At 27.5% G+C, this 115,343-nt stretch carries 110 protein-coding genes and 1 tRNA gene (1 of these 111 running past the window's edge); 74 read left to right on the top strand and 37 right to left on the bottom strand.

Features of this window, described 5'->3' with window-relative positions; all coding sequences use genetic code 11:
* The 3 genes from D9T19_RS10600 to D9T19_RS10590 form a co-directional block, all read right to left on the bottom strand.
* A protein-coding gene (locus tag D9T19_RS10600) for a patatin-like phospholipase family protein (RefSeq protein WP_121628208.1) crosses the window boundary here: on the bottom strand, positions 1 to 262 show its 5' end (the start). Its footprint begins 491 nt before the window's first position; 262 of the gene's 753 nt are visible here — the first part of the coding sequence; it begins with the start codon at positions 260 to 262; its stop codon lies beyond the left edge, outside the window.
* Positions 259 to 996 (bottom strand): UDP-2,3-diacylglucosamine diphosphatase, encoded by a 738-nt coding sequence (locus tag D9T19_RS10595; protein WP_121628207.1) that lies wholly within the window; start codon positions 994 to 996, stop codon positions 259 to 261. Before D9T19_RS10595 ends, D9T19_RS10600 begins: the two co-directional genes overlap by 4 nt.
* A gap of 86 nt (positions 997 to 1,082) precedes the next feature.
* Positions 1,083 to 1,625 (bottom strand): DJ-1 family glyoxalase III, encoded by a 543-nt coding sequence (locus tag D9T19_RS10590; RefSeq protein ID WP_121628206.1) that lies wholly within the window; start codon positions 1,623 to 1,625, stop codon positions 1,083 to 1,085.
* 148 nt (positions 1,626 to 1,773) lie between these two features.
* Between D9T19_RS10590 and D9T19_RS10585 the strand changes: the two genes are divergently transcribed.
* On the top strand, positions 1,774 to 2,439 hold the full coding sequence (locus D9T19_RS10585; protein WP_121628205.1) for a FlgO family outer membrane protein: 666 nt from the start codon (positions 1,774 to 1,776) through the stop codon (positions 2,437 to 2,439).
* A 4-nt stretch (positions 2,440 to 2,443) separates the two neighbouring features.
* A complete protein-coding gene (locus D9T19_RS10580) occupies positions 2,444 to 3,028 on the top strand; it encodes a FlgO family outer membrane protein (RefSeq protein ID WP_121628204.1) in 585 nt (194 codons plus the stop codon).
* Here D9T19_RS10580 and recJ read toward each other — a convergent pair.
* The 6 genes from recJ to mnmG all read right to left on the bottom strand — a co-directional run bounded on the left by recJ (position 3,023) and on the right by mnmG (position 15,844).
* Positions 3,023 to 4,591: a single-stranded-DNA-specific exonuclease RecJ gene (gene recJ, locus D9T19_RS10575; protein WP_121628203.1), complete on the bottom strand. Its 1,569-nt coding sequence runs from the start codon at positions 4,589 to 4,591 to the stop codon at positions 3,023 to 3,025. The genes D9T19_RS10580 and recJ overlap by 6 nt on opposite strands.
* Positions 4,591 to 6,207, bottom strand: a complete 1,617-nt coding sequence (pyrG, locus tag D9T19_RS10570; protein ID WP_121628202.1) for a CTP synthase — start codon at positions 6,205 to 6,207, stop codon at positions 4,591 to 4,593. Before pyrG ends, recJ begins: the two co-directional genes overlap by 1 nt.
* Before the next feature lie 127 nt (positions 6,208 to 6,334).
* Positions 6,335 to 7,717 (bottom strand): cytochrome c oxidase accessory protein CcoG, encoded by a 1,383-nt coding sequence (gene ccoG / locus D9T19_RS10565; protein WP_121628201.1) that lies wholly within the window; start codon positions 7,715 to 7,717, stop codon positions 6,335 to 6,337.
* Positions 7,718 to 7,963: 246 nt separating this feature from the next.
* Positions 7,964 to 9,619 carry a GGDEF domain-containing response regulator gene (locus D9T19_RS10560; RefSeq protein ID WP_121628200.1) on the bottom strand — a complete coding sequence of 552 codons (1,656 nt, stop codon included), beginning with the start codon at positions 9,617 to 9,619 and terminating at the stop codon, positions 7,964 to 7,966.
* Positions 9,616 to 13,896 (bottom strand): CHASE domain-containing hybrid sensor histidine kinase/response regulator, encoded by a 4,281-nt coding sequence (locus tag D9T19_RS10555; RefSeq protein ID WP_121628199.1) that lies wholly within the window; start codon positions 13,894 to 13,896, stop codon positions 9,616 to 9,618. Before D9T19_RS10555 ends, D9T19_RS10560 begins: the two co-directional genes overlap by 4 nt.
* Before the next feature lie 70 nt (positions 13,897 to 13,966).
* The gene (gene mnmG / locus D9T19_RS10550) at positions 13,967 to 15,844 is read right to left on the bottom strand and encodes a tRNA uridine-5-carboxymethylaminomethyl(34) synthesis enzyme MnmG (RefSeq protein WP_121628198.1); all 1,878 of its coding nucleotides are present in this window, start codon (positions 15,842 to 15,844) and stop codon (positions 13,967 to 13,969) included.
* A gap of 198 nt (positions 15,845 to 16,042) precedes the next feature.
* Here mnmG and ribE point away from each other — a divergent pair, with 198 nt between their 5' ends.
* Positions 16,043 to 16,657 (top strand): riboflavin synthase, encoded by a 615-nt coding sequence (gene ribE / locus D9T19_RS10545; protein ID WP_121628197.1) that lies wholly within the window; start codon positions 16,043 to 16,045, stop codon positions 16,655 to 16,657.
* Here ribE and mreC read toward each other — a convergent pair.
* Genes mreC through D9T19_RS10510 form a run of 7 tightly spaced genes read right to left on the bottom strand, consistent with a single transcriptional unit; the run spans position 16,647 to position 23,137 of the window.
* On the bottom strand, positions 16,647 to 17,468 hold the full coding sequence (mreC, locus tag D9T19_RS10540) for a rod shape-determining protein MreC (protein ID WP_121628196.1): 822 nt from the start codon (positions 17,466 to 17,468) through the stop codon (positions 16,647 to 16,649). The two genes, ribE and mreC, sit on opposite strands and share 11 nt — an antisense overlap.
* Positions 17,461 to 18,492: a rod shape-determining protein gene (locus D9T19_RS10535; RefSeq protein ID WP_121628195.1), complete on the bottom strand. Its 1,032-nt coding sequence runs from the start codon at positions 18,490 to 18,492 to the stop codon at positions 17,461 to 17,463. The genes mreC and D9T19_RS10535 overlap by 8 nt, the downstream gene beginning before the upstream one ends.
* 12 nt (positions 18,493 to 18,504) lie before the next feature.
* Positions 18,505 to 19,725, bottom strand: coding sequence for an ATP-dependent Clp protease ATP-binding subunit ClpX (gene clpX, locus D9T19_RS10530; RefSeq protein ID WP_121628194.1), 1,221 nt, complete (start codon positions 19,723 to 19,725; stop codon positions 18,505 to 18,507).
* Between the two features lie 14 nt (positions 19,726 to 19,739).
* Entirely contained in the window at positions 19,740 to 20,522 is a 783-nt protein-coding gene (gene lpxA, locus D9T19_RS10525) for an acyl-ACP--UDP-N-acetylglucosamine O-acyltransferase (protein ID WP_121628193.1), read from the bottom strand.
* 8 nt (positions 20,523 to 20,530) lie between these two features.
* Positions 20,531 to 20,974 (bottom strand): 3-hydroxyacyl-ACP dehydratase FabZ, encoded by a 444-nt coding sequence (gene fabZ / locus D9T19_RS10520; protein ID WP_121628192.1) that lies wholly within the window; start codon positions 20,972 to 20,974, stop codon positions 20,531 to 20,533.
* A gap of 49 nt (positions 20,975 to 21,023) precedes the next feature.
* On the bottom strand, positions 21,024 to 22,067 hold the full coding sequence (lpxB, locus tag D9T19_RS10515) for a lipid-A-disaccharide synthase (RefSeq protein WP_121628191.1): 1,044 nt from the start codon (positions 22,065 to 22,067) through the stop codon (positions 21,024 to 21,026).
* Entirely contained in the window at positions 22,064 to 23,137 is a 1,074-nt protein-coding gene (locus D9T19_RS10510) for an epoxyqueuosine reductase QueH (RefSeq protein ID WP_121628190.1), read from the bottom strand. The genes lpxB and D9T19_RS10510 overlap by 4 nt, the downstream gene beginning before the upstream one ends.
* 84 nt (positions 23,138 to 23,221) lie before the next feature.
* On the opposite strand from D9T19_RS10510, the gene D9T19_RS10505 reads away from it, so the two are divergent.
* The gene (locus D9T19_RS10505) at positions 23,222 to 23,587 is read left to right on the top strand and encodes a hypothetical protein (RefSeq protein ID WP_228198001.1); all 366 of its coding nucleotides are present in this window, start codon (positions 23,222 to 23,224) and stop codon (positions 23,585 to 23,587) included.
* 78 nt (positions 23,588 to 23,665) lie between these two features.
* Here D9T19_RS10505 and D9T19_RS10500 read toward each other — a convergent pair whose 3' ends face one another.
* Positions 23,666 to 24,688, bottom strand: a complete 1,023-nt coding sequence (locus D9T19_RS10500) for a thioredoxin family protein (RefSeq protein ID WP_121628189.1) — start codon at positions 24,686 to 24,688, stop codon at positions 23,666 to 23,668.
* A 96-nt stretch (positions 24,689 to 24,784) separates the two neighbouring features.
* Positions 24,785 to 25,984, bottom strand: coding sequence for an NAD(P)/FAD-dependent oxidoreductase (locus D9T19_RS10495; protein ID WP_121628188.1), 1,200 nt, complete (start codon positions 25,982 to 25,984; stop codon positions 24,785 to 24,787).
* 231 nt (positions 25,985 to 26,215) lie between these two features.
* Here D9T19_RS10495 and nfo point away from each other — a divergent pair, with 231 nt between their 5' ends.
* Positions 26,216 to 27,061: a deoxyribonuclease IV gene (nfo, locus tag D9T19_RS10490; RefSeq protein WP_121628187.1), complete on the top strand. Its 846-nt coding sequence runs from the start codon at positions 26,216 to 26,218 to the stop codon at positions 27,059 to 27,061.
* 26 nt (positions 27,062 to 27,087) lie between these two features.
* Here the strand turns inward: nfo and D9T19_RS10485 are convergent, their stop codons facing one another.
* Both D9T19_RS10485 and D9T19_RS10480 read right to left on the bottom strand, forming a co-directional pair.
* Positions 27,088 to 27,726 (bottom strand): tetratricopeptide repeat protein, encoded by a 639-nt coding sequence (locus D9T19_RS10485; protein ID WP_121628186.1) that lies wholly within the window; start codon positions 27,724 to 27,726, stop codon positions 27,088 to 27,090.
* The gene (locus D9T19_RS10480) at positions 27,716 to 28,333 is read right to left on the bottom strand and encodes a tetratricopeptide repeat protein (protein WP_121628185.1); all 618 of its coding nucleotides are present in this window, start codon (positions 28,331 to 28,333) and stop codon (positions 27,716 to 27,718) included. The genes D9T19_RS10485 and D9T19_RS10480 overlap by 11 nt, the downstream gene beginning before the upstream one ends.
* 151 nt (positions 28,334 to 28,484) lie before the next feature.
* Here D9T19_RS10480 and D9T19_RS10475 point away from each other — a divergent pair, with 151 nt between their 5' ends.
* From D9T19_RS10475 to D9T19_RS10395, 17 genes are all read left to right on the top strand, one after another.
* On the top strand, positions 28,485 to 28,838 hold the full coding sequence (locus D9T19_RS10475) for a hypothetical protein (RefSeq protein WP_121628184.1): 354 nt from the start codon (positions 28,485 to 28,487) through the stop codon (positions 28,836 to 28,838).
* Between the two features lie 14 nt (positions 28,839 to 28,852).
* Positions 28,853 to 30,586: an ATP-binding protein gene (locus D9T19_RS10470; protein WP_121628183.1), complete on the top strand. Its 1,734-nt coding sequence runs from the start codon at positions 28,853 to 28,855 to the stop codon at positions 30,584 to 30,586.
* A 184-nt stretch (positions 30,587 to 30,770) separates the two neighbouring features.
* Positions 30,771 to 31,160: an NAD(P)H-quinone oxidoreductase subunit 3 gene (locus D9T19_RS10465; protein ID WP_121628182.1), complete on the top strand. Its 390-nt coding sequence runs from the start codon at positions 30,771 to 30,773 to the stop codon at positions 31,158 to 31,160.
* Positions 31,142 to 31,651: a NuoB/complex I 20 kDa subunit family protein gene (locus D9T19_RS10460; RefSeq protein WP_076088921.1), complete on the top strand. Its 510-nt coding sequence runs from the start codon at positions 31,142 to 31,144 to the stop codon at positions 31,649 to 31,651. Before D9T19_RS10465 ends, D9T19_RS10460 begins: the two co-directional genes overlap by 19 nt.
* Positions 31,651 to 32,454: an NADH-quinone oxidoreductase subunit C gene (locus D9T19_RS10455; protein ID WP_121628181.1), complete on the top strand. Its 804-nt coding sequence runs from the start codon at positions 31,651 to 31,653 to the stop codon at positions 32,452 to 32,454. The genes D9T19_RS10460 and D9T19_RS10455 overlap by 1 nt, the downstream gene beginning before the upstream one ends.
* Before the next feature lie 4 nt (positions 32,455 to 32,458).
* A complete protein-coding gene (gene nuoD, locus D9T19_RS10450; protein WP_121628180.1) occupies positions 32,459 to 33,685 on the top strand; it encodes an NADH dehydrogenase (quinone) subunit D in 1,227 nt (408 codons plus the stop codon).
* Between the two features lie 90 nt (positions 33,686 to 33,775).
* The gene (locus D9T19_RS10445) at positions 33,776 to 34,039 is read left to right on the top strand and encodes an NADH-ubiquinone oxidoreductase subunit E family protein (RefSeq protein WP_121628179.1); all 264 of its coding nucleotides are present in this window, start codon (positions 33,776 to 33,778) and stop codon (positions 34,037 to 34,039) included.
* Positions 34,039 to 34,848, top strand: coding sequence for a hypothetical protein (locus D9T19_RS10440; protein ID WP_121628178.1), 810 nt, complete (start codon positions 34,039 to 34,041; stop codon positions 34,846 to 34,848). The genes D9T19_RS10445 and D9T19_RS10440 overlap by 1 nt, the downstream gene beginning before the upstream one ends.
* Positions 34,848 to 37,322, top strand: coding sequence for an NADH-quinone oxidoreductase subunit G (locus D9T19_RS10435; RefSeq protein WP_121628177.1), 2,475 nt, complete (start codon positions 34,848 to 34,850; stop codon positions 37,320 to 37,322). The genes D9T19_RS10440 and D9T19_RS10435 overlap by 1 nt, the downstream gene beginning before the upstream one ends.
* 1 nt (position 37,323) lies before the next feature.
* Positions 37,324 to 38,316: an NADH-quinone oxidoreductase subunit NuoH gene (gene nuoH, locus D9T19_RS10430; RefSeq protein ID WP_121628176.1), complete on the top strand. Its 993-nt coding sequence runs from the start codon at positions 37,324 to 37,326 to the stop codon at positions 38,314 to 38,316.
* Positions 38,317 to 38,325: 9 nt separating this feature from the next.
* Positions 38,326 to 38,946 carry an NADH-quinone oxidoreductase subunit NuoI gene (gene nuoI / locus D9T19_RS10425; RefSeq protein WP_121628175.1) on the top strand — a complete coding sequence of 207 codons (621 nt, stop codon included), beginning with the start codon at positions 38,326 to 38,328 and terminating at the stop codon, positions 38,944 to 38,946.
* Between the two features lie 9 nt (positions 38,947 to 38,955).
* Positions 38,956 to 39,537 (top strand): NADH-quinone oxidoreductase subunit J, encoded by a 582-nt coding sequence (locus D9T19_RS10420; protein ID WP_121628174.1) that lies wholly within the window; start codon positions 38,956 to 38,958, stop codon positions 39,535 to 39,537.
* On the top strand, positions 39,534 to 39,833 hold the full coding sequence (gene nuoK, locus D9T19_RS10415; protein ID WP_121628173.1) for an NADH-quinone oxidoreductase subunit NuoK: 300 nt from the start codon (positions 39,534 to 39,536) through the stop codon (positions 39,831 to 39,833). The genes D9T19_RS10420 and nuoK overlap by 4 nt, the downstream gene beginning before the upstream one ends.
* A 2-nt stretch (positions 39,834 to 39,835) precedes the next feature.
* Positions 39,836 to 41,707, top strand: coding sequence for an NADH-quinone oxidoreductase subunit L (gene nuoL / locus D9T19_RS10410; protein ID WP_121628172.1), 1,872 nt, complete (start codon positions 39,836 to 39,838; stop codon positions 41,705 to 41,707).
* Positions 41,708 to 43,234: an NADH-quinone oxidoreductase subunit M gene (locus D9T19_RS10405; protein WP_121628171.1), complete on the top strand. Its 1,527-nt coding sequence runs from the start codon at positions 41,708 to 41,710 to the stop codon at positions 43,232 to 43,234.
* A complete protein-coding gene (gene nuoN / locus D9T19_RS10400) occupies positions 43,234 to 44,733 on the top strand; it encodes an NADH-quinone oxidoreductase subunit NuoN (RefSeq protein WP_322900278.1) in 1,500 nt (499 codons plus the stop codon). Before D9T19_RS10405 ends, nuoN begins: the two co-directional genes overlap by 1 nt.
* A gap of 175 nt (positions 44,734 to 44,908) precedes the next feature.
* Positions 44,909 to 45,277: a transglycosylase SLT domain-containing protein gene (locus D9T19_RS10395; RefSeq protein WP_265936264.1), complete on the top strand. Its 369-nt coding sequence runs from the start codon at positions 44,909 to 44,911 to the stop codon at positions 45,275 to 45,277.
* Between the two features lie 58 nt (positions 45,278 to 45,335).
* Here the strand turns inward: D9T19_RS10395 and D9T19_RS10390 are convergent, their stop codons facing one another.
* Positions 45,336 to 46,550, bottom strand: a complete 1,215-nt coding sequence (locus tag D9T19_RS10390) for a dicarboxylate/amino acid:cation symporter (RefSeq protein WP_121628168.1) — start codon at positions 46,548 to 46,550, stop codon at positions 45,336 to 45,338.
* A 45-nt stretch (positions 46,551 to 46,595) separates the two neighbouring features.
* Positions 46,596 to 47,597: a D-cysteine desulfhydrase family protein gene (locus D9T19_RS10385; protein WP_121628167.1), complete on the bottom strand. Its 1,002-nt coding sequence runs from the start codon at positions 47,595 to 47,597 to the stop codon at positions 46,596 to 46,598.
* A 207-nt stretch (positions 47,598 to 47,804) separates the two neighbouring features.
* Between D9T19_RS10385 and D9T19_RS10380 the strand changes: the two genes are divergently transcribed.
* The 7 genes from D9T19_RS10380 (at position 47,805) to D9T19_RS10350 (ending at position 55,491) form a co-directional block, all read left to right on the top strand.
* Positions 47,805 to 48,698, top strand: a complete 894-nt coding sequence (locus D9T19_RS10380; protein WP_121628166.1) for a LysR substrate-binding domain-containing protein — start codon at positions 47,805 to 47,807, stop codon at positions 48,696 to 48,698.
* Between the two features lie 99 nt (positions 48,699 to 48,797).
* Positions 48,798 to 49,661 carry a menaquinone biosynthesis family protein gene (locus D9T19_RS10375; protein WP_121628165.1) on the top strand — a complete coding sequence of 288 codons (864 nt, stop codon included), beginning with the start codon at positions 48,798 to 48,800 and terminating at the stop codon, positions 49,659 to 49,661.
* A gap of 7 nt (positions 49,662 to 49,668) precedes the next feature.
* Positions 49,669 to 50,448 carry a UDP-N-acetylmuramate dehydrogenase gene (locus tag D9T19_RS10370; protein WP_121628164.1) on the top strand — a complete coding sequence of 260 codons (780 nt, stop codon included), beginning with the start codon at positions 49,669 to 49,671 and terminating at the stop codon, positions 50,446 to 50,448.
* A 59-nt stretch (positions 50,449 to 50,507) separates the two neighbouring features.
* Positions 50,508 to 52,931 carry a type I DNA topoisomerase gene (topA, locus tag D9T19_RS10365; RefSeq protein WP_121628163.1) on the top strand — a complete coding sequence of 808 codons (2,424 nt, stop codon included), beginning with the start codon at positions 50,508 to 50,510 and terminating at the stop codon, positions 52,929 to 52,931.
* Positions 52,932 to 52,937: 6 nt separating this feature from the next.
* Complete coding sequence (locus D9T19_RS10360; protein ID WP_121628162.1) at positions 52,938 to 53,456, top strand: metallophosphoesterase family protein; 519 nt, start codon at positions 52,938 to 52,940, stop codon at positions 53,454 to 53,456.
* On the top strand, positions 53,440 to 54,321 hold the full coding sequence (locus tag D9T19_RS10355) for a biotin synthase (RefSeq protein WP_121628161.1): 882 nt from the start codon (positions 53,440 to 53,442) through the stop codon (positions 54,319 to 54,321). The genes D9T19_RS10360 and D9T19_RS10355 overlap by 17 nt, the downstream gene beginning before the upstream one ends.
* A gap of 9 nt (positions 54,322 to 54,330) precedes the next feature.
* On the top strand, positions 54,331 to 55,491 hold the full coding sequence (locus D9T19_RS10350) for a cation:proton antiporter (RefSeq protein ID WP_121628160.1): 1,161 nt from the start codon (positions 54,331 to 54,333) through the stop codon (positions 55,489 to 55,491).
* Here the strand turns inward: D9T19_RS10350 and D9T19_RS10345 are convergent.
* The 5 genes from D9T19_RS10345 to D9T19_RS10325 form a co-directional block, all read right to left on the bottom strand.
* A complete protein-coding gene (locus tag D9T19_RS10345) occupies positions 55,456 to 56,205 on the bottom strand; it encodes an AMIN domain-containing protein (protein WP_121628159.1) in 750 nt (249 codons plus the stop codon). The two genes, D9T19_RS10350 and D9T19_RS10345, sit on opposite strands and share 36 nt — an antisense overlap.
* Positions 56,202 to 56,444: a septum formation initiator gene (locus D9T19_RS10340; protein ID WP_121628158.1), complete on the bottom strand. Its 243-nt coding sequence runs from the start codon at positions 56,442 to 56,444 to the stop codon at positions 56,202 to 56,204. The genes D9T19_RS10345 and D9T19_RS10340 overlap by 4 nt, the downstream gene beginning before the upstream one ends.
* Before the next feature lie 11 nt (positions 56,445 to 56,455).
* Positions 56,456 to 57,730, bottom strand: a complete 1,275-nt coding sequence (gene eno, locus D9T19_RS10335; RefSeq protein WP_121628157.1) for a phosphopyruvate hydratase — start codon at positions 57,728 to 57,730, stop codon at positions 56,456 to 56,458.
* Positions 57,731 to 57,877: 147 nt separating this feature from the next.
* Positions 57,878 to 58,915, bottom strand: a complete 1,038-nt coding sequence (gene recA / locus D9T19_RS10330) for a recombinase RecA (protein ID WP_121628156.1) — start codon at positions 58,913 to 58,915, stop codon at positions 57,878 to 57,880.
* A 111-nt stretch (positions 58,916 to 59,026) separates the two neighbouring features.
* Positions 59,027 to 59,227, bottom strand: a complete 201-nt coding sequence (locus D9T19_RS10325; RefSeq protein WP_121628155.1) for a hypothetical protein — start codon at positions 59,225 to 59,227, stop codon at positions 59,027 to 59,029.
* Between the two features lie 127 nt (positions 59,228 to 59,354).
* Here D9T19_RS10325 and pseB point away from each other — a divergent pair, with 127 nt between their 5' ends.
* The 13 genes from pseB to D9T19_RS10260 all read left to right on the top strand — a co-directional run bounded on the left by pseB (position 59,355) and on the right by D9T19_RS10260 (position 71,765).
* Entirely contained in the window at positions 59,355 to 60,341 is a 987-nt protein-coding gene (gene pseB / locus D9T19_RS10320) for a UDP-N-acetylglucosamine 4,6-dehydratase (inverting) (protein WP_121628154.1), read from the top strand.
* 1 nt (position 60,342) lies between these two features.
* Positions 60,343 to 61,467 (top strand): UDP-4-amino-4,6-dideoxy-N-acetyl-beta-L-altrosamine transaminase, encoded by a 1,125-nt coding sequence (pseC, locus tag D9T19_RS10315; RefSeq protein ID WP_121628153.1) that lies wholly within the window; start codon positions 60,343 to 60,345, stop codon positions 61,465 to 61,467.
* A gap of 2 nt (positions 61,468 to 61,469) precedes the next feature.
* Entirely contained in the window at positions 61,470 to 62,183 is a 714-nt protein-coding gene (gene pseF / locus D9T19_RS10310; protein WP_121628152.1) for a pseudaminic acid cytidylyltransferase, read from the top strand.
* On the top strand, positions 62,183 to 63,130 hold the full coding sequence (pseG, locus tag D9T19_RS10305) for a UDP-2,4-diacetamido-2,4,6-trideoxy-beta-L-altropyranose hydrolase (protein WP_121628151.1): 948 nt from the start codon (positions 62,183 to 62,185) through the stop codon (positions 63,128 to 63,130). The genes pseF and pseG overlap by 1 nt, the downstream gene beginning before the upstream one ends.
* The gene (locus D9T19_RS10300; protein WP_121628150.1) at positions 63,118 to 63,813 is read left to right on the top strand and encodes a formyl transferase; all 696 of its coding nucleotides are present in this window, start codon (positions 63,118 to 63,120) and stop codon (positions 63,811 to 63,813) included. The genes pseG and D9T19_RS10300 overlap by 13 nt, the downstream gene beginning before the upstream one ends.
* Positions 63,806 to 64,486, top strand: coding sequence for a PIG-L deacetylase family protein (locus D9T19_RS10295; protein ID WP_121628217.1), 681 nt, complete (start codon positions 63,806 to 63,808; stop codon positions 64,484 to 64,486). Before D9T19_RS10300 ends, D9T19_RS10295 begins: the two co-directional genes overlap by 8 nt.
* A complete protein-coding gene (gene pseH / locus D9T19_RS10290) occupies positions 64,483 to 65,040 on the top strand; it encodes a UDP-4-amino-4,6-dideoxy-N-acetyl-beta-L-altrosamine N-acetyltransferase (protein ID WP_121628149.1) in 558 nt (185 codons plus the stop codon). The genes D9T19_RS10295 and pseH overlap by 4 nt, the downstream gene beginning before the upstream one ends.
* A 9-nt stretch (positions 65,041 to 65,049) precedes the next feature.
* On the top strand, positions 65,050 to 65,301 hold the full coding sequence (locus tag D9T19_RS10285; protein ID WP_121628148.1) for a phosphopantetheine-binding protein: 252 nt from the start codon (positions 65,050 to 65,052) through the stop codon (positions 65,299 to 65,301).
* A 4-nt stretch (positions 65,302 to 65,305) separates the two neighbouring features.
* Positions 65,306 to 66,634: an AMP-binding protein gene (locus D9T19_RS10280; RefSeq protein ID WP_121628147.1), complete on the top strand. Its 1,329-nt coding sequence runs from the start codon at positions 65,306 to 65,308 to the stop codon at positions 66,632 to 66,634.
* Positions 66,635 to 66,636: 2 nt separating this feature from the next.
* A complete protein-coding gene (locus tag D9T19_RS10275; protein ID WP_121628146.1) occupies positions 66,637 to 67,359 on the top strand; it encodes an SDR family NAD(P)-dependent oxidoreductase in 723 nt (240 codons plus the stop codon).
* Positions 67,360 to 67,380: 21 nt separating this feature from the next.
* The gene (gene pseI, locus D9T19_RS10270) at positions 67,381 to 68,400 is read left to right on the top strand and encodes a pseudaminic acid synthase (protein ID WP_121628145.1); all 1,020 of its coding nucleotides are present in this window, start codon (positions 67,381 to 67,383) and stop codon (positions 68,398 to 68,400) included.
* Positions 68,401 to 68,533: 133 nt separating this feature from the next.
* Positions 68,534 to 69,592, top strand: coding sequence for a putative sugar O-methyltransferase (locus D9T19_RS10265; protein WP_121628144.1), 1,059 nt, complete (start codon positions 68,534 to 68,536; stop codon positions 69,590 to 69,592).
* Positions 69,593 to 69,728: 136 nt separating this feature from the next.
* Positions 69,729 to 71,765 carry a motility associated factor glycosyltransferase family protein gene (locus tag D9T19_RS10260; protein ID WP_121628143.1) on the top strand — a complete coding sequence of 679 codons (2,037 nt, stop codon included), beginning with the start codon at positions 69,729 to 69,731 and terminating at the stop codon, positions 71,763 to 71,765.
* 63 nt (positions 71,766 to 71,828) lie between these two features.
* Here the strand turns inward: D9T19_RS10260 and D9T19_RS10255 are convergent, their stop codons facing one another.
* Positions 71,829 to 72,746 (bottom strand): flagellin N-terminal helical domain-containing protein, encoded by a 918-nt coding sequence (locus D9T19_RS10255; protein ID WP_121628142.1) that lies wholly within the window; start codon positions 72,744 to 72,746, stop codon positions 71,829 to 71,831.
* Positions 72,747 to 72,925: 179 nt separating this feature from the next.
* On the bottom strand, positions 72,926 to 74,059 hold the full coding sequence (gene trmA, locus D9T19_RS10250) for a tRNA (uridine(54)-C5)-methyltransferase TrmA (protein WP_121628141.1): 1,134 nt from the start codon (positions 74,057 to 74,059) through the stop codon (positions 72,926 to 72,928).
* 55 nt (positions 74,060 to 74,114) lie between these two features.
* Between trmA and D9T19_RS10245 the strand changes: the two genes are divergently transcribed.
* From D9T19_RS10245 to D9T19_RS10200, 10 genes are all read left to right on the top strand, one after another.
* Positions 74,115 to 75,773: a helicase-related protein gene (locus tag D9T19_RS10245; protein ID WP_121628140.1), complete on the top strand. Its 1,659-nt coding sequence runs from the start codon at positions 74,115 to 74,117 to the stop codon at positions 75,771 to 75,773.
* Positions 75,774 to 75,852: 79 nt separating this feature from the next.
* A complete protein-coding gene (locus D9T19_RS10240) occupies positions 75,853 to 77,799 on the top strand; it encodes an ankyrin repeat domain-containing protein (protein ID WP_121628139.1) in 1,947 nt (648 codons plus the stop codon).
* Positions 77,800 to 77,801: 2 nt separating this feature from the next.
* The gene (gene glmU / locus D9T19_RS10235; RefSeq protein WP_121628138.1) at positions 77,802 to 79,091 is read left to right on the top strand and encodes a bifunctional UDP-N-acetylglucosamine diphosphorylase/glucosamine-1-phosphate N-acetyltransferase GlmU; all 1,290 of its coding nucleotides are present in this window, start codon (positions 77,802 to 77,804) and stop codon (positions 79,089 to 79,091) included.
* 33 nt (positions 79,092 to 79,124) lie between these two features.
* On the top strand, positions 79,125 to 80,354 hold the full coding sequence (gene coaBC, locus D9T19_RS10230; protein ID WP_121628137.1) for a bifunctional phosphopantothenoylcysteine decarboxylase/phosphopantothenate--cysteine ligase CoaBC: 1,230 nt from the start codon (positions 79,125 to 79,127) through the stop codon (positions 80,352 to 80,354).
* Complete coding sequence (locus tag D9T19_RS10225) at positions 80,347 to 81,030, top strand: di-trans,poly-cis-decaprenylcistransferase (protein ID WP_121628136.1); 684 nt, start codon at positions 80,347 to 80,349, stop codon at positions 81,028 to 81,030. The genes coaBC and D9T19_RS10225 overlap by 8 nt, the downstream gene beginning before the upstream one ends.
* Positions 80,978 to 81,787: a prepilin peptidase gene (locus D9T19_RS10220; RefSeq protein ID WP_228198000.1), complete on the top strand. Its 810-nt coding sequence runs from the start codon at positions 80,978 to 80,980 to the stop codon at positions 81,785 to 81,787. The genes D9T19_RS10225 and D9T19_RS10220 overlap by 53 nt, the downstream gene beginning before the upstream one ends.
* Positions 81,784 to 82,800: an LptF/LptG family permease gene (locus D9T19_RS10215; RefSeq protein ID WP_121628135.1), complete on the top strand. Its 1,017-nt coding sequence runs from the start codon at positions 81,784 to 81,786 to the stop codon at positions 82,798 to 82,800. Before D9T19_RS10220 ends, D9T19_RS10215 begins: the two co-directional genes overlap by 4 nt.
* An 8-nt stretch (positions 82,801 to 82,808) precedes the next feature.
* Positions 82,809 to 83,531, top strand: a complete 723-nt coding sequence (gene truA, locus D9T19_RS10210; RefSeq protein WP_121628134.1) for a tRNA pseudouridine(38-40) synthase TruA — start codon at positions 82,809 to 82,811, stop codon at positions 83,529 to 83,531.
* A 1-nt stretch (position 83,532) separates the two neighbouring features.
* Positions 83,533 to 86,070 (top strand): PAS domain-containing protein, encoded by a 2,538-nt coding sequence (locus D9T19_RS10205; RefSeq protein ID WP_121628133.1) that lies wholly within the window; start codon positions 83,533 to 83,535, stop codon positions 86,068 to 86,070.
* A 53-nt stretch (positions 86,071 to 86,123) separates the two neighbouring features.
* A complete protein-coding gene (locus tag D9T19_RS10200; protein ID WP_121628132.1) occupies positions 86,124 to 86,843 on the top strand; it encodes a response regulator transcription factor in 720 nt (239 codons plus the stop codon).
* Positions 86,844 to 86,901: 58 nt separating this feature from the next.
* Here the strand turns inward: D9T19_RS10200 and D9T19_RS10195 are convergent, their stop codons facing one another.
* Both D9T19_RS10195 and D9T19_RS10190 read right to left on the bottom strand, forming a co-directional pair.
* On the bottom strand, positions 86,902 to 89,025 hold the full coding sequence (locus tag D9T19_RS10195; RefSeq protein WP_121628131.1) for a TRAP transporter permease: 2,124 nt from the start codon (positions 89,023 to 89,025) through the stop codon (positions 86,902 to 86,904).
* A gap of 112 nt (positions 89,026 to 89,137) precedes the next feature.
* Positions 89,138 to 90,082, bottom strand: a complete 945-nt coding sequence (locus D9T19_RS10190) for a TAXI family TRAP transporter solute-binding subunit (protein ID WP_121628130.1) — start codon at positions 90,080 to 90,082, stop codon at positions 89,138 to 89,140.
* Between the two features lie 381 nt (positions 90,083 to 90,463).
* On the opposite strand from D9T19_RS10190, the gene D9T19_RS10185 reads away from it, so the two are divergent.
* From D9T19_RS10185 to mltA, 5 genes are all read left to right on the top strand, one after another.
* Positions 90,464 to 91,255 carry a heat-shock protein gene (locus D9T19_RS10185; protein ID WP_121628129.1) on the top strand — a complete coding sequence of 264 codons (792 nt, stop codon included), beginning with the start codon at positions 90,464 to 90,466 and terminating at the stop codon, positions 91,253 to 91,255.
* Between the two features lie 9 nt (positions 91,256 to 91,264).
* A complete protein-coding gene (grpE, locus tag D9T19_RS10180; RefSeq protein ID WP_121628128.1) occupies positions 91,265 to 91,834 on the top strand; it encodes a nucleotide exchange factor GrpE in 570 nt (189 codons plus the stop codon).
* 80 nt (positions 91,835 to 91,914) lie between these two features.
* Complete coding sequence (gene dnaK, locus D9T19_RS10175; RefSeq protein WP_121628127.1) at positions 91,915 to 93,807, top strand: molecular chaperone DnaK; 1,893 nt, start codon at positions 91,915 to 91,917, stop codon at positions 93,805 to 93,807.
* 11 nt (positions 93,808 to 93,818) lie between these two features.
* On the top strand, positions 93,819 to 94,118 hold the full coding sequence (locus tag D9T19_RS10170; protein WP_121628126.1) for a hypothetical protein: 300 nt from the start codon (positions 93,819 to 93,821) through the stop codon (positions 94,116 to 94,118).
* A gap of 35 nt (positions 94,119 to 94,153) precedes the next feature.
* Complete coding sequence (mltA, locus tag D9T19_RS10165) at positions 94,154 to 95,242, top strand: murein transglycosylase A (protein WP_121628125.1); 1,089 nt, start codon at positions 94,154 to 94,156, stop codon at positions 95,240 to 95,242.
* Between the two features lie 6 nt (positions 95,243 to 95,248).
* Here mltA and D9T19_RS10160 read toward each other — a convergent pair whose 3' ends face one another.
* Positions 95,249 to 95,488: a hypothetical protein gene (locus D9T19_RS10160; RefSeq protein ID WP_121628124.1), complete on the bottom strand. Its 240-nt coding sequence runs from the start codon at positions 95,486 to 95,488 to the stop codon at positions 95,249 to 95,251.
* A gap of 149 nt (positions 95,489 to 95,637) precedes the next feature.
* Between D9T19_RS10160 and D9T19_RS10155 the strand changes: the two genes are divergently transcribed.
* The 3 genes from D9T19_RS10155 to D9T19_RS10140 all read left to right on the top strand — a co-directional run bounded on the left by D9T19_RS10155 (position 95,638) and on the right by D9T19_RS10140 (position 98,856).
* Positions 95,638 to 96,444 carry a phosphatidylserine decarboxylase gene (locus D9T19_RS10155; protein WP_121628123.1) on the top strand — a complete coding sequence of 269 codons (807 nt, stop codon included), beginning with the start codon at positions 95,638 to 95,640 and terminating at the stop codon, positions 96,442 to 96,444.
* Between the two features lie 64 nt (positions 96,445 to 96,508).
* Positions 96,509 to 98,557, top strand: a complete 2,049-nt coding sequence (locus tag D9T19_RS10145; protein WP_205588710.1) for an EAL domain-containing protein — start codon at positions 96,509 to 96,511, stop codon at positions 98,555 to 98,557.
* Positions 98,558 to 98,625: 68 nt separating this feature from the next.
* Entirely contained in the window at positions 98,626 to 98,856 is a 231-nt protein-coding gene (locus tag D9T19_RS10140; RefSeq protein WP_121628122.1) for a hypothetical protein, read from the top strand.
* 35 nt (positions 98,857 to 98,891) lie between these two features.
* On the opposite strand, the gene D9T19_RS10135 is transcribed toward D9T19_RS10140, so the two are convergent.
* Positions 98,892 to 99,251 (bottom strand): rhodanese-like domain-containing protein, encoded by a 360-nt coding sequence (locus tag D9T19_RS10135; protein WP_121628121.1) that lies wholly within the window; start codon positions 99,249 to 99,251, stop codon positions 98,892 to 98,894.
* A gap of 161 nt (positions 99,252 to 99,412) precedes the next feature.
* Between D9T19_RS10135 and dsbD the strand changes: the two genes are divergently transcribed.
* From dsbD to D9T19_RS10070, 13 genes are all read left to right on the top strand, one after another.
* Positions 99,413 to 101,185: a protein-disulfide reductase DsbD gene (gene dsbD / locus D9T19_RS10130; RefSeq protein ID WP_121628120.1), complete on the top strand. Its 1,773-nt coding sequence runs from the start codon at positions 99,413 to 99,415 to the stop codon at positions 101,183 to 101,185.
* Positions 101,186 to 101,229: 44 nt separating this feature from the next.
* Complete coding sequence (cobT, locus tag D9T19_RS10125; RefSeq protein ID WP_121628119.1) at positions 101,230 to 102,294, top strand: nicotinate mononucleotide-dependent phosphoribosyltransferase CobT; 1,065 nt, start codon at positions 101,230 to 101,232, stop codon at positions 102,292 to 102,294.
* 3 nt (positions 102,295 to 102,297) lie between these two features.
* Positions 102,298 to 102,897, top strand: coding sequence for a MarC family protein (locus D9T19_RS10120; RefSeq protein WP_121628118.1), 600 nt, complete (start codon positions 102,298 to 102,300; stop codon positions 102,895 to 102,897).
* Complete coding sequence (locus tag D9T19_RS10115) at positions 102,897 to 103,391, top strand: bifunctional adenosylcobinamide kinase/adenosylcobinamide-phosphate guanylyltransferase (RefSeq protein WP_121628117.1); 495 nt, start codon at positions 102,897 to 102,899, stop codon at positions 103,389 to 103,391. Before D9T19_RS10120 ends, D9T19_RS10115 begins: the two co-directional genes overlap by 1 nt.
* Positions 103,388 to 104,134 (top strand): adenosylcobinamide-GDP ribazoletransferase, encoded by a 747-nt coding sequence (locus D9T19_RS10110; RefSeq protein WP_121628116.1) that lies wholly within the window; start codon positions 103,388 to 103,390, stop codon positions 104,132 to 104,134. Before D9T19_RS10115 ends, D9T19_RS10110 begins: the two co-directional genes overlap by 4 nt.
* The gene (locus D9T19_RS10105) at positions 104,131 to 105,162 is read left to right on the top strand and encodes an aminotransferase class I/II-fold pyridoxal phosphate-dependent enzyme (RefSeq protein ID WP_121628115.1); all 1,032 of its coding nucleotides are present in this window, start codon (positions 104,131 to 104,133) and stop codon (positions 105,160 to 105,162) included. The genes D9T19_RS10110 and D9T19_RS10105 overlap by 4 nt, the downstream gene beginning before the upstream one ends.
* Positions 105,156 to 105,764, top strand: coding sequence for a transglutaminase-like domain-containing protein (locus D9T19_RS10100; protein WP_121628114.1), 609 nt, complete (start codon positions 105,156 to 105,158; stop codon positions 105,762 to 105,764). Before D9T19_RS10105 ends, D9T19_RS10100 begins: the two co-directional genes overlap by 7 nt.
* 84 nt (positions 105,765 to 105,848) lie before the next feature.
* Positions 105,849 to 106,085, top strand: coding sequence for a CopG family transcriptional regulator (locus tag D9T19_RS10095; RefSeq protein WP_121628113.1), 237 nt, complete (start codon positions 105,849 to 105,851; stop codon positions 106,083 to 106,085).
* Positions 106,078 to 106,347 (top strand): type II toxin-antitoxin system RelE family toxin, encoded by a 270-nt coding sequence (locus tag D9T19_RS10090; protein ID WP_121628112.1) that lies wholly within the window; start codon positions 106,078 to 106,080, stop codon positions 106,345 to 106,347. The genes D9T19_RS10095 and D9T19_RS10090 overlap by 8 nt, the downstream gene beginning before the upstream one ends.
* A complete protein-coding gene (locus D9T19_RS10085; protein WP_121628111.1) occupies positions 106,340 to 107,731 on the top strand; it encodes a cobyric acid synthase in 1,392 nt (463 codons plus the stop codon). The genes D9T19_RS10090 and D9T19_RS10085 overlap by 8 nt, the downstream gene beginning before the upstream one ends.
* A complete protein-coding gene (gene cbiB / locus D9T19_RS10080) occupies positions 107,721 to 108,608 on the top strand; it encodes an adenosylcobinamide-phosphate synthase CbiB (RefSeq protein WP_121628110.1) in 888 nt (295 codons plus the stop codon). Before D9T19_RS10085 ends, cbiB begins: the two co-directional genes overlap by 11 nt.
* Complete coding sequence (locus D9T19_RS10075) at positions 108,608 to 109,030, top strand: hypothetical protein (RefSeq protein WP_121628215.1); 423 nt, start codon at positions 108,608 to 108,610, stop codon at positions 109,028 to 109,030. Before cbiB ends, D9T19_RS10075 begins: the two co-directional genes overlap by 1 nt.
* 6 nt (positions 109,031 to 109,036) lie before the next feature.
* Positions 109,037 to 109,906 (top strand): DMT family transporter, encoded by an 870-nt coding sequence (locus tag D9T19_RS10070; RefSeq protein ID WP_121628109.1) that lies wholly within the window; start codon positions 109,037 to 109,039, stop codon positions 109,904 to 109,906.
* 26 nt (positions 109,907 to 109,932) lie between these two features.
* Here the strand turns inward: D9T19_RS10070 and D9T19_RS10065 are convergent, their stop codons facing one another.
* From D9T19_RS10065 to ilvD, 4 genes are all read right to left on the bottom strand, one after another.
* Positions 109,933 to 111,150: an ArsS family sensor histidine kinase gene (locus D9T19_RS10065; protein WP_121628108.1), complete on the bottom strand. Its 1,218-nt coding sequence runs from the start codon at positions 111,148 to 111,150 to the stop codon at positions 109,933 to 109,935.
* The gene (locus tag D9T19_RS10060; RefSeq protein WP_205588711.1) at positions 111,147 to 111,824 is read right to left on the bottom strand and encodes a response regulator transcription factor; all 678 of its coding nucleotides are present in this window, start codon (positions 111,822 to 111,824) and stop codon (positions 111,147 to 111,149) included. The genes D9T19_RS10065 and D9T19_RS10060 overlap by 4 nt, the downstream gene beginning before the upstream one ends.
* 10 nt (positions 111,825 to 111,834) lie before the next feature.
* Positions 111,835 to 113,253, bottom strand: coding sequence for a Do family serine endopeptidase (locus tag D9T19_RS10055; protein ID WP_121628106.1), 1,419 nt, complete (start codon positions 113,251 to 113,253; stop codon positions 111,835 to 111,837).
* Between the two features lie 123 nt (positions 113,254 to 113,376).
* Positions 113,377 to 115,065 carry a dihydroxy-acid dehydratase gene (gene ilvD, locus D9T19_RS10050; protein ID WP_121628105.1) on the bottom strand — a complete coding sequence of 563 codons (1,689 nt, stop codon included), beginning with the start codon at positions 115,063 to 115,065 and terminating at the stop codon, positions 113,377 to 113,379.
* A 189-nt stretch (positions 115,066 to 115,254) separates the two neighbouring features.
* Between ilvD and D9T19_RS10045 the strand changes: the two genes are divergently transcribed.
* A tRNA-Leu gene (locus tag D9T19_RS10045) sits at positions 115,255 to 115,341 on the top strand.
* The last annotated feature ends 2 nt before the right edge of the window (positions 115,342 to 115,343 follow it).

The following is a 115,343-nucleotide window of genomic DNA, read 5'->3' as shown; positions in this document are numbered from 1 at the left end:
TAATTTTATTTGAAGTGTCAATCTTAAGTAATCCATTTTTAAAATAATTAAATTTAATAGCTTTTCTTATTTCTTTTGAAGTAAATATTTTTAATTGTTCTTTTGCACTAACTCCACTTGCATGTGAGCATGAAATAATACTTCCAATTGATGAGCCACTAAAGGCATGTATTTCAATATTATTTACTTCGCAATAATGTAAAACTCCTAAGTGAAAAGCTCCACGTGCTGCTCCTCCACCTAATGCTAGTGCTAAATTCATTTATCCAACCAATTTATTATTTTAAATTCTCCATCGAAAGTTTCAACAATTGCGGTACAAGATTCTACCCAATCACCACAATTTAAATATTCTATCGTATCAATATTTCTAATTTCTGCTTTATGAATGTGTCCACAAATAATACCATCATATCCTTTATTCTTTGCATGATTTGATAATACTGTTTCAAAATCATTTATAAATGATACTGAAGATTTAACACTATCTTTTACATATTTTGAAAGTGAGAAATATTTATGAATTCCTACTTTTCTTCTTAAAAAATTTAATACTGAATTTAAATGTAAAAGTAAATCATAACCATAATCACCAAGTATTGCTAGCCATTTTTTTGTCATGGTAATTGAGTCAAAAAAATCTCCATGAGTTATATAATATTTATTCCCATTTATTCCATAATAATCTAATTCATTTGTTATTTTTAAAGAATCACCAAGTATTAAAGGTACAAAAGGGCGTATAAATTCATCATGGTTACCTGTTATAAAAGTTACGTTTGTTCCTTTTCTTGCTTTTTTCAATATTTTTTGTATTACATCTGAGTGAGATTGTGGCCAAATAAACTTTCTTTTTATAGCCCATCCATCAATAATATCACCTACTAATATTAGGTTTTCACTTTCATTATGTTTTAAAAAGTTTAATAATTCTTTTGTTTTAGAAAACTTTGTTCCTAGATGTATATCTGATATAAATATGCTTTTGTATTTCATTCAAGGATTTTATTTTTATTTGATTACAATTGAATGACAAGAAGAAAAAAAGATTAGATAATTTATCTAATCTTTTTTGATTATTTTTATGCTAATAAACCATTCTTTACGTTAGTATAAGTCTCTTCTTCACATAAAATGTTTACAATTTCAAGGGCAAAACTCATAGCAGTTGCTGGTCCTCTTGATGTAATTACTTTTCCATCAATTACAATTGCATCATCTTCATGGTAACCATTTTCTCTTATTTCTTTTTCAAAACTTGGATAACACGTGAAGTTTTCATTTAGAACATCAGCTTTGTGTAAAGCATAAGGTGCAGCACAAATTGCTCCAATATTTTTATTTTGTTCTTTGAACTCTTTTAAAAGTGATTGTACCTTTTCATTTTCTGCTAAATTAAATGCATTTGGTAAACCACCTGGTAAAACAATCATATCAAAATCAGAAGAATTAATAGTATCTATTAGACAATCTGCAACAATTTTTATACTATTAGCACCTGCTGTTTGAATATCTTCAGTTGCTGCTATTGTAACTTCGATATTTGCACGTCTACAAATATCAATTATACTTATTGCTTCAATCTCTTCAAAACCATTTGAAATAGCTATTATAATTTTTGCCATAAAAATCCTTTTTTGTTTTTATAATTATATTCAAACCCATATAAATAAGCTTTGAAACTAGATTTTATAGAAAATAATAAATAATCTTTTCAAGAGTATGTAAGCAAAGTTTAAATAAAATTTAAATAATCAGTTAAAGGGGTTTTTAATGTTTAAAAGTTTATCTAAAGTGGGAATAATAGCTACTTTACTCGCATTTACAATAGTAGGTTGTACATATAAAAAAGAGATTACAAGTACCTCTCTTAATGGCGATGTTTTAAAAGAGTACAACAAAGTGCAAACTACAAAACAAATTTTAGAAATTGCAGATGATAAGCAAAGAAATATAACCACTCAATCAACTTTGGAAGGAACAATAGCCTCTTTAGCAACTCAAATGATGAGAAATAAAAAAATGAATACAAATAAACCTGTAATTATTACATCATTTGTAAGACTTGCGGAACTTAAAAAAACTACTGAATTTGGAAGAATAGTCAGTGAAAGTTTAATTGATGAATTATCAAATAGAGGCTTTAATATTATTGAATTTAGGGGACAATTAGCAGTTTCAGTTAATAATGATGGAGAGTACTTTATCAGTAGAAAAACTAATAAATTGAAGAATAAAATTCCAAATACTTATATTGTAGTTGGAACTTATTCTAGACAATATGGGAAAGTTATGTTAAATGCAAGAGTTATTGATAATATTACGGGAAAAATTATCTCTAGTTCTAGGGCAACATATAATCATAAAAGAATGAATGATTGTATGTTATTTAAAGATTGTAAAGCAGCTAGAACTATTAACATAGTAGAAGAACGATAAATATATGAGTTCAAGCTTTTATAAAGTTATAAAATTAGTTATACTTTCTTCTTTTGTAACCCTGTTTCTTTCTTCTTGCTCACATAAAAATCTTATAAATGGTACAAATGACTTTCACTCTTTAGTCTCTGATTTAGTTGATGATGCTGCTAAAAAAATAAAAAGTAATACAATGATTGATGATATTGTATTAGTTTCAGATTTTGTTAATCTAGATAGATTAAAAAATAGATCTGAGCTAGGTTTTTTATTATCAGATATATTAAAAGATAGATTGGTCTCTTTAAATATTCTTGTTCGTGAAATTGAATTTGGGAAAGAGTTTGAATTAGGTGAATCAGGTTTTAATTTATTAACTAGAGATCACAATAAAATTATTTCCAAGAAAGTAGAAAAAGAAAGATTTGCTGTAGTTGGAACATACTCAATTACAAGTAGAAGTTTAAATCTATTTATAAAATTAATAGATATTAGAACAGGTTATATATTAGCTTCATCATATGAGAGAACTGATATTGATGAGGAAATTCTACAATTAGAAGGATCAGCAGATTCTTCTAGTATTTCACGTCCTCATATTGTATTATAAGATAATATCTTGTATTAAAAATTGAGGAGTTATCTCTCCTCGGAATTCATTTTTACTAATTGAAACAACTAAGTCAAAGATATTTGGTAAATCACTATTTGAGTCATTAAATTTAATAGCTTCAAATATAACTCCATCACAATTTAATGTTAATTTCATATGATTTTTATCTCTACCCATTAAAGTACATTTTACTAGTGAAACTTTTGAGATTTTGAATATAGGTTTTAAGTTTTCTAAACCATAAGGTTCAAATTGATCAATAATATCTAAAAATTGTAAATCTACTGATGCTACATCTAATTCACCTAAAGTAGTTGGTTCAATATGTAATTCATCTTTATGAGCTTCTAATTCTTCATTTATAATAGTTTTAAACTCTTCTAGGTTTTCTTCTTTCATAGCTAATCCAGCTGCATTTTTATGTCCACCAAATCCTAGAAGTAAATGTGAAGCTTTTGTGATTATTGTATGAAGATTTATATTTGCATTTGCTCTTGCACTTCCTTTTGCAATACCGTTATTCAAAGAAAAGATAAAAGCAGGTTTTTTAAAAGTGTTGGATAATTTTGATGCAACAATTCCAATAACACCTTCATGCCAGTTTTCACCCCAAACAATAACCGCATTATCATTTACATTTGTTTTTGCTTGTGCTTTTTTTGTAATATCTTCTTGAAGTGCTTTTCTATAAGTATTTAATTCTTCTAACATTTGTAAAGAGTCATTTGCTTGATATGAAGTTTTTGATAAAAGAAATTCTAAGGCAATACTTGCATCTTCCATTCTTCCTGCACTATTTATTTTTGGCGCTATAAAAAAGCCAATATCATCTGATACAAAAGCTTGTTTTTGCATAACTTCATTTAACTTCTTAAAAGCTTCTCTTTGTGATGTTTTAATTTTTTTTAAACCTTGTTTTACAAGAGTATAATTAAGTGCAGTCATTGGCATAATATCTGCTATTATAGCAACACAAAGCAAATCTAAAAAGTCTGTCATTTTTACATCAAGATTTAACTCTTTTTTAATTGCAGCACATAAATACCAAGCAACTTGAGCTCCACAAATATCTTTAAACTCAAAGTTACAATCTTCTTGTTTTGGGTTAATTATTGCATAAGCATAAGGAATATTTTCACCAACGGTATGATGATCTGTGATAATTAAATCAATACCTTTTTCTTTTAGTTTTAAAGCAGCAGGAACAGCCGATATTCCATTATCAACAGTTATTACTAATCCATCATCAATCATATCTACAATCTTTGGAGATAAACCATAACCATGTTTGAATCTATTTGGAATTATATAATTGATTTTTACATTAATCTTTTTGAAGAAATCTACCATTATTGTAGTTGATACAACACCATCTACATCGTAGTCACCCACTATTGTAATAGTTTCTTTATTTAAAATTGCAGTTTTTATTCTCGTAGAAGCTTTTTTAATATCTTTGAAATTATCAGGAGCTGGAATATCTGCAAGACGCGAATATAAGTTATTCGAATGTCTAGCAGAAAGTAGTTCAAAAAGTCTATTTTTTGTAACTTTTATCATTAATCTTTTTTATTTGCTTGTCTAACAAATTCTAAGATTATTGGGTTTGGAGTTTCTAAATGTGATGTAAACTCAGGATGGAATTGAACACCTACAAACCATGGATGATCTTTAATTTCAACTGCTTCAATTAATCCATTAGATTGTCCAGATATTATCATTCCTGCTTCTTCTAATCTTTCTTTATAAGCTGGATTTGCTTCATATCTATGTCTATGTCTTTCAAAATAAATTTCTTCATTTCCATATGCTTTTTGTAATTTTGTTCCTTTTAAAGGTTCAAATGGATACTCACCTAATCTCATAGTCCCACCCATTGGTGATTTATGAGTTCTAATTTGTTTTTCTCCACTTTGATCCATAAATTCATCAATTAAATAAATTAATGGATTAGGTGTTTCTTTATCAAATTCAATAGAGTTTGCATCTTCAATTCCTAACACATTTCTAGCATATTCTATAACAGCTAATTGCATACCAAGACAAATACCTAAGTATGGTATTTTATTTTCTCTAGCATATTTAATAGCTTCAAGTTTTCCTTTTACACCTCTATGTCCAAATCCACCAGCTACTAATATACCATCAGATTCTCCAATAATATCATAAGCTCCATGAACTTCGATTTTCTCAGAATCACACCAATGAATATTTACTTTCGTATTTAAATGTGCACCACTATGAATTAATGCTTCTGTTAATGATTTATATGATTCTTTTAATTCTAAATATTTTCCTACAAATGCAATTGTTAATTCTTCTTGTGGTACTAAAATATTTTTAACTAAAGTATCCCATTTCCCCATATTTGGTTTGATTTTAATATTAAAATGATTAGATAAAGGATTAATGATCCCTTCTTTAATAAAATGTAAAGGAACTTGATAAATTGATTGTGCATCACCTGCTTCAATTACTCCATTATTATCAATATCACATGACATTGCTAATTTTGTTTTTAAATTCTTTGGTAATGTTCGCTCTGTTCTACAAACTAACATATGAGGAGTAATACCAATTCTTCTTAATTCTTGAACAGAATGTTGTGTTGGTTTTGTTTTAAGTTCATCAGCTGCTGCTATGTATGGAATTAATGTAACATGAATATTCATAGTATTTGTTTTTGGAAGTTCATGTCTGATTGAACGAATAGACTCCATAAATGGTAAACCTTCAATATCTCCTACTGTTCCACCTAATTCAACAATTAAAAATTCATAACCTTCTGCAACTGAATAAATTCTTCTTTTAATTTCATCTACAACATGAGGAATTACTTGAATAGTTTTACCTAAGTAACCACCTTCTCTTTCTCTTTTAATTACACTTTGATAAACTTGTCCTGTTGTAAAGTTGTTTTTAGCACTTAACGTTGTATCAATAAATCTTTCGTAATTTCCTAAGTCTAAATCTGTTTCTGCTCCATCGGCAGTTACGAAAACTTCTCCATGTTCTAGTGGACTCATTGTCCCTGGATCTACATTTAAGTATGGGTCAATTTTAAGCATACTTACTTTGAAGCCAGATTGTTTTAATATTGTTGCAATTGATGCTGCGGTGATTCCTTTTCCTAGTGAACTTAGAACCCCACCTGTTACGAAGATGAATTTAGTCATGTAATACTCCAATGAAATTTGTTAATGATATTCGCGATTGTATCTAGTTTTTGTTGATAATTAAGTTAAGTAAGTTTTTTTAAGAAATAGACAGGTTTATATTATATAAACTTGTCTATTTGTGAAGTTATTTAAGTTTATCAAATCTTGGGTATATAAATACAGCTTTTCTAAAAACAACTACTTTTTCTGGATCTTCTTGAGCATAAGCTTTTAAAGTTACTGTAATTGGTGTATCTCTTGTAGAATCATTAACTAGTACTTTATTCGTTTCTAATATCATAACTTTTTTCGCCATTTTACCAGGACTTAGAGTAAATGGTTTAAATCTTTTAATTTGGATATCATCATGATCAACTACTTCAATATTATATGTTAATTTTTTTGATTCTGTATTTTGGAATAATAATAAGAAATTATTGGCAACAACGTGGTTTTCTTTCACTTTATACAGTTGAGTAGTTTTATTTACATTTAGTAACATATATTCTTTTTTCCCACCCATAACAAATAATAGAGCAACAACAATTAGTAAAGCAACAGCATACATAATAGTTTGCTTTCTAATAATTTTTGTTGGAATATCTCTTTTAATTGTATTTGTACTTGACCATTGAACAAGTGATGGTTTACCAAGTTTCCCCATAACAGTAGTACAAGCATCAACACATTCTAAACAGTTGATACATTCTAGTTGTGTACCTTTTCTGATATCAATATGTGTAGGACAAACAGTAACACATGCTTCACATGTTGTACATTCGTTTGTTTGAGAAGGTAAATCTTTTGCTTTGAAGATAATTTTTTCTTTATCTTCATTATAAATATCTCCACCTCTTTTAGTTGAGTATATTGCTTGATAAGTATCTTCATCATATAAAACAGATTGAACTCTTGAGTAAGGACAAATATAAATACAGAAATCTTCTTTTAATAAAATTCCATCATATACAATAAATGCAGCAATTCCTAATACAAAACCAATTAATACCATATGTTCAGTTGGATTTTGTAAATAAGAGAAGAAATCTTCAGGTGGAATGAAAAACCACATAAAGTTTGATGCTGCTAATAATGATAAAAATGTCCATATTATAACAGCAATAACTCTTTTAGAAACATTTTTAGCTTTTGACATATCAGGATCTTTTTGCTTATTTTTAATTCTTCGTAATCCTAATAACTTAGACTCAATTAAGTCTCTATAAATAACTCTAAATATAGTCTGAGGACAAGCCCAACCACACCAAGCACGACCTCCTAAAGATGTTGCTGCAAAAATTCCCAAGAATAAAAGCATTAATAAAAATGGCATTAAATACAACTCTTGCATATCAAATGCAGTTCCAAGTAAGTGAAGTTGTTTCTTATCAAAAGATAATAAGAAAATATGATTACCACCAATTGTGATAAAAGGTAAAGAAATAGATAAAATAGTTGCTAATGCATAACCATAATATCTTTTTATCCGATAAGGAGTTTTTTTTAGAAATTCATTTTTTTCTTTCATGTGAAGGCCTTTTTTGTAATTCTTAGGTAATTTTATATAAATATAGCTTATAATAAGCATAAGCAATTATAAGTTAATCTTATGTTAGTTTAGTTTTAATATTTCCTTAACCTTGAATTCTTTTAAATTCGTTAATTTTTGGATAGTCTTTTATATAGTATAGGATTAAACTTTTTTAATTCATTTGTAATTCTATTACATCTTTTGTATATAAAAAACTTGTATATTAGTCCTCATTTTTTATTATTATTGTGCGCATACTTTATTTCTGCCAGTTTCTTTTGCTTTATATAATAAATCATCAGCTTTTTTATATATCTCAATTTCTGTGATTTCTTCATTATATAATATAGTTAATAAACCTATAGAAATTGTAACTACATTAGAAATTACATTTTTTTCATGCGGTATTTTTAAATTCTCAATAGCTTTTCTTATTACATTTGCAAAGATTTCAGCTTCTTTTTGTGATAATTCAGAAAATAAAATTCCAAATTCTTCCCCTCCTAATCTAAATGCAAAATCTCCAGCTCTTTTGCAAAAGCTATTAAGTACTTTACTGATTTTACATAAGACTTTATCCCCTTCTTGATGTCCATAAGTATCATTATAAAATTTGAAGTAATCTACATCTAACATCATAAAAGACAGTGTTTTTTTATCTCTTTTAGCACGATTGAGTTCATTATGTAATACTTGATTAAAATGTCGTCTATTATAAAGTTTTGTAAGTTCATCATGTAAAGAAATTTCTTCAATTCTTTTTTTATCTGTGATATCTTGCATAATAAAGGTATATCCTATTTTTTGACCATTAGCAATATCAAAATCTGGATGAATAGCTAGTTTAAGCCAGTAAGTAGAAACATCTTTTCTTTTATTTTCTAACTCACCTTCCCAAATAAGATTTTTATCTAATGTTGACCATAACTTAGAATATGTTTCTTTTGATAAATTACTATGATGGATAATTCTACATTCATTTCCAATTAACTCTTCTTTTTTAAAGCCACTAATTTTTAAAAATGCTTTTGAAATATTTGTTACAACACCTTTTAAATTTATATTTGAAGATATTATATTTTGATCCATAAGTTTAATATATTGTTTTATCTCGAATTCAGCTTTTTTTAATTGGGTAATATCTGCAATATTATATAAAAGTGTTTTTTTATCAGGCATTAGAGAAATAGATATATTTGCGGTAATAATCTTATCTTTGACTTTATATACTTTATTTATATTTTCAACATACCCATTTGTTAGAACATCATTAATTATTTCTTTTACTTTTAAACTTTCATCTTCTAAGCTTAGTGAAAAGAAACTTTGATTTTTTAACTCTTCTTTGTTATATCCTATTATTCTTGAGAAAGAATCATTTGTCATTAGGAAATTTGTATTTAAATCAGTAAGAGCAATTCCATTTAATGATTTATCAAAAATTGTTTCAAACTCTTTTCGACTTTCATCTAGTTCTTGTATTTTATGTTCTAATTCATTAACTGTATGTTCAAGTGAGTTTTTAAGTTCATATAATTTTAAATGAGTTGATACTCTAGCTTGTAATTCCTCTTTTGAGAAAGGTTTTGATATATAATCAATAGCACCTTTATTAAAACCTTTTACAACACTTTTTGAATCATTCTTAGCAGTTAAGAATATAAAAGGAATATTTTCTGTTTCTTTTGAAGATTTTATTCTATCTGCAACTTCATAACCATTCATTTTTGGCATATTAATATCGAGTAAAATTAAATCAGGTTTTACTTTATCTAGCATTTCTAAAGCAGTTATTCCATCTGTTGCTATTCTTATTTGATATAAATTATGTAAATTCTCTGCTACTATATTAATATTTGTAGGCTCATCATCTACTATTAAAACTATTTTTTGATTCAAGATAACTCCCCAATAATTTTTCTTAGTATCTCTTGTGCATTTGTATAATCAAAATTTAATAAATATTTTTCAAGTTCCATAGCTATTATCTCATTTTCAACTTGACTTACTTGATTTATAACTAATTCTTTTCTTTCTTGAGTGATAAATGCACCCTGCGAAATATCATAATTTAATTGCTTAATATTTTCTAATATTTCTTTTTTTAAAAAATTGTTTGAATCAGTTTTTACTATAATTTTAGGAACTATTTCTTCATCTATTGTTTTCATTACAATAGTTAAACTATCTTTTAATTTAGCTAAAAAATTAATCTTTTCCTCAAAAATATTACTAGTATAAATTTTTGTACTATATTTAAAAACATCATAAAGAGATAAATTTCCACTTAATCCTTTTATATTATGAATTAAAGAATTAAATTCATCAGATTTTATATCTAAAGAACTAAGTTCTTTAATTATATTCTTTTTGTCTTTTGAAAAATTTATTAACATTTTATATGAAAGTTCTTTATCATTATTTAATCTCTCAATTAATTCTTTTAAGTCTATTCCTTCACAATGGTTTTCTACAACTAGTTCATTATTTGGTAATACTTCTTCAAATGATGTATCAAGATATCTGCTAATTATTTCTTTAAGTTTATTAATATCAATGGGTTTTGACAAGTGCTCATTCATCCCTACTTTTTGTGTCATTTTTAAATCTTCATCCATCACAGCAGCACTTAATGCAATAATAGGGACATTAGAATTAAATTCCCTAATTTCTTTGCTTGCTTGGAATCCATCCATAATAGGCATTTGTAAATCCATAAAAATGATATCAAAATATTCTTTTTTTACTTTTTCTACAGCTATTTTACCATTAATTGCAGTATATACTTCTAAACCAAAATTTTCTAGGTTCTGTTTTGCTACAAGCTGATTTATTTCATTATCTTCTACTAATAGAGCTTTTCCTTTTGCAATAAGCTTTTGTTTGCTATGATCTTTTTCTAATTTAGTATCACTGTTTATAGCTAAAATATCTAATAAAGTAGAAGAACTAAATGGTTTTATTAAAAGTTTATTCTCATTCATTTTATTTTCCTTTACTTTGCTAATAAGTGAATCTCGTTTGTCAAATGAACTTATAATAATAATCTTTATATCTTTATTAGAATAAAGTGAGTCTGCAATCTTTGTAAATTTAATTCCATCAATCCCTGGTAACTCCCATTCTATTAGAATATAATTAAAATCTTCTTTTTTTAGAATTTCTAAAGCAGATTCTGCACTATGACAAATTTTTGTATTTAAGGCAAACATCTTTAATGTCATTTCTATATTTTCACTTGTATTTTTATTATTATTTACAATTAATACATTTTTATTTTTTAAATCTTGAGATAAAAATCTATAATCTTTTTTTATATATTCTACTTTTGACGTGAAATTAAAAACACTTCCTTCTCCTTCTCTACTCTCTACGCTAATTCCTCCACCCATAATTTGAGCTAATCTTTCTGAAATAACAAGCCCTAATCCACTTCCTCCATATTCTCTTGTATTTGAAGTATCAACTTGCGAGAAATCTTGAAATAATTTTTTTTGCTTTTCTTTAGATATTCCTATACCTGTATCTTTTATACTAAAAACTAATTTTATTGTATTACTTTTTATTTCTTCTAATTTTATATCTATATTAATAAATCCATGATGTGTAAATTTAATTGCATTTCCAAGTAAATTTATTAGAATTTGTTTAGTTCTAAATGGATCCCCAATTAAATTATTAGGAATAGAAGGGGCAATTGTACAATCTAGTACAATATTCTTATTTTGAGCCTCATAAATAAATAAATTAGATACTTCTTGTAATATTTTGTCTAGTTCAAATGGAATATGTTCTAATTCAATTTTATTAACTTCTATTTTTGAATAATCTAATATGTCATTAATTACATGTAATAATGCTTCAGAAGATATTATAGATTTTGTAAGATAATTTCTTTGTACATCACTTAATTTTGTTTCTAATGTAAGATTTGTAAGACCAATAATACCATTTAATGGTGTTCTAATTTCATGTGACATATTTGCTAGGAATTCTGATTTTGCTTTAGATGCATTTTCTGCTTTTTGCTTTGCTTCTATTAAGATTTTTTCTTTTTGTTTTTGTTTTGTAAGATTATATTTTGTACCATAAGCTTTATCAGGTATTCCATCTTTATCATATGATATAAAATAGTTTACTAAGACTTGTAATATACTACCATCTCTTTTTATCATTTCATATTCGAAACTATCTTGATAATCTTTATTTCGTGTAAATGCTAAAGTAATTATATCCTTAACAATTCTTTGGCTTTTTTTAGGAATAAAAGTATTTAAATACGTTTTTACATCAAATTGATAAGAACCTTCTTTTTCGATAGTTGTTCCTAAAAAACTATAATAAAGATCATTTAATGTAAATATATTTGTTTTAAGATTTAATTCCCAAAATGCTAAACCAGATATCTGTGCAGAAAGAGCTAATTGTTTTTGATATTTTTTATGTTCTTCTTGTAATATAACATCGTTTGTTATATCAATTCCAACTGTAATTACATATTCAGGATTACCTTTTAAATCTTTTATTAATTGATTTGACCATTCAAATATCTTTTCTTCACCATTTTTTGATATCCAAGGATTTCTTTTCTTTTCTATTAATTTGTTTTTCTTGGCTTCTAATATAATTTGTTTTACATTTTTTCTCATTTTTTCTGGAATAAAATTTTTCCAGAAATATGGTTTAGAAGATATTTCTTCTTGGGTAAATCCAACTAGATTTTTCCCATATTCATTTAATTTTACCATTACTCCATTCATATCAATTAATGCAATAATTGCACTTGTATTACTTAAAATATTTTCAATAAGGTTTTTTTCAAAGAGCATTTTCTTTTCTAAATTTTTTTTCTCTGTTATATCATTTTGTATACCAATATATCGTTTGATTTCATTCTTTTCATCTAAAATAGGTGTTACTGCTAAACGATTCCAAAAGGCTGTACCATCTTTTTTATAATTTAATATTTCACATTCAAAAGGTTCTAAATCTTTAATCTTTTTTTTAATAAATTTGATAGATTCTAAATTGGTATCTTCCCCTTGCAAGAAGTCAGGTTGCTGCCCGTATATTGATTCTCTTGAATATCCTGTTAAATCTTCAAAAGCTTTATTTGTATAAATAATTTCTCTTTGATTATTAGTAACCATTACTCCTTGAGAAACATTAAAAAGGGCATCATCTTTTAATATTTCAAATTCTCCTTGTCTTTTTATAAGAAGAGTAAGTAAAAAAGTAATTAAAAGGCCTAAGATTGCGAATATAAATGAATAAAATTTTTCTTCTGAATCTAAAGATGTCCCTTCTGTTGTGATTTCAAATGTCCATAAATGGCCATCAAGTTCCACTTCTATATTTTTTGAAAATTTATTATTGTTATTATTAGTATTTGAATCAAATAATAGAGTGTCTTTATTTTTTATTGAGCCATCATACATTTTGATATTTAAAACTTCTAGTGAATTACCTACTGCCCCATATATAAAATCTTTAGTACGAAATACTGCATATATAAAACCTTTAATAGCTTTGTATCTTTGTTCTTTTGTATCTAAAGGCATATTTTGTTTATAAAGTGGTGTATATAATAAGAATCCAGATTGTATGTCTTTCTTATTTTCTTGAACAAGTTTAACCTTACTACTTAATGTTGGAAGTCCTGTTTCAATAGTTCTTTTCATCGCATAACGTCGTTGTTCTTGTGAATACATATCATAACCAAAAGCTTTTTGATTTCTTGGACTAAAAGGTTCTATATAAATTACTGATGTGTATAAGTCTCTTTTACCTTCAGGATATATCTTATATGAAGGGAAACCTTCTTCTCTAATATCTTTTATGTTTTTTTCTAGTTCATTTTCTCTTAAAACTACACTATATCCTAATCCTTGAATTCCAGGAAAATATCGTTTTAATTGAAGTTTACTTGTAAATATATGCCATTCATTTCTTCCAACATTTGTAGAAGCTTCAAAGAATCCTACTCCACTATATAATACTTCTCTATATGTATCCATTCTATTTTTGATTTGTTGAATAGTTTTTTTTGTTAATGAATTAAATTGGATTTGTTCTTTTTCTAGATTATTAGAATATGAATAATAAGCAAGAGCTAAACTGAGTAAAATACCAGTAAAAAGTATTAATAGATAGATTTTTTTAAATATATAATTCATATATAGAACCTTTTTTTAGTATTCTAAGTATAGCCATAAAAAAAGGACATTTCAAATGTCCTTTTAAAAATTAGTTGTTTTTATTTTTATTGCTTAAATTTATATTTAAATGAATAATATCAATTGCAGCAGGAGTTATTCCTGAGATTTGACTTGCATTAAATAAAGTCGGTGGCTTAAATTTTTCTAATTTTTCAACAGCTTCATTTGATAATCCTGCAATTCCTCTAAAATTAAAATCTTCAGGGATTGTAAGTTTTAACATCTTTTTCATTTTATCAATTTGTTTTTGTTGTTTTAAAATATATCTATAATATTTTGCCTCAATTATGATTTGTTCTTTTAAATATGCATCCGTATTTGCTAAAGATGGAACTAATTTATCAAACTTTTCATTATTTACTGTATTTCTTCCAACAATATCAATTAACAGCGCTCTATCTCTGATTTTGTCTTCACCTATTGATTCTAATAATTCTAAGTTCTCTTTTTTTGAAGTAAACCATTCATTTGACATAAATTCTATTGCTTCATTTAAAACTTTTCTTTTATTTTCAACTTTTGCAAAAGTTTCATCATCAATAAGACCTAAATCATGACCATATTTTGAAAGTCTTAAATCAGCACTTTCTTCTCTTAATAATAGTCTATATTCAGCACGTGACGTAAACATTCTATATGGTTCACTTGTACCTTTTGTAACTAAATCATCAATTAAAACACCAATATATGCTTCATCTCGTCTTAGTATAAATGGTTCTTTCCCATCAATTGCTAAACAGGCATTTATTCCAGCCATTAGTCCTTGAGATGCTGCTTCTTCATAACCTGTTGTTGCATTAATTTGTCCTGCATTATAAAGGTTTTTAATCTTTTTTGTTTCAAGAGTATGTTTTAATTCTGTTGGGTCTACATAATCATATTCTATTGCATATCCATATCTAATAATTTTAGCATTTTCTAATCCTGCAATTGAGTGAATCATCTCTTTTTGAACATCAATAGGTAAAGAAGTACTAAGACCATTTACATAGTATTCTGTACACATTGAAGTTTGAGGCTCTAAAAATAATTGATGTCTATCACGTTCTGCGAATCTATTTACCTTATCTTCAATACTTGGACAATATCTTGGACCACTTCCTTTGATTTGACCTGTAAATAGTGGTGCTCTATCAAAATTTGATCTAATTGTATGATGCGTATCTAAGTTTGTGTATGTGATATAACAAGGATATTGTGTTGGACTAAATTTACTTTTATCTGTTCTAAATGAAAAAGGTGAGGGTTTTACATCTCCACCGTGAGCTTCCATATTTTCATAGTTTATAGATTTCCCATCAATTCTTGCAGGTGTTCCTGTTTTAAGTCTTCCCACAGTTAAACCTAATTCTTTTAATTGAGTTGAAAGTGTAGAAGAGGGTAATTCCCAAGCTCGACCAGCTTCATAAGAACTTTCACCAATATGAATAAGACCTTTCATAAAAGTACCTGTTGTGATAATTACTTTTTTAGATTCAAACTCTTCACCTAATTTTGTTTTTACACCACAAACTTCATTCCCATTTTTTACTAAAAGTTGGCTAACTTCATCTTGATAAACTTCTAAATTAGGAGTATTATGACAAACTTTTCTCATATATGCTCTGTATTTATCCATATCAATTTGGGCACGACTTCCTTGAACAGCTGCACCTTTTGACGCATTAAGAATTCTAAATTGGATACCTGCACTATCTGTACAAAGGCCCATTTCTCCACCAATTGCATCTAATTCTCGTACTAAATGACCTTTTGCTAGACCACCAACAGCAGGATTACAAGATGCTGCTCCAATTTGTTCTACTAACATTGTAATTAATAATGTTTGTTTCCCCATTCTTGCACTTGCAAGTGATGCTTCAATACCTGCGTGTCCGCCACCGACAACAATTACATCATATTTCATTTTTTTCCTTTTAAAGGCACTTGAAATAATTTATTAATCAAGTATTCTTTATATTCTTTTCTAAGATTTAATATTTTTTTGAATTTTCAAATATAGATTTTATTAAAAAGCGAATAAAAGCTTTTGTTTAAGTGTGTGAAATTAGCTTCTTAACATATTTTGGATATTATACCTAAATTATATCAAAAGGTTTTTTAAGTGTTTACAGGTCTGATTCGAGAAATGGCAAAAGTTGCAAGTTTAGATAATGATTATTTAACTATAAAAGCAGAGTATTCACCAAAAATAGGTGATTCAGTTGCAATTAATGGTGCGTGTTTAACAGTTGTTGAAATTTCAAAAGATACCTTTTCTGTTGAGATGTCTCCTGAAACTCAGAATATTTTAGCAATGGAAAACTACAAAAATGAAGTTCATATTGAACCTGCTATGATGATGGGTGATAGATTTGAAGGTCATATTGTTCAAGGTCATGTTGATTGTTTAGGAACAATAAGTGCAATTGAAAGTAATGGAAATTCTACAGACTTTTTTATTAAACTTGATAAACAATACTCTAAATATGTGATACCAAAAGGTTCTATAACAGTTGATGGAGTTTCTTTAACTGTAAATGAAGTTTTAAAAGATTCTTTTAGACTTACAGTAATTCCACATACAATAAAAAATACACTTTTTAAAACTTATACAATAGGGTCAAAAGTGAATATAGAAACAGATATGTTTGCTAGATATGTTTATAATATGTTTAAAGGAAATTCAAAAGAAGATATTTCATGGGCAGATGTAGATAATATAATGGCTACTTATTAGTAGTTACTTCTTTATTATTGCTATCTTTATCATTTGAAATTTCTTTATTATGTGAGTAGTGTTTATATGTATAAAAATATTTCTTTTTTAAAACGTTAGCATAAGGCTTTATTATTGCAGTTCTCATATCTGGAAGTGTATTCTCTTCTATAATTCTTCCAACTTTTAATCCTTCAAAAAAGATATTATCCATTCCTGAAGTAATAACTTCATCTCCCACTTTAATTTCAGACCAAATTGGGATATACTTGATAAGTAAATTTTTTCCATCATTCGAAGATGTGATAATTCCAGGTATTTTATTTTCACCTATAAAAACAGCATAAGAACATTGTTTATTACCATTTAAAAGAGCAACTGATTTACCATTTTCATTTACAACAATTCCTGCTGCATATTCTTCTGTAATTAAACCTAAAATTGTATCATCTTCTTTTTTTTGATCTAGCCAGACTTTTGTAAAATCATTGAAATTTATATATGATAAAACTTTTGCAAGTTTAATATTTGGCTTTAAATCATCTGTATCCATTGTAATAACAAACTCTTTTATTGTATCAAGTTGTTTTTGTGTTGCAGTATAAAGAGTCTTATACTCTTTTAATTCATTATTCTCAATTCTAAGTGCTTCAATAGTACTTGCTTGATTAAAATATTTCTCTATAGAAGTAGATATCCCTATAACTTTATTTATATAAGAGAGTTTGAAGTCATTAAAAAGTGTGAATTTTTTGATAATTAGCTTATCTACCTCAAAAAGATATAATAAGCCAACTAAAAGAAAAAGTACAAGAAATAAGAATTTACGCATTAGTTATTAGTTTAAGTAAAGCATCCTCATCTAGTACATTACTTGTTCCGTAAGCAACTGCTAATAATGGATCTTCAGCAACTTTTACAGGAAGTTTAATAATATCAGCTAAATAAATATCAATACCTCTAATTAAAGCACCACCACCTGTTAATATTACGCCATTGTCAACAACATCACCTGCTAAATCAGGTGGCATATCTTCTAATACTGAACGAACTGCAGAAACAATCTCTTTAAGAGGTTCTTTTATTGCAGATCTAACTCCTTCACTTCCAAGTTCTATTGTTGAAAGTAATCCAGAGTTATCTCTACCTTTTACTTTGATTTTTAATTCATTATCGAGCTTAATTGCAGTACCAATTTCTATTTTGATATTTTCAGCTGTTCTTTCACCTATGTATAGGTTAAAGTTTTGTCTAACATGTTCAATAATTGATTTATCAAACTTATCTCCAGCAACTTTAATTGATTTTGATAATACAAGTCCACCAAGTGAAGTAACACCAATTTCAGTTGTACCTCCACCAATATCTACTACTACATATCCTGAAGGATCAGATACAGGAATTCCTGCACCAATAGCTGCTGCCATTGGTTCATCAACTAAAAATACTTCTCTTGCACCTGCGCTCATAGCAGATTCTTCAACGGCTTTTCTTTCAACTTGTGTAATTCCATATGGAATACAAATGATGATTCTTGGTCGAATGAAAGATTTTCTTGAATGTGCTTTTTCAATGAAGTATCTAATCATTCTTTCAGTCATTTCAAAATCAGCAATAACACCATCTTGCATTGGACGAACAGCTTGGATATTTAAAGGAGTTTTCCCTATCATTTGCTTCGCTTCTTGTCCAACTGCTAATATTTTATCTCTACCATCTTTATCTTTTTGAACAGCAACAACAGAAGGCTCATTTATAATGATACCTTTTCCTTTTACTGAAACAATAGTATTAGCAGTTCCTAAGTCAATAGCCATATCACTTGAAAATAGACCGATTAATTTATCTAAAAACACATTTTATCCTTTTCATACAACTTTTGGTTCTTTTAACTTTAGAACCACATCTTTTGTTATTGTAATAGTTTTATTTTTATAATTAGGAAGGTTAAACATAATATCAAGCATAATATCTTCTAAAATAGATCTTAATCCTCTTGCTCCTGTTTTTCTTTCAATTGCAAGTCTTGCAAGTTCTTTTAATGCTGTTTTTTCAAATTTAAGAGTTACATCATCCATTTCAAATAGTTTAATATATTGTTTGATTAATGCATTTTTTGGTTCAGTTAAAATATGAACCATATCATCTTCTGTTATTTCATTTAATGTTGCAATCATATGAAGACGACCAATTAACTCAGGAATTAATCCATATTTAACTAAATCATCAGCTTCTACTTTTGAAATAATATTTTTATCATCTTTTTTGCTTTTTACTTCTTGGTTGAAACCTAGAATATTTGCACCTTCTTTTTTCTTGATAATATCTTCAAGTCCATCAAATGCTCCCCCACAAACAAATAAAATATTTGTAGTATCAACTTGTAAAGCTTCTTGTCCAGGGTGTTTTCTTCCACCTTTTGCAGGAACATTAACAGTTGCACCTTCTACTATTTTAAGTAATGCTTGTTGTACACCTTCTCCTGAAACGTCTCTAGTAATTGATCTATTTTCACTCATTCTTGCTACTTTATCAACTTCATCAATAAAGATAATACCTCTTTGAGCTTTTTCAATATCCCCACCTGCTGCTTGTACAAGTCTTGTAACGATATTTTCAACATCATCACCTACATATCCAGCTTCAGTTAAAGAAGTTGCATCAGCAATTGCTAAAGGAACATCAAGATATTTAGAAATAGTTTGAGCTAATAATGTTTTTCCTGAACCAGTTGGTCCAATAAGTAATACATTTGATTTGTTTAATTCTGTATCATCATCAATTTCATGATGTCTAAATATTCTTTTATAATGATTGTAAACAGCTACTGATAAAACTTTTTTGGCTGTATCTTGTCCAATTACATACTCATCTAAAATTGCTTTTAGTTGAGCAGGAGTTCTTAATAATACTTCTTCTTTTGGAATATTCTCAATATTCTCAATACTCTTTTCTTCTGGACCACTTCCGCTCATAATATCATGTGCTGCAGTTACACAAGCTTTACAAATACAAGCATTGTCTCCTGCTATTACTGGGTTATTTTTAGAATCTGTAGTTCCACAAAAATCACATATAATTTTACTCATTTTTTGCCTATTCTTTATTTTCTATTGTAAGGAATACCACGTTTTGTATTTATTACAAAATTTGCTAATTCTTTAACATGTTCATTTTCACTTGTTTCAAGTAATTCTTTTGCAACATCAGCTAAAGGATTTCCTGATTCAAATAATGCTCTATATGCACTTCTAATTGCATCGATGTCTGATCTGTCTTTAAATCTTCTTCTTAATCCATTTAAGTTAAGACCACGTAAGACTGCTTTATTTCCTTCTACTAAACAATAAGGAGGAATATCTTGAGCAACTGCGGAAGCTCCACCTATCATTGCATGTTTTCCAATTTTACAAAATTGGTGAATTGGTGTTAATCCACCAATTACTACAAAATCATCAATTTCAACATGACCTGCTAGAGTAGCTCCATTTGCAAAAATACAATTGTCCCCAATAAGAACATCATGGGCTACGTGTGTATATCCCATAAATAAGTTGTTATCGCCAATTTTAGTAATTGACCCACCACCTATTGTTCCTGGATTAAATAATGTGAATTCTCTAATTTTATTGTTATTTCCAATAATTAGTTCTACATCTTCACCATCAAATTTTAAATCTTGAGGTATTGTTCCAATTGCTGCATGTGAAAAAATATGATTATTTTTTCCAACTGTAGTTTTCCCATTTATTACTGTATGCGAATCTACGGTTGTTCCATCATCAATTTTTACATTTTTACCGATAATTGTAAAAGCACCAATAGTGATATTATCACCTAGGATTGCGCCTTCTTCAATTATTGCAGTTTTATGAATAGTATTCATGTTATTGCCTATTTATCCACTATCATTGCTTTGAATTCAGCTTCTGCTGTTAATTTACCATCAACATAAGCTTTCCCACTTAGCATCATAATAGTACTTTTTATCTTGATAACTTCAAGTTCATAATCTAATCTATCTCCTGGTTTAACAGGATTTCTAAATTTTGCTTTATCAATACTCATGAAGTAAATTACTTTATTTTTCATTTCTTCATCTGTTAAATCTGAACTCTTTAGAGCTAAAATCCCACCAGCTTGAGCCATACCTTCTAGGATTAATACTCCAGGATAAATTGGATGGCCTGGGAAGTGACCTTGAAATGCTGGTTCAGAAATAGAAAGATTTTTAAATCCTTTTATTGATTTTTTTAAATCTATATCTGTGATTCTATCCACAAGTAACATTGGATATCTATGAGGAAGAATTTCTTGAATTTGTATAATATCTAACATGTATCATCCTAAATTTTTATTAATGGTAGATATTGTATCTAAAAAAAAATTAGTTTTGAATTATGCTCGCAACATTTTTAGAACTTCCATTTTGTAAGTATTCTCTTAATATTTTTGAGTTTTGAAAAAATAATCTTTTATTCATAGTTTTATAATCATTTAGAAGATTTTTTACTGTAACATTTTCTTGTAAAAATTCTTTGTGGATTTCTTTTTTCCCCATTTTTTCAAAGAAAATATTTGCTAATCCTACATGAGATAGTTTTACAAATCTTGAACCAATAAAATAATCAATTTTTTTTGCAATATATGAAAGTGTAAATGGTGTTCCAATAAGTGCAGCTTCTAAAGTTGCAGTTCCTGAACAAATAAATCCATATTCAGCTTCTTGAAGTGTTTTATGAGCTTGTGTAGAAATAGTAAAATCAGAAATATCTCCATAAGTTTTCTCAATATATTCTTTATCAAATTTTTCAGGAATGATTAAAATATGCTCTTTATTAGGGATTTTTTTTGCTAATTCTCTAAATATTGGCATATGATTTTTAATTTCTGTTTTTCTACTTCCTGGCATAAAAGCAATTTTGCCACTTTGTGTTAGCTCTTCTTTGAAATTATGAATTTCATCAAGTAGAGGATGTCCAACATAAGTTATTTTTTCTTTATTATTATAAATTGAACTCTCAAATGGAATAATTGAACATAATTTTGTGCAATATTCTTCTAACTTTTTAACACGACCTTGTTTCCAAGCCCAAGCTTGTGGCAAGATATAATAAATAATTTCTTTATTTGGATAGCTTTGTTTTAGTTTTTTTGCAAGAGGAAGATTGAATCCTGAAGAATCCATTAATAAGACTTTATCACAATCTTTTGCTAAAGTTACTAATTCATCTCTTAATTTAAAAAAGAATCTTAGTTTTTTTAAAGCATCTACAATTCCCATAATTGCTAATGCTGTTAAATCATACAATGGTTTCCCTAACTCTTTGTCAAAAACTCCCACCATCTCAATATCATCATCAAGATATTTTTTTAATTCTTTTAAATGGATATTTGATGATGTTTCCATTGCACATACTAAAAGTTTCATATAATTTCTTCTCTTACATCATCATAAGTTTGGGCATCTAAGTAGATTTCATATTTTGCATCTATTATTTCATCTAAAACTATTATCGTACTTAAGTTAAAAGCACTTTTTACAATTTTTGAACGAACTTCTAATTCTTCTTCAAAAAGAGGTGGATTGAACATAAGCTCTTTTACATTTTTATAGTTTGTATTTGCTAAAGAATTGAATTTTTCAATACTTATAATTTTTAATTCGTCTCTATTTAGATAATTTATTCCATCTTTTTCGTATTCGATTCTTCCATTTGTTTTATTTCTATTTATCATTGAATATGGCAAGATATATGAAGCTACGATTTTTTTAGCTACTTTTACAGTTGCGCTAAATAATCTATAATTTAAAAATCTATGCTTAACTATTTTGTATTTTTCTCCACTTGATTCAAGAGTATTTCTTCTTTTATAAAGTTCTAATCTCTCTTCAATAGATTCAGGCAAAATCTGATTTGAAATAGGATTAAACATTTCATCCATAATCTTATCTTGTGCTTCTCTTTGAGCTGATAATCCAAATAAACAACCACAATAATTTTGTCTATAAAGTTGGTTTTCTTTTACTTTTTTACCTTGAATTTCAGCACCATTTCCTGCTTTATAATCTCTATAAATAAATTCTATTCCATGTAGTTTTTCTAAATTATGTCCAATTACATCAAGTTTTTCTTGAGATTTTTTAGGAGAAATCAAAAGAGTTGTAGTAAATTTATTATGTCCTAATTCTAGCGCTTTACTAACTGTATTATCAAGTCTATCATCATAACAAACTGTACATCTATCACCTTTTTCAGGTAGATGCTCCATTCCTTTTACTTTTTTAAGCCATTCTTCTAGATTATAAGGACCTTCAATAAGTTCAATGCCTAATTTTTGACATGAATATTCTACATCTAGGTATCTTAGACGATACTCACTATATGGATGAATATTTGGATCATAAAAAAATCCTACTAATGTTTCCTCTGGAAACTCTTCTTGTATTCTTTCTAAGAAATAGTGACTATCAACTGCACAACAAATATGAACTAACAAAAATAACCCTTGATTTTATAATTTTAAAGATATTATAGTAAAATATTTTAAAACAAAGGATTAGTTATAAAAAACTTATTATTATTGCTTACTTCTATTTTTATTTTTGTAGGATGTTTTAATGCAAAACCAACTTTAAGTTCAAGTGCGACAATTTTAATCAAAACACCAAAAATGAAATTTTATGATAAAGGTTTTATATACAAATATACAAACTATACACAAGTTCAAATATTTTCAGCAGGAACAGTAGTCCTTGATATGAGAATCTATAAGGATAGAGTTTGTAAGAGTACTTTTCACTGCCAAGATTTAAAAACATTTAATAAGGAAAATTTAAATAGCTCTTATGAAGATGATTTTATAAAAGAGTTATTTGAAAGAAATCAAAAAGAAGTTGTTTTTAGAGATAATAAAAATAAGATTCTAATAAAAATAAAAAGAGATTAAAGATAAATTTTTTAGAATAAAGAAAGTGGTATTTTGTATCTTGAAGTTATTAATTATTTCAAGATACAAATTAAGTAATTAAATACTATCAGATAAATTAATATCTATACCCTTATTTAAAAGTTCTTTTTGTCTTGGTTTTAAATAGTCTAAAAATGTATTATATTTTTTATAATATCCACCATTTACATATCTTAGCAACTCTTTGAAATGAAAGCTATATAAAAGTGCATCAATTCGTGCTTGTTCTTTTTTATTATCAAATAGAATAATTCCAGGTCTATAATCAAGCTTTATCTCTTTTGCCCAATCATATGGAGTTGTTATTTTACCATCAGGTCTTGTTATTTTTTCTTTTGACATGGCATCATATCTTACAACTGTAAATTTAGATAATTCATTTTGTACATCTTTATTCTTTAACGTAGTATTGTGTAAATAGTTACATTGAGTACAACTACCATCTTCAAATATAACAGCAAGGCTAGTATTTATTGTTGAAAGATCTTTTATATCTTTGAATATTTTATTTGTTTTTAGAGTATATAAAGTTTTATTTTTAACTTTATCTAAATATTGAGTTAAACTCATATTTTTGTATTCTTTATTTTTTACAAAATCAAGCACAAGTTTAAAGTTTTGTTGTGATCTATAACCATTTAATCGAAGAAGTACTTTATTTTTATCATTTAAGAAAATTATAGTTGGTGTGTATTGAACTTTTAAGAAATCTGCATATTCTTTTTCTGTCATTGTTGTATTTTCATCAATTACAAGCTCTCTTGAACCTTTGATATTGATACCAATTACATCAAAATTATTTTCTATATATTTCTGGTTTTTACTACCTTGAACAAAGTTATCTTTTAGCATCTTTGTACAATAAGGACAAAAATCTAAAGACATAAATAGCATTACATGTTTATTAGCTTCTTTTGCTTCTTCAACATCTTCTGCTAAATCAAGAAAACTTTCTTTGAACCAATCTGGCATTTCATGTTGTAATCCACCAGTTACTTTTCCCGTTTGTGCTTGAGCTGTTGTTATAAAAAACATAAGCATAAATATTGTTGTAAATATTAATATAATCTTTTTTGACATAAATATCCTTTATATAATTAATTAATAATTTATATCTAAAAAAACATAAGTTTTAATTAAAATGATAAGAATATTTATTATAAAACTTTTATTAGATTATAATCTTTTTAATTTTTTATAACCTGCTTCAATAAGCTTAAGTAGCGGTTTTCTATATGAAGAAAATACATACTTCTTGATTTCATATGCAATTCGTCCTTGTACATGAACCAAATCATATAGGTTTCCTGCTGCATATTTACCACCAAGTGCTATTAAAATACCTTCAAGTTTTGGATCACAAGCTTTAAGTTTTTTCTTTTTAATATGGTTTAATATATTTCTACCTGCACAAGTACCACTAATTCTAGCTACTGTTACATTAGGTGGCATAATCTCACCTTTTTTGTCTTTGATTTCTGCAACATCACCAACTGCAAAGATATTTTCATGACCATTTGCTTGTAAGAACTCATTTACAAGAATCTGACCTCTTCTGTTTTTATCTACATCTAAGTCTGTTGTAATAGGAGAAGCTTCAATACCTCCTGTAAAGATAATAAATGAATGATAAATCTTTACACCATTTGATAATTCTAAATGATCTTTATGACATTCTGTTAATTTTGTACTTGTAATAACATTAATTCCTAAAGATTTTAATCTTTGATGAGACATACTTATAAGTTTAGGGCTTAATCCAGGAAGAATTGTATCAGAGCTACTTACAAGTGATATTTTTAAATTATCACAAGAAAAGTTTCCTCTTTTAAAGAACATTTTTGAGTTATAAGCCATTTCTGCTGCAATTTCAACTCCTGATAAACCAGCTCCAACTACAACAATATGTGTATCTTCACATTGTTTAGCTTCATCTCTAATTTTTTTGAAAAGTTGATTTTCAAAGCTTTGTTTAAAAAACATTGCCCAATGTAATTTTTTAATATCATGTGCATTATTAAGTCCTGGTATTTGTGGAGGGAAAAATGTTCGTGTACCTGCTGCCATTACTAAATAATCATAAGTAACAATTTCTTTTTCTTCTGTATAAATTTTTTGAGCTTCTTTATCTATTCTTCGAACTTTTAAATTTTTATATTCTACATAATCATGATTTATACCCATACATAATGTAGTTAAATCAATAGTAACATCTGCAATATTTGATTTATTTGCAATTAAATCATAAACTTCAGGTTGTAAGTTATGAAATGTGTGTTTATCTATTAATGTAATTTGTATATTTTTGTTTTTTGCTAGTTCTCGTAATGCATATATTCCTGAATATCCACCACCAATTATTACAACTTTTTCCATAAATCCATTTCCTTTTTATATTCTTATTCTATCTATAATATCTCATTCTATGGTAGTAATACGAGGTTTATTAGAAAATTGATTAGTACCTTTGTAATTACGTAACAAAAAATTAGAGAAAATAAAGTATTGTGGTGCTAATCATACAAAAAAATTATAGCTCTTATATAGCTACTGATATACTAAGAGAAAAAATTGTAAGATTAGACAATTAAAATTATAGGAAATTATATGAAATATGTTGGAGCACATGTAAGTGCTAGTGGTGGAGTTTTTAACGCACCAATTAATGCAAAAGCAATTGGAGCAAAAGCCTTTGCTTTATTTGTAAAAAATCAAAGACAATGGGCTGCAAAAGATTTTGAGCCAAAAGTACTAGATAAATGGTTTATAGAATTAGAAAAATCAGGGGTTCAAACTAAACATATTTTGCCTCATGATTCATATTTAATAAATTTAGGTCATCCTATTGTTGAAAATAGAGAAAAATCTTTAAATGGTTTTCTTCATGAAATAAATCGTTGTGAGATTTTAAAATTGGATAAATTAAATTTTCATCCGGGTTCTCATCTTAGAAAGATTACAGAAGATGAATGTTTAGATAATATTGCTGTTTCTTTAAACAGAGCAATTGATGCTACAAATGATGTAAAATTGGTTATTGAAAATACAGCAGGTCAAGGATCTAACTTAGGTTATAAATTTGAACATCTTGCATATATTATTGATAAAGTTGAAGATAAAAGTAGAATAGGTGTTTGTATTGATACCTGTCATATGTTTACAGCAGGGTATGATATAAGAACACGAGAAGCTTATGATAAAACATGGGGTGAATTTGACTCAATTATTGGTCGTGAATATCTAATGGGAATGCATATAAATGATTCTAAACCAGATTTAGGAAGTAGAGTTGACAGACACGATTCCCTAGGTGAGGGTAAAATTGGTTGGGATGCTTTTAAATTTATTATGAATGATGATAGAATGGACGATATTCCACTTATATTAGAAACTATAAATGAAGATATTTGGCCTGAAGAAATTCAAGCCCTTTATGATTTAGTAGAAAAATAAATCTACTTTTAAAATATATATAAACTTTACAGTTTATATATATTAAATGTGCTATCTTTTTTATTATTGTTGGCTTTTTCTTGCCAATATTTTGCTTTTACTAAATCTTTTTTAATAGTATGAAAACCTTTCGAGTAAATCATTGCTAATTGTTTTTGAGCGACAAACATATTTTTATTTGCAGCAGAGATTAAGTACTCTAATCCTTTCTTTGTATCTTGTTTTATTCCAATACCTTTGAAATAAAATTTTGATAACTGAAATGCAGCATTTGGATCTTTATGCGCAGCTTCTTTTAATAGTTCTAATGATTTTTCAGAATCTTCTTCAACTCCGTTACCTTTAAAATATAGATAAGCTAAAGGTAAATTTGCATAATAGTTACCCATTTCTTTTGAAGAATTAAGATAATCATATGCTTTATCATAATCATTTGCATCAGCATAAAAAATACCAAGTTTTAATGAAGCCATAGAATTATCTGAACTTAAATCATCATAACATTCTATTTTTTGCTCATTCTTTTCAAATTTATGACACTCTTGTACTCCAATATTCTCTTCTTCAATAGTAAAAGTTGGTGAAGAAAAGAAACACCCATTAAAAGATATAGCTATTCCAGAAGCTAAAAACAGTGATTTTAATATATTTAATTTAGATACCATAGATTTTCCTAATTAAGCTATTGCTTTTATTTTCATATTTTTCATACCAAGATTTAGCTTTTATTGGATCATCTTTTGCAAGTGTTCCATCTCTATAAATCTTAGATAATTCATATTGTGCTTTTTTAACATTATTATTACCAGCAAAAATTAATAGTTCTAAAGCTTCATCATAATCTTTTTTGTTTATATAATAAAATGATAGTTTGTATGCAGCAATACCATCAACGTCGTCAACATCTTTTAAAAGTTCAAGTGCTATTTCTTGATTTTTTGCAACACCATTCCCCTTATTATAAAGATCTGCTAAAAGTGAATTAGCATAAAAATTACCTTTTTTTTGAGCTAATGTATATTTATGAAAAGCTTCTTTATAATTTCCTTTTGTATAAGCATTTATTCCAGATCGAAGCATTGCAATTGAATTTTTGTATGATATTAAATCATAACAATCTGCTTCTAGTTCTTTATTTGTACTTATACATTCATTTGCTTGCGCAATTTCATTTGGAAGAATTTTTAAAGCAGCTTCATGATTACTACATCCTATAAATAACAAAGAACTAATAGTTGTAATAAATAAGAATTTAATACTATTTTTTATCATCATTTCCCTTCTTATATCGGTTTTATTTAAAAAATATAAGGTATTTTACCTTTTTTTTCTAAACCTTAGGCAAATAATTAGGAAACAATACTATTTTTGTTCATAAATTGTTAAGAGATATTAATGTATTATTTAATATATAGGGGATGTAATGATTTTTATTGGTTTTTTTGTATTTATAGCATTTGTTGTTATTGGATTAAATATGTATGATAATTACAATTTAGAAAAAATAGAAAATTATATTAATAATGTTAAATGTGAAAATTATATTTATACCAAAGGCTCATATAAAGCATTATGTCAAGATAGATTATTAGAAATAGCAAATAGTTTTAATGTAGATATTAAACTTAATAAAAAAGAGTACAAATATGAAGATATAAAAAATATAGATATAGATAAAAAAAGTATTCTTATTAATAAAAAAGAAAAAATCTTTTTTTCAAAAGAAGAAGAACTAAATACATTTTATAAAAAATTAGAAAAAAAATTAAATAAGTAGGATTAGAATAAATAATGAAAGAATTAATTGATTTTATTAAGTCAAAAGATATAGAAGAAACAAACTTTTTTACACAATTAAAATGTACAAAAGAAGAGGCAGTTTTATTACAATTTATTACAAAAGAGTATGCAAAAGGAAGAGATAGTTTAGTTGTTATTGACATACTATCAAAGTTTTATGATATTGAGAAGTTTGAACATTTAGAAAAATTAAGTTTGATTAAATCACTTTTAGAATTTGGATGGATAGTTCAAATATCATTTGACCAAATTAAACTAAATGAAATTTCAAAACTAGAATTATTAAATTCAAGTGTTTCACTTTCAAGTTCATATTTAAAATTATTAGAAAATGGTTCTAATGATTTTATTCTTCCTGAAATAAAAAATTATTCAGATCATTTAGAATACTTACAAGATCAGTTTTTTAAAATAGATTTAGCACAGCAGTTAAATGTTGTAAAGAAAAATTTTGATGTTAATTCTCCTAGTTCAAATAGATTAAAATCAAAATTAGTATTATTAGAAAATAGAATTAAAGAAAGAATCAAGGTTACAAATAATTCTATAATGCTTGAAGATTTCTTTAAAGAAAATGAATTAAAAGAACAAGAACAAACACTATTTTTAGCACTTCTAAAAGAAGAATATTCAGGGGGAGATGGTTCAATTAGAGATATGAATGCACTAATTGAATTAATTTCAAGTGATGATTATGAAAAAATAAAATATAGATCATTACTTGAAGAAAGTTCACCTCTTGTTTCCAACTCATTAGTAGATTATGATGAGGTTCTAACTCCTTTTGGTGGGATTAATAGAAACTTCTATATTCCAGATGAAGTTTTATATAAAATATCACATCCTACACAGAAAAAAACAAGAGGTTCAAAGATAAAAATTGATTCAATTATCAAAGAGCAGGATATCTTTGAATTAACAAGTACAACAAAAACTTTAGATGATGTTGTATTAAATGACAAAACAAGAGAAACATTAAATTCACTACTAAAACAAGTTGATAAAGATGTAATTAATAGATTAAAATTATGGGGAATTAAAGATAAAAGAAAAGGTATAGAAGCCAAAATTATCTTTTATGGAGTTGCAGGAACTGGTAAAAGTTTAACAGCTTTAGCATTAGCAAAATCTTTGAAAAAAGATGTTCTTAGTTTTGACTGTTCAAAAATTCTTTCAATGTATGTAGGTGAGAGTGAAAAAAATGTAAGAAGTATCTTTGATAAATATTATGAACTTTGTGAAAAAACAAAAACAGAACCAGTATTATTATTAAATGAAGCAGATCAATTCTTAAGTTCAAGAACAACAGGTGCAGGAAATGGAAGTGATAAAATGCATAACCAAATCCAAAATATATTTTTAGAACAAATAGAAAAGTTTGATGGAATTTTAATAGCAACTACAAACTTACTTGAAAACTTAGATAAAGCATTTTCAAGAAGATTTAACTACAAAATAGAGTTTATGAAACCAAATAAAAAACAAAGATTAGAGTTATGGAATAAATTACTTCCTTCAAATCTTCCATTGAGTGAAGATTTTGATATAAATGAACTAGTTTCATACGAATTAACAGGTGGACAAATAGAACTTATTATCAAAAATGCAGCATATAAAATTGCAGTAAATCCTGAACCAATCTTTAATGTTGAAGATTTTAAAGAACAAATCACAAAAGAACAAAAAGGACAATTTGATAGTGAAAACAAAGTAGGATTCTTTTAGGATTCAGAGTGTTTCTTTTTGTACCATTTTTTCTTCTATATTAAAATATACTTAAAATCTAAGCTTACTCTTAAAAGCTTAGATTATCATTTACCTAAATTATTATAAGTGGCTATTTATCACTAATTTGATAAAATATTAGCCATTATAAAGAAAACTTTTCAAGCTTTAAAGGATATATTAAATGACACATATGGATTTTGCCCATCCTTATTTTGGTGCATTTGTAATGTTTGTTTTAACATTTACTGCATTCGGTGCTACAGTGTGGCTTTCTAGGTATGTTAGTAGAAAAATCGCAAGATTAGACACAGAAAAATTAAAAACAACATTGTATGAATGTGGACCAGAAGTTACAAAACAACCCAATACAATATCAACACAGTTTTATCTAATAGCATTGCTATTTATTTTATTTGATGTAGAAATAATTTTCATGTTTCCATGGGCTATTAACTTTAAGTTATTAGGATGGTTTGGATTTATAGAAATGTTACTTTTTATCACACTATTAGCAATTGGATTTTTATATGCATGGAAAAAAGGAGCCCTTGAATGGCACAGCATAAAGTAAATTATTTACAAGATGGCGGTGCGCCAATTAAATTAACTACTATTGATAAGTTAGTTAATTTTGGACGTTCTAACTCACTTTGGCCTATGACTTATGGTTTGGCCTGTTGTGCCATTGAGATGATGGCAACCGGTGCATCTCGATATGATTTTGATCGGTTTGGTACAATTTTTAGAGCAAGTCCAAGACAATCTGATGTATTAATTATTGCAGGAACACTTACAAAAAAACATGCAGAATTTATGAGAAGACTATATGACCAAATGCCTGATCCTAAATGGGTAATTTCAATGGGGTCATGTGCCAATACTGGTGGTATGTTTAATACTTATGCAACGGTTCAAGGTGCAGATAGAATTATTCCAGTTGATATTTATCTTCCAGGATGTGCACCTAGACCTGAAACACTTCAGTATGCATTGATGACACTTCAAAGAAAAATTAGAAAAGAGTCAATTTTCAGAGCGCATAAGAAAAAAAGGCTAGTTTAATGAGAAAATATACGCCAAAAGATGATGTTCAAAGAAAAGCTCCTTTTTCTGATAGATTTTTTGTATCTCCTACGGTTCCAAGATTAGATGTTGCAAGCGATGAAATTTTTTCAAAAGATTATGAAGCTTTTTCTTCAGTATTTAAAGTTGAGCAAGCATATATAGAACATACACATCTAGTAATGTATGTTAATAAAAATGCAATTGTTGATATTATGAAATTTTTAAGTGAAAATTTAGAATACGATATGTTAATTGAGATGTCTGCTATTGATTATTTAGCACAAAAAGATGGCTATGAAATATTTTATGAAATGCTTTCATTATCAAAACATAAAAGACTAAGAATCAAATGTTTTCTAAGCAAAAATGATGCAATTGAATCTATATCTTCTATCTTTGATTCTGCAAATTGGTCTGAGCGAGAAATGTATGATTTATTAGGTGTAAAAGTTGTAAATCATCCTAATATGAAAAGATTAATTATGCCAGATGATTGGTATGATCATCCATTAAGAAAAACTTATCCACTTCAAGGTGATGAAGCAGCTTCGTGGTATGAAGTTGATAAAATCTTTGGAAAAGAAGCTAGAGATATAATCGGACCTGAACAGCGAGATCCAGCTGCAATTGATAGATATGATACTACTAGATTTGCAAGATTGGGTCACGAAGTTCCTTTCCAAACTGATATTACTGAGTTTGAACCTGAAACTTCAATCAAATATCAAGAAGATGATACATCAAAAATTATGAAAACATTAAAACCTGAAGAATCAGTTGTTTTAAAAAGAAGAAGGTAAAAGAATGCAACAAGCCAATAGATTAAAACCTTTTTTTGAGAATATTAACTTCGAGAGAGAAGATAATACAATGATGGTGAACTTTGGACCACAACATCCCTCTGCTCACGGACAAATGAGACTTGTTTTAGAACTTCAAGGTGAACAAGTAGTAAAATCTCGACCAATGATTGGATACCTTCATAGAGGTATGGAGAAAATGGCTGAGAATATGATTTATAATGAATTCTTACCAACAACAGATAGAATGGATTATATCGCTGCTACTTCAAATAACTACGGTTATGCACTTGCTATTGAAAAACTTCTAGGGATTGAAGCTCCAAGACGAGCTGAAATTATTAGAACAATGCTTTTAGAATTAAATCGAATTACATCGCACCTTTTTTGGTTAGCAACACATGCACTTGATGTTGGTGCTATGTCTATGTTTCTTTATTGTTTTAGAGAAAGAGAATATGCAATGGACTTAATAGAAGACTATTGTGGTGCAAGACTAACTCATAGTGCAATTAGAATTGGTGGAGTTCCTTTGGACTTACCATCTAATTGGATTGATGACTGTATGTCATTTTTGCAGATTTTAGAAACTGAAATCAAGAAATATGAAGGTTTATTAACAGAGAATAGAATCTGGAAAATGAGACTTGAAAATGTAGGTGTGATTACACAAAAAATGGCAAAATCTTGGGGATGTTCAGGTATTGCTTTAAGAGGTTCTGGTATTAAATGGGATTTAAGAAAAGAGATGCCTTATGGTATTTATGATGAATTAGATTTCGATGTTCCAATTGCACATACTTGTGATTCTTACGGAAGATATAAAATCTGTATTGCTGAAATGTATGAATCTTCAAAAATACTAAAACAATTAGTTCCTATGTATGAGAAAAGTGATTCTCAACTTATGGCACATTCTCCAAACTATATTTCAGCTCCAAAAGAGCAAATTATGACTCAAAATTATTCTTTAATGCAACATTTCGTTCTTGTAACGCAAGGTATGAGACCACCAAAAGGTGAAGTTTATGTCGCTACTGAATCACCAAAAGGTGAATTAGGTTATTTCGTTGTAAGTGATGGAACTCCATACGCATATAGAATGAAAATTAGAGCGCCGAGTTTCCAACATACAGCAATGCTTGAAGAACTACTTGTTGGATTACAATTAGCCGATGTGGTTACTATAATTGGTAACTTAAATATAGTTTTCGGCGAAATAGATAGATAAGGTGAGAAACGTGAAAAAAATAAACTGCTTTAATTTTTTAGTTTCGGAATCAAAATGCTCAGAATATAGTGTAGCCATGAAGGATGTGAAATGAAAAGATTTGATTTAAGACATTTAAAAAACGATTTTTATGACAGAATGCTTGACCTTCTGGATAAGCAAATAAGAGATGGTGAAACAGCAATTATTATATTTGAAATTGGGGATTTTGAAAATATTCAAAAATCAGCTGATGTTATATATGAAGCTGGTTATACATTAATGAATTCTATTAAATTTACAGAAGTAGATTGGACACTAGTAATTAAAAAAGTAAAACCTGAACCAAAAGTTGTCGAAGAGGAAAATAAATAATGGATAAAAAAGAGATAATTTCTAAAAGTGATTTTATTCTTTCTCTTGGGACTATGCTTTCAAATAATAAAGAAGAAGTAAGAGATTCTATTATTGAATCAATTGCAAAAACAAATGCTCAATTTGTTTATATGCATCCAATTGATAATATTGATTTAAAACTTTATTATACGCAATTCATAAAATATGAAGTAGGAAGTGAAGAAGGTATTTTAGCTTTATTACTCAATACTTTTGTAAAAGAATCTAATGATACTATCAAAAAATATATTGATAGTTTGGATTTAGGATATCTTTCAGCTGAAAGTTCAGCTGGAGAAGAAGAGTTTGAAGAAGCTTATGATAACTCTTTAAATTGTAAATTTAAAACATTAATAATTGGTGATGATTTAATTGAACATCCAAGAGTTGAAAATATTATAAAATTTATTTCTATAATAAAAGAATATACAGATTTCAATGTAATTATATTAGATAATAATTTCGAAGAAAAAATTAATGCATGTACAAATTTACAACTTGAAGAAGTTGAAGAATTAAAATCTTTTGATGGAACAGTTATTTATAGACTTATTGAAGATGAATCAACTCAAGACTTAATTGCAAGTAAATCTTTTGCACAAATTGCTAAAGTTGCAAATAATGATAAGGTATATTTAAACTATAAAAGTTCAAAAGTAGAAAAAACTATAAAAGTTGATGATAAGTTAAATGGAACAATTGCTATTTCAAAAATAACAGGTTCTAATGAAGAACTATTTAATGGATATAGATATAAACAAGTAAAAATACAAAAGGTTGATGAATAATGAGTGATATGATTACATTAACAATTGATGGAAAGCAAATTGAAGCTAAAAATGGAGAATCAATCTTAAATGTTGCTAGAGCAAATGATGTTTTTGTTCCTGCAGTATGTTATTTAACAAGATGTTCACCAACATTAGCATGTAGATTGTGTTTAGTTGAAGCTGATGGAAAACAAGTATATGGTTGTAATACTAAAGTTAAAGCAGATATGCAAATAAACACAGAAACTCCAGCAATTGCAAAAGAAAGACGAGCCATAATGGAAGTTTATGATGTTAATCATCCTCTTCAATGTGGTGTTTGTGACCAAAGTGGAGAGTGTGAATTACAAAATTACTCTTTATATATGAAAGTAGATTCTCAAAGCTATAGTATAAAAGATGTTCACAGACCAACTGCACATTGGGGAGTTATGAATTATGACCCAGGACTTTGTATTGTTTGTGAACGTTGTGTAACTGTATGTAAAGATATGGTTGGTTCAAATGCACTTAGTACAGTAAAAAGACCATCTGATGCTATTGATAAAACATTTAAGACTGAAATGCCAAAAGATGCATATGCAATGTGGAATAAACTTAATAAATCACTTATTGGTTATGACGCTGATGCCTGTACAGATTGTGGTGAGTGTATTGCAGCCTGTCCTGTTGGAGCTTTAGTTTCTCATGACTTCCAATATACATCAAACTCTTGGGAACTTAAAAAAATTCCAGCTGCAAATTCACATTCAAGTGACTGTGCATTTATTTATTATGAAATCAAACAAGATTCAATAGATAATCATAGAACAAAAAGAATTTATAGAGTTACAAATGAGCCTCATTATTCAACATTAAATGGTGCAGGAAGATTTGCTTATGACTTTGATAATAAAGTTGAGAAAAAAGATACAACTGCATTTATAAATGCAATTGAAAGTTTTCAAAAAGCAAAAAATATTAAATTTAACTCATTTATTACAAATGAAGAAGCTTTACTTTTACAAAAGATTGCAGATAAAACAGGTGCAAATTTAGTAAATGAAGATGCAAGATTATATCAAGAGTTTTTAGCAAACTATTCTAGTTCTGCAGGAACATCTTTATACTCTTCAACACTTACAGATGTTCATGATTCAAACTTTGTAATTTCTGTTGGGTCTTATTTAAAATCAGATTTACCAAATGCAAGATATGCACTTAATAACTCTGTTATTATGAATAAAGGTGCTGCTTTATATTTCCATCCAATTGCAGATCCTGTAATGGAAAAAATTGGTAAAAAAGGTAAAACTACTGAATTTATTTATCATGATGCTTTAGCACAAGAATCGATTCTTTATTTTATACTTTATAAATTTGGAAAAGATTTACCACAAAATATCAAAACTTATCTTGACTCTTTAAGTGAAACTAGAACAAAAACTGTTAGTGAAATGATAAAAGAAAAAGTTGTTGAAATAGTTAAAAATGAAGAAACAGGTGAGGAAAAAGAAGTTGTAAAAATGGTTCCTAAAAAAGTTTCTAAAGAAGTTGAGTTTGAATATATCTCACTTTTAGAAGATTTTGGAAAAGATGAAACATTTGTAGAACTAATTGACACTATGCTAGCTAAAAAAGATACTTTCTCATTAATAGTTGGTGAAGATTTAATCACACATCCAAATGCAGCAAATTTAGCAAAACTTTGTGGATTAATCACAAAATATACTGCTTTTGAAGTAGTAATTATTCCAACTTCTACAAATACTTTAGGTGTATCACAAATTTGTACACTCTCAGAAGAACAAGAAGGATTTACTGTTGGTTATAATGAAAAAGCAGACTTCCAATTATCAGCATTAGGTGATGGAGATTTAGATATTCCTGCACTTAATCAACAAGAAGGTACTTTTACAAATATTGATAAAAAAATCATTCCTACAAATGCTGCGGTTGCATTTAATGGCTATGCTTTAAATAATATTGCAAATATGATTTTAGATGTTGATGTTGAATACACAATTGATTATACAGCCTGTCTACCCCTCGAAAGAGGCTATAAAGAAGTAGAATTTGATGATTTACCAAATATGTTTGGAAATGATAGAGTTGAATATAGAGGTTATGATTTAACGCAGAGTACATTAGAGTCAAATGATGAAGTAAAAGAAGTAAGTCTAAGAAAATTAGAAGTTAAAGAAGAAGAAATTGTGATTTATAAAGCAAATCCAATTAATCAATTTAATGAATTTACAGCAATGTCTCATGAGTTTAAAGATGAGCTTCAATCAGGTATTTTCTTCTCAAGCGCGCACTTTGAAAAATTAGGACTTGAAAAAGGTTCAAAAGTAAAAGTATCTTCAAATAATGTAAGTTTAGAATTAAATGCGTATATTGATATTCAAATCACTGGTGAAATAGCTTATGTTTCAACATTTGATAAAAACTCTCCTTCAAAAGCTTTATTTGATACATTCAGATATAACACAGCTATTGTAGAAAAGGTGTAATATGGAAACAAGTATTATAATAGAAACGATTGTAAAAGTAATAGTAGTTTTAACAGTATTTTCAGTACTTGCTGGTTTTACAACATATATTGAAAGAAAGATATTAGCATTTATGCAAAGAAGATTGGGTCCTACAAATGTAGGTCCTTATGGTCTTTTACAAATTGCAGCAGATGGGATTAAACTTTTTACAAAAGAAGATTTTATTCCTGCAAATGCAAATAAACCTATTTTTATGGTAGCACCACTTATAACTGCAGCAACTGCATTTATTGCTATGAGTGCAATTCCATTTTTCCCAGAATTTGAAATGTTTGGATATACAGTAAGACCAATTATAAGTGATATTAATGTTGGTGTTTTATTTGTTATGTCTGTTGGTGCTGTTGGACTTTATGGACCACTTTTAGGTGGTATGAGTTCGGCGAATAAATGGGCATTACTTGGAGGGGCTAGAACTGCTATTCAACTTTTATCATATGAAGTTGTATCAGGACTTTCTCTTTTAGCTCCACTTATGATGGTGGGTTCTTTATCTTTAATTGATATAAATAATTATCAAGCAGGTGGAATTAGCAACTGGATTATTTGGTCACAACCTTTAGCATTCTTGCTATTTACAATAGCTGGATTTGCAGAGACAAATAGAACACCATTTGATTTACTTGAGCATGAAGCAGAATTAGTTGCTGGTTATGCAACAGAGTATTCAGGTATGAGATGGGGTATGTTCTTTATTGGAGAGTATGCTAACCTTTTTACAATTTCATTTCTAATTTCACTTATTTTCTTAGGTGGATTTGAACCTTTATGGTTTATTCCAGGTGGTTTAGCAATTGTATTAAAAGTTATGTTTTTAATCTTTCTTTTCCTTTGGACAAGAGCATCTTGGCCTCATATTAGACCAGATCAGTTAATGTGGTTATGTTGGAAAATACTAATGCCTTTATCAGTTCTAAATATTTTAGTAACTGCTCTTGTGATAATGATTTAAGGAAATAATATGGGATTTGAAGAATTTAAAAATAGAAATATATCAGAAGATTACGTTGTAGTCCAAGAAGATAATTATCCTAAAACATCTTGGGAATCATTTAAACAAGTGATAACTAGATCTGTTAAAGGTGAGTTATTTACAGGTCTTAAAATTACATTTAAAATGATGACAGGTGCCTTATTTAAAGGTGAAATGGCAACTGTTCAATATCCAAAAGAAAAACTTCCAATTGGTCCTCGATATAGAGCAGTACATAAATTATTAGTACTTCTTGAATCAGGTGAAGAGCGATGTATTGGTTGTGGTTTATGTGAAAAGATATGTATTTCAAATTGTATTAGAATGGAAACTAGAATTGATGAAAATTCTAGAAAAGAAGTTTTAGAATATACAATTAATATGGGAAGATGTATTTTCTGTGGATACTGTGCGGAAGTTTGTCCAGAATTAGCAATTGTTCATGGTGGAAGATATGAAAACTCATCTGAACAAAGAGCGCATTTTTCACTTAAAGAAGATATTTTAACACCATTTGATCAAATAAACCAACAAACTGAATTTGCTGGTTATGGTTCAGTATCAGTAGATGCTGATGAAAAAATTAAAAAAACACCGTTGTCATACTAAGGAGTATAGATGTTTGAAATAATAGCTTTTTGTCTGTTTTCAGTTTTAACTATAACTATGTTTAGTATTACAGTCTTAACAAACAATGTATTGTATGCGCTAAGTTCATTAGCAGCAGGAATGATTTTTATATCTGCATTTTTCTTTTTATTAAATGCTGACTTTTTAGGGGCTGTACAAATTGTAGTTTATACAGGTGCTATTATGTCTTTATATGCTTTTGGAATGATGTTTTTTGATTCATTATCAGAAGTAAAAGAAAAAGTAAAAAATCCAAGACTTGTTTTCTTTTTATCAGGAATGTTAGCATTAATTATTGTTGTAATTCTTATTTCTCCTGTATTAGGTGAAAATATTGATCCACTTTATCCAATTCATCCAGAACTTGGAAATAGTGCGGATGTTGGTTTAGTATTATTTACAAAATACTTAGTTCCTTTTGAAGTTGCTGCAATTATGTTACTTGTTGCAATGATAGGTGGAATTGTTTTAGCAGGGAAAAAAATGGAAACGTCATATTCAGATATGAGCGAAGAAGAGATTGATGTATATCTTGAAGATAAAGCATCGAAAAAGAAGGATGACAAATGACACTTAATGCTTATTTGATTTTATCAACACTTTTATTTTGTATTGGATTAATAGGAGTATTAAGACGTAAAAATGTTTTAATGCTTTTCTTTTCAACAGAGATTATGTTAAATGCAGTAAATGTTGGACTTGCAGCTATTTCTAAATTCCATGGAGATTTAGCAGGACAAATGTTTGCATTTTTTATTATTGCAGTTGCAGCTAGTGAAGTTGCAATTGGATTAGGTCTTTTAATTCTTTGGTATAAAAGAACAGGTTCTATTAATTTAGATGAAATTGCAAAAATGAAAGGGTAATAATGGAAAAATATATCTATATAGCACTTTTTGCCCCAATAGTAGGTTCTTTAGTTGCAGCATTATTTTCAATGAGAGAAAAAATTGCATTTACAGGATGGTTTACATCATTTATGTTAGCAGTTTCAATGTTTGCTTCTTTAAACTTATTAGTATATGTTTATACAAATGATGCGATTTTAAGCGTAACATTATTTGAATGGATAGAAGCTGGAAATCTAATTATTCCATTTGGTTTTGTAATTGACCAAATAAGTGTAGTTATGATGACAGTTGTTACAGTTGTTTCTACAATGGTTCATATTCATTCAATTGGTTATATGGAACACGATGATGGATTTAATAGATACTTCTCTTATCTATCAGCATTTGTATTTTCAATGCTTATACTTGTAATGGCTGATAACTTTGCTGTTTTATTTATTGGATGGGAAGGGGTTGGACTTTGTTCTTGGCTACTTATTGGATTTTGGTATAAAAAAGAATCAGCATCATGGGCTGCAAATGAAGCTTTTATTATGAATAGAATAGGGGATTTAGGTATTCTTCTTGCAATGTTCTTAATATATTGGAATTTAGGTTCACTTCAATACTCAGAGGTATTTGATACTATAGGAACTTTAGAATATAGTACAATTGCTTGGATTGGTATATTATTATTTGTAGGAGCTATGGGTAAATCAGCACAATTTCCACTACATACGTGGTTAGCAGATGCAATGGAAGGACCAACTCCTGTTTCAGCACTTATTCACGCTGCTACTATGGTAACAGCTGGTGTTTACTTAGTAGTAAGATCAAATGAATTATATGTATTAGTTCCTGAAGTTGGATATGCAATTGCCTGTTTAGGTGCATTTGTAGCAATATTTGCAGCTTCAATGGCTTTAGTTCATAATGATATGAAAAGAATTATTGCATACTCAACATTATCTCAATTAGGTTATATGTTTGTTGCAGCTGGTCTTGGTGCATATTGGGTTGCATTATTCCATTTAGCTACTCATGCCTTCTTTAAATCTGTATTATTCTTAGGTGCTGGTAATGTTATGCATGCTATGGATGATAATTTAGATATTAGAAAAATGGGTGGATTACATAAAAAAATGAAATTTACTTCTATTATTATGACTATTGCATCTTTAGCACTTGCTGGTATTTTCCCACTTGCTGGATTCTTCTCAAAAGATAAAATCTTAGAATCAGCATTTGATGCTAATGCTTATGGTTTATGGGCTGTATTATGGATAACTGCTGGACTTACTGCATTTTATTCATTTAGACTTGTAATGAAAGTATTTCATGGTGAGCAAAATTATTCAAATGAAGAACATCATCCTCATGAAGCAAAAGGCTTTGTAATTGCAGCAATGATTCCACTTGCTATTTTAGCAATAGTTGCTGGATGGTTTGAGCATGGTTTTGTTGAGTTTGTTACAAAAACTTTACCAACTTGGGAAGCTGTAAATACAGCACATTCAACTGCTTGGATTTTAATCTTAGTTACAAGTGCTATTGCAATAGCTGGTGTTGCTTATGCTGTAATAAAATATAACAATGGTGGATTTAGTAAAACTTGGGAAGATAAAGCTATTTATAAACTTTTATCAAACCAATATTATATTCCACAATTTTATTCAAACTTTATTACAAAACCATATTACAAACTTTCAGTTTGGGTATTTAATGTTATTGAAATAAAAATTATTGATAATACGATTGAAGGTATCGCAAGATTAATAAATAAGCTTGGAGGAAAAGCACGAGTTATTCAATCAGGTAACTTATCATCATCTCTAAGACTTATGGTTCTTGGACTTATCTTAGGCTTAGTTCTTGCCTTAGTTTTATCATTATTTGAAGGGGTTAAATAAATGGAAAATATTTTATCTATGTTGATATTTTTCCCAGCAGCAGCAGCTACCGTGGGGTTTATGATTCATAAAGACTCTATGAGACAGTTTGGTGTTGTTGTTACTATTGTTGAGTTTGTATTAGCTCTTTTATTATGGTACGACTTTGATACAAGCGTTGCACAAATGCAATTTGTACAAACACTACCACTGATTACTTCTTATGGAATTAATTATGTAGTTGGTATTGATGGTGTTTCATTGTTCTTAATTATTATGATTACGTTTATGACAATGATTGCAACAATTGGACTTTCTGAAACAAAAAGTGTTAAAAATCTTATTATCACTATTTTATATCTTGAAATGACAATGGTTGGTGTATTTGTAGCCTTAGACTTAATTATGTTCTATGTATTCTGGGAATTAACATTAATTCCTATGTTTTATATTATTGGTTTTTGGGGAGCGGAGAAAAGATTCCACGCAGCTATTAAATTTTTCTTATATACATTTATAGGTTCATTAATAATGCTTATTGGTATGTTATATTTTGGATATATTTACCACGAAACTACTGGAGTTTGGAGTTTTAATTTACTTGATTGGTATAGTGTTGTTCTACCATTTGATGTTCAATTATGGTTATTTATTGCATTCTTCTTTGGATTTGCAGTAAAAGTACCAATGTTCCCATTCCATACTTGGTTACCTCTTGCACATAGTCAAGCACCAACAATTGGTTCTATTGTACTTGCAGCTGTTTTACTTAAAATGGAAACATATGGATTTATTAGATTTTCACTTCCACTTTTCCCAGATGCGAGTGTATATTTTATGCCATTTATGGCAACACTAGGAATTATTGCAATTATTTATACTGCAATGGTTGCTTATGCACAAGAAGATATGAAACAAATGATTGCATACTCTTCAATTTCTCATATGGGTGTTATTATCCTTGGGGTATTTGCACTTAATGTGGAAGGTATTTCAGGAGCTGTTTTCTTAATGATTGGTCACGGAGTAGTTTCAGGAGCATTGTTTATGAGTGTTGGTGTACTGTATGATAGACGTAAAACAAAGATGACCAAAGAGTTTGGTGGATTAGCTAAAAATATGCCAATGTTCGCATTAGTATATGGTGTTGTACTTATGGCATCAATTGGATTACCTTTAACTATTGGATTTGTTGGTGAGTTTTTATCTTTACTTGGATTCTTTAAAGTTTCTCCATTCTTAACATTTATAGCTTCACTTACTATTGTTTTAAGTGCTGTTTATATGTTATCAATGTATAAAAGAACATTCTTTGGTGAATTACTTAAAAAAGAAAATAAAGATATGAAAGATATTCATGGTCGAGAACTTTTAGCTCTAGGTTCTTTAGTATTTTTAATAATATCTTTAGGTGTTTATCCAAAAGTTATATTAGAACCATTAAATATCTCAGTTGCAAAAGTGATTAAAATAATGGATGTTAAATCTGTTGACGAAAAAACAAAAGAAAGACTTCGTTCTTTAAATTCAATTGGGGAGGTTAAATAATGGAACCTATTTCAATTAATATAGATACTTTAAACTTAGGAACATTAGCTCCAATGGTTATTGCTATTATTGGTGCTCTTAGTATTTTATTAACAGATTTATTTAATAAAAACAAAGACAAATCTTTATATGTAATTATAGTTGTACTATTTTTAGTCTTTGATTTATTTACACTACTTGCATATAGTGGTCCTATTGATGGAATGTTTGATTTAATACTGCTTGATGGTATTGCTGTTTTATCTCAATGTGTTATCATTATTGGTGCAATATTATTTATTTTCTTATTCTTATCAAAATTAAGATTTCAAGAGTTTAGATATGCAGAATTCTTTGCATTGTATTTATTTACAATTGCAGGATTCCAATTTATGGTAAGTTCTGATTCTTTAATTTTAATCTTTGTTGGATTAGAAACAGCATCATTATCTCTGTATACAATGATTGCAATGCATAATAAAATGACATCAATTGAAGCTTCTGTTAAATACTTTACAATGGGTTCATTATCAAGTGGTTTCTTTGCTTTTGGTTCAATGATTTTTTATGCACTTACAGGTACTTTAGATTTATCACAAATTTCAGCTGTAATTGTTCAAGAAAACTTCTTATCTAGTGAAAATTATGCAAACTATGTATTTGTATTAACTGGATTTGTATTTATGTTTGCTGCAATTGGTTTTAAACTATCATTATTCCCATATCATGTATGGGTTCCTGATGTTTATAGAGGTTCAACTTCAGCAATGGCTGGATTCTTATCCGTAGTTCCAAAAATGGCAGGTTTCGTAGTTGCTATTAGATTCTTTGAAGTATTTGTTGCAAGTGATGATATTATTATTAAAACAATGCTTTATACTACAATTATATTAACTATTACAGTTCCAAACTTAATAGCCCTACATCAAACCGATATTAAAAGAATGCTTGCTTATTCTTCTATTTCTAATGCAGGAATGGCAATGGCAGCTATTTATATTGGAACAACACAAGCTACAACAGCATTATTTTTATATTGGATTTTATTTACAATAACAAACTTTGGTGCTTTTGGTATGTTATGGTTAAACAGAGGGAAAGAATCAAAAGATTATGAATCACCATATACTTTTGAAAAATATTCAGGTCTAGTTCAAATCTCACCATTTGCAGCTTCAATTCTAGCAATGTTCCTTTTTGCTTTAACAGGTCTTCCTCCATTTGCATTATTTTGGGGTAAAATGTATTTAATTGCAAGTGCGGTTAATGCAGGAGAAATTGCATTATCTGTAATCATTGTATTAAACTCAGCAATTGCTGCTTATTACTATTTAAGACCAATTTCATATATGTTCTTAAAAGATCCAATAAAAGGTGCAAATACTAAGTTTATGCAAAATGCATCTACACCAATGAAATCAGTAATTGGAATATGTGTATTCTTTGCAGTTGTTTCTGTATTAGCAGTAGAACCATTATTAGAAATAATTCACTATTACGTTACTAGTGCTGGCTTCTAGATAAATATTCTAAGCATTTATTTCTAAATGCTTAGAATTATTGTAAAATAATCTTATGAAAAAAATATGTATTATTTTACTCCTTTCTTTTTCCTTTCTTTTTTCTAATTCTTTAAATCTAACGAAAAATGATATTATAATTTTAAAGAAAATAAAATCTCTAACAGATGATAAAATGATGAAATACACACTAATGGCCTTAGCCATAAAAGAATCATCACTTGGAAAATATATTATAAATTCAAAAAGTGAAGATTATGGTTTATTTCAAGCAAATATAAAAACAGTATTAAAACGCCAAAAAGTAAAAGATAATTCATATAATAGAAGTATTTATGCACAAAAACTAATAAATGATGTAGGTTTTGCAACAGCAAATGCAATTATAGAATTAGTATATTGGAGAAAAGTACATAAAAATAACTGGTCAAGAATATGGTCAAGTTATAATACAGGTTGGAATTATAATAGTAAACGAGGTGTAGATTATGCTACAAAAGTATTTGATATTATTAAGAAATTGAAATTTGAGTATAAATTATAAAAAAGGGTATAGATAAAAATAGCTATTTCTTAAGCCATTTCCATCTAATATATTTAAGTTAATCTTCTAATTCTGATAGAGGAGTTTCTGTTATTTTCCTATCTAACTTATTATTTAAAGCAGACACTACAACTCCAGAGGTATTATCTCCAACAACATTTGTAGTTGTTCTAAACATATCTAAAACTCTATCAATCCCTGCTACTAATGCAATACCTTCTAGTGGTAATCCTACAGATTCAAGTACCATTACTAACATAATTAATCCAGCACCGGGAATACTAGCTGCTCCTACAGAAGCAAGAACTGCTGTTAATACAATCATTCCTTGTTGTGGAATACTAAGATCTACCTCAAAAGCATTAGCAATAAAAATAGCGGCAATTGCTTGATAAATTGCAGTTCCATCCATATTTATTGTTAATGCCATTGGCAATGTAAAACTTGATACTTCTCGTGGAACTCCTAATTGTTTTTGTGCTCTCATTGTTAGAGGGAAAGCAGCTGCAGCACTACAAGTAGAAAAACCTACCACTGCTGGTTCTGCTATTTTCTTGAAAAAAGATATAGGAGAAATACGAGCTACATACTTAATAAATAATCCATAAGTTACAAGAATATGAATTAAACTAGCTATAAATACTGCAAATATAAGTTTTAACATAGGAAGAATAATATCAAGACCATATTTACTTGATGTCCATGCCATTAATGCAAATACTCCATAAGGTGCTAATTTTATTACCATTTCTGAAATTTTAAACATGATTTCAGATATAGAATCAAAAAATGCTGCTACAGGTTTAGACTTTTCTCCTATTAAACTCATTGCTGTTCCAAAGAAAAGTGCAAATACAATTATTTGTAAAACAGAAGCATTTGCAAAAGAAGCTATAGGATTAATTGGGAACATATTTACTATTACACTTGAAAAAGTAACAGGTGCAACTTCTTTAACTTCTGTAAGTTCTCCTAATTCTAAACCTTGACCTGGATTAATAATATTTGCTACTATTAAACCAATTGTAACCGCAATAGCTGTAGTAAATAAAAAGTATACTACGGTTTGTGTACCATATTTTGCTAAATTTTTTATATCAGCATTATATACACCAATAACTAAAGTTGCGAAGATTAAGGGTACAACAATCATCCTCAAACATCTAATAAAAATATCACCAATAGGTTTTAGATAACCAGCATAATCACTAAATACATATCCAAAGATAATTCCAGCAACTAATCCAATAAAAATTTTATAATACAATTTCATTAATTTTTCCTTAGTAAATTATTTAATCAAGTTGGGTAATAAATACTATTTATTTTTAAAATAATCTATATATGCATATAGTGCAATTGAACCACCTGTATGTAAAAATAATACATTGTCGCCTTCTTTGAAATAACCGTCTTTAACTAATGTTAAAAACCCATCTCCTACTTTTCCTGTATAAACTGGATCTAATAAAATACCTTCTTCTGTTGCGAAAGTTTTAACTGCATCAACCATTCCATCTGTTCTTCTTGAATATCCAGGTCCTACATAATCTCCAATACAAATTAATTCTTCTTTTTTTAATAAGTCTTTATCTAATCCTAAGTGTTCTAAGTGTTGTTGTGCAACTTTATATACTACTTCTTTTTGAGCATCTTCTGGTTTTGATACATTTATACCTACTAATTTGATTTTACTATTCATTGCTTTTAATGCAACTGCCATTCCAGCATGTGTTCCTGAACTTCCTGAAGGTACAACAATAGCATCGATATCTAATGCTTTTTTAGTTAATTGTTCCATTATTTCTAAGGCACAAGATGAGTATCCTAAAGCTCCAATACCATTTGATCCACCACCTGGAATAATATATGGTTTTTTACCTTCTGCTCTTAATTGTTCTGCTTTTTCTTCCATTTTTGCCATTAAATCTGCTCCACCTTGAACAACTTTAATAGATTTAGCACCCATTAGGTGAAATAAGAAATTATTTCCATTTGCATCTTCAGAATAAGACCCAGGTACTCTTTCTTCTAATATTAAGTGACAATCCATTTTTTCTACATTTGACCATGCTAATGTAATTCTACAATGGTTTGATTGTACTGCTCCACATGTAATTAATGTGTCACAACCTTTTTCAAGAGCATCTGCAATAAGGTAATCTAATTTTCTAGTTTTATTTCCCCCATTTTCTAACATATCATCTCTTTTTATATAAAGATTAACTCCATTATTCATTACTTTTGTTATATTATTTAATGGGTCTATATCTGTTGTCTTTTTAACATAGCCTCGTTTTTTAAATCTATTTAAATCCATATTAATCTTCTCCTCAAAATTGTGTAATATTAAACTTCTAGAATCTTATCTGAACAGATTATTTATAGGAAATAAATATTTTATATACTTTCTATAAGTAAAACTTATAACCATTAAAACTGTATGTTATATATACAATATTGTTGTCATAAATTAAGGTGAATTGGTTATAATTTCATCCCTATTTGTAAAGCAAGGATAATTGGCATGACTATAAAAGATATGGAGATATTTAAAAATGTTGTTAATTGTTCTAATCTTACTAAAGTATCAAAAGATATGGGACTTTCTCAACCTAATATATCAATGACAATTAAATCAATTGAATCAGAATTTGACGAAAAACTATTTGATAGAATCAGTAAAAAACTTATATTAAATGAAAGAGGAAGAATCTTATATGAAAAAATAATTCCTCTCTTATCTCAAATGAAAGATATTCAAAATGATTTTTCAAAGAATAAAATTTCAGGAAGTATAAATATTGCTGCTACAAATACAATTGGAGTATATGTTTTACCAATACTTTTATACAAATATAATAAGAAATTTAAAGATGTTAAAATAAATGACTTATATAATGAGTTTGTTGAAATAACATCACTCATATTAAATGGAAAACTTGATATAGGTTTTATAGAAAGCGAAGTGGTTCATCCTAATATTATAAAAGAGTTATTATATAAAGATGAGCTTATAGTTGTTAGTTCCGATTACAATCTTTCAAAAAAGAGTTATTATATAGATCAACTTTTAGATAAAGAATGGATAATAAGAGAAAAAACATCAGGAGTTATGAATGTTTTTTTTGAATATCTTGGTGATCTAGAATCTCAATTAAATGTAAGCTTAGAACTTGAACATACTTTAGCAATAAAAAGAATTTTAGTTAAATATAGAGATACTATTTCCATCTTACCAGAAAAAAGTGTAGCTTATGAAATTACGAATAAGAGATTATATAAAATCAATATTATAAATATGAAATTTGAAAGAAACTGTTATATTGTTTACCACAAAAATAAGTTTAAAAATGCAGTTTTTAAATCTTTTAAAGATTATATTGTAAAAAATATTTCAGAATATGATAATTTTCAATAGTAAAAATTTCAGGGATTAAAAATAGTATCTTATTTTTTTATAAACAAAAAATAAACCATTAAGTGATACAATCCCTCTACTAAAAACAAAGGACTGCTTTTGAAAACTATAAGTGTTGCACATTCACCTGATGCTGATGATATATTTATGTACTATGCGATTAAATTTGGTTGGGTAACTCCTAATAATGCTAGATTTACAAATATTGCTGATGATATTGAGACTTTAAACCAAGCTACGATAAAAGGTGAATATGATATTTGTGCTATTTCATTTGCTTTATATCCATTTGTAAAAGAAGATTATGCTTTATTAAAAACTGCTGTTTCTTTTGGAGAGGGTTATGGACCTAAACTAATAAAGAAAAAAGGTACAAAATTAAAAAGAAATTTTAAAGTTGCACTTAGTGGTGAGTTCACTACAAATGGTCTTTTATTTAAAATTGCCTATCCAAATGCAAGAATTACTTATATGAACTTCTTAGAAATCGAGCAAGCTGTAATTGATGGAACAGTTGATGCAGGTGTTTTAATCCATGAATCAATTCTTAACTTTAGTGATACTCTTGAAGTTGAGCGTGAACTTTGGGATATTTGGGTTGAATTAAGTGGTGGAGGTTTACCATTGCCACTTGGTGGAATGTGTATTAGAAGATCAATTCCACTTCATAGTGCAATTGATTATGAAAATACTTTAATCAAAGCAGTTGATGTAGCAAATAAGAATAGAAAAGTTTTAGCTCCTATGTTACTTGAAAAAGGTCTTATTCGTGTTGATGCCAATACTTTAGATACATATTTAGATCTTTATGCAAATGATAATTCAGTTGAGCTAAGTGATATTCAATATAAAGCTTTAGATAAATTATTTGAATTAGGTTATAAAAATGGATTCTATGAAAATTTAGTAAAATCAAAAGATTTTCTAATTCCTAGTGAATATGAAGAATTAAGAGCAAAATAAATAAATAATGCAAAATTATTTTAAAGAAATTGATTTTTCAAGGTATTCATCAATTAAAATAGGACCAAAAGTTGATGTTTTAGTAATTAATGAAATAGGTGATTATAAAGATTATCAAATAATTGGTCGAGCTAATAATACTTTAGTTGGTCCAAATCATCCAAAATTTGCGATTTTAGGTGAAGAGTTTGATTACATAAAACAAATTGGTGATTTACTTTACGTTGGATGTGCGACAAGTTCAGGTAAGCTCTTAACTTATACAAGAAATAATGATATTGCAAACTTAGAGTTTCTAGCTAAATTACCTGGAAATATGGGTGGTTTAGTTAAAATGAATGCAGGACTAAAATCTTGGGAAGTTTTTAATCATATCCATAGCATTAAAACAAAAGATGGCTATATCAAAAAAGATGATGTAGAATATTCATATAGACATACTAAATTGGATTCAATTGTTTATGAAGTTGTATTTAATATTTCAAAAGGTTTTTCTAAAGATAGATTAAAGCAGTTTAATAAAATGCGAGATAATCAACCACATATTCCAAGTGCTGGGTCTTGTTTTGCTAATCCAAAAGATGATTTTGCAGGTAGATTAATTGAAGAAATTGGTCTAAAAGGCTTAAAAAAAGGCGATATGTCTTTTTCATCACAACACGCAAATTTTTTAGTAAATAATGGGGCAGGAACGTATGAAGATGCTCTATATTTAATCAATTTAGCAAAGAGTAAAATAAAAGAGCAGTTTAATATAGATATGAAAGTTGAGATTATAATTTATTAGTAATATTAATTTTTTTATGTTAGAATGCAAAAATTCAAAATAATATAAGGTTTTTTTTAGTGAAGAATTTAGTAATAGTGGAGTCACCCGCAAAAGCGAAAACAATATCAAAATTTTTAGGAAGCGATTACGTAGTAATGGCATCAATGGGTCATGTAAGAGATTTACCTAAGTCAAAACTCGGATTTGATCCAGATGATAATTTTAAGCCTAAATATTTAATTTCTACTGATAAGAAGAAAGTCATTTCAGATTTAAAAAAACATATTAATAAAGATACGACAATCTACCTAGCGGCCGATGAGGATAGGGAAGGGGAAGCAATTGCATGGCATTTGATTCCTGCTTTAAAAATTGAAAACAACCCTATTAAAAGAATTGTATTCCATGAAATTACTAAAGATGCTATTTTAAAAGCTTTAGAAAACCCAAGAGAAGTTGATCAGCACTTAGTTGATGCTCAACAAGCAAGAAGAATATTAGACCGTGCTGTTGGATATGAACTTTCACCATTACTATGGAGAAAAGTTAGATATGGATTATCTGCTGGTCGTGTTCAAAGTGTTGCTGTTAAGATTATAGTTGATAGAGAAAATGAAATTAGAGAATTTAAACCAGAAGAGTACTGGAAAATTAAATCTGAATTCAAAGACCCAGAATTAAAATCAGAACTAGCAAAAATAAACGGTAAAAATAAAAAAATTACAAATGAAGCACAGGCAAAAGAAATAGAAGCTTCAATAAAACTTGGAAACTTTTTATTAAATGATATTGAAGAAAAAGAATCTAAAAGAAATCCTGCAGCTCCTTTTACAACTTCTACGCTACAACAAGAAGCAAGTAGAAAACTTGGATATTCTGTTAAGCAAACAATGGTTATTGCTCAACAACTTTATGAAGGAAATGTAGGGAATATCCCAGGTCATACAGGTGGTTTAATCACATATATGAGAACAGATTCATTAAATCTTTCTACAGTTGCAACAAGTGCAGCTAAACAAGTAATTGAAACAGAATATGGAAAAGATTATTCATTAAGTAAACCAAGAGTTTATAAATCAAAAGCAAAAGGCGCACAAGAAGCTCACGAAGCTATTCGTCCTGTTGATTTAAGTTTAAAACCTAGTGATATAAAAGCTTTTGTAGAAAATTCTCAATATAAACTTTATAGTTTGATTTGGAAAAGAACACTAGCTACTCAAATGGCAGCAGCTCAAATTGCAAATACTACATATAAGATTCAAGCTGGAAAAGATAAAGAGTTTGAATTCCAAACTAAGGGACAAAGAATTATTTTCCCTGGATTTATGAGAGCTTATACAGAAGGTAGTGATAATCCTGAAGGTGCTTTAGATAGTACAGAAAAGATTTTACCAACTATTAAAGTAGGAACAATTTTAAATCTAGAAAAACTAGATTTAGAACAATTATTTACAAAACCACCTGCAAGATATACAGAAGCATCACTAGTTAAAAAACTTGAAGCAGAAGGTATTGGACGTCCTTCAACTTATGCTCCAACAATTTCAACTATTCAACAAAGAGAATATGTAGTAAAAACAGAAGATAAAAAATTAACACCAACACCAACTGGTGAAATAGTTAATAGCTTTTTAGCAGATCACTTCTCTGATATTATTAATCTTGGATTTACAGCAAAAATTGAAGAAGAGTTTGATCATATTGCAGAAGGTAAAATTGCTTGGGAACAAGTAATGCAAGATTTTTATGGGGACTTCAAAAAAACTATTAATGAAAAAGAAGAAACTGTAAATAAAGAAGACTATTTACAAATTAGAGAAATAGGAACTGATCCAAAATCTGGAAAACCAATGAGTGCAAGAGTAGGTAGATTTGGTCCATTTGTTCAAATTGGAACAAAAGATGATGAAGAAAAACCTTTATTTGTAGCAATTCCAAAACATTTAAATATGGATACGATTACAATGGATGAAGCATTATTTTTATTCACACTTCCAAGAGTTGTTGGACAAACAAAAGATGGTGAAGATATTAAAGCAAATATAGGAAGATTTGGACCATATTTACAAGTGAAAACTAATTATTTCTCATTAAAAACTGATGATCCATATACTATAGAGCTACCAAGAGCTTTAGAAGTAATTCAAGAAATTACAGAAGCAAAAGCAAAAGCAACTATAAAAGTATTTGAAAAAGAAAAAATACATGTTCTTATTGGAAGATATGGACCATATATTAAACAAGGTAGAAAAAATTTCAAAATACCAAAAGGTAAAGTTGCCCAAGATTTGACACTAGAAGAGTGTGAAGAGATTATTGCAAAAGATCCAAAATCTAAAACAACAGCAAAAAAAGCACCTGCGAAAAAAACAGCAGCAAAAAAAACTGCAGCTAAAAAGCCAGCAGCCAAAAAAACTACAACTAAAAAAGCACCTGCAAAAAAAGCAGCAGCTAAGAAACCAGCTGCAAAAAAAACACCAGCGAAAAAAGAAACAAAGTAATAAACAATGAAGATTGGAATTCTCTCAGATAGTCACTTTAAAAGTGACTATACTAAAGAAGTAATTACTTTATTAAAAGAAAAAGGTTGTCAATATTTAGTTCATGCAGGAGATTTATGTATTGAAAAAAATCTTCAACTATTAAAAGAATCAGCTTTACCTTATGTGAGTGTTTTTGGAAACAATGATAGAAATCTAGTTTCAATATCTCATAAATATGTGATTAAGCAAGAACCTTATTATTTTAAAATTAAAGATATAACTTTTAAACTAATGCATATGCCTTATCATTTAACTCCTGATGCAAATATAGTAATTTTTGGACATACACATATGTTTGAATGTGAATACAAAAATAATACTCTTTTTTTAAACCCAGGAGAAGTATGTGCAAGAGAGAAACCACTTATTGAGTGTGTACTACTAGAAATTAATGAAAATGAGTATATAATCTCACACTATTTTAAAGATATAAATAAAAACAATTATGAGAGAGAAGAATATAAATATGAACGAAAAATTTAAAAAAACTGATGAAATATTTTTATGTGCTATTTGTAATGCTGAAAGTGGTACATGTAATGAAGACTGTAAATTCTGTACACAAAGTGTAAGATATAAAGCGGATATTCAAAGATATAAATTAAAAGAAATTGAACAAATTGTTAAAGAAGCTAAAATTGCAAGAGCAAATGGTGCAGTTGGATTTTGTTTAGTTACAGCAGGACTTGGTTTAACTGATAAAAAAACAAAATTTATTGCAAAAGCTGCAAAAGCTGTTAAAGCTGAAAACTTAGGTCTAAGATTAATCGCCTGTAATGGAACTGCATCTGTTGAACAATTAAAAGAATTAAAAGCAGCAGGTGTTGATAACTATAATCATAACTTAGAAACTTCAAGAGACTTTTATCCATCAATTTGTACTACTCATCCTTGGGATGATAGATACCAAACTTGTTTAAATGTAAAAGAAGCAGGATTACAATTAGTTTGTGGTGGAATTTTTGGAATGGGTGAAACGCAAGAAGATAGAATTTCTATGATTAAATCAATTGCATCATTAGATCCTATGAATGTTCCTTTGAACTTTTTCCATCCAAATGAAGCTTTACCAATTGTAGAAAATACAATTACAAGAGAAGAAGCTTTTGATTTAATTGAATTATCAAGAAAGATGATTCCAAATGCACATAAGATTATGGTTGCAGGTGGAAGAGAATTAATGTTTGGTGATGAGCAATATAAAATCTTTAATAGAGGTGCAAATGCTTTTGTTATTGGTGATTATTTAACAACTGCTGGTAAAACACCAAAAGATGATGTTGAAGCATTAGAAGCGCAAGGTTTTAAAATAGCTAAGCATGTTGTTAAAATGGCTGACGAGAAATAGGACTGTTTAATGACTGAAGAAATATCAATTATTATTACCATATCTTTAATTATATTTACTTCACCGTTAATTGCTAAGCTTTTAAGACTTCCAACTATTACAGTTGAGATAATGCTAGGTGCAATTGCTGTTTATTTTTCTTTTATAGTAGAACATGCAATCTTGCATTTAGTAGCAGAACTTGGATTTTTATATCTTATGTTTTTAGCAGGACTTGAAGTTGATTTAAAAAAGCTTGTTAATATTTCTCCTTCAATGTTGAAAAAATCCTTGTTGTACAATGTAATCCTTTTTTCCTTATCAACATTGATAGCTGTATACTTTGATTTAAGTAACTTATTTATCGCTGTTCTGCCTTTAATTTCTATTGGTTTACTTGCTACTCTTAAAAAAGAGTATGGTGATGTTGAGTGGATTAGGCTAGCTATTGTTGTTGGACTTATTGGTGAAATAGTTTCTATCTTTGCATTAACTACTGTATCAGCTGTATTAGAGTTTGGAATAAATTATGAGTTTTATAAAACTATGATTTTATTTACTGCTTTCCTTATTTCTATGATATTTATTTATAAATTGTTTCATAATTTAATCTGGTGGTATCCTGAAATAAAAACATATTTAATGCCTGAAAAAGATAATCAAGAACAAGATATTAGAATGTCAATGGCTATTTTCTTCTTAATGATAACAGTTATGATGTATCTGCACCTAGAAGTTGCATTTGGAGCATTTATAGCAGGTACTTTTATTACAACATTCTTTGAAGGTCACAATAAACAATTACCTTCTAAGTTAGAACACTTTGGTTTTGGTTGGCTTGTTCCTATTTTCTTTATTTCTGTAGGTGCATCTTTTGAGATTGAGGCAATATTCCATGATGGTTTATTTGTTAAAGCATTATTAATTACAGCAGCTATGATTATTATTAGATTAATCGCTTCTACACTGTTTATTAAAGATATTGGGTTAAATAAGTTTTATATGTTAGGTTTATCACATTCTATGCCATTGACACTTTTAATTGCTGTAACAACACTTGCATATAATAATCATTCAATTACACAAGAGTATTACTATGCGTTCATTCTAGCTGCTATTTTAGAAGTATTACTTGTTATGATAGCTATTAGAATTTTATCTAACTATATTAATTTGAATGATCGTAATTAATTTATCTTTATATTCAACTTTGTAGTTAGAAGGTGCATCATTTAATTGAATTACAACCCTATAAAAGTTTTCTTTTTTATGGTTACCAACTGCAATTTTTTTGAAATTAGTAGAGTCTAACTCTGCTCTTTTTGTATAAAAATTCTTTTTTGCTTTATAATCAATAATGATTTTATTTTCTTTTTCTATAGTGAACTTTTTAGATACATTATCTTTTGAATGAATAATTAATTTTGAATCATTATATTCAATATTTATAAAAGTTGAGATTTTTTTTGTTTTCATTTCTTCATCAATTATATCAGTTCTTGGTTTTACATAGACAATTTGTTTTGGTTTAACTGCTGTTGTTTTTTTTAACTCTTTTTTAACTATTTGTTTTGTTCTATTTTCTGTTTGGACTTTTGTTTTTTGTATAAGTTTATCAACTTCTTTTTTCGTATAAGTTTTTTCTACTTTTAATGCAGGAGTTAATTTTTTTATAGCTTCTTCAACTTTATTTTTATTTGTATCTTCATTAGATACATTAGACATCTTTTCTTGCATTTCTTTTATGTAGGCTGATTCATTAATTGCATTTTCATCAATTTCATTTTGTTCAATAATTCTTGCAGCTTCTTCTTCATATGCATTTGTTGCTTCAAATGGATTTTCTCTTGCATTTAAATTTAATGTTAAAACTAGTGTTAATGTAAATAAAAATAAAGTTTTCATTCTTCAGGCTCCAGATTTTTTAATTCAAAATATTCTTTTTGTAAATAAGCATTTTCTTCTTGTAATCTTACAATTTCTTTTTCTAAATAAATTTTTTTATACTTTAAAGAGTTATAAACTTCTAAAGAGTTATTTCCAAAAAGAGTATTTGCTACGTGATAAGAAAGAAATATAGTAATTGTAATAGAAGCTATTACAATTGCTATAAATTTCTTGTAACTACGTAAAAAGTTTTTCATAAATAATTTTACTATTTAGTAAAAGGTGTTTTTCCTAAATATTCTGCATATGCAATTTCTGCACCAATTTCAAGTAATCTATTATATTTAGCGATTCTATCACTTCTTGCAGTTGAACCAGTTTTAATTTGACCACAATTTAAAGCAACAGCAAAATCAGCAATAAAAGCATCTTCACTTTCACCTGATCTATGAGACATTACACAATTGTAGTTATTTCTTTGAGCTAATCTAATTGTTAACATAGTTTCAGAAACTGTTCCAATTTGATTTGGTTTAATTAAAATAGAGTTTGCGATATTTTTATTAATACCTTCATTTAAAATTGCAGCATTAGTAACAAATAAATCATCACCAACTAATTGGATTTTATGACCTAATGCTTCTGTTAATACTTTCCAACCATCCCAATCATCTTCACTTAATCCATCTTCAATAGATACAATTGGATATTTTGAACATAAATCAGAGTAATATGATACTAATTCTTCAGCTGTAACTTCTCTATTTTCAGATTTTAATACATATAAACCTTTATCATTAACAAGCTCAGATGCTGCAACATCAAGTGCTAATGCAATTTGTTCACCTGGAACATATCCTGCTTTTTCAATTGCTTTAATAATTACTTGTAATGGTTCTTCATTTGATTTTAAGTTTGGAGCAAATCCACCCTCATCACCAACTGCTGTTGATTCACCCATTTCATCAATAACTTTTTTTAAGTTTTGATAAATTTCACTAACAGCTCTTAGACCTTCATTGAAGTTCTCAAAACCTATAGGCATAATCATATATTCTTGGAAGTCAACAGAGTTGTTAGCATGTTCTCCACCATTAATAATATTAAACATAGGTACAGGCATAGTCATAGCATTTGCTCCACCTAAGTATCTATATAATGGAATGCTTAAAGATGCAGCAGCAGCACGTGCAACTGCCATAGAAACACCTAGAACAGCATTTGCCCCAAGTTTTGCATAGTTAGAAGTTCCGTCTATATCTTTCATTGTAGCATCAACTTCTGCTTGATTATATGGACTTAATCCTAATAATTCATCGGCAATAAGTGTATTAACATTTTCAACTGCTTTTAGAACACCTTTACCTAAAAATCTATGATCACCATCTCTTAATTCTAAAGCTTCTCTTTTCCCTGTACTTGCGCCACTTGGTACTATTGCACTTTGTTTTGTTCCATCACTTAATATAACAGTAGCTCTTACTGTTGGGTTTCCTCTTGAATCTAATACTTCGTCTGCGTATACATTGTCAATAAATACCACGTAGTTCTCCTATTCTTGTAATTTAATAGATTATATCAAAAAATTGATTTTTGTTTGCTTTGTTAAAGATAATTATTAGCTAGTTATTAATGTTGTGTAAGGATAAGAATCAAAGAGAATTTTCTCTTTGATTTAATTTTTTTATATTTAGTCTTCTTCTTTAGGTTCTTTTATTTCACCCTCAAGTATTTCATCATTTACACCCATCGCAGCTAAGATTTTATTCTCAATTTCTTTTGCAATTTCTGGATTATCTCTTAAAAATACTTTAGAGTTTTCTTTCCCTTGACCAATTTTAGCATCACCATAAGAGAACCAAGCTCCTGCTTTATCAACGATATCAAGTTTTACACCATAATCAACAAGCTCACCCATTTTTGAAATACCTTCACCAAACATAATATCAAATTCTGCAAGTTTAAATGGAGCTGCAACTTTGTTTTTTACAACTTTTACTTTTACTCTATTTCCAATTGAATTATCACCTTGTTTTAGTGTTGCAATTCTTCTAATATCAAGTCTAACTGATGAGTAGAATTTAAGTGCATTTCCACCTGTAGTAGTTTCAGGACTTCCATACCCTGTCATACCAATTTTCATTCTAATTTGGTTAATAAAGATTACAGTACATTGCATTTTATTTAATAAACCAGTGATTTTTCTTAATGCTTTAGACATAAGTCTTGCTTGAACACCAACTTGTTGATCATCCATATCTCCATCAATTTCAACTTTTGGAGTAAGTGCTGCAACTGAATCAATTACAACTAAATCAACAGCACCAGATCGAATAACAGTTTCTAAAATTTCTAAAGCTTGCTCACCATAATCAGGTTGAGAAACAAGCAAGTTATCAATATCAACACCAAGATTTCTAGCATACATAGTATCAAGAGCATGTTCTGCATCAATAAATGCACAAACACCACCAGCTTTTTGACACTCTGCAATTGCATGTAATGTTAGAGTTGTCTTCCCCGATGACTCAGGACCATAAACTTCAATAACTCTACCTTGTGGAAGACCACCAACACCTAATGCTAAATCCAATCCTAATGAACCAGTTGAAATAGCTTCTGTTGGAACTACTTCTTTATCTCCTAATCTTATAAGAGTACCTTTTCCAAATGCTTTGTCTATTTGTTTTATTGCTAAGTCTAGTGATTTTTTTTGATTGTCATCCATATTATTTCCTAATGTTTGTTTCTAAATATTTTATTATGTAAGAATTTTAGCAGATTTTTTTGAAACTATCTAATTTTATTACAAATTGTAAGATTTTTAATTTAAATATTTTTAATCTTTCTTATCTTTTGATATCTTTTCTACTATTTCTATAGTTTTTATATGTGAATTCACTCTTTTTTTCATTGTAAATGCTTTTACATGTTTTGCAAGAATTTTTGTATATTTTTTGTAATTTCTTGAATTTATTTCAAAGCTTGCAAGTTTTTTTTGTATTTTAATAATATCTTCCGGGATTGGGTTGTTTTCCATGTTAATACCTATGTTATTAAATTGCATAAATTATTACATATTAAGTCTTATAAAGATATATATTAATTATTTATTAGGTATTATATATAAATAAACAAATCTTTATTTTAGATTAAAAAGGCTTTTGATGTTTGATAATAAAAATATATTGATTACTGGAGGTACTGGTAGTTTTGGTAAAAAATATACGAAAATATTACTAGAAAAATATAAACCTAACAAAATCATTATTTATTCACGTGATGAACTAAAACAATATGAAATGGCCCAAGATTATGATCAAAAATGTATGAGATATTTTATTGGTGATGTAAGAGATGGTAAAAGACTTGATGACGCAATGCAAGGTGTTGATTTTGTAATCCATGCAGCAGCCTTAAAGCATGTACCTATTGCAGAATATAATCCAATGGAATGTATAAAAACAAATATTGATGGTGCTCAAAATGTAATAAATGCTGCATTAAAAAATAATGTTGAAAAAGTAATTGCTCTTTCAACTGATAAGGCATCTGCACCTATTAACCTTTATGGTGCTACAAAATTAGCATCAGATAAACTTTTTGTAGCTGCGAATAATATTGTTGGGGAAAGAAAAACAAGATTTGCAGTTGTAAGATATGGAAATGTTGTAGGTTCAAGGGGTTCTGTTGTACCATTTTTCCAAAAGCTTATTAATAATGGTGCAAAAGAATTACCAATAACTAATATTGATATGACAAGATTTTTAATAACTTTAGAAGATGGTGTAAAATTTGTTTTAAATAATTTCGAGAGAATGCATGGTGGAGAGATATTTGTTCCAAAAATTCCATCAATGAAAATGACTGAATTAGCAACATCTCTTGCTCCAAAATTACCTCATAAAATTATAGGTATTAGGCCAGGTGAAAAAATGCATGAAGTTATGATAACTGCAAGTGATAATGTAATAGAATTTGATAATTATTATGTAATTACTCCAACTATACAGTTTGCACAAAAAGTAGATTTCACTATTAATGCGCTTAATAAAAAAGGAAAAGATATAGGAATAGGTTTTGAGTATGATTCTTTAAATAATGAAGATTACCTTACTAATGAACAATTTTTAGAGATGTTAGAAAGATCATAAGATGAAATTTATACCTTATGGTAAGCAGTGCATCCAAGAAGATGATATAGATATAGTTATAGAGACTCTAAAGTCAGATTTTTTGACTACTGGTCCAAAAGTAAAAGAGTTTGAAAATGCTATAAGCACTTATTGTGGAGCAAAATATGTAGTAGCCGTTTCAAATGGAACAGCAGCACTACATCTAGCTTCTTTAGTTTTACTAAAAAAAGATGATAAGGTTTTAACAACTCCTAACTCTTTTTTAGCTACTTCAAATAGTATACTTTATGTTCAAGCAAAACCTATTTTTGTTGATATTTCTAGTGATGGGAATATTGACTTAGATATATGTGAAGAAGAACTAAAAAAAGATAAAAGTATAAAAGCAATTTATGCAGTTTCTTTTAGTGGTCGTATGTTAAATCAAGATAAATTGAAGTATTTAAAAAAGACTTATAATATAACAATATTAGAAGATAATGCTCACTCAATTGGTGCTGCTTATAATGGTATAAAATCAGGTTCTTGTACTAATAGTGATTGTGGAATATTCTCTTTTCATCCTGTAAAACACTTAACAACAGGTGAGGGTGGAGCAATTAGTACAAATTCTAAAGAAATCTATGAAAAACTATTACAACTTCGAACTCATGGAATGATAAAAACAAAAGATATGAAACCATGGGAATATGAAATGAGAGATTTAGGTTTTAATTATCGTATTACAGATATTCAATGTGCTTTAGGTTTAACACAATTAAATAAACAAGTTGATTTTCTACAAAGAAGATATGAAATAGCAAAAACTTATGATAAAGCTTTTAAAAATTCAATAGTAAAACCACTTTATACTTTTGATGGGAAGTCTTCATATCATCTTTATGTAGTTCAAGTTGATTTTACAAAACTATCTATCTCAAAAGTAGATTTGTTTAATCAACTAAGAGAAAAAAATATAGGAATACAACTTCACTATATGCCTATAAATAAACAACCATATTATAAATCTTTAGCATATGGAAATGAGATTACACCTGTTATGGATAAATATTATGAAGAGTGTTTTTCTCTTCCTATGTATCCATTATTAAGTAGCGAAGAACAAGAATATGTGATTAAAACATTATTTGAGGTTTTAAAATAATTATGAGAAAAAATACAGTAGCAATTATTCCAGCAAGAGGTGGAAGTAAAAGAATTCCAAAGAAAAATATAAAAGAGTTTTTTGGAAAACCACTTATTGCTTATAGTATTGAAACTGCATTAAAATCAAATTTATTTGAAAAAGTAGTAGTAAGTACTGATGATGAAGAAATTGCTAAAATATCTAAACAGTATGGAGCTGAAGTTCCCTTTTTAAGACCTCCTGAGCTTAGTGATGATTTTACAGGTACTGTTGATGTTGTTAATCATACTGTTGAGTATCTAGAATCACAAGGGGAAAGTTATGAATATATTTGTACTATTTATGCAACAGCACCTTTTCTAAAAAAAGAGTATTTAATACAAGGGTATGATAATCTAAAATCAAGTGATGTTATAAATGCTTTTAGTTCTACAACTATGCCTTTCCCAATTCAAAGAACTTTTAAACTTAATAATGAGGGACGATGCGAAATGTTTGCACCAGAACATTATATGAGCAGAAGTCAAGACTTAGAAGAAGCGTATCAAGATGCTGGACAATTTTATTTTACAAATAGAACAAGGCAAAAAGAATCAAAAAATAATATAGTATTTAGCGATATAAGTATTCCTGTTATTTTACCTAGGTATTTAGTTCAAGATATAGATACTTTAGAAGATTGGAAAAGAGCTGAGTTTATGTATCAGGCTTTAAAACAAAGTGGTGAAATTTGATGAATATTCTTTTTCGTGCAGATTCCTCTTCAAACATTGGTACAGGACATATTATGCGTGATTTAGTTCTTGCTCAAAAGTATGCAAAAAAAGGTGACCATATTATATTTGCTACACAAGAACTAAAAGGTAATATCAATCATAAAATCTTAGAAGCAAATTATGATCTAACAATATTAAAAAGTAATAATATCAAAGAAATTGATAAACTAATCAAAGATTTTAAAATAGATATGATTGTTATTGATCATTATGGTATTGATTATAAATATGAAAAGAAATTAAAAATTAATCATTCAAATTTAAGAATTTTATCATTTGATGATACTTATGAAAAGCACTATTGTGATATCTTACTTAATCATAATATAAGTGCGAATAAAAAGAAATATAAAGATTTAGTTCCAAAAGAGTGTGAACTTCGATGTGGAAGTAAATATACACTTTTAAGAGATGAGTTTATAAAAGAAAAGAAGAGATTAAAAAATAAAAAACAATTATCATCTCTAAAATCTAAACTGACAACAGGAAATATCTTTGGGTGCTCAATTTTTATCGCAATGGGTGGAACAGATCATAGTAATATAAATATCAAAATATTAAAAGTACTAAAAAAGTTTACCAACTTAGAAGTAAATCTAGTAACAACAATAGCAAACGAACATCTAAAAGAACTCAAAAAATACTGTAAAAATAAACCATGGATAAAGTTACATATAAACTCAAATAAAATAGCAAAACTTATGAATAAAAGTAATTTTGCCATAGTGACACCAAGTGTAACTGTAAATGAAGTGTATTTTATGAAACTTCCTTTTATAGCTATTAAAACAGCGGATAATCAAGTAGATATGTATGAGTATTTGAGAAAGAAAAAGTATTTGGTTTTGAAAGAATTTAATACAAAAAAATTAGAAAAAAAGATTATACTAATATGCAAAATATAATCATCACAACAATAAAAGAATGGAATATTGAGAATTATTTTAAAATAAAAGAACAATATAAAGAAGAATTTAATTTTCATTTAATTACTAATAAGGAAGAATTAACTTTAGAAACAGTTCACACTCTAGAGCCTAAATATATTTTTTTCCCACATTGGTCATGGGTAATTCCCAAAAAGATTTACGATAATTTTAACTGTGTTGTATTTCATATGACAGATTTACCCTATGGAAGAGGAGGAAGTCCTTTCCAAAACTTGATTATGAATGAAGTGTACGATACAAAAATATCCGCACTTAAAGTTGAAGATGGTCTTGATACTGGAGATATTTATCTCAAAGAAGATTGTAATATCAGTATAGGAAGTGCCCAAGAGAATTTTATCAAAATTTCTAAAATAGTATTTGAAAAGATGATACCTTCTTTTTTAGAAAATGACTTAAAACCTCAAAAACAAAGTGGAAAAATTACACAATTTAAAAGAAGAAAACCTGAAGATAGTAATATCCTAAAATTAGAGAATAAAAGTATAAGTAAACTCTATGATTTTATTCGTATGCTAGATGCAGAAGGTTATCCTAAAGCATATATGGAGCTAGAAAATATTAAAATAGAGTTTAGCCAAGTTCATCAAAAAGATAAAAAGTTAACAGGAAGATTTGAGATGATTGAAAATGAATAAAAAAATATTGATAGTTGCAGCTCATCCAGATGATGAAGTCTTAGGATGTTTTGGAACAGTTGCACGACTTATAAAAGAAGGATATGAAGCATACACTCTTATTTTAGGTGAAGGCAAAACAAGTAGAGATGAACATCGTATTATAGAGAATAAAAAAGATGAAATAGAAATATTAAATACTGAGATACAAAATGCAAATGATGCCATCGGTATTAAAAAAGTTTTTGTGGAGTCTTTTGCTGACAATAGATTTGATAGTGTTGATTTACTTGATATTATAAAAGTTATTTCAAAAGTAAAAGATGAAGTGAAACCAGATATCATCTTTACACATTATGAACATGATTTAAACATAGACCATCAAATAACTTACAAAGCAGTTGTAACAGCAACGAGACCTATGAGCGAAGAGTGTGTAAAAGAGATATATAGTTTTGAAGTATTGTCATCAACAGAATGGAACTATCCATTGTCTTTTTCGCCTGATGTATTTTTTGACATCAGTGATACTATAGAGTTAAAACTAAAATCGATGGAAAAGTATACTTCAGAACTATGTCAGTATCCACATCCACGAAGTTTAGAGGGTATTGAACTCAATGCTAAATATCAAGGGATGCGTGTAGGAAAGAAACATGTTGAAGCCTTTAAAAGTGTGCGAGTTATAAAATGAATTTGATTTTTAAAAACTTTACTGAATTAAACTATGAAGAACAAATTGCTATTTTAGATATAAGAAATAGTGACCATGTTAGATTGAACATGAAATCATCTGAAATCATTGGAATAGAAGATCATATACAATGGATAGAAAAATTGCGTTTGGATAAGCATAATATTTATTATTCAGTTTTCTACAATGAAGAGATTGTTGGTGCAATATATATCACAGCTATTAACTCTGAAAAAAAGAAATCAACTTGGGGATTATATTTTAAAGAGAAAACCAATCCTTTTATCTCTTCTATCTCGACATATCTTTTGATAGATAAAGTTTTTAATTTTTATCACTTAAATATCTTAAATTTAGAAGTTAATAAAAAGAATAATGCTGCTTATCAATTTGATCTGAGTTTTGGATTTGAAGTGATAGATGAAACAAAAGAAGATCACGAACAATACTATTTAATGAGTATTTCAAAAGAGAAATGGAATAAATATTCCAATACTTCTATGATGAAATTATTAAATAATAAAATAAAAAAGATCAATTATAAATTTATATAAGGTAAAATAATGAAAGAACAAATAAAAGAAACATATATGGAAGTATTAGAATTAACTGATTCAAAACTTTTAGTACCAAAGCTCACTGATGAAGTAGTGTTATTAGAAAGTGGATTGGATTCATTAGGCTTTGCTATTTTAGTGGCTACATTAGAGGAAAAGCTAGATTTTGATCCCTTTACAATGATGGATGAACCAATCTATCCATCAACTTTTGGAGAGTTTGTAGCTATCTATAAACAAATGAATCCAAATAAGTAAAAATATGAATAGTATTTTAGATTATATTGCTGATATTCCATCCTCCAGAGTAGCTTTTGTTACAAAGGATGATAGCTTTACATACAAAGATATTTTTGATTTATACATTTCAAATAAAGAAATTATAGATACATTATCAAATAGTTGTGTAGTTGTAAATGCAAGAGATCGTTATGAATTTTCTAAATTACTGTCAATTCTAGATGGAAAAGTCAAAAGAATTGTTTTTTTACCAGAAGATATTGAAACAAGTTTAATAGAAAGATATTATACAGAATCAAAAGCAACCTATGAAGTTTTTTTAGAAAACAATATATTAAAACTAAATGAGATAGATAAAAATAATATTTTAGAAAATATTTATGAAACACAATGGGTAGTCCCAACATCAGGAACTACAAATAATCCTAAGCTAATATCACATACTTTTGAAAGTCTTACAAAAACTTCAAAAAAGAATATTGAGCTAGGTTCAAAATATATTTGGGGATTAACTTTTGATATCTATAGATTTTCAGGTATTCAAGTATTTTTACAAGCATTATCAGGTGGTTCTAGTATCATTATTCCAGAATCAAATTACTCTATGAAAGAAACAATAGAACTATTTGTACAAAATAAATCTAATATCATTTCAGCAACTCCATCTTTTTGGAGAAAAGTACTTATGACAAAAGAATCAGATAATCTAAGTCTAAAAAGAGCAACTCTTGGTGGAGAAATCTCTGATCAAAGTATTTTGACAGCATTAAAAAATAAATTTAGAGATGTTAAACTGACTCATATTTATGCTTCAACAGAAGTTGGTGTTGGGTTCGCTGTTACAGATGAAAAAGCTGGTTTTCCACTTGAATATATAGAAAATGGAATTGGAGATATAAAGCTTAAAGTAGATAATAATTCATTGCTTTGGATTAATCCAGGTACAAAAATACAAAACTATATTGCAAAAGAATCTATGTATTCAGATGATGGATTTATCAATACAGGGGATTTAGTAAAGATAGAAAATAACCGTGTTTATTTTTCAGGAAGAGAATCAGGTAGTATCAATGTTGGTGGAAATAAAGTACAACCAGAAGAAATAGAAGCAACACTATTAAACTCAAACCTTGTACAAACAACTTATGTGTATGCCAAGAATAATCCAATGATGGGTTCACTAGTTTGTGCTGATGTGATACCAAAGGATTCAGAGATCGATAAGACTGTACTCAAAAAACAAATTTTAGAATATTGTAGAAAAAATTTGGAAAATTTCAAAATACCAGTACTGTTAAAAATAGTAAATGATATTGAAATAACACAAAGTGGAAAAATAAAAAGGAAATAAATATGGATTTAATTGTAGTAACTGGTTCATCAAAAGGTTTAGGACTAGCTGTTTGTAAAAGACTTTTAAATGAAGATTATAAAATAGTAGGAATAGCAAGAACTAAAAGTGATGAATTTAAAGAACTAGAAGAAAAATATAGTGATAAACTATTTTATATTGAATATGATTTTAATAATACAAAAGATATTCACATGTTAGTAAAATCTATCACAAAAAAACATGGAAATATTTATGGACTGATAAATAACGCAGCTTTAGGTCACGATGGAGTTTTAGGAACGATGCATGAAACCCAAATATCAGAACTAATCAGAGTCAACATAGAAGCTCCAATTCTTTTGACAAAATATGTAAGTCGTTCTATGCTTATGAAATTAAGAGGAAGAGTGATAAATATAGGCTCAATTATAGGAAGTACAGGTTTTAATGGTCTATCAGTATATGGAGCTACTAAAGCTTCGATGCAAGGATTTACAAAATCTTTAGCAAGAGAGCTAGGAAAAGCAAAAATAACAGTAAATACAATAGCCCCTGGATATATGCAAACAGCAATGACATCAGGTCTTCAAGGTGATAAGCTGGAAAGCATTAAAAGAAGAAGTGCTTTAGGTCATCTTGCAAATGTTAATGATGTATCAGGAACAGTTAAATATTTACTTTCTAATGATGCTCAAAATATCACAGGTACAACTATTACAGTTGATGCAGGAAGTACAGCTTAAAATGTACATTGGAGAAAAATAATGAAAATAGGTAAATTTGATTTAGAAAAAGATGGAACATATATCATCGCAGAACTCAGTGCAAATCATAATGGTAGTTTGCAAAATGCACTAGATACTATAAAAGCTGCTAAAGAAGTGGGTGCAGACTGTATCAAGCTACAGACATATACAGCAGATACGATTACACTTGATTGTAAAAAAGATGATTTTTTAATTACTCAAGGGACACTTTGGGATGGGAAATATCTTTATGATTTATACAAAGAAGCATATACACCTTGGGAATGGCATAAAGAGTTATTTGCTTATGCAAGAAGTATCGATATAGATATATTTTCTAGCCCTTTTGATAAAACAGCTGTTGATTTTCTAGAGCAGTTTAATCCATCTGCTTATAAGATAGCTTCATTTGAGATCACGGACTATGAGCTCATACGATACACCGCATCTAAAATGGAGCCTATCATCATCTCTACAGGAATAGCAACTATAGATGAGATACAAGATGCTGTCGATATATGTAGAAGTGTAGGAAATGATGATATCGTTCTTTTAAAGTGCACTAGCTCCTATCCAGCTCCACTTGAAGAAGCAAACTTAGCAACGATACCAAATCTTGCTCAAACTTTTGGAGTGATCAGTGGATTTTCAGATCATACTTTAGGAAGCACAGCACCTATAGCTGCAGTTACACTGGGTGCAAAAGTGATAGAAAAGCATTTTATCTTAGATAAATCTATAGGTGGACCTGATGCTGACTTTTCTATGGATAAGGAAGAGTTTAGTCAGATGATAAAAGCTATAAGAGATGTGGAGAAACTTATAGGTAAAGTTGATTATTCTATGAATGAAAAAAAGAAAAAAAGTAGGCAGTTTTCTAGATCTCTTTATATTGCAAAAGATATAAAAAAAGGTGAAGTGTTTACAGAAGAAAATGTAAGAAGCGTACGGCCTGGGTATGGAATGCATCCTAAGTATTTTGATGATATTTTGGGAACAGTAGCCAAAAAAGATTTTGAATTTGGCGAGAGACTTTAGACTTCAAACAGTCTATTTCATCTACACTTTCTGCTTTATAGATAATAATGTCAAGCATTTCAATTATTATCTATAATAAACTAATATTAAGAAAAGTATAATATAATTATTATTACTATTCTAAAGGAATCAAATGAAAAAAAATTACCCACTTTTAAATCTCATGTTAGAAGATATGAACAAACAAAATGAACTTTATAAACCAACAACATTTTGGGAGTATGGGTCAAGTTTGATTATCGATGAATTAGAAAAAAATGATATAAAAGATTTTAGAAATTTAACGATCACAAGATCTTTTTTTGTACCAGGATATAGTGCTGTGGAATATTTAGCAAATAGAGCTAAATTCGATGTGACTATAGATGAGTTTGATAAAAATGTTACTGATAAAAGATTTACAACACGATTACAAAGGCTATTTACAGGTGAAACGAGTGCTTTTAATGATTATCGTGTCTTGCAAGCTTCTAATATAGATAAAAAACCATATATAGATGCTGTATCAGAAAGTAATATTGGTAATCCAATAGAACAAGTCACTTTTAAAGGTAGAAATTTTTCGAGATCATTTCTGAACTATTTATTGGGGTTAAGCTTTTTAAAAAAGACTGTGGATACAAGTGATATTAAAACTATTATGGAAATAGGTGGTGGATTTGGTACTTTAGGAGAGATACTTTTAAAAGATAAAAGAAATGATGTATTTTATATAAATGCTGATATTCCCCCTGTAGGCTTTGTGTCTTCTTACTATTTACAAGAAGTTTTTGGAAAAGAAAAAATTGCAAATTACCAAGATACAAAAGATTTGGAAAATTTAGATATAGAAAAACTAAGAAATCAATATGATGCTTTAAATATATGCTCATGGCAAGTACCAAAATTAAAAGGAAAAATTGATTTATTTGTAAACTTTATATCTTTTCAAGAAATGGAACCAGATATAGTTCAAAATTATTGTAAATATATAGATAAATTAGAGCCTAAATATATCCTTTTAAGAAATATTTTAGAAGGGAAAAGAGTTCAAAGTAAAGATTATATGGCTGGAGTAAAAGAACCTATTTTAGGTGATGATTACAATATTTTTTTACCAAATTATGAACTAATAAAAGTAGATAGTGGAATTTTTGGTTTTGTCACTGAAGATGGATTTCATTCGCAATTAAGACTTTACAAACGGGCATAAAAGTTATTGATATCTTAATCATAGGTCAGACAAATTGAGTTATACTAAGTAATCATTATCAATCTATTCATTAGGTTTTAGTTTTGATAGATATAATAGTATAGTAATTAGAATATTAAAAATAAGGTTATTATTTATGTCATATGAACAAGCTCAAAAAGAATTACAGAATTCATTAACAACAACATTTTTAGCTAATCTTGCATTTTTAAGTGAATGCAATAATGAGCTTTATCAAAGAGTAGATGAATTATCAAAAATGATAGGAGAGGGAACTTATAAAGAGAAATATAGGTTAGAATTTATTATAGAAAGTGGTGATTTTGATATATATGATATATCTAATAATAAATATTTATATAATAAAGATCCTAAGAAAATAAATGATGAATTAATAAAAAAAATTGAATTTAATGAAAACAATTCAATTGCAATTCTTTCTAGCTATGCAAATATTAAGAACCCACCTAAAATTGAAAGAAAAAATAGATTTGATTATAATTATATGCAAGAATTATCGAATCTAACAATAAATGATATCTTTGAATATGAAAAGATTCTAAAAGATTCTTTATTAGATAATAAGAAAGAATTAAAAAAGATATCAAAATTTATATTTTTAGGAACCCTTCTTGGGAGACATATACCTAAAATCGCAAAAAAAGTTGATGCGGATCTTTACCTAGTTCTGGAAAAGAACCTTGAAATATTTAGACTTTCTTTATTTACTCTTGACTATAGTGTTCTAGCCGAAAAAGGAGTTGTCTTTTCTATTATGGATAAGGATTTTGATGAAGAGAAAATAAAGAGTTTTTTAGATGAAGGTCATTTAGAAAACTATTTGTTGAAATTTTCAACAACAAATATAAATGTAGAAGAATATATTGATAAAATACTTGCTAATTTATTACTAGCTAAACCAACACAATATGACTACAATAGACGACTATATACCCATATTAATAGAACTACAAAATATTTAGGAGACAAGTATAAAATATTACAATTTGATAGAATTCAAAACAATCTTGATTTTTTTGATAATATTCCTATTCTCTATATAGCTTCAGGTCCATCATTGGATGAAAATATTAACTGGATAAAAGAAAACCAAAATAAATTTTTTATTGTAACTATTGGGTCTTCATATAAAAAACTTCTTCAAAATGACATAAAAATTAATATGGTAACAACATTAGATGAACAATATGTTACTGTTGATGATAAACAATTTGATAATGAATCAGTATCTAAAATGGATAAAAATACTATTATATTAGCCTCAATGATAACAAACAAAAAAATATTGGAAAAATTCAATCAAAAAAATCTTTTCTTATATGAAGTTTTTCACCCATATATTGAGAATAATATCTCATTCTCTGGATTTAGTATAGGTGAGCTTACTTTGAATATATTACAAAAAATGAATGCAAAGGAGATTTATATTATAGGTCTTGATTTAGCATTAAATCAAAAAACTGGAGAAACTCACTCTAAGGGTTCAAACTCCATAATAACAAAACTGAATCTTAATAAAAAACAAAATAGAGATACTTTTAGTGGAAGAGAAAGCTTAATAAAAGTTAAAGGAAATATGAAAGATATCGTTTTCACTACATCTTTATTTTATAATTCTATCAAATCTTTAGATTCTATGACATCTAACCATGACGATGAAATAAAAATATTTAATTTATCATTAAATGGTGCATTTTTTAAAAATACAATTCCTACAAAAATTGAGAATATAAAAATAAATACTTTTAAAGAAATTAATAAAAAAAATAATTTAGTAATAGAATTAGAGAAATATATGACAAATAAACTACCTAGTCATTCAAAGGATATAATAAAAAAAGAAATCAACTATATTAAAGAAAATGTAGTAAAAATAACCTCAGAAATAAAAAATAAGGAATTTAACAATTGTAAATCTTTTATTGAAGACGCCTCTATGATATTAAAATTATTAGCAGAAAATAAGATAAAACTTTTTATTGTAATCCAAGAATATCATAGGATGATTCTCCCTCCAATAATTCACTATTTTAATCATAAAGAAATTAGAAATGAGAAAAAAATACTTAATAAAATAAAAGAAGTATATGTAAAACAAATAGAAAATATAATAAATGATTATATATTATGTTTAGAAAGAATTATAAATTAAATATAAAAAAGGGGAAGTAGAAATACTTCCCCTTTTTATATAGACATTCTCTTTATAATTATATTACTGAAGTAATCTAAGAACGTTTTGTTGAACAGTATTCGCTTGGCTAATTGCATAAGAACCAGCTTGAGAAATAATGTTTTGTTTATTAAAGTTAGCAGATTCTTCTGCATAATCAACATCTCTAATAATAGATTCAGCAGCAGTAACATTAGTAGATTGAGTCATTAAGTTTCTAACCGCAGATTCAACTTGGTTTTGAGTAGACCCAATGTCACCTCTATATCCATTTAGTGTAGTAATAGCATTATCAATACTAGTTTGCATATCACTTGCCATAGTTCTTGTTAAACCAGTACCCGAATATGTTGCAGAAGCTGTAAGTGTTGTTCCTGATGCACCATAAGTTGCAGAAGCTGTCATAACTCTTGCTTCTAAGTCAGCTAATGTTGTTAAACCAAATCCACTTGTATTTGCTTTGATTGCAGTATTTGTGATTTCATCACTAGCTTTTTCTCCTACTTGGAATGTTAATCCATCAGAAGATGCTGTATCACTTGAACCAGCTTGTAATAAAACAGTACCATTATAATTAGTTTGTTCTGCAATATTATCTAATTGTTCTAATAATTTAGTAATATCTTTTCTAATAGATTCTCTACCATCATCAGAAGTAGTATCAGTATTAGCTTGAATTAATTTAGCTTTAACAGTATCAAGAATATTTGATTGTTCAGCCATAGATTTATCAGCAATTTGTAATAAAGTTACAGCAGAATTACCGTTTGCAACACCTTGATCAATTGAAGTAGCTTGAGTTCTAAGTTTATCAGCAATAGCTAAACCAGAAGCATCATCAGAAGCTTTATTGATTTTAAGACCAGTAGATAATTTTTCTAATGAACTTGTAATGTTGTTTCCAGTATTAGTTGCTGCTTCTTGAGCAGTTAAAGATGAAACGTTAGTATTAATAATCATAATTAAATCCTTTTTGTTATGACGACATTGTGATATAAAATCACCTCAAAAAACCTTCTTGTTTTACCAAGCATAGAAGAAAAATAAGTTTTTCTTCTTCGGAATCAATCGATACCTAATTTGTATATAAAGAATTATGACACACCAATTCTTAAATTTAGATTAAAATAATATTGTTTTTATTTAACCTTTCTTAAAATCACACCTGTTTCAATATGATGAGTATAAGCAAATTGATCAAAAAGTGCAAAGTTTTCTATTTTATGAGTTTTTGTTAATTCTTCTAGATCTCTATGTAAAGTTTCAGGATTACATGAAACATATATTATTTGATCAAAATCTTTTACTAATGCTCTTGTAGTATCATCAAGTCCTGCTCTTGGAGGATCTACAAATATAGAATCAAAATTATAATCTTTTAGATTAATATCTTTAAGTCTTGAAAATACTCTTTTTTCTTCTAAAGCTTGCACAAACTCTTCTGCACTCATTCTAATAAAGTCTATTTTTGTATTGTTATTTAGTTCGCAGTTTACTTTTGCTGATTTAATTGATGTTTTTGATATTTCTGTTGCTAAAACTTTTCTAAATTTACTTGATAATGGAATAGTGAAATTTCCACCACCACAGTATAACTCGCAAAGGTCTTTGTTTGAGTTTTTGATATTATCTAAAACCCATTGAATCATTCCTATATTTACTTTTGTATTTGGTTGTGTAAATCCACCTTCTATATATCTAAAGTTATAAGAAGTATTATTTATAAGCAGTTTTTCATCTATGTAATCATTTTCTAAAACAACTTTTTGTTTTCTTGATCGACCAATTATTTTGATATTGAATTTTTTTGATAATTCTAGTGCTAAAATATTCCAATCAACTTCTAGTTTTTTATGATAGATAAGAGTTACTAGCATATCTTTTGTACTAGAGTTTAAAAACTCAATTGCAAATAGTTTAAAGCTAAGTGTTTTATTTTTTTGTATTTCTTCTAATAGTTTTGGCATTAGTTCTTGTATTTGTGAACTTACTATTTGACAGGAATTGATTTCTAATACATTTTTATCTACACTTGTCATTGCATAAGATAGGGTTGCTCTATCTTCTTCATCAAAGTTTTTCCATATTTTAAATTCAGCTCTATTTCTGAAATTTTGTTCATCACTTTTTACAATATCAAGATTGATATTTGAAAAATCACTAAAGTTTGAGAACCGTTCCTTTTCTCTTTGTATTTTAAAATCTAACTGTCCATCATAACCAAGATCATGTATTGTACATGAGCCACATTTGCCAAAATATTCGCAATTCATCAACTATCCTCTATTATTTAATACGATATTATATTCAATTGATTATAATACACACATGAAAGAAAATTGGCAAGAACAACTACACAGCTTATTAAACTGTGATTTAAAAGAATTATATCCATTAGCTAGAAGTTTAAACAGAAAGCTAGAGTTTTATGTAGGACCTACAAATTCAGGTAAAACATATAATGCAATGCAAAAATTAAAAGTTGCAAACTCAGGACTTTATCTAGCTCCCTTACGGCTTTTAGCCCTAGAAGGTTATGAAGATTTAAAAAAAGAAAATATTGATGCTTCACTAATAACAGGTGAAGAACAAATGTTAAATGATGATGCAGCACATGTATGTTCAACAATTGAAATGATTGATTATGATTTAGATGTTGATGTATGTGTTATTGATGAAGTTCAAATGCTAGCAGATATTGATAGAGGTTGGGCATGGGTTAATGCAATTATTGGCTGTCCTGCTAAAAAAGTGATAATGACAGGAAGTGTAAATGCACTTGAAGCTATTAAAAAGATTGCAGCTTATTTGGAGGAAGAACTTGAAGTTGTAAGACATAAAAGAAAAACTGAATTAAAAGTTTTAGAAAAATATACATCTTTAGATAATCTTAGTGATGGGACTGCACTTATAGCTTTTTCACGAGCTGATGTTTTAAAACTAAGACACAAATTAAAAAAGAACTATACAGTTTCTGTAATATATGGAAACCTTTCACCAGAAGTACGACGAGATGAAGCTAGAAAATTTAGAGAAAAACAAAGTCAAATCCTAATAGCAACAGATGCAATTGCAATGGGTTTAAATCTTCCTATTCAAACAATACTTTTTACAACAGATACAAAGTTCGATGGTATTTCTAGAAGAAAAATAAATGTAAATGAAATAGTTCAAATTGCAGGTCGTGCAGGGAGATATGGACATTTTGAAGCTGGTTACTTAGGTGCCACAAGAAGAGATATTTTAAAACATATTAGTGAAGAATATACGCAACCCATAAAAACTATAAAACCACCATTTAGAGTTAAGATAAATGCTTCACAACTTGAATCTTTAGCTTCTCATATTAAAACAAATTCATTAACAAAAGTACTAAAATACTTTGCTGATAATATGCATTTTAGCGGACCTTTTGTCGCTGCAAATATTTCATCAATGATAACTGCTTCAAAAATAGTAGATACAAGATTTAATCTAAAACTTGAAGATAAATATCTTTTAGCGCAAGCTCCTGTTACAACAAAATCACCTATTATTCTTCAAGCTTATGAAGCATATATAGCAGCTGTTGTAAAACAAAAAGTTTGTAGATATAAACCTTCAATCACACTTCCAAAAAAAGCAATTACTCAAAAAGATTTACTTTTAGTTGAAGATGAAGTAAAAAAGATATCTTTATATCTTTGGTTGTCTTATAAACTTCCAGAAATTTTCCCTGATTTTGATAAAGCTTATGGATTAAGAAATACTTTTAATTCTTTTATTGAAAATTCATTAAAAGGTAAAATTATTCAAATAGATACTCCAAGACGTGGTGATTTTAAAAGAAGAGATAACAAAGATCATAAAGACCATCAAAGAAGAGATAGCGAACGTCCAAGAAGAAATAATGATAAGAATAAAGATAATGAAAAAGAGTTCTCAAAGGATTTAAGACCAAGACGTGCAAGAAGTGAATTTAAGCCACGAAGAAGGAAACGAGATTAAAAGATGTAAAATATTTTAATAAAAGATTTGTTAAAATGAAATAATATAAAATAAAAAATTATAATAAAGGGAACTATTTATGTTTAGATTTTTCAAAAATAGTACCAATGAATCATTTCAAAAAGAACTATTTAGTGAGAATATAGATATAAATAAAATTCAAGAAGATATTGATAATGGTATAGATATTAATAGTCTTGATGAAAATGGTAAAACTATTTTATTCTCTCTTTGTGCAAAAAAGAAACTTGAAGCTATTAAAATATTAATTAAAAATGGTATAGATTTAAGTATTGAAAATCAATATGGGAAAACTGTATTAGGAGAAGCTGTAAGTCATGGTGACGGAGTTATCATAAGACTACTTTTAGAAAATGGCTTTGATATCAATCATAAAAATTCGAGTAAAAGAACTATACTTCAAGATGTAGCACTTGAAGGTAATTATAAAGTATTCCAAATTTTAATGTCTTATCATCCAAATTATGATGATCTAGATAGTTATGGTAGGACTGTATTATTTGACGCAGTAGAAGGTGGAAACGTTAATATTGTAAAAGAATTAGTAAATCATATGGAAAATATTAATGTAGTTGATGAAAATAATGAAACACCACTTTTTAAAGCTGTATTAAAAGAAAATACTAAAATTGCAGAAACTCTAATTCTTTTTGGAATGAATTTAGATAGTTTAGATAATTATAAAAGAAATGTTTTATTTAATACGATTTTACAGGGTAATAAAAATATTGATATATTAAAACTTATGATTAAAAAAGGTATTAATATTAATCAAATTGATATTAATGGCGATAATATTATAGATGAAATATTATATATCTTAGACTTACAAAGACAAACTGTAAAAGAACTTCTTCAACTTGAGGGGAATTATTCTCTTATTAAAAAAGATATGAGTTATTTAGAATTGACAAAAATAATTATCGAGAATGGTTTAGATATTAATAAAATAGATAAAGATGGTTTACCTATTTTAGCTAAGGAAGTAGAAAAAAAGAACTACGAGAATATAGTATTTTTAATCAATTGCGGAGCTGATATAAATACAAAAAATATAAATGGGAAAAGTATACTTTTTAATGAAGTAATAAAAGGTAATTCTAATTATAAAATGATTAATTTTTTAGTCAAAAATGGTGCGGATATTGAATTAAGAGATAGCGAAGAAAAAACAATTATTGATGATCTAGCAGAAATTATATTAATTCAAAAAGGTTTCAAAAAAGAAGACTTAGAAAAATATCCAGATATTAATGAAGAAGATTATAACTTACTTTTTAAAAAAATGTTAACTTTTAGACCAGATTTAACTAAAAGAAGATCTAATGGTAGAAATATTTTATTTGATGTAATTATATATAATGACTTTGACATAATTAGACTATTATTTAACTATGGACTTGATCCAAATATTATAGATAAAGATGGAAATACTCCTTTATCAGTTTTAATAGATAATGGTTTAAAACTTAAAGATTTAAAGCAAAGAGAATTATTTTTAGAACGTTTAGTTTTTTTATTAAAATTTAGAGTAAATGTTGATATTCAAGATATAAATGGATATACAGTTTTTCATAAAACAGTAATTGCTAATGACTTAGCTGTTGTCGAAAAATTACTTACAAAAAAAGCGGATTTAAGTTTAAAAGATAATCAAGGAAGAACAGCATTACATCATACACAATGGAATGGAAATTATAAAATAGCAAGATGGTTAATAGCTGCAGGTGCTGATATTAATCAAGCAGATAATTCAGGGTTTACGCTTTTAAATTATGCTGCTATTTTAGGTCACATAGAATTAGTTGTTACACTTATTAAATCTGGTGTGCTTATGTATAATAAAAATAAAAAGAATAAAAAAGTTGCAAAATTTTTAAAAACAAAAGAGAAAAATTTAGATAAATTATTAATAAATGATATTGTTGATAATAAAATGCAAAAAGCATTAGAAGAAGTAATAGAAAATACAAAAAAAGAAATTAATGAAGCAATTAAAGGGTAATAATGAATAAAAAATCTATAATTATATTAGCAGCAGGTGCAGGTACAAGAATGAAATCAACAACTCCAAAGGTTTTACATAAAATCTCTGGTAAAGAAATGTTGTATTATTCAATAAAAGAAGCATTAAAATTAAGTGATGATATTACAGTTGTATTATTTCATCAATCAGCTCGTGTACAAGCTCAAATGGAAAAATATTTTAAAAATATAAATTATGTTATTCAAGATCATGAAAACTATCCAGGAACTGGTGGTGCTGTTATGGGAATTACTCCAAAGTACGAAGAAGTTTTAGTTTTAAATGGAGATATGCCTTTAATTCAAGCTAATGAACTTAAAAAGTTTGATATAGAAGCAACTATTGTAATGTCAGTATTAGAGCTTGAAAGTGCTGATGGCTATGGAAGAGTTATTGTAGAAAATGGAAGTGTTAAAAAGATAGTTGAACAAAAAGATGCAAATGAAAGTGAATTAGCAGTTACAACTGCAAATGCAGGTATTTATCAGTTTAATACAAAGTTTTTATTAGATAACCTTCCAAAACTTTCAAATGATAATGCTCAAAAAGAATATTATATTACAGATTTAATTGAAATGGCAATTATTCAAGGAAAAGTATTAAAACCACTTGCAGTAAATGTTGAAAACTTCAAAGGTGTAAATTCAAAAGTAGAACTTGCAGATGCAGAAGTGATTCACCAAAATAGAATTAAAAATGAGTTTTTAAAACAGGGTGTGATTATGAGATTACCTGATACTATTTATATAGAAGAGGGTGTAGAAATACAGGGTGAATCAATACTTGAAAATGGTGTAACACTACTTGGGAATTCAAAAATTATAAACTCACATATTAAAACAAACTCTATTGTTGAAGATTCAACTATAAAAGATTCTGATATTGGACCAATGGCAAGAGTTAGACCAGGAAGCCAATTAAATCAAACACATTTAGGAAACTTTGTAGAAACTAAAAAAGCTATTTTAACTGGTGTTAAAGCAGGACATTTAACATACTTAGGTGATTGTGAAATAGATGAAGGTACAAATATTGGTTGTGGAACAATTACTTGTAATTATGATGGTATAAATAAGTTTAAAACAATTATAGGTAAAAATGTATTTGTAGGTTCTGATACACAATTTATTGCACCTGTAACAATTGAAGATGATACTATGATTGGTGCTGGAAGTACAGTTACTTCTGATGTTAAAAAAGGTGAGTTGTATACTACAAGAGCTAAAAAAAGAGTTGTTGCTGGGTATTATAACAAGCACTTTAAAAAATAAATTAGAATTTAAAAAAGTTAGAAAAGATTTCATATGTTATTAAAAGATAAAAAAATACTTGTAGGGGTTACTGGTTCGATTGCTATATATAAAAGTTTAGAGCTAATTAGATTATATATAAAAGCAGGTGCTAAAGTACGCGTAATTATGACAGAAGGTGCAAAGAAATTTATAGCACCTTTAACTTTTGAAGCAATATCTCAAAGTAAGGTCTTAGATGAAAGTTCTGAAAATTGGGATAAAAATCAAGATTATAATCATATTGATATAGGAAAATGGGCAGATATTTTTGTAATAGCACCTTGTTCTGCGAATACTATTAATAAATTAGCAAATGGACTTGCTGATAATTTATTACTTCAAACAGTACTTGCTTATCCTAGAGTTAAATTAATTGCACCTGCTGCAAATACAATGATGCTAAAAAATTCAATCACTCAAGAAAGTTTAAAAAAACTAAAACTTTGTAATTTTGAAATGATTTCATCTGTTACGAAAGAATTAGTTTGTAAAGATGTAGGTGATGGTGCAATGGCTGAACCTATTGATATTTTTAATAAAACGGCTCAAGAACTTCTAAAAGTTGATTATTGGCTAAATAGAAAAGTAGTGTTAAGTGGTGGTGGAACAGTAGAAAAAATTGATGAGGTTAGATATATTTCAAATTTTTCATCAGGGAAAATGGCTTCATCAATGGCAAAAGCATTATATTTTAAAGGTGCTGATGTTTGTTTAGTTAGTACTAGAGGATATGAAAATTTACCAAAAGATATAGAGATTATTCCTGTTCAAAGTTCAATTGAAATGAAAAATAGTTTAGAAAAAGTAATAAATTCTAATAAAAAAGAAACAACGCAGAAACGACCATTTTTATTTATGATTGCGGCTGTTAGTGATTATATGCCACTTGTTAGTAAAAATGGAAAAATAAAAAAAGATACAATAGGTGATACTTGGAATCTAGAATTAAAACAAAATATTGATATATTAGATTCATTAGATAAAAATGATTTAATTTCTATTGGATTCAAAGCAGAAATGGACAAAAAAATTGCTTTAAATTCTGCAAAATCTATGTTAGAAAAAAAATCATTAGATGGCGTTTGTCTAAATGTCTTGAATGATTCATCAAGTTTTGGTTCAAATAGAAATGATATTGAATTAATATTAAAAGAAGGTTTTTTTAAATTTAAAGGTCCTAAATTAGAGATTTCTTTAGATATTTTAACAACATTAGAAATGGAGTTTAAAAATTATGGATAATAAGGCACCTTCACATATTGCAATAATCATGGATGGAAATGGTAGATGGGCAAAAGAAAGAAATCTAAAAAGAACGGCAGGTCATAGTGCTGGTGCTGATGTTGCCCGAAAAATAACTATGCATTGTAGTAATATTGGAGTTGATTATTTAACACTTTATGCTTTTTCAACTGAAAACTGGCAAAGACCAAGACTAGAAGTAGAGTTTTTAATGAAATTAATAGAAAAATATCTAAAGCAAGAGTTGGCTATATACTTAGAAAATGGAATTAGGTTCAAATCTATTGGTGATGTTTCTAAGTTTTCTAAATCCTTACAAAAAATAATTAGATTGACAGAAGAGAAAACTGCACATGGGAAAAAGCTAACACAAATTCTTGCTTTAAATTATGGTTCAAGAGATGAAATAGTTAGAGCTGTAAGAAAATTAAATGAAAAGAATTTGGAAGTTACAGAAGCAAATATTGAAGCAAATCTTGATACTGTAGGAATTCCTGATGTTGATATACTTATTAGGACAAGTGGAGAAGTAAGACTATCTAATTATCTTTTATGGCAGAATGCTTATTCAGAAATGTTTTTTACTAATACTTATTGGCCAGATTTTACTAAGAATGAATTAGATGACATTATTAGTGATTATAATAATAGAGAGAGAAGATTTGGAGGTATTTAGTTTTATTTTTGGTGCAGTTATTGGCTCTTTTTTAAATGTACTAATATTAAGACTACCTGAACATAAATCTATAGTTACTCCACGAAGTGCATGTCCTTCTTGTAATCATATAATAGCTTGGTATTACAATATACCACTTTTTTCATATATTTTTTTAAAAGGTTCATGTGCATATTGTAAAGAAAAGATTTCTTTACAATATTTTATTGTTGAGCTTTTATCTGCAAGTTTGACTTTGGCACTATTTTTAAAACTTGGAATATCAAATGAGTTTTATTTTATGTGCTTACTTATTTATGTTTGTATTACCTTATCTTTTATTGATTTTAAATACAAGGCAGTTCCTGATTATCTACTTTTAATTGTACTTATTCTTTCATTTTTTGCTAGTTCTTATTCTTTTTTAGACTCTATTAAAAATGCCTTTTTATTTTCAGGTGCCTTTGTTTTATTAAATTTTGTAATAACTTTTTATATACAAAATATCAAATCAAGAGTTCTTAAAAATGAAGATTTAAAAACACAAGAAGCATTAGGAGATGGGGATATACCAATAATTGCAACGATTGCAGTAATTTTAGGAATAAAAGCTGGATTAATAGCTATATTTTTAGCAGCAATTTTTGCTATAATACCATCAATTTATTCTAACATTATAAAAAAAGATATTCAAACACCTTTTATTCCCTATTTAGTTTTGGGAATGTTAAGTACATATTTTTTTGATTTAGAAAATATTTTAAAGGTACTTTTTTGAAATTAAAACAATATTTATATTCACAACTAGCAATTACATTTTTCCCAATATTTTTAGGTCTTTATTTTATTACTTCAATAGTTTTTTTAGTTAAGATTGCTTCTTTAACTTCAATTATTACTATTAATTTTGTAGAGTTATTCACTTTATATTCTTATGTAATTCCCCAAATTGTATTTTATACTATGCCGATTTCTTTTTTTATATCTCTAGTGATTACTCTTTCAAAGCTTGCTAGTGAATATGAATTGACTGTTATTACTTCTTTTGGTTTAAATCCAATTAAAGTGTTAAAAATATTTTTGCCACTAACGCTCACTTTATCAGTTGCACTTTTAGTTGTATCTGTTGGATTGATTCCTAAAACAAAATTTTTAACAAAGCAGTTTTTAGATGCTAAAACAAAAGAAGCAAATTTTAATATAAAAGCTTCAGAATTTGGACAAAAATTTGGTGATTGGTTAATTTATATAAAAAGTAAAGAAGACAAACATTACAATGAAATTAAACTATTTAAAGCCCAAGAAGGTAAAGAACAATTTATTTTAAGTAAAACAGCTGTTTTAGATAATAATAAGGGTGATCTTAGCTTTAAACTTCAAGAAGGGAAAGCTTTTTTTATAGATGAATCTGAAGTTAATCAAGTAGATTTTAAATCAATGCAAATCAATGATTCGATTGCAGGAAGTAAGATAGGGGTATTTAATACAACGTATGAATATTGGAAAGATAGAATAAAAAAAGGTGCTGATCTTGATGATTTAAGTTTCTTTGTTTTAACTTCCTTATTCCCAGTTTTATCATTATTTTTAGTTATAAGTTTTGGATATTTTAATCCAAGATATGAAAAAAATAGAGCAGTTTCATATTCACTTGTTTCTATTGTTTTATATTATATTTTAATTAAAGCAATTGGTGATTCATTACTTTTACATTCATTATATTTAATTCCAATTATTTGGTTATCACTTACTTATTACTTATATACAAAAACAGTGAAAAAAGAGTATTAAGGGCTTTTATGAATATAAAATTTCTTATCTCTTATGATGGGTCTTTATACAAAGGCTCTCAAAAACAACCAAATAATCAAACCATTGAAGATAAATTATTGCATAGTTTTAAAAGAATTAATATTGAAACTAAAATAATATTAAGTGGAAGAACAGATAAAGATGTTCATGCAACAGGACAAGTTTTTAATTGTATTATTCCAGATTTTTGGAATGATTTATCAAAATTAAAAGACATTTTAAATCAACAACTTCCAAGCTCTATTCGAGTTCATCACTTAAAAAAAGTATCAAAAGATTTTCATTCACGATTTCATGCAAGAAAAAGAGTTTATAGATATTTAGTAACAACGAAGAATATCACTGCTTTTAATAATAAGTTTATAACACAAGTAAAAAATATAGATGAGATTAAAATACAAGAAGCAATAAAAGAGTTTATAGGTGTTCATGACTTTGAATATTTTCATAAACAAGGAAGTGATAAAGATATTACAATTAGAGAAGTATATGATACAAAATTTTATAAGTATAAAGATATTTATGTTTTTAAATTTACAGCAAATTCATATTTAAGATCTCAAATTAGGTTAATGGTTGGTTTTTTATTAAAAATCTCAGAAGGAAAATTAAGTATTGAAGATTTAAAAGCTCAGTTAAATAAGCAAAAAAATATTCATAGAATACCTGCATTAGCAAATGGATTATATTTATCGAAGGTAATATATTAAAATGTTTTTAAAAAAGAAGAAATTTTATACTTTATCTGATATTCAAAAAAGGATTGTTTATACACCTTTATTTTTTGTTGTTCTTTTAGCTTTTGTTTCTTCTATGGTTTTATATTTTTTCTTCACTTACGAGAAAAATAGTAAAATAAAACTGCTAATTCAAAGTGAAAATTTTTATAAAAAAGATGGTTTGAAAAATTATATTAGTAATATAAAATATAATACAAGTGCAAATTTTGATGATGTAGAAATTGAATTAAGCAATAATGTATATGAATTAAATGGATATATAAAGTCTTCAAAATTTGACAATAAACAACTTAACTTAGAAAGATTCAAAAAATATATTACAAATCTTGAAAATAATACTGATATTAGTTTTTTGCTTTTTGATACTAAAAATTATAATATTTTACATGGAAATTATTTAGTTGAGAACTTATCGAGACTTACAAACTCTCAGATAAAAACCAATAGTTTTATAAAACACATGCTAGAAAATATTCAATATATGGGTGATAATAATTTAATTTATTGGATAGATAACGAAAAACAAAATATTCAGCTTAGTTACTTTAAATATGTCAAAGGGAAGGAGTTGTTTTTAGGAGCTTTTTCAAAAGTTGATGATATGACATTTTTAACAAAAAAAGTAATATTAGATACGATTCAAGCAAAGAGTAAAGATATAAACAATGGATACTTCACTTTTTATGATAAAAATAAAGGAACGGTCTTTAATTATTATGGAAAGGGAGAAGTAAAAGAAGTTAAAAATTTAAGAAATTTTGTAGATGTAAAAAATAAGAGTTTATCCTATACTTTCCCAAAATATCAATATGAGATATTTGTAAAAGAGACTTTTTTAGAAGATGAAATTAAAAAAATAAAAGGTGATTATGAGTATAAAATAATTATGAGTATTTTAACTGTTATTTTTATTGCTCTTCTTTTAATTACAACTTCAAATATTTTTGGTAGATTTATTAATACTATATTTAATAGATATAATAGAAGAGTAAAAACAAAGAATGTTTTATATAAAAAATGGAAAGAAAGATATGAATTAGCAATTATTGCGTCAAATGATGGATTATGGGATATAAATCTTGAAACAAATGAAATCTTCTTTTCTAATAAATGGCTTGATATGTTTGGGTATAAAAGAGATGATATCCAAAATTTTGAGCAATGGTCTAATTTAATACATAAAGATGATAAAAATAAAGTACTTAAAAAGTATCAAGCACATTTAAAATCTAAAAGTGGTCATTTTACCTGTGAATATAGATTAAAAACTAAATCAAATCAATATAAATGGATATTAGTTAGAGGGAAAGCTTTTAAGCGAGATAATTCAAATAGAATGTTAATGATGTCAATGGATATTGATAGTAGAATGAAATTAACAAAAGAGTTACGGAATGTCGAATTATTAACTGAATTTGGACGTATTGTAATCTTTAGATGTCTTAATGATGAAAAATTAACAGTAAAATTTGTTTCGAAAAGTATTAATACTTATGGATATAAAGAATCAGACTTTATGAATGGGAATATTGAATATTTTGATTTAGTGCATAAAGATGATGTAAAAGGATTAAAAAATGTTATTAAAAAAGCAATAGAAAATAATGCTGATTCTTTTACAAGTATTCATAGAATAATTGATAGTTCAAAAGATATTAAGTGGATATATAACCGTAGCATTTTGATAAGAGATGATTATGGAAAAGTTACTAGTTTATATGGTTATCTAAATGACATTACAAAAATGAAATTAAATGAAGAAGAGCTAAAACAAAAAGTAGAACTAGAACTAGAAAAAAATATGAAAAAAGATAGACTTCTTGTGCAACAAAATAAATTAGCTTCAATGGGAGAAATGTTAGGTAACATTTCTCATCAATGGAGACAACCTTTAAATAATATAAATTTATTATTATATTTTATTAGAGATAACTTTGAGAATTTTTCAAAAGAAGAATTGAATGATTCTATAAAGAGTGCAAAAATACAAATTGATTATATGTCCCAAACTATCGATGACTTTAGGAATTTTTATCAACCAACAAAAGACAAGAAGATCTTTGATATAAAAGACTCTATTATAAAAAGTTCTAAAATTATTCAAGCCTTATTCGAGCGAAATGAAATATCTTTAACAATAGATGGTATTGATATAGAGATTAATAATTATGAAAATGAATTTGAACAAGTAATAGTAAATATATTAACTAATGCAAATGACGCTAAATTAATAAAAGCAAAAGAAAATAAGTTTAATGCTAAGGTATTAATTAACGTATCAAAAATTGATGAGTTTATAATAATATCAATTTGGAATAATTGTGGAAATGCAGAAAAAGAAGTACTTGATAAAATGTTTGAACCATATTTTACAACAAAATTTGAAAATCAAGGTACAGGCATTGGTCTTTATATGACTAAAATTATCATAGAAAAAAATATGAATGGTACAATTGATGCATATAATAAAGATGATGGTGTTGAATTTCTTATTAAACTTAGGTGTTAATTCAAGTTTTGATACAATCATAAAATAATTTAATAATAAATGAAAGGAGAAAAATGAGTAATTTGACGACAAGAGTACTTTTAGTTGAAGATGAAGATGTGGCAAGAAAAACCCTTGCTTTTTATTTAAATACTATTTTTGATGAAGTAGTATTGGCTTCGGATGGAGAAGAAGGTTTTTCAATTCTAAAAGATAATATTGATAATAATAAAACTTTTGATTTAGTTTTAACAGATTTAAAAATGCCAAATATAGATGGTATGGGGATGATTGATTTAATTAGAGAACTAATACCTAAACAAAGATTTATAATAGTAAGTGCTCATAAAAATGAAGAAGATTTATTAAAATTAATAAATTTAAGAGTATTAGGATATTTTCTTAAACCTTTAAATATTGATAATATGATGGAAATGTTACAAAAAGCTAAAGAAGAAGTACTAGAAGATAAGAAAGAACGTAGAACTAATGAAAATTTAATAAAATTAAATAAAACTTATACTTATGATTTATCAAGTGATAAACTTTATAATAATGAAAATATTGTAAAACTTTCAAAAAAAGAGTCAGATATTTTACAAGTACTTATCAAATCTTTAGGAAAAGTTATTTCTGTAGAAAAGTTTAAAGAAGAGGTTTGGAATGATACTTCTACAAATGATTCTGCATTTAGAACAGTTATGAAAAGATTAAAAGATAAAATTATTGATGATGATTTTATAATATCTCATAAAGGATATGGATATATAGTTGAAAAACTATTTATAAAATAATTAGAACTTAATTTGATAAAAAGGGGGAGAAAAGATTTATTTCTTTCTCCCCTTTTTTTTATAGAGTTACTTCAGAAGGTGAAGTCTCTTCTGCTTTTTGTTTTGCTTTTTGGAAGAAATAAATTAATGCAAAAATACCTAAACCAATTGCATAAGATAAATAATGCGTTGGTAAATGTAAGTAAGATTCCATAATTTTTGGCAAGAACATAAAAGGAACTATCACTAAAAAGATAAATCTTTCAATAATGTTTGTTTTAATAACAAAGTAACCTTGCGTAAAACAAGCAAAGGCAACCATACCAATAAATGCTGTTGTAAAGATAACTAATATCTCTAAAGGATTTGTAATCCACACCCAACCTTTTGGGTCAGCAGGATTTAAATGATCAACAGCAGAGATTAATAATAACTCTGGATTAAAGAAGAACATAAATGGTAAAATTGCTGTTCTAATATCGTATTTAAACCCTTGAATACCTGTTTTAATTGGATCAGCTTTTGCAATACCAGCAGCTGCATAAGCTGCAAGTCCAACAGGAGGGGTATCATCTGCTAAAATACCAAAGTAAAATACGAATAAATGTGCCGCAATTGCTGGAATAAAATACCCATTATCAGCTGCAAGTATTAATATAACTGGTGCAGTTAACGATGCCATTACAATATAGTTTGCAGTTGTTGGTAATCCCATTCCTAGGATTAATGATACAAATGCTGCAAGGAATAAAATTATAAAGATATTTCCACCTGATAATTCTTCAATAACTTCTAATAAAACTTGACCTAATCCAGTTAATGTAATAGAACCAACCACAATTCCTGCTAATGCAGTAGCAATTGCAATAGGAACCATATTTTTAGCTCCACTAATCATACCTGCTAATATATCAACAAAACCACTTAATAATATATCTCTAGTGATTTTCTCTTTAGCTAAAAAGGCTCTAAATGGATGTTGAACTACCATTAATAACATAAGTAACATAATTGCATTAAAAGCAGCACTTGCAGCACTTTCTCTTAATACCATTAATGTATACATTAAGAAGAAAATAGGAATTAAATAGTGAATACCAATAGTAAATGTTTTCCATTTAGGAGGTAAATCTTCTTTATCCATTCCTTTAAGACCTAATTTAAGTGCTTCTAAATGAACAATATAAAATAGTGCAAAATAAGAAACAAAAGCAGGAATAAATGCAGCAACAATAACATCTGTATAAGCCATTCCTAAAAACTCTGCAATAATAAACGCAGCAGCTCCCATAACAGGAGGCATAAGTTGTCCATTGGTTGAAGCTGCAACTTCAACAGCACCTGCTTGTTCAGGTCTAAAACCAGCTTTCTTCATTAAAGGAATTGTAAAAGTACCAGTTGTTACTGTATTTGCAATTGATGAACCAGAAATAATTCCAGTAAATCCAGATGCAACAACAGAAGCTTTCGCAGGACCACCTCTGTATTTACCTAACATTGCAAAGGCTAAATTAATAAAGTATTCACCAGCTCCTGCTTTATCAAGTAATGAACCAAATAATACAAAAAGGAATACAAAACCAGCAGAAACTCCTAATGGAACACCAAATATACCCTCTGTTGTTAAGAACATATGACCTGCAAGTTTATTTAAACTAGCACCTTTGTGTATTATTAGTTCAGGCATATAAGGACCTAAAACATCATAAGTTAAAAATACAATTGCAATAATACTAAGTGCAAGCCCAAGTACTCTTCTACCAGCTTCAAGTAAAATAACAATACCAATTAGTGCAACGATAATATCTAAGGCTATATAATCACCTGGACGTTGAGATATTTCCTCATAAAATACTGCAATATATGAAGCAGTTCCTATTCCAATGGCTGCTAATGTATAACCAAACCATCTAATTTTTTTTAGAAAATATGTTTTTTTGAACATTGGATAAATTAAAAATGCTAATAAAATACCAAACGATAAGTGTATTGATCTTGTGATTGTTGAATTAATAGGTTCTACTACAATATACAATTGAAATAGTGACCAAGAAAGAGCAATTACTGATATTAGCCAGAATTCATAATGCTGCGCTCCAAAGACTCTTTGTCCTTCAAGTTCATTGACAACAGCTTCACTCTCTAAGGCTTGTTCATTTTCTAATTCACTAAGCTTGTGAGCTTTCTCTTCATAAAGAGCCATAGTAAATCCTTTTAATAGTTGAAATATTTATCATACTTCATTTAAATAAATTTAAATGAAGTATAAAAATTGTATTCAAGAGCCATTTTTAGACTCTTGAAAATAGCTTAGATTATAATAATCCTGCTTCTTTAAAGTATTTTTTAGCACCTTCATGTAGTGGAGCTGAAAGTCCATCTAATAAAGATTCTTTTGTAATATTATTATATGCAGGATGAAGTTTTTTGAAATCATCAAAGTTTTCTAAAATTGCTTTTACAACAGTATAAACAGCTTTATCACTTACATCATCACTTGTAACTAATACAGCTTTAACACCAAATGTATTAATTGGACTTGTTACACCTTTATATAAACCTTTTGCAATTTGAGCTTTTGCAAAATATGGATGTTTTTCAATTAAAGCATCAACTGCTTTACCCTCTAAAGGTACAATTTTTGTATCAACTGAATTTGTAGCATCTTTAATATTTGCATTTGGGTGACCAATCATATAAAAGTAACCATCAATTTTATTATCTCTTAATGCATCTGGCATTTCAGCAGCTTTTAATGCACCAGCAAATTTTAAATCTGATTTTTTGATATTATTTGCAGCAAATAAAGTCATAGCAGTTGCTTCATTTCCAGAACCTGGATTTCCTAAGTTAATTCTTTTACCTTTAACATCAGTAATAGAATTGATATTTGCATCTTTTCTAGTAACTAGTGCTAATAATTCAGGATAAATAGCCATAACAGATTTTAATTTTTTAACTTGCTTACCTTTAAATTTACCAATACCTTTTGATGCTTGATAAACAACATCAGATTGTGCAATACCAAAATCTAATTCACCATTTTTAATAGTGTTAATATTATAAACAGAACCACCAGTTGATTCAACAGAACATCTGATTTTAGTCTCTTTTTTCATTTTATTAACTTGTCTACAAATAGCACCACCCGTTGGATAATAAGTACCTGTAACACCACCTGTACCAATTGTAATAAACTCAGCAGCAAATGCTGGAATAGTTAAAGCTCCTAATAGAGTCGCTGTAATTATTTTTTTCATCTTTTGTCCTTTTTATTTATGAAATGTAACTGTTTAATTATAACATAATGAGTAATTGCTTTTATACTTAAACTATTAATCTTATGTAAATTATGTATAAATTACTATTAAGTTGCAAATTTAACAAATATAAAATTTATACAAGCTTAAAAATAGGGTATATAAATAATAATTGAAATCATTTAAAGAAGTTTACATTTTATTAAATAAAGTTATTTTCTTTTATTAATAAAAATTAATTGAAAATAAACCCTTTAAATAGGGACTTTATAAGCTATTTTGAATTTATTTCTAAAAGTACTTGACAAATAGACACTCAATAGGTTATAATTCTTTAGCAGTTTAAGACAATGAGTGCTAATAAATTAAAATGGTAGTAAAATGATTAATAAGAAAGAGTTTTTATTACAGTCTATTATTAAAGCGTATATAGAACATTTAGAACCAATTGGTTCTACACAGTTAAAGTCTATGTATGACATCACTTATTCTCCTGCAACAATTAGAGGATACTTTAAAAAATTAGGTGATGAAGGTTATCTAGCTCAAGAGCATATAAGTAGTGGAAGAACTCCAACTACTGAAGCTTTAAAAGAGTATTGGAAAACTAAACTTAATTTTGATATTTCAGATATAAATTTAAAATCATTACAATATTATGCATCTGAAGTAGAGGTATCAGTATTTATTAAAAAAGAGAAATCTGATATATTAAATGAAATATTAAATGTTGAATACAAATACATGATGTTAGAATTTTCATCATTTGCAATATCTGTAAAATTTTCAGATGCATTATTCAGGTTTTTGCAAGATATGAGAGGTTTAACTCTAAAGGATATTTTAAGAATTTCTAAAGATGTAGGTGCAAATGATATTTGTGAAGCTATAAATCAAAGTTTACAAAATTCTGATTTTGAAATCTTTAATTATAAAGAATTCTTAGATCTTGCATTAACATATGATTTTGATGAATTAACTATCAATAAATTTTTAAAGGGTCAAATTTTAGACGAGTTAGATGAAGGTTTATATTTTGATAACTTTTTACCTATTGGTTACATAGGAATTTGTCATTATTGCAAAATTAATAACGAAGAAGTGAAGATGCTTGTAATTGGGCAACTTCCAAAAAATTATGAATATTTTTATAATAAAATTACAACTTTTTAGGAGATAAACTTGAGCAGAGAAACAAAAGAAGAAATAAAACAAGAAGAAGCTTTGGAAAATGAAACTGAAGTTCTTATGGAAGATGAACCTGTTGTTGAAGAAGAAACAGTTGAAAGTGTTAAGGCGGATTTAGAAGCTAAATTAAAAGAAGCAGAGGATAAATATTTAAGAGTTCATGCTGATTTTGAAAATATTAAAAAAAGATTAGAAAAAGAAAAATATAATGCTATTGATTATGCAAGTGAAAAATTTGCAAAAGATTTATTAGCACCTATTGATTCTTTGGAAATGGCTTTAGCAGCTGAAGAAGCATCAAAAGATTTACCTGCAGATGAATTATTGGCAAAATTAAAAGAAGGTGTTGAATTAACAATTAAAAATTTTAATACAGCCTTTGAAAAGCATAATATAACAGCTGTAGAAACAGATGGAGATTTTGATCCAAACTTCCATGATGCAGTTATGCAAATTGATTCACCAGATCATGAAGATGGACAAATTGTTCAAAGACTTCAAAAAGGTTATAAATTAAAAGATAGATTGTTACGTCCAGCGATGGTTTCAATCTGTAAAAAGTAAAACATTGACCGTAATGTCAAGAAACTAGAATATATTAGACACAAATTAAAATTAAAAAATAAAATTGATAAGGAATTAAAATGAGTAAAGTAATTGGAATTGACTTAGGAACAACAAACTCTTGTATGGCAGTTTATGAAAATGGTGATACTAAAATTATCCCAAATAAAGAAGGTAAAAATACAACTCCTTCAATTGTTGCATATACAGATAAAGGTGATGTTTTAGTTGGAGATCCAGCAAAAAGACAAGCTATTACAAATCCAGAAAAAACTATTTATTCTATTAAAAGAATTATGGGTTTAATGATGGACGAAGAAAATGCAAAAGAAGCACAATCTAAAGTTGGATATAAAATCGTTAATAGAAACGGTGCAGCAGCAGTTGAAATTGGAGATAAAGTATATACTCCTCAAGAAATTTCTGCAAAAATTTTAGGTAAATTAAAAGCTGACGCAGAAGAATATTTAGGTGATACTGTAACTGATGCTGTTATTACAGTACCAGCATACTTCAATGATGCACAAAGAAAAGCAACTCAAGAAGCAGGGACTATTGCAGGTCTTAATGTTTTAAGAATTATTAATGAACCAACAGCTGCTTCATTAGCGTATGGTTTAGATAAAAAAGGTGAAGAAAAAGTTCTTGTTTATGATTTAGGTGGTGGTACATTTGATGTTACAGTTCTTGAAATTGGAGATGGTACTTTTGAAGTACTTTCAACAGATGGTAATGCATTCTTAGGTGGAGATGATTTTGATAATGCAATTATTGATTGGTTAGCAAAAGAATTTAAAGATGAAAATGGTTTTGATATTAAAACTGATAAAATGGCATTACAAAGACTTAAAGATGCAGCAGAAAATGCTAAAAAAGAGTTAAGTTCAGCAGAATCAACTGAAATCAATTTACCATTTATCTCTATGGGTAATGCAGGACCAGTTCACTTAGTTAAATCTTTAACAAGAGCAAAATTTGAATCTATGACTGAACATTTAATTACAGAAACTTTAGATCATATTAAAGTTGCTTTAAAAGATGCAGATTTAACAAAAGATGAAATTCAAGAGATTATTATGGTTGGTGGATCTACAAGATTACCAAAAGCTAACTCTGTTGTTAAAGAATTCTTTGGAAAAGATTTAAATAAAGGTGTTAATCCTGATGAAGTAGTTGCTGCTGGTGCTGCTGTTCAAGCTGGTGTATTAAAAGGTGATGTTAAAGATGTATTATTACTAGACGTTACTCCATTATCATTAGGAATTGAAACTCTTGGTGGAGTTTTAACTAAATTAATCGATAAAGGTACAACAATTCCTGTTAAAAAATCTCAAGTGTTCTCAACAGCTGAAGATAATCAACCTGCTGTTTCTATTCACGTAGGACAAGGTGAGAGAGAATTTGCTAAAGATAATAAATCTTTAGGTATGTTTGAATTATCAGATATCCCTGCAGCTCCAAGAGGAGTTCCACAAATTGAAGTAACATTTGATATTGATGCAAATGGTGTTTTAAATGTATCTGCAAAAGATAAAGGAACTGGTAAAGAAAATAAAATTACTATTTCTGGTTCATCTGGATTATCTGATGAAGAAATTGAAAAAATGGTAAATGAAGCAGAAGCAAACAAAGAAACTGATGCTAAGAAAAAAGAAGTAATTGAAGTAAGAAATCAAGCTGATGCTTTATTACATTCAACTAAAAAAACATTAGAAGAAAATCCTGATGCAGTTTCTGAAGAAGAATCAAAAGCAATCGTTGATTCAGCAGCAGAACTTGAAGAATTATTAAAAGATGAAAATGCTACAAAAGAGCAAATTGAAGAAAAAGTAAAAGCTTTAACTGAAAAATCTCATAAATTAGCAGAAGCAATGTACAAAAAAGAAGGTGGTGATCAAGCTGGCGCTGGTGCACAACCTGATAAAAAAGCAAAAAAAGACGATGACGATGTTATCGACGCTGAAGTAGAGTAAAACTCTGCTTCATGCAAACAATATTATTCCTAGTACTTGCTTTTTTAATTGTAATATTCTCAGTATTACAATATTTTAAAAGTAAAAAAACAAGAGAATTTAAACTTAATGAAGGCATTTGTCCATCTTGTGGAGCAAAAGCCAGGACTTTTTATGATAAAAACACAAATACAACATTTAAACAAGAAGTAATAAAAAGCAGAATACTCAAAAATCATGGTTGTTCTGGTGTTACAGAAGTTGAATATAAATGTAATGTATGTGGATTAAAAGAAGTTCATCAAGTATCTAGTGCAGGATGTAATCTATAAGTTGCTATACTTCCTAAAAAGTATGGATTTATACCTTGAAATATTATTTATTTATTATAACAATAGTTTTCCTTTTTAATGGATGTTCTACAAAAAAAGAAGAATTAATAGAAATTAAAGTTACAAAAAAAACTCCCTTTGATTATTTAAATGGTTTTTATGATGATGATTTAGATTTAGCACTTGATGTATTTAAAAAAGCTTGCACAAAATCAAGAAAAAAAGAACAGTTTAAAAATGTATGTGAAAATTCATTAAATTTTACAAGTGGAAAAGAGTTTTTTACTAAAAATTTTACTCCAAAGGTTTTAGTTTCTAGTTCTGGAGACAAAGGCTTAATTACAGGTTATTATGAACCTTTATTGTATGGAAGTAGAGAAAAAACTAACTTTTATAAATATCCAATATACAAAACTCCAAAAGATTTAGTAACAATAAAAAATAAAAAGAAATATCCAAGTTTTAAGAATCTAAAATATAAAGCAAAAATAAAAAATGGAAAATATTATCCCTATGATACAAGAGCTCAAATAGAACAAAAAAATAACCTTGAAGTTATATGTTATGTTAATGATTTAATCGATTTATTTTTCTTACAAGTACAAGGTTCAGGTCGAGTATTATTAAATAGTGGTGAATTAATAAATGTAGGATATGCTAATCAAAATGGAAGAGAGTATAAATCTATTGGGAAAAAATTAATTGATGATGGTTATCTAAAAAAAGAAGAAGTATCTCTTCAAACTATAAAATCTTTTTTAAATAACAATCCAAAAAAAATCAAAGAAATCTTAGATTATAATCCAAGTTATGTATTTTTCACAGAAAAAGAACAAACAGCAACAGGAAGTTTAAATGTTCCATTAGTTGCAAAAAGAAATATTGCAGTTGATAGAAGATATATTCCTTTAGGAATGCCAGTATTTATAGAAACTTCAAACCCTAAAACAAAAGAATCTATTAATAAACTAGTAATTGCTGCTGACACAGGTGGTGCAATAAAGGGTGAAATTAGAGCAGATTATTTCCTAGGATATGGAGAAGAAGCAATGGAATTAGCTGGTCTTATGAAAGAAGAGGGAAGACTTTTTATGCTAATTCCAAATGATGTGGAAGTTCAGTAGTTTAAATTAGCTACAACAACCATTTCCACAACAGTTATTTCTTGCATCTGAATAAAATTTTATAACAAAATTATTATACATTTCTTCAAGTTCAAAGGTATGTTTTTTACAAAATTCATTATTCATAGTTTTTTTCATTTCAAGTGCTTTTGTAAGAGCATCGTCTTTTGATTGAAATTTTATATTATTTTCTAAACTGCTTTTTTTAAAGCAAGGACATTGATTTACAACAACTATTTTATACATAAAAGCTCCTAATATAATTTATAAATTTTAATGCAGTAGGGTATCTAAAAACTACTTATAATTATGGATATTTTATCTAGTAAATTTGATTAAAGCCATTTAAGAAGTAAATCTCGATAAAATAACTAATTATTATACAAAGGAATAAAATGCATATTACAAATTTAATTTCTCAAAACTTTGGAAAATTTGCAAAAAAAGAGTTCCCTTCTTTTATCCAAAAAGTTATAAATACAGGTTACGTAAAATTCTTAGGTTTAGATATGAGTGAATTTAAGAAACCTAAGTTTTATAAATCTTTAAATGCATTATTTACAAGAGAATTAGAATTAAAAAGAAAAATTAATACAGAAGAAAATACATTTATTTCTCCAACAGATAGTTTAATTACTGAGTGTGGAAAAATAGAAAAAGATATTGCCTTACAAATTAAAGGTATGGAATATAGTGTTGAAGATTTATTAACTTATTATTGTAATGATAAGTTAGAAAGAATCAAAAATGGTTCATTTATGAATTTTTACTTATCACCAAAAGATTATCATAGATATCATTCTCCAAGTAATTTTATACTTAAAAAACTTATTCATGTTCCAGGAAAGCTATATCCAGTGAATTTAAAATATTTAAATAAAGAACTTGATTTATTTGTGCAAAATGAAAGAGTAATTATTGAATGTGAAAAGAATGGAAAATTATTTTATATGGTATTTGTAGGTGCTTTAAATGTTGGACAGATGGTATTTGAATTTGAACCAAGAGTTGAAACAAATATTGATACATCAGAGATGAAAGTATATGAATATGAAAATATACAAATTAATAAAGGTGATTGCTTAGGTTACTTTAAAATGGGTTCAACTGTTGTTATGTTATGGGAAGAAAATAGTGTAGAATTAGAAGAACTATTACATCAAGATGTTCGTTTTGGTCAAGCAATAGCTAAAGAAATATAATTTTTTAATTAGGTAATATTAAATAATTTAGTTACAATAAAAGTAATTTTATAATGGAAGACTGATGAATAATAAAATATTTTTAAAAATTGGCTGGTTGCTTATCATATCACTACTTGGCTATCTTTTCTTTGTAGTATTCTTTCTTTCGCCAAAAGTAAATAATTATTTTAGTAATGCAGAAATTAAAAAAGAGAGATTACAATTTAATAAAATTGTTACAATTATAAATAATAAATCTAGAAATTATGTGAATAAAAATTCTTTAACTAAAGATCTAGAATTATTATTAAGTAGCATTACTTTAGCAAAAACTGGACAGATTTATATCTTTGATAGTTCTGGTAAAATAATCATTGATACTACTAGTGAATTTAATTCTAAAGATATTTCTAAATTAATTCTTCCAAATAATAAAAATAAGTCATTTTTTGAAGAAATTAAGAAATCATATAATAGTAAAAATACATTCGAGTATTTATGGAATAAACCATATGATGCATATAATTATGTATACCCAAAGATTTCTTGGGTTGAATATAATAAAGATTTGGACTGGTATATAGTTTCTTCTATTTATAAAGAAGATTTTTCAATTTATGTTGAAGGGATTAATTCATTAATCTTAAATATTTCAATTTTATTATTTGTATTATTAGTTATTATTGGTCTTTTTATAACTATAAAAGTTGTTGCTCCTATTAATAGAATGTTCTCAGAAGTTCAAAAAGCACAAATTAAACATTCTAATGTTGATATGATAAAAAAATCTAAGGATGAAATTGGTTTTCTTGCTAATCAATTTAATACTCTGCTTGATCAAGTTGAAACAAATAGAAAGACACTAGATGATCATGTTCAAAAGAAAACAAAAGAGATTAGTGATAAACTTTATTACGATGAATTAACAAATTTAAAAAATAGATATGCTCTTCAAGAAGATATTAAAGATTGTGAATTTGTTTCTATTGCTTTGGTTGATATTGATTCTTTTGATGATATTAATGAACTTTATGGTTTCTCAACAGGAAATTTAGTTTTAATAGAAACAGCAAATATTTTAAATGAATTTGGTAATAAATATAATGTTTCGATTAATAGAATTCATGGAAATGTTTTTAGTGTTACGGATAAAAGAATGATGGGATTTTCTAAATATGATCAGTTTATAAGTGAATTATCAACGTTATTTAAAAGTAGACCTATTTTAATAGAAGAGTTAGATATTGAGATTTTTATTGATGTTACTTTGGGTATATCAATAGCACAAGAAGAGCCATTAAAAACAGCAGGAATTGCATTAAAAAGAGCAAAGAAAACTAATCATAGATATTTTGTTTATAATAATGAACTTGATAGAAGAGAAATAATAGAAAGATCAATTTTTTGGAGAGAAAAGATTAAACGTGCTTTAAAAGATAGTAATGTAATAGCATTTTATCAACCTATTTTTAATACAAAAAAAGAAATTGTAAAATATGAAACCTTAATGAGAATAAAAGATATAGATAAAGATGGAAAAGTTTCATATATTCTTCCTAATTTATTTTTAGATGTAGCTATTAAAACTAAACAATATTTGCAGCTTTCTAATCAGGTTATATCAAAAGCATTATCTGATTTAAATAAAACAAAAAAGCAAATATCTTTTAATTTGAGTTTTAAAGATATCTTGGATATTGATTTTGTTGAATCCTTAGATAAAAACTTAGATAATATTAGTAATATAAATAAAGAAAGAATAGTATTTGAAATATTAGAGAGTGATCATATTACAGATTATACAATTTTAGAAGATTTTATTAATAAATACAGAAGACAAGGTATTAAAATTGCAATTGATGATTTTGGAACAGGATATTCTAACTTTGCGCATATTTTAAAAATTAGACCTGATTATATAAAAATAGATGGCTCACTTATTAAAGATATTAACACAGATAAGAATTCTTATGAAATGGTAAAATCAATAATTGAATTTTCAAAAGCATTAAATATAAAAGTCATAGCAGAGTATATACATTCACAAGAAGTATTCGATTTAGTGAATGAATTAGGTGTTGATGAGTTCCAAGGTTTTCATTTAGGAAAACCTAACCCAAAGATAGAGTAATTTTAATAAAATAAAAGTTTATTCTTGTAAAATAATGTAAGAAAAAATAAATCAAATAAGGATACAAAATGTCAACAATTACAGAACTAGGTTCATTACCACTAGCTGGTACAAAAAAAGGTGTTATTTCAATTTCTAATGTTACAGAACCTTATGGAAAAGATACAGCTGATATTGTAAGTATTGGTGTTTCATTAAACGGAAAAGATATTCAATGGAAATCACATCTTCCATATGAAAATTTAGATGATATTATTGCAATTTTACAAAAAGCAAGTGATTCTAAAAAAGAAGCATAATAATTTATTTAGATAAGAGGCTTTAAAGCTTCTTACTAAATTTTATATTCGATAGTTTCTCTTAACTCTTGTTGCCATAAAACTATTCCTCCAAATAAATGTGAGGTATTTTTATAACCTTGAGATATTAAAAAATCTCCAAGACTTCTAGTTCTATTTGCTCTTGCACATATTAATACAAAAGTTTGATCTTTGTTAGGAACAAGTTTTTCAAATTCACTCATCCATTTTTCAATATCATATTCACCTCTTTCATCGAAAAAAGTTAGTAAATGTGAATTTTTTATAATACCTGTTCTTTTCCATTCATCTTCTCTTCTTATATCAATCATTACAATATTATCATTAATCATTTTTTCTACAATTCGTGGTTGTAAATCTACTAATTTATTCATAAATATCCTTTATTAAAGAATAATTTTAACATAAAATCCTTATAATCAAATATAATAAATTCTTATATTTATAAAAATAGAAGTTACTAATTAACAAACTCTTTACAAAGTTTAAATATAATGAATTTAAAAATTTAAAATACATATAAACAGGACTTTTAATGAAAAAAATATTATTACTATTATTTATGAGCATTTATGCTTTTGCATTTACAATTGAACAGGATTTTTTAAATCCAGAAGATGCTTTTAAAAAAGAGTTTGTAAAAGAAAATGACAAAGTAGTTTTTACGCTAAATCTTGGAAAAGATATATACTTATATGATGATAAATTAAAAGTTTTAATTACAAAACCATCAAAAATTGATATTACCGAAGATGTTAATATTCCTGAACCAATAGAATATGATGGTTTTATTGTACATTTTGATAATCAAAAAATTGAAATACCTTTTTCTTTATTACAAGAAAAATCAAAATCATCTTCTTATGAGTTAGAAGTAAAGTATCAAGGATGTTCTAAAAAAGGTCTTTGCTATGCTCCAATGAGTACAAAGTATCAATTAGATTTACCACAAGGAACTTTAGTTAAAGCTACAGATACAAAAGCTGAACTTACTTCAAAAGTACCAGGAGAAACAAAAAATATAGAATTAAATGAAACAGATACAATTGCAAATAGTTTAAAAACTGGAAATATGCTTTTAGTTTTAGCAACATTTTTTGGTTTTGGATTATTACTTTCATTAACTCCTTGTGTTTTCCCAATGATTCCAATTTTATCTTCTATTATTGTAGGTGCTTCACAAAATGAAAAAATGACAGCAACAAAAGGCTTCTTTTTATCTTTAGTTTATGTTTTATCAATGGCACTTGCTTATACAATTGCAGGAGTAATTGCAGGATTATTTGGTGCAAACTTACAAGTAGCACTTCAAAATCCTTATGTTCTTTCTATTTTTGCAGCTATTTTTGTAGCACTTGCTTTCTCTATGTTTGGATATTTCAAAATAGAATTACCACAAAGTTTACAAAATAAAATAAACAAAACAACAGATGGAAAAGAAAAACAAGGAATTGCAGGAATTGCAATTATGGGATTCTTATCTGCACTTATTGTTGGACCTTGTGTAGCTCCTCCACTTGCAGGTGCTTTAGTTTATATTGGGCAAACAGGAGATGCTATTTTAGGTGGATTAGCACTTTTTGTTTTAAGTATGGGAATGGGAATGCCATTATTATTAATCGGATTAGGTGCTGGTAAATTTATGCCAAAACCTGGTGGTTGGATGGATAGTGTTTCAAAAGTATTTGGAATAATAATGTTAGCAATTGCTGTATGGATGTTAGATAGAGTATTGGATGCAAGTATTGTAATGTTTCTTTGGTCTTTATTATTCTTAGGAGCTGCTATTTATTTAAATATTTATAAACATATTTTAGCACAACTTGTAACTTTGGTAATTTTCCTTTATGGAGTTTCTTTATTCTTTGGAACAATTTCAGGAGCTACAAATCCTTTAAAACCTTTTGATAAGTTTACAAGTGGGACATCATCAAGTGTTGTTCAAAAAGAAGCATTTAAAGTAAGTTATATCAAAAATATTAAAGAGCTAGATTTAGCAATTGCAAATTCTTCTAAACCTGTTATGTTAGATTTTTTTGCTGATTGGTGTGTAGCTTGTAAAGAGCTTGAAGAGATTACATTTAAAGATGAAGAAGTTATCAAAAAACTTCAAGGTTTTACAATATTAAAAGCAGATGTAACAGCAAATAATGATGATGATAAAGCTTTACAAAAAAAATATGGAATTGTAGGACCTCCTGGATTAATTTTCTGGGATACTAACAATAAGGAAGTAAAAGCTTCTAAAATTGTAGGATATAAAAATCCAAAAGATTTCTTAGAGATTGTAAATAAACATTTTAAATAAGCACACATTTGTTATACTTCCTAAAAATTAAATAAAGGGTTCAAATGAACTTTAATACTATTTTAGGAAGTGTAGACTTTCTTGAATTTTTACGAGGTAAAAAAGCCACTTTTCTTTTAAGTGCAAGCGTAACAAAAACAGCTGAGATACCAAATATCTCACAAGCTGGAATCCCAGGTAAATTATATTTAACTCCAACTCTTGATGCAGAGTTTTTATGTACTAAAGAAGTTCGTTCTTTAGAAGATATTGCCCAAACTCCAAAAGGAGTTCCTACTCCTGCGCTTATTACAAGAGCAGTTCATGAATTAAATCCTTTTTCAAATATTGAAATATTAAATCTAGGATTAGAACTTATTCCACAAATCGAACATTTTAAAATACATAATTTTGATATGAAACCAAGTGGAAGAATAGATGATGGTGCAAAAATACAAGCAATGGAAATTTTCCAAAAAGGTCTAAGTTTTGCACAATCTTTTGAAACAAAAGATGATTATGTGATTCTTGCAGAATCAATTCCAGCAGGAACAACAACAGCAAATGCAACAGCACTTGCCTTAGATTATGAATGTGAAGGATATTTCTCAAGTTCATATAAAAATAATCCAAGTGATATTAAAAACCAAACAATAATAAATGCACTAAAAAGAGTAGAAAAAAATAGTGATATTTTTGAAAAACTATCTTTAGTTAGTGATAATATGATTATTTTTAATGCAGGATTTATTTTAGGAAGTAGAGCAAATAATCTAAAAGTATTATTAGCAGGTGGAACTCAAATGGCAGCTGTTTTACTTGTAGTAAATTCTATTTTAAAAAGTATGGATGGAGAAATAGACTCTTCAAATATCGCACTTTGTACAACAAAATGGATAAATGAAGATGAAAATTCAAATATCAAAGCACTATTAGAACAATTAGATTTTCCAATAAATGCGTATGCAAGTGATTTTGATTTTTCAAACTCTTCTCATCCTGCTTTAAAACTTTATGATGAAGGTGAAGCAAAAGAGGGTGTTGGTTGTGGTGGAGCATTATGTTATGCAAGTATAAATTCAATTGATGAAATGAAATTAATTGAAAAAATCGAAAGCTTTTTAGGATAATTTATGGATATTTTCATTGCAACATTTTTAAAAATGTTTTTTATTATGACACCTTTTTTTGTGTTATCGGTTTTTTTAACTGTTACAACAGATGCAACAGCAAAAGAGCGTAAAGCGTTAGCTATTAAAGTTACAATTTCTGTAATTATTATATGTTTAGTGTTACTCTTTTTTGGAAAGAATATTTTTGATATTTTTGGTATAACATTGGATGCATTTAGAATTGGTGCAGGTGCATTATTGTTTTTATCTGCTGTTGAGTTAATTCAAGGTAATAAAGCAACTGCAAAAGTTGGAGATAAAGATATTTCAGATTTAGCAGTAGTACCTTTAGCAATTCCTGTTGCAATTGGTCCAGGAACTATTGGTATTTTACTTGTTATGGGTGCAACTTTTGAAAATAAATCTTCAATGTTAATGGGAAGTTTAGCTTTAATTTCTGCAGTTTTAGTTATAGGATTTATGCTTTATAGTTCAAGTATTATTGAAAGAATTATTGGTAAACAAGGTCTTTTAGTGATTTCAAAAATTACAGGATTATTTTTAGCTGCACTTTCTGCACAAATTATTTTTACTGGTATTAAAAACTTTTTAGGTTTATGATGAAAATATTATATTTCGGTGGTCAAAAATCAGGTAAAACAAGTGCTGCTTCACATAAGACACTTGAATTATCATCAAATACTAAACCATATTATGTAGCAACTTATGACAATTCTTACAATGACTCTTCAATGCAGACAAGAATCGATAAACATTTAGAAGAAAGAGTTGATGATTTTTTGACTATTGAAGAGCCAAAAGATTTAGTAAAAGTTATAAAAGATGATAAAACTTATTTAGTAGATTGTGTTTCTATGTGGCTTTTTAACAATCTTGATGAAGAAGAAAAAACATTAAAAGAACAACTCAAAACTATCTGTAGTACAAAAGCAAATATTGTTTTTGTACTAAATGATGTTTCATGTGGAGTAATTCCTTTTGATAGCCAATCAAGAAGATTCGTAGACTTTTCGGGACTTATTGGACAAGAGTTAGTAAAACTTTGTAATGAAGTCTATGAAGTAAAATACTCAATATCAAAAAGATTAAAATGAAACAAATACTAAATGCTTTTTATTTTGCACTTTCGTATTTTTCAATTATTCCTATTTTTGTTAAAGATATGAAAATAAACAATGATACATATAAATATACACTAGCTTTCTTGCCACTTGTGGGAGCTATTTTAGCAAGTATTGTAATAGCTTTAAATATCTTTTTAAATGAGTTTTTCACTCCTTTATATTCTGCTTTTGTAGCTTCTGTTCTTTATCTAGCTCTTTATGGTTTTTTACATTTGGAAGCTATTTGTGATGTGATTGATGCATGGTTTGCTTCTTATTCAGGAAAAGATGCTTATGAGATTATGAAAGACCCAACTATTGGTGCAATTGGGGCTTTATATGCTTTTTGTTTTGTATTGCTAAAAGTTAGTATTTCTACTTATATTTTGTATGAAAAAGAGTATGTATTATTTTTTATTGTTTTAGTTTTTTCTCGTTTAAATCTTATATATTTATTACAACTTTTTAAGTTTAATAAAAATAGTTTTTTATCACTTGCCTTTCAAAGTGCAGGAGTAGGGAAAATCAAACTTTTTGCTTTTGTTTATGTAATACTAGCTTTTACTTTAAACTCAAATGCAATAATTCTTTTTATAATTTCAATGCTAAGTTTTTACATAATACTAAAAATATTAAATAAAAAATTCTCTTTTGTAAATGGCGATTGTTTAGGTTTTACTCTAGAACATACTGAACTTATTTTATTAAATATCGCATTGGCAATTGTTTTATGAAAACATTAGAAACATTTGAACATGGTGGACAAATAGAAAAGTTCGCAAAAGATTTAGGCTGTGATATTCAAGAAGTTATTGATTTGTCATCAAATATCAACTTTATCAAGCCAAATATAAATATTGATTTTAATAATCTTGATATTTCTTCTTATCCAATTTATGATAAATTATATAAAAAAATCGCAGATAACTATGATGTAAAAATAGAACAAATAGAACTATTTAACGGTGGAAGTTCAGCTATCTTTGCACTTTTTAGGCATCTTAAAAATTTAGGCTTGGAGCATTCTACGATTTATTCACCTGCTTATTTAGAATATAAAAAAGCTTGTATAAACTTTGGATATAAATTACAAACTATTAATAGATTTGAAAATATACAATTACCTGTAAAAAATAAAAGTTTCGTAATATTTGTAAATCCTTCAACACCTGATGGTAAATATTATGATATTGATTCTTTGATGAGCTATTGGACACAAAAAGATTGTACAGTTTTAATAGATGAAAGCTTTTTAGACTTTTGCGATGGACAATCAGCTATTAAATATTTAGAAAAATATGATAAATTATACATCTTAAAATCTATGACAAAATTTTATTCAAGTGCTGGAATTAGAGTTGGAACTATTGTTTCAAATGAAAAAAATATTGACTCACTAAAAAGATTTGAACCAATGTGGAAACTTTCAAATTTTGATTCAAATTACTTATGCACAGCTCTTGAAGACAAAAACTTTAAAAAAATATCAAAAGCAATAAATACAAAAAATAGACTGCTTTTAGAAAAAGTTTTAGAAAACTCAACACTAATAGAATCAATCTATAAAAGTAATGCAAACTATATTTTAGCAAAGCTAAAAACACTAAATGCAAATGAATTACAAGAGAAATTAAAACCATATAAGATTATGATAAGAAACTGTGAAAACTTCGACTTTTTAGATGATAGATATATAAGAATTGCAGTTAAATCTACAAATAATCTAGAAGTTTTTAAAAAGGCATTAAAAGAGATATGCTAATAAATAATAAGTTTTTAAAATACTCTTCTTTTCTTTTATCACTTGCTTTTATAATCTATATAATATATATGATTTTCACATCATTTAATATAGTCAAAAATCAATTTATAGATATAAATGGACTAACTTATGTAAACCAAGTAAGACGTGATGATTACACACTAAAACTTGCAAACTATTTAATAAAAGATTGTAATAAAAACGAATTATGTGAAGTACAAAAAATGCTAGATTTTGTAACAAGAATACCATATAAAGTAAATGAAGGAATTGCAAAAAGCTCAAAACAAGTGGTTACTCAAAATTATGGAGATTGTGATGATAAATCAAATCTTTTAATCTCAATGCTAAAAGTAAAAGGTTATGAAGCTTATTTTGTACTAGTACCAAAACATATCTTTGTAATAGTAAATCTAAAAAATAAACTATCAAATAAAAAAGCATTATATGTAAATGGCAAACGCTTCTATAAACTAGAATCAACAGCAACAAACTCTAAAATAGGTTTTCCTTTGAAATATGCATTTGATGAGATTGAAGCGATTATTGATCCATTTGAGAATAAACAGTTAGTTGTGGATGAGATGGAGTATAAATACTAAATAAAATTAAAAGCTATATTGATAATTGACAATCTGAATAAAATTGAATATAATAGTATTAATAAATATTCAAAGGATTATATTATGAAAACTGTAACAATGAGAGTAGATGATTCTATCTACGATATGATTAAACTTGCTGCTGATGGACAAAAAAGAAATCTTTCAAATTTTATTGAATTTGCAACTATGCAATATCTAACTTCTTCACAATTTGTAGAAAATAGTGAAATGAATGAAATTATGAATGATAAAGAACTTGTTAAAAACTTGATGAACGGATTTGATGACCTTAAAAATGGTGATTACAATATTGTCTAAGTATCAAATTGCTGAAACAAAAACTTTCCAAAAGATTAAAAAGAAAATAGATAAAAAGCTATATTCTAAAATTGTTAATTTTGTTTATCCTCAACTTCGAGAAAACCCTCTTTATGGAACAAATATTAAAAAATTAAAAGATAATCTTGAAGGCTACTATAGATATAGAGTTGGTAATTATCGCCTTTTTTATTTGATAGAAGATGATAAGCTAATCATTGCTATTGTAGATTTTAAACATAGGCAAGAAGCTTATGAATAATATATCAATCCTAGGAACATCCTCAGACGCAGGAAAATCAACTATAACATTTGTAATAGCAAAGATACTACAAGACTTAGGCTACAGCGTTGCACCCTTTAAAGCACAAAATGTCTCAAATAACTCTCACGTATGTGATGATGGAAGTGAAATAGCAATAGCACAATACTTTCAAAGCGAAGTATTAGGAGTAGAGACTTCATATCATTTAAATCCTGTACTTTTAAAATCAGGTCGTGGAAGTTCAGCTTCATTGATAGTGGAGGGTAAAGTAGTAGCAAACAAAGATGTATTAGATTACTATAGAGATATAGACACTTTAAAACCTTCTGTTAAAAGATGCTATGAGTATTTAGATACAAGATACGACTGTATTGTAAACGAAGGTGCTGGAAGTCCTGTTGAGTTAAATCTAATGGATAAAGACCTCTCAAACATCTTTATAGCCAATGAATACAATACTAAAATTATATTGGTTGCAGACATTGAAAAAGGTGGAGTATTTGCTTCTATTTATGGAGTGTATCATTTATTACCAGAAAAACTTCGTAATAATATTATAGGTGTAATTGTAAACAAGTTTAGAGGAGATTTATCTTTATTTGATGAAGGTATTAGAATCATTGAAGAGGATTTTAAAATACCAGTTTTAGGAGTATTGCCTTATGTTCCATTTAACTTAGGATTTGAAGATTCCGCATCATTAAAAAACTTTGTACAAAACCCAAAAAAGAAAAAACTTGATGTTGCCGTTATATCGTATCCATATATGAGTAATTACAATGATATAGAACCTTTGATATGTGATGATGAGGTATTTGTTGAGTTTGTGGATTATAATATTTCACTTGAAAAGTTTGACCTTGTAATTCTTCCTGGTTCTAAACTTGTAATCAAAGATTTAAAATGGTTAAAAGAAAATGGCTTATTTGAACAAATCAAAAACTATAAAAAAGATATTTGTTGTGTATGTGGTGGTTATGAAATGATGTTTGAAACACTAGATGATAAATACGCTTTAGAAAACAATGAAGCTTTAGTAGAGCAGGGCTTTGCTAAAATTCCTGCAAGTATAGTCTTTGAAAAAGAGAAGATATTAGAGAAAAAAACTTATGATTTATTTGATAGTAAAATAGAAGGCTTTGAAATTCATCATGGAATGTGTGATAAATATCCCTTATCATACGAAACAGAAAAGTTCAAAGGTACATTTGTTCATGGAATATTTGATAATGATAAGTTTAGAACTTCATATTTTAAATCAATTGATTCTTCATATATAGGATATATCTTTGAAGAGTACAAAAAAACTTCAATAGATACCTTTGTAAATACTATGAAAGATAAACTAGATGTAAAAAGGATTCTAAAAAGTGTTTTATAGTATTGCTCTAATAGCTTATGCTTTAGATAATATTTTTGGCGAATTTGAGAAACTAAAGTTTCTCAAACATCCAATAATATTTATGGGAGATTATATAAACTGGTTTAAAAAGAAGTATTATGAAGACTCAATTTTAAGAGGTGGAATATTAACAGTTTCATTGATTGTAATTGTTTATATAATCACTTCATTTCTAGCTAGTTTTGATAATATCTTATTTCAAGGTTTTTTAGCCTCTTTTACACTAGCTTCCAAAATGTTATACGACAGTGTAGAAGATGTAATAACAAGTAGGAATTTAGAAGTTAAAAAAGAAAAAATAGCTATGTTAGTAAGTCGTGATACAAGTACAATGACAAATTCAGATGTGAATAAAGCAGCAGTAGAAACTTATGCTGAGAATTTAAGCGATGGAGTAATTGCACCTTTATTTTATTTACTTTGTTTTGGAATAGTGGGAGCTTTTATATATAAAGCTATTAATACTTTAGATTCGATGATAGGGTATAGAAATGAAAAGTATGAAAACTTTGGAAAAATAGCAGCCATCCTTGATGATATTGTAAACTATGTACCTGCGAGAATAACAGCTGTTTTAATAGCTATATTATTTATGAGTAAAAAAGCACTAACACAGTTTTATAAATATGGCTCAAAACACGAAAGCCCAAATGCAGGATTACCAATAGCTTCAATGGCATTAAGTCTTGATTTAAAACTAGGTGGTCCAACTTCTTATTTTGGGAAAATTAAAGACAAAGCATTTTTTGGAATAGGAAAAGAAAATATTGAGAATAGTGATGTTTTAAAGACACTTTCGTTAAAGTATCGCTTAGATATATTTATAATAATTGTATTAATTTTAGGAGTACTATGATGACATATGAAGAGTGGTTTATCCAACAGGGTAACCTTCACGCAAATGTAATGAAAAAATTAGAAGATAAAACAGTTGATGAGGTTATAGAATACTTCAAGTTTGATAATATGGTAAAGAACGAACCAGATTTTTGTCCTTTATATAAAGACAATAAAAAATGTCATGATATGGAAGATTTAAACTGCTACCTTTGTGCCTGTCCAAACTTTAGGTTTAAAATGGAAGGCTTTGAAAAAACAGATGATGGGAAAACATTATTTTCAGTTTGTAATATCAAATCACGTGATGGAGCTCAATATATTGGTGAAGATTATATTCATCAAAATTGTTCAGGTTGTATAGTTCCACATCGGGCTAAATATATTAAAAAGAACTTCAACCGTTCATGGTTTGAAATTATGAAAGATGTAAGAAGTTAAAAATAAATGCCATATTTAATCTTAGTAACACTTCTTTGGGCATTTTCTTTTAGTTTAATAGGTGAAGTTTTAGCAGGGCAGGTTGATAGTTATTTTGCTGTACTTATTCGTGTTGTTTTAGCTTCATTAGTTTTTATTCCCTTTACAAAATTTAGAGGTATTCAAACAAAATTAAAGCTTCAAATAATGCTTATAGGAACTATACAAATTGGCTTGATGTATATTTTTCTTTATAAATCATTTTTATTTTTAAGTGTTCCAGAAGTTGTACTTTTCACTGTATTCACGCCTGTTTATGTAACACTATTTTATGATGGATTTAAAAAACAGTTTAAACCTCTTTATCTAGTTAGTACAGGATTAGCTGTATTTGGTGCATATATAATCAGATATCAAAATATTAGTGAAGATTTTATCACAGGTTTTTTGATGGTTCAAGCTGCAAGTATTTGTTTTGCTTTAGGACAAAGTGCTTACAAAAAAGTAATGGAATCACATACGCAAATTAGACATAGAGATGTTTTTGGATACTTCCATTTTGGAGCATTGATTGTAAGTGTAATATCATTTTTATTATTTGCAAATCCCGAAAAATTATCACCATCATTAATACAATGGGGTGTTTTAATTTGGTTAGGTGTAGCAGCTTCTGGTTTAGGATATTTCTTATGGAATAAAGGAGCTTGTTTTGTAGATGCAGGAGTGTTAGCAATTATGAATAACGCTTTAGTTCCTGCTGGATTACTTGTAAATCTTATTATTTGGGGAAAAACGAGTAATTATTTTTTACTTCTTTTAGGAAGTGCAGTTATAGGCTTGTCTTTATATTTACACTACTACTTTATGAAACTTTATAATAAAAAGAAAGTTTCATAAAATACAAAAGATGTAGAAGTTGATTTCTACATCTTTATTATAAAGTAATTCTTTCCATCTTCATATTTATATTCAAGTTTATAACCATGTAAACAAGCAATTGTTTTAACAATATATAAACCTAATCCAAATCCATCACTTCTTTTTTCTTCTTGTGAGAAAGCTTCAGTATAGTATTCTAAATCATATTTCAAAGGTTCACCTAGTGAACTTATTTCAATTTGTTCTTTCGAAGCATTTATAATAGCTTTATGATTTGGTGAGAATTTTATAGCATTATCAATTAAGTTTTTAAGTGCAATAGAAAACATTGAAATATCAACAGAGAAGTTAAAAGATTTAATTCTAGATGTAATATTATCAGGGGAAACCATCATAATCTCTAATGTTTTATTATAAATATTAAAAAATGATGTTGGCTCTTTATACATCATATTATTAGCAGATGTGAGCTTTTCTACAGTTGCTAATTCTTTGATAATATCATCCATTCTTTTAAAAGCTCTTTGAAGGTTATCTCTTGTTTGTTCATTATTTAATGTTTCAGCAATAAACATAGCTTTCGTAATAGGAGTTTTAAGTTCATGCATCATATTACGCATAAATAAATCTTTTGATTTTGTTTGATTATTTATAAGAGTAATAGCTTCATTAAAGCTTTTTGCAATTGTTCCAATTTCATCATTACTTATAGAGGTTATTTTAATGTCTTTATTACCATTTGAGAATTCAATAATTTGCTTATTTAATAGCTTAAGAGGTTTTAGTTTTCTTTTTAAAATAGCATATAAAAAAAATATTGTAATAAGCGATAATATAAATGTAGCAATTATAATTGCCATACTATAGTTATGGTTTGTTACATCTTTTAGCATAAGATTATATCCATATTGTTGTACATAAATATAATATTCTTCATTGTATTTATATACCCGATATGTTCCTAAATAGTTTTGAGTAATTGTTAGTTCTTGAGCATTTTTAATTATTTCAAGTTTTGCATCTCTATCTTCCAATGGTTTTACTTGGAATTTCTTGAATAATTTGAATAATGTTTCTGCACTAGGTAAGTTTTGAAAAGTACTTAAAAAATTCTCTGCAATAAGTTCGTATCTATTTTGTTGAGTAATTTCATGTTTTTGCTTATCAAAACTAATAAATAATGAAAACGTAATTAATATTGCAACAAAAGCTAATGAAAATATTAAATTAATAAAAGCAGAAATAGAAATATTTCTTATCATATTAGTTGATATCCAATACCTCTAACTGATTTTATATATGTTTTTGTAGCATCTATTTTTGATAATTTTGATCTAATTCTTGAAATGATTACATCAATATTTTTTAATGAAGAATCATCTTCAATACTATCACTAGCATATATAAAATCTTCTCTAGCTATTACGCCACCATTTCTTCTAATAAGAAGTTTTAAAATATCATATTCAGCAAGAGTTAGAGTAAGAGGAATATCTTTAAAATATATTTGCATATCATCTTCTTTTACAATAAAAGGAGAACTATTTCCTATTTTCTTAACTTCTGCTGGTTTATCAATTCTTTTTAAAATAGTTTTTATTCTAGCTTGAAGTTCTCTAGGATTATAAGGTTTTGGCAAATAATCATCAGCACCTCTTTCTAATCCCATAACTTTATCTAGAATATCATCTCTTGCAGAACTTATAATAATAGGGATTTGAGATTTTTCTCTAATTTTGGGAAGTAACTCTAATCCATCAATTTCAGGAAGAGTTAAATCTAAAATTAATAGTTGAAACTCTTTATTAATACTTAACATAGATAGTCCATTATATGGACTATCCGTATTTGTAACTTCTATATCAAATGCTGCAAGATAATCAGTAATGATTTGTGCAAGTTCTAAATCATCTTCTATCATTAATACTTTTATGATTGTAAATCCTTTATTTTATAACAAAAAGAATAGTCTGTCCATATCTATTTACATAAACTCTTTTATGTTTGTTTTTATACTTTGTTAAAGATGCTTCAAGGTTTTGGAAATTATTAATTTCAATATCTTCAATTTGAATGATAATATCTCCAGGTTGGAATCCTACTTTTTCTGCTCTACTTTTTGGTTCAACATCAGAAATCAATACACCTTTTGTATCAGGAGCTAATCTAAATTGTTTTTGTGTATTTGTATCAATCGTAGTTACTTTTAAACCACTTAAAACTCTTCCATTATTAGCTTGAATTTGAACTAAGGTTGTTCTATTTCCTAGTACTATTTTTAATTCAATATTTTTTTTATCTCTTTCTATACTTAAAACTATTTTTTCATTTGGTTTAAATGAAGCGACAATATTCTGTAAATCAGTTCGATCTCTTATTGTTTTATCATTAATTGCATAAATTAAATCACCTCTTTTTACTCCAAATTTAAAAGCAGGAGTTCCTTCTGATACATCTAAAACAAGAGCACCTTTTTTATGATTATATACTTTTGACATTTCAGCGTCTAAATCACTAATAGCAACACCTAAATAACCTCTTGTTACTTTACCATCAGAAATTAACTTTTTAACTACGTCTTTTACCATTGCAACGGGAATAGCAAATCCTATACCATTATTCCCTCCACTTTTAGAAATAATAGCAGTATTAATACCAATTAAAGCACCTCTACTATCAACTAAAGCACCACCTGAGTTTCCTGGGTTTATAGATGCATCAGTTTGAATATAGTTTTCATATCTATTAAGTCCAACTTTATTTTTATTTAAAGCTGAAATAATACCTTGTGTAACAGCACTTCCTATACCAAATGGATTTCCAATTGCAAAAATAACATCAGCAACTTCTAACTCTTTTGAGTGACCAAATTTAATTGGAGTTAAATTTGTAGAGTCTATTTTAATAACAGCTAAATCACTATCAGAATCTTTCCCAATAAGTTTTGCATTGTATTCTTTTGTATCATTGCCAATAGTTACGGTAATCTCTTCAGCATTATCTATTACATGGTTATTAGTAACAATATATCCATTTTTAGCAATAATAACACCAGAACCTAAAGATCTTTGAACTCTATTTTGTTTAAATTGATTTCCAAATTGATCTCCAAAAAATCTTTTGAAGAATGGATCTTTAAATATTTGTTGTGGAAGATTTTCATTTGATGAATTAATATGTCTTTTTGTTGATATATTAACAATTGATTTCATAGATTTTTTAATAGCACCATTAAAAGATAAAATTTGATTATTTGTATTTGGAGCTACTCTAGTCGGATTTTTATCTATCATATTAAAATTTATTGATTCTGCAAATAATTGACTAGCAATTAAAGTTGAGGCAAATAAAAGTTTTTTCTTCACAATATATCCTTTTGAATGTTTGATTAGATGATTGTAGAGTATAAGTGTAAACTATTTTCCAATCAATAGTTAATAATTGGTTAATAAAATCAAGGTTTTAACCTTGATTTTATAAATTTACTACTATAAATCAGTTTTAAGCATAGCTCCAGAACTTGCGTTTGTTACAAGAGATCTATATTGTCCTAACCAACTTGAAGTAAGTGGTTTTTTAATAGGTTTAAAGTTAGCTCTTCTTTTAGCTATTTCTTCGTCGCTTAAATCAACAGATAAAAGGTATGCATCAACATCAATATTGATAATATCTCCATCTTTTAATAACCCAATCATACCACCTTCAGCAGCTTCAGGACTTACGTGACCAATTGAAGCACCTCTTGTAGCACCTGAGAATCTACCATCAGTAATAAGAGCAACAGTTTTACCCATTCCCATTCCCATAATAAGTGAAGTAGGGGCAAGCATTTCTTGCATTCCTGGACCACCTTTAGGACCTTCGTATCTAATTACAACAACATCACCATGTGTAACTTTACCACCAACAATACCAGCAATTGCTTCAGCTTGACCATCAAAACAAACAGCTTTACCACTTAATGCACGTGCACCTGTAATTCCTGCAGTTTTAATAACAGCACCTTGTTCTGCTAAGTTACCATAAAGAATAGCTAAACCACCAACATCAGAATATGGATTGTCAATAGTATGAATAATATTTGTATCTTTTATATATGCATCAGAAATTTTTTCGTAAAGAGTTTCACCTGTAATTGTAATATTATCAAGTAAAATATCATTACCTCTTTTTGTCATTTCTTTCATTACTGCATTTACACCACCAGCTTTATTAATATCTTCCATATGAACAGTAGATAAAGATGGAGAAATTTTTGCAATATGAGAAACTCTTTTAGAGATTTTATTAATATCTTCTAAATTAAAATCAACTTTAGCTTCTCTAGCAATTGCTAACATATGTAAAACAGTATTAGAAGAACCACCCATTGCCATATCAACAGCAAAAGCATTTCTTACAGCATTTTCATTTAAGATATTTCTTAATAAGTATTTTTCACTAGCTTGTTTATCTAAAGCAATTTCACAAATTCTTTTAGCAGCTTGTCTATATAATACTTCTCTCTCAGGAGTTAAAGCTAAAATAGTTCCATTTCCAGGAAGTGCAATACCCATAGCTTCCATAAGTGTATTCATAGAATTGGCTGTAAACATACCAGAACAAGAACCACCACTAGGACATGCATTACATTCAATATCAAGTAATTCTTCATCTGTAATTTCACCAGCCTCATGTTTACCAACTGCTTCAAAAGCTGTTGCTAAATCAATTGGTGTACCATCTTTATCGTGACCTTTTTGCATTGGTCCACCAGATACAAAAATAGTAGGAACATTAACTCTTAATGCACCCATAATCATACCAGGAACAATTTTATCACAGTTTGGAATAGCAATCATTGCATCCAATTTATGTGCATTCATTACAGTTTCAATTGAATTTGCAATTAATTCTCTTGAAGGTAATGAAAATAACATACCATCATGACCCATTGCAATACCATCATCAACACCAATAGTATTGAACTCAAATGGTACACAACCGTTCTTTCTAATTTCATCTTTAATAATAACAGCAACTTTATCTAAGAAAAAATGTCCAGGGATTAATTCAATAAAAGAGTTTGCAACTCCAATGAATGGTTTTTCAAAATCTTCATCTTTTAATCCAGTAGCTCTTAACAAAGATCTATGTGGTGCTCTATCAAAGCCTTTTTTTACTTCATCACTTCTCAATTTTAAATCCTTTAAATATATGCATAATTTATACAAGGATTATACATTTTTTGCTGTTCAAATTTGATTAAAAGAAATAAAATATGGAAATTTTGATATTTCTTTTTAAAACCCTTGACAAAGAATAATAAATCTATTATAATTCCAGTCCAATTTAAGAAACAATGTTTTTTAAATTCTACCAATAGTGCGAGTGTGGCGGAATAGGTAGACGCGTTGGACTTAAAATCCAATTCCGGTTTCGGAGTGTCGGTTCAATTCCGACCATTCGCACCACT

The sequence above is a fragment of the Poseidonibacter antarcticus genome (genome assembly GCF_003667345.1).
Lineage (GTDB): Bacteria > Campylobacterota > Campylobacteria > Campylobacterales > Arcobacteraceae > Poseidonibacter > Poseidonibacter antarcticus.
The sequence above is the reverse complement of the archived record's forward strand: the minus strand, read 5'-3'. Positions and strand labels throughout refer to the sequence as shown.

Coding starts and splice junctions, on each gene's coding strand:
- D9T19_RS10595 (WP_121628207.1), bottom strand. CDS start 996: ATGAAATACAAAAGCATATTTATATCAGATATACATCTAGGAACAAAG.
- D9T19_RS10590 (WP_121628206.1), bottom strand. CDS start 1,625: ATGGCAAAAATTATAATAGCTATTTCAAATGGTTTTGAAGAGATTGAA.
- D9T19_RS10585 (WP_121628205.1), top strand. CDS start 1,774: ATGTTTAAAAGTTTATCTAAAGTGGGAATAATAGCTACTTTACTCGCA.
- D9T19_RS10580 (WP_121628204.1), top strand. CDS start 2,444: ATGAGTTCAAGCTTTTATAAAGTTATAAAATTAGTTATACTTTCTTCT.
- recJ (WP_121628203.1), bottom strand. CDS start 4,591: ATGATAAAAGTTACAAAAAATAGACTTTTTGAACTACTTTCTGCTAGA.
- pyrG (WP_121628202.1), bottom strand. CDS start 6,207: ATGACTAAATTCATCTTCGTAACAGGTGGGGTTCTAAGTTCACTAGGA.
- ccoG (WP_121628201.1), bottom strand. CDS start 7,717: ATGAAAGAAAAAAATGAATTTCTAAAAAAAACTCCTTATCGGATAAAA.
- D9T19_RS10555 (WP_121628199.1), bottom strand. CDS start 13,896: ATGAATTATATATTTAAAAAAATCTATCTATTAATACTTTTTACTGGT.
- mnmG (WP_121628198.1), bottom strand. CDS start 15,844: ATGAAATATGATGTAATTGTTGTCGGTGGCGGACACGCAGGTATTGAA.
- mreC (WP_121628196.1), bottom strand. CDS start 17,468: ATGCGTAAATTCTTATTTCTTGTACTTTTTCTTTTAGTTGGCTTATTA.
- clpX (WP_121628194.1), bottom strand. CDS start 19,725: ATGAGTAAAATTATATGTGATTTTTGTGGAACTACAGATTCTAAAAAT.
- lpxA (WP_121628193.1), bottom strand. CDS start 20,522: ATGAATACTATTCATAAAACTGCAATAATTGAAGAAGGCGCAATCCTA.
- fabZ (WP_121628192.1), bottom strand. CDS start 20,974: ATGTTAGATATTATACAAATTCAAGAAATTCTTCCTCATAGATATCCA.
- lpxB (WP_121628191.1), bottom strand. CDS start 22,067: ATGAAACTTTTAGTATGTGCAATGGAAACATCATCAAATATCCATTTA.
- D9T19_RS10500 (WP_121628189.1), bottom strand. CDS start 24,688: ATGTCAAAAAAGATTATATTAATATTTACAACAATATTTATGCTTATG.
- D9T19_RS10495 (WP_121628188.1), bottom strand. CDS start 25,984: ATGGAAAAAGTTGTAATAATTGGTGGTGGATATTCAGGAATATATGCA.
- nfo (WP_121628187.1), top strand. CDS start 26,216: ATGAAATATGTTGGAGCACATGTAAGTGCTAGTGGTGGAGTTTTTAAC.
- D9T19_RS10485 (WP_121628186.1), bottom strand. CDS start 27,726: ATGGTATCTAAATTAAATATATTAAAATCACTGTTTTTAGCTTCTGGA.
- D9T19_RS10480 (WP_121628185.1), bottom strand. CDS start 28,333: ATGATAAAAAATAGTATTAAATTCTTATTTATTACAACTATTAGTTCT.
- D9T19_RS10475 (WP_121628184.1), top strand. CDS start 28,485: ATGATTTTTATTGGTTTTTTTGTATTTATAGCATTTGTTGTTATTGGA.
- D9T19_RS10470 (WP_121628183.1), top strand. CDS start 28,853: ATGAAAGAATTAATTGATTTTATTAAGTCAAAAGATATAGAAGAAACA.
- D9T19_RS10465 (WP_121628182.1), top strand. CDS start 30,771: ATGACACATATGGATTTTGCCCATCCTTATTTTGGTGCATTTGTAATG.
- D9T19_RS10460 (WP_076088921.1), top strand. CDS start 31,142: ATGGCACAGCATAAAGTAAATTATTTACAAGATGGCGGTGCGCCAATT.
- D9T19_RS10455 (WP_121628181.1), top strand. CDS start 31,651: ATGAGAAAATATACGCCAAAAGATGATGTTCAAAGAAAAGCTCCTTTT.
- nuoD (WP_121628180.1), top strand. CDS start 32,459: ATGCAACAAGCCAATAGATTAAAACCTTTTTTTGAGAATATTAACTTC.
- D9T19_RS10445 (WP_121628179.1), top strand. CDS start 33,776: ATGAAAAGATTTGATTTAAGACATTTAAAAAACGATTTTTATGACAGA.
- D9T19_RS10440 (WP_121628178.1), top strand. CDS start 34,039: ATGGATAAAAAAGAGATAATTTCTAAAAGTGATTTTATTCTTTCTCTT.
- D9T19_RS10435 (WP_121628177.1), top strand. CDS start 34,848: ATGAGTGATATGATTACATTAACAATTGATGGAAAGCAAATTGAAGCT.
- nuoH (WP_121628176.1), top strand. CDS start 37,324: ATGGAAACAAGTATTATAATAGAAACGATTGTAAAAGTAATAGTAGTT.
- nuoI (WP_121628175.1), top strand. CDS start 38,326: ATGGGATTTGAAGAATTTAAAAATAGAAATATATCAGAAGATTACGTT.
- D9T19_RS10420 (WP_121628174.1), top strand. CDS start 38,956: ATGTTTGAAATAATAGCTTTTTGTCTGTTTTCAGTTTTAACTATAACT.
- nuoK (WP_121628173.1), top strand. CDS start 39,534: ATGACACTTAATGCTTATTTGATTTTATCAACACTTTTATTTTGTATT.
- nuoL (WP_121628172.1), top strand. CDS start 39,836: ATGGAAAAATATATCTATATAGCACTTTTTGCCCCAATAGTAGGTTCT.
- D9T19_RS10405 (WP_121628171.1), top strand. CDS start 41,708: ATGGAAAATATTTTATCTATGTTGATATTTTTCCCAGCAGCAGCAGCT.
- nuoN (WP_322900278.1), top strand. CDS start 43,234: ATGGAACCTATTTCAATTAATATAGATACTTTAAACTTAGGAACATTA.
- D9T19_RS10395 (WP_265936264.1), top strand. CDS start 44,909: ATGATGAAATACACACTAATGGCCTTAGCCATAAAAGAATCATCACTT.
- D9T19_RS10390 (WP_121628168.1), bottom strand. CDS start 46,550: ATGAAATTGTATTATAAAATTTTTATTGGATTAGTTGCTGGAATTATC.
- D9T19_RS10385 (WP_121628167.1), bottom strand. CDS start 47,597: ATGGATTTAAATAGATTTAAAAAACGAGGCTATGTTAAAAAGACAACA.
- D9T19_RS10380 (WP_121628166.1), top strand. CDS start 47,805: ATGACTATAAAAGATATGGAGATATTTAAAAATGTTGTTAATTGTTCT.
- D9T19_RS10370 (WP_121628164.1), top strand. CDS start 49,669: ATGCAAAATTATTTTAAAGAAATTGATTTTTCAAGGTATTCATCAATT.
- D9T19_RS10360 (WP_121628162.1), top strand. CDS start 52,938: ATGAAGATTGGAATTCTCTCAGATAGTCACTTTAAAAGTGACTATACT.
- D9T19_RS10355 (WP_121628161.1), top strand. CDS start 53,440: ATGAACGAAAAATTTAAAAAAACTGATGAAATATTTTTATGTGCTATT.
- D9T19_RS10350 (WP_121628160.1), top strand. CDS start 54,331: ATGACTGAAGAAATATCAATTATTATTACCATATCTTTAATTATATTT.
- D9T19_RS10345 (WP_121628159.1), bottom strand. CDS start 56,205: ATGAAAACTTTATTTTTATTTACATTAACACTAGTTTTAACATTAAAT.
- D9T19_RS10340 (WP_121628158.1), bottom strand. CDS start 56,444: ATGAAAAACTTTTTACGTAGTTACAAGAAATTTATAGCAATTGTAATA.
- recA (WP_121628156.1), bottom strand. CDS start 58,915: ATGGATGACAATCAAAAAAAATCACTAGACTTAGCAATAAAACAAATA.
- D9T19_RS10325 (WP_121628155.1), bottom strand. CDS start 59,227: ATGGAAAACAACCCAATCCCGGAAGATATTATTAAAATACAAAAAAAA.
- pseB (WP_121628154.1), top strand. CDS start 59,355: ATGTTTGATAATAAAAATATATTGATTACTGGAGGTACTGGTAGTTTT.
- pseC (WP_121628153.1), top strand. CDS start 60,343: ATGAAATTTATACCTTATGGTAAGCAGTGCATCCAAGAAGATGATATA.
- pseF (WP_121628152.1), top strand. CDS start 61,470: ATGAGAAAAAATACAGTAGCAATTATTCCAGCAAGAGGTGGAAGTAAA.
- pseG (WP_121628151.1), top strand. CDS start 62,183: ATGAATATTCTTTTTCGTGCAGATTCCTCTTCAAACATTGGTACAGGA.
- D9T19_RS10300 (WP_121628150.1), top strand. CDS start 63,118: ATGCAAAATATAATCATCACAACAATAAAAGAATGGAATATTGAGAAT.
- D9T19_RS10295 (WP_121628217.1), top strand. CDS start 63,806: ATGAATAAAAAAATATTGATAGTTGCAGCTCATCCAGATGATGAAGTC.
- pseH (WP_121628149.1), top strand. CDS start 64,483: ATGAATTTGATTTTTAAAAACTTTACTGAATTAAACTATGAAGAACAA.
- D9T19_RS10285 (WP_121628148.1), top strand. CDS start 65,050: ATGAAAGAACAAATAAAAGAAACATATATGGAAGTATTAGAATTAACT.
- D9T19_RS10280 (WP_121628147.1), top strand. CDS start 65,306: ATGAATAGTATTTTAGATTATATTGCTGATATTCCATCCTCCAGAGTA.
- D9T19_RS10275 (WP_121628146.1), top strand. CDS start 66,637: ATGGATTTAATTGTAGTAACTGGTTCATCAAAAGGTTTAGGACTAGCT.
- pseI (WP_121628145.1), top strand. CDS start 67,381: ATGAAAATAGGTAAATTTGATTTAGAAAAAGATGGAACATATATCATC.
- D9T19_RS10265 (WP_121628144.1), top strand. CDS start 68,534: ATGAAAAAAAATTACCCACTTTTAAATCTCATGTTAGAAGATATGAAC.
- D9T19_RS10260 (WP_121628143.1), top strand. CDS start 69,729: ATGTCATATGAACAAGCTCAAAAAGAATTACAGAATTCATTAACAACA.
- D9T19_RS10255 (WP_121628142.1), bottom strand. CDS start 72,746: ATGATTATTAATACTAACGTTTCATCTTTAACTGCTCAAGAAGCAGCA.
- trmA (WP_121628141.1), bottom strand. CDS start 74,059: ATGAATTGCGAATATTTTGGCAAATGTGGCTCATGTACAATACATGAT.
- D9T19_RS10245 (WP_121628140.1), top strand. CDS start 74,115: ATGAAAGAAAATTGGCAAGAACAACTACACAGCTTATTAAACTGTGAT.
- D9T19_RS10240 (WP_121628139.1), top strand. CDS start 75,853: ATGTTTAGATTTTTCAAAAATAGTACCAATGAATCATTTCAAAAAGAA.
- glmU (WP_121628138.1), top strand. CDS start 77,802: ATGAATAAAAAATCTATAATTATATTAGCAGCAGGTGCAGGTACAAGA.
- coaBC (WP_121628137.1), top strand. CDS start 79,125: ATGTTATTAAAAGATAAAAAAATACTTGTAGGGGTTACTGGTTCGATT.
- D9T19_RS10225 (WP_121628136.1), top strand. CDS start 80,347: ATGGATAATAAGGCACCTTCACATATTGCAATAATCATGGATGGAAAT.
- D9T19_RS10220 (WP_228198000.1), top strand. CDS start 80,978: ATGACATTATTAGTGATTATAATAATAGAGAGAGAAGATTTGGAGGTA.
- truA (WP_121628134.1), top strand. CDS start 82,809: ATGAATATAAAATTTCTTATCTCTTATGATGGGTCTTTATACAAAGGC.
- D9T19_RS10205 (WP_121628133.1), top strand. CDS start 83,533: ATGTTTTTAAAAAAGAAGAAATTTTATACTTTATCTGATATTCAAAAA.
- D9T19_RS10200 (WP_121628132.1), top strand. CDS start 86,124: ATGAGTAATTTGACGACAAGAGTACTTTTAGTTGAAGATGAAGATGTG.
- D9T19_RS10195 (WP_121628131.1), bottom strand. CDS start 89,025: ATGGCTCTTTATGAAGAGAAAGCTCACAAGCTTAGTGAATTAGAAAAT.
- D9T19_RS10190 (WP_121628130.1), bottom strand. CDS start 90,082: ATGAAAAAAATAATTACAGCGACTCTATTAGGAGCTTTAACTATTCCA.
- D9T19_RS10185 (WP_121628129.1), top strand. CDS start 90,464: ATGATTAATAAGAAAGAGTTTTTATTACAGTCTATTATTAAAGCGTAT.
- dnaK (WP_121628127.1), top strand. CDS start 91,915: ATGAGTAAAGTAATTGGAATTGACTTAGGAACAACAAACTCTTGTATG.
- D9T19_RS10170 (WP_121628126.1), top strand. CDS start 93,819: ATGCAAACAATATTATTCCTAGTACTTGCTTTTTTAATTGTAATATTC.
- D9T19_RS10160 (WP_121628124.1), bottom strand. CDS start 95,488: ATGTATAAAATAGTTGTTGTAAATCAATGTCCTTGCTTTAAAAAAAGC.
- D9T19_RS10155 (WP_121628123.1), top strand. CDS start 95,638: ATGCATATTACAAATTTAATTTCTCAAAACTTTGGAAAATTTGCAAAA.
- D9T19_RS10145 (WP_205588710.1), top strand. CDS start 96,509: ATGAATAATAAAATATTTTTAAAAATTGGCTGGTTGCTTATCATATCA.
- D9T19_RS10140 (WP_121628122.1), top strand. CDS start 98,626: ATGTCAACAATTACAGAACTAGGTTCATTACCACTAGCTGGTACAAAA.
- D9T19_RS10135 (WP_121628121.1), bottom strand. CDS start 99,251: ATGAATAAATTAGTAGATTTACAACCACGAATTGTAGAAAAAATGATT.
- dsbD (WP_121628120.1), top strand. CDS start 99,413: ATGAAAAAAATATTATTACTATTATTTATGAGCATTTATGCTTTTGCA.
- cobT (WP_121628119.1), top strand. CDS start 101,230: ATGAACTTTAATACTATTTTAGGAAGTGTAGACTTTCTTGAATTTTTA.
- D9T19_RS10120 (WP_121628118.1), top strand. CDS start 102,298: ATGGATATTTTCATTGCAACATTTTTAAAAATGTTTTTTATTATGACA.
- D9T19_RS10115 (WP_121628117.1), top strand. CDS start 102,897: ATGAAAATATTATATTTCGGTGGTCAAAAATCAGGTAAAACAAGTGCT.
- D9T19_RS10110 (WP_121628116.1), top strand. CDS start 103,388: ATGAAACAAATACTAAATGCTTTTTATTTTGCACTTTCGTATTTTTCA.
- D9T19_RS10105 (WP_121628115.1), top strand. CDS start 104,131: ATGAAAACATTAGAAACATTTGAACATGGTGGACAAATAGAAAAGTTC.
- D9T19_RS10100 (WP_121628114.1), top strand. CDS start 105,156: ATGCTAATAAATAATAAGTTTTTAAAATACTCTTCTTTTCTTTTATCA.
- D9T19_RS10095 (WP_121628113.1), top strand. CDS start 105,849: ATGAAAACTGTAACAATGAGAGTAGATGATTCTATCTACGATATGATT.
- D9T19_RS10085 (WP_121628111.1), top strand. CDS start 106,340: ATGAATAATATATCAATCCTAGGAACATCCTCAGACGCAGGAAAATCA.
- D9T19_RS10075 (WP_121628215.1), top strand. CDS start 108,608: ATGACATATGAAGAGTGGTTTATCCAACAGGGTAACCTTCACGCAAAT.
- D9T19_RS10070 (WP_121628109.1), top strand. CDS start 109,037: ATGCCATATTTAATCTTAGTAACACTTCTTTGGGCATTTTCTTTTAGT.
- D9T19_RS10065 (WP_121628108.1), bottom strand. CDS start 111,150: ATGATAAGAAATATTTCTATTTCTGCTTTTATTAATTTAATATTTTCA.